Annotated in this window: 94 protein-coding genes, 1 tRNA gene and 4 pseudogenes (1 of these 99 cut by a window edge); 47 read left to right on the top strand and 52 right to left on the bottom strand. The window is 41.6% G+C overall.

The features are described 5' to 3' along the window. Positions 1–239: 239 nt before the first annotated feature. Positions 240–1,070: a dienelactone hydrolase family protein gene (locus tag V7L31_RS24835; RefSeq protein ID WP_334698849.1), complete on the top strand. Its 831-nt coding sequence runs from the start codon at positions 240–242 to the stop codon at positions 1,068–1,070. A 247-nt stretch (positions 1,071–1,317) separates the two neighbouring features. On the opposite strand, the gene V7L31_RS24830 is transcribed toward V7L31_RS24835, so the two are convergent. Then, entirely contained in the window at positions 1,318–1,551 is a 234-nt protein-coding gene (locus V7L31_RS24830) for a Nif11-like leader peptide family natural product precursor (protein ID WP_334698732.1), read from the bottom strand. Between the two features lie 532 nt (positions 1,552–2,083). Between V7L31_RS24830 and rplU the strand changes: the two genes are divergently transcribed. Beyond that, entirely contained in the window at positions 2,084–2,491 is a 408-nt protein-coding gene (rplU, locus tag V7L31_RS24825) for a 50S ribosomal protein L21 (RefSeq protein ID WP_334698731.1), read from the top strand. A gap of 29 nt (positions 2,492–2,520) precedes the next feature. Further along, positions 2,521–2,820: a 50S ribosomal protein L27 gene (gene rpmA, locus V7L31_RS24820; RefSeq protein WP_334698730.1), complete on the top strand. Its 300-nt coding sequence runs from the start codon at positions 2,521–2,523 to the stop codon at positions 2,818–2,820. Positions 2,821–3,477: 657 nt separating this feature from the next. Here the strand turns inward: rpmA and V7L31_RS24815 are convergent. Beyond that, positions 3,478–4,470 (bottom strand): hypothetical protein, encoded by a 993-nt coding sequence (locus V7L31_RS24815; protein WP_334698729.1) that lies wholly within the window; start codon positions 4,468–4,470, stop codon positions 3,478–3,480. A gap of 233 nt (positions 4,471–4,703) precedes the next feature. On the opposite strand from V7L31_RS24815, the gene V7L31_RS24810 reads away from it, so the two are divergent. Next, the gene (locus tag V7L31_RS24810; protein ID WP_334698728.1) at positions 4,704–5,423 is read left to right on the top strand and encodes a molybdopterin-dependent oxidoreductase; all 720 of its coding nucleotides are present in this window, start codon (positions 4,704–4,706) and stop codon (positions 5,421–5,423) included. Between the two features lie 211 nt (positions 5,424–5,634). Here V7L31_RS24810 and V7L31_RS24805 read toward each other — a convergent pair whose 3' ends face one another. From V7L31_RS24805 to V7L31_RS24795, 3 genes are all read right to left on the bottom strand, one after another. Then, a complete protein-coding gene (locus V7L31_RS24805; RefSeq protein WP_334698727.1) occupies positions 5,635–6,510 on the bottom strand; it encodes a GNAT family N-acetyltransferase in 876 nt (291 codons plus the stop codon). Positions 6,511–6,811: 301 nt separating this feature from the next. Then, positions 6,812–8,902 carry a LysR family transcriptional regulator gene (locus V7L31_RS24800; RefSeq protein WP_334698726.1) on the bottom strand — a complete coding sequence of 697 codons (2,091 nt, stop codon included), beginning with the start codon at positions 8,900–8,902 and terminating at the stop codon, positions 6,812–6,814. Between the two features lie 23 nt (positions 8,903–8,925). After that, the gene (locus V7L31_RS24795; RefSeq protein ID WP_334698725.1) at positions 8,926–9,975 is read right to left on the bottom strand and encodes an LLM class flavin-dependent oxidoreductase; all 1,050 of its coding nucleotides are present in this window, start codon (positions 9,973–9,975) and stop codon (positions 8,926–8,928) included. Positions 9,976–10,545: 570 nt separating this feature from the next. Between V7L31_RS24795 and sfnG the strand changes: the two genes are divergently transcribed. From sfnG to V7L31_RS24765, 6 genes are all read left to right on the top strand, one after another. Continuing rightward, positions 10,546–11,643: a dimethylsulfone monooxygenase SfnG gene (gene sfnG / locus V7L31_RS24790; RefSeq protein ID WP_334698724.1), complete on the top strand. Its 1,098-nt coding sequence runs from the start codon at positions 10,546–10,548 to the stop codon at positions 11,641–11,643. Positions 11,644–11,858: 215 nt separating this feature from the next. Continuing rightward, complete coding sequence (locus V7L31_RS24785; protein ID WP_334698723.1) at positions 11,859–12,299, top strand: NUDIX hydrolase; 441 nt, start codon at positions 11,859–11,861, stop codon at positions 12,297–12,299. A 244-nt stretch (positions 12,300–12,543) separates the two neighbouring features. Continuing rightward, positions 12,544–13,752 (top strand): SfnB family sulfur acquisition oxidoreductase, encoded by a 1,209-nt coding sequence (locus tag V7L31_RS24780; protein WP_334698722.1) that lies wholly within the window; start codon positions 12,544–12,546, stop codon positions 13,750–13,752. 214 nt (positions 13,753–13,966) lie between these two features. Beyond that, positions 13,967–14,122 carry a hypothetical protein gene (locus tag V7L31_RS24775; protein ID WP_334698721.1) on the top strand — a complete coding sequence of 52 codons (156 nt, stop codon included), beginning with the start codon at positions 13,967–13,969 and terminating at the stop codon, positions 14,120–14,122. A 354-nt stretch (positions 14,123–14,476) separates the two neighbouring features. Continuing rightward, positions 14,477–16,903, top strand: coding sequence for an arylsulfatase (locus V7L31_RS24770; protein WP_334698720.1), 2,427 nt, complete (start codon positions 14,477–14,479; stop codon positions 16,901–16,903). Between the two features lie 477 nt (positions 16,904–17,380). Continuing rightward, positions 17,381–18,820, top strand: coding sequence for a hypothetical protein (locus V7L31_RS24765; RefSeq protein ID WP_334698719.1), 1,440 nt, complete (start codon positions 17,381–17,383; stop codon positions 18,818–18,820). 223 nt (positions 18,821–19,043) lie between these two features. Here the strand turns inward: V7L31_RS24765 and fusA are convergent, their stop codons facing one another. The 5 genes from fusA to V7L31_RS24740 form a co-directional block, all read right to left on the bottom strand. Then, positions 19,044–21,047, bottom strand: a complete 2,004-nt coding sequence (gene fusA / locus V7L31_RS24760; protein WP_334698718.1) for an elongation factor G — start codon at positions 21,045–21,047, stop codon at positions 19,044–19,046. 189 nt (positions 21,048–21,236) lie between these two features. After that, complete coding sequence (locus tag V7L31_RS24755; RefSeq protein ID WP_334698717.1) at positions 21,237–21,368, bottom strand: hypothetical protein; 132 nt, start codon at positions 21,366–21,368, stop codon at positions 21,237–21,239. 67 nt (positions 21,369–21,435) lie between these two features. After that, entirely contained in the window at positions 21,436–21,822 is a 387-nt protein-coding gene (locus V7L31_RS24750) for a hypothetical protein (RefSeq protein ID WP_334698716.1), read from the bottom strand. Then, positions 21,819–22,358, bottom strand: coding sequence for a hypothetical protein (locus tag V7L31_RS24745; RefSeq protein ID WP_334698715.1), 540 nt, complete (start codon positions 22,356–22,358; stop codon positions 21,819–21,821). Before V7L31_RS24745 ends, V7L31_RS24750 begins: the two co-directional genes overlap by 4 nt. Positions 22,359–22,437: 79 nt before the next feature. Further along, a complete protein-coding gene (locus tag V7L31_RS24740) occupies positions 22,438–28,107 on the bottom strand; it encodes an alpha-2-macroglobulin family protein (protein ID WP_334698714.1) in 5,670 nt (1,889 codons plus the stop codon). Positions 28,108–28,604: 497 nt separating this feature from the next. On the opposite strand from V7L31_RS24740, the gene pbpC reads away from it, so the two are divergent. Continuing rightward, positions 28,605–30,935: a penicillin-binding protein 1C gene (gene pbpC, locus V7L31_RS24735; RefSeq protein ID WP_334698713.1), complete on the top strand. Its 2,331-nt coding sequence runs from the start codon at positions 28,605–28,607 to the stop codon at positions 30,933–30,935. A 49-nt stretch (positions 30,936–30,984) separates the two neighbouring features. On the opposite strand, the gene V7L31_RS24730 is transcribed toward pbpC, so the two are convergent. Next, entirely contained in the window at positions 30,985–32,604 is a 1,620-nt protein-coding gene (locus V7L31_RS24730) for a sensor histidine kinase (protein ID WP_334698712.1), read from the bottom strand. A gap of 47 nt (positions 32,605–32,651) precedes the next feature. Continuing rightward, positions 32,652–33,155 (bottom strand): hypothetical protein, encoded by a 504-nt coding sequence (locus tag V7L31_RS24725; protein ID WP_334698711.1) that lies wholly within the window; start codon positions 33,153–33,155, stop codon positions 32,652–32,654. A 332-nt stretch (positions 33,156–33,487) separates the two neighbouring features. Here V7L31_RS24725 and V7L31_RS24720 point away from each other — a divergent pair, with 332 nt between their 5' ends. The 4 genes from V7L31_RS24720 to V7L31_RS24705 all read left to right on the top strand — a co-directional run bounded on the left by V7L31_RS24720 (position 33,488) and on the right by V7L31_RS24705 (position 37,589). Further along, positions 33,488–34,312, top strand: a complete 825-nt coding sequence (locus V7L31_RS24720; RefSeq protein ID WP_334698710.1) for a red chlorophyll catabolite reductase — start codon at positions 33,488–33,490, stop codon at positions 34,310–34,312. A 25-nt stretch (positions 34,313–34,337) separates the two neighbouring features. Further along, positions 34,338–35,372 (top strand): nitrilase-related carbon-nitrogen hydrolase, encoded by a 1,035-nt coding sequence (locus V7L31_RS24715; protein ID WP_334698709.1) that lies wholly within the window; start codon positions 34,338–34,340, stop codon positions 35,370–35,372. Positions 35,373–35,666: 294 nt separating this feature from the next. Further along, positions 35,667–37,085: an aldehyde dehydrogenase family protein gene (locus tag V7L31_RS24710; RefSeq protein ID WP_334698708.1), complete on the top strand. Its 1,419-nt coding sequence runs from the start codon at positions 35,667–35,669 to the stop codon at positions 37,083–37,085. Positions 37,086–37,325: 240 nt separating this feature from the next. Beyond that, the gene (locus V7L31_RS24705) at positions 37,326–37,589 is read left to right on the top strand and encodes a hypothetical protein (protein ID WP_334698707.1); all 264 of its coding nucleotides are present in this window, start codon (positions 37,326–37,328) and stop codon (positions 37,587–37,589) included. A 63-nt stretch (positions 37,590–37,652) separates the two neighbouring features. Here the strand turns inward: V7L31_RS24705 and V7L31_RS24700 are convergent, their stop codons facing one another. Beyond that, on the bottom strand, positions 37,653–37,856 hold the full coding sequence (locus tag V7L31_RS24700; RefSeq protein ID WP_334698706.1) for a hypothetical protein: 204 nt from the start codon (positions 37,854–37,856) through the stop codon (positions 37,653–37,655). Between the two features lie 63 nt (positions 37,857–37,919). Between V7L31_RS24700 and V7L31_RS24695 the strand changes: the two are divergent. The 4 genes and pseudogenes from V7L31_RS24695 to V7L31_RS24680 form a co-directional block, all read left to right on the top strand. Beyond that, positions 37,920–38,069 (top strand): annotated as a pseudogene (locus V7L31_RS24695) (3-phosphoshikimate 1-carboxyvinyltransferase); the annotation flags it as partial. 129 nt (positions 38,070–38,198) lie between these two features. After that, positions 38,199–38,645: a DUF3598 family protein gene (locus V7L31_RS24690; RefSeq protein ID WP_334698705.1), complete on the top strand. Its 447-nt coding sequence runs from the start codon at positions 38,199–38,201 to the stop codon at positions 38,643–38,645. Positions 38,646–38,770: 125 nt separating this feature from the next. After that, entirely contained in the window at positions 38,771–40,159 is a 1,389-nt protein-coding gene (gene hisS / locus V7L31_RS24685) for a histidine--tRNA ligase (RefSeq protein WP_334698704.1), read from the top strand. Positions 40,160–40,587: 428 nt separating this feature from the next. Then, positions 40,588–41,163, top strand: coding sequence for a TMEM175 family protein (locus V7L31_RS24680; protein WP_334698703.1), 576 nt, complete (start codon positions 40,588–40,590; stop codon positions 41,161–41,163). Positions 41,164–41,180: 17 nt separating this feature from the next. On the opposite strand, the gene dusB is transcribed toward V7L31_RS24680, so the two are convergent. From dusB to V7L31_RS24645, 7 genes are all read right to left on the bottom strand, one after another. Beyond that, positions 41,181–42,236 (bottom strand): tRNA dihydrouridine synthase DusB, encoded by a 1,056-nt coding sequence (gene dusB, locus V7L31_RS24675; RefSeq protein ID WP_334698702.1) that lies wholly within the window; start codon positions 42,234–42,236, stop codon positions 41,181–41,183. A 262-nt stretch (positions 42,237–42,498) separates the two neighbouring features. Then, positions 42,499–43,311 (bottom strand): carbon-nitrogen hydrolase family protein, encoded by an 813-nt coding sequence (locus V7L31_RS24670; protein ID WP_334698701.1) that lies wholly within the window; start codon positions 43,309–43,311, stop codon positions 42,499–42,501. A 655-nt stretch (positions 43,312–43,966) separates the two neighbouring features. Next, the gene (gene trxA / locus V7L31_RS24665; RefSeq protein ID WP_292851079.1) at positions 43,967–44,290 is read right to left on the bottom strand and encodes a thioredoxin; all 324 of its coding nucleotides are present in this window, start codon (positions 44,288–44,290) and stop codon (positions 43,967–43,969) included. Positions 44,291–44,680: 390 nt separating this feature from the next. Next, positions 44,681–45,844 carry a GuaB3 family IMP dehydrogenase-related protein gene (locus V7L31_RS24660; RefSeq protein WP_334698700.1) on the bottom strand — a complete coding sequence of 388 codons (1,164 nt, stop codon included), beginning with the start codon at positions 45,842–45,844 and terminating at the stop codon, positions 44,681–44,683. Between the two features lie 473 nt (positions 45,845–46,317). After that, complete coding sequence (locus tag V7L31_RS24655) at positions 46,318–46,887, bottom strand: YdcF family protein (protein WP_334698699.1); 570 nt, start codon at positions 46,885–46,887, stop codon at positions 46,318–46,320. Positions 46,888–47,198: 311 nt separating this feature from the next. Beyond that, a tRNA-Arg gene (locus V7L31_RS24650) sits at positions 47,199–47,272 on the bottom strand. A gap of 33 nt (positions 47,273–47,305) precedes the next feature. After that, positions 47,306–48,394 carry a tocopherol cyclase family protein gene (locus V7L31_RS24645; protein ID WP_334698698.1) on the bottom strand — a complete coding sequence of 363 codons (1,089 nt, stop codon included), beginning with the start codon at positions 48,392–48,394 and terminating at the stop codon, positions 47,306–47,308. 26 nt (positions 48,395–48,420) lie between these two features. On the opposite strand from V7L31_RS24645, the gene V7L31_RS24640 reads away from it, so the two are divergent. The 3 genes from V7L31_RS24640 to V7L31_RS24630 all read left to right on the top strand — a co-directional run bounded on the left by V7L31_RS24640 (position 48,421) and on the right by V7L31_RS24630 (position 51,693). Further along, a complete protein-coding gene (locus V7L31_RS24640; RefSeq protein WP_334698697.1) occupies positions 48,421–49,032 on the top strand; it encodes a J domain-containing protein in 612 nt (203 codons plus the stop codon). Positions 49,033–49,117: 85 nt separating this feature from the next. Next, complete coding sequence (locus V7L31_RS24635) at positions 49,118–50,632, top strand: DnaJ domain-containing protein (protein ID WP_334698696.1); 1,515 nt, start codon at positions 49,118–49,120, stop codon at positions 50,630–50,632. Positions 50,633–50,943: 311 nt separating this feature from the next. Continuing rightward, a complete protein-coding gene (locus V7L31_RS24630; RefSeq protein ID WP_334698695.1) occupies positions 50,944–51,693 on the top strand; it encodes a hypothetical protein in 750 nt (249 codons plus the stop codon). A 642-nt stretch (positions 51,694–52,335) separates the two neighbouring features. Here the strand turns inward: V7L31_RS24630 and V7L31_RS24625 are convergent. The 4 genes from V7L31_RS24625 to V7L31_RS24610 all read right to left on the bottom strand — a co-directional run bounded on the left by V7L31_RS24625 (position 52,336) and on the right by V7L31_RS24610 (position 55,784). Continuing rightward, on the bottom strand, positions 52,336–53,169 hold the full coding sequence (locus tag V7L31_RS24625) for a metallophosphoesterase (RefSeq protein ID WP_334698694.1): 834 nt from the start codon (positions 53,167–53,169) through the stop codon (positions 52,336–52,338). Between the two features lie 195 nt (positions 53,170–53,364). Next, complete coding sequence (locus tag V7L31_RS24620) at positions 53,365–54,195, bottom strand: metallophosphoesterase (RefSeq protein WP_334698693.1); 831 nt, start codon at positions 54,193–54,195, stop codon at positions 53,365–53,367. Between the two features lie 693 nt (positions 54,196–54,888). Next, complete coding sequence (locus V7L31_RS24615) at positions 54,889–55,161, bottom strand: GlsB/YeaQ/YmgE family stress response membrane protein (protein ID WP_179068783.1); 273 nt, start codon at positions 55,159–55,161, stop codon at positions 54,889–54,891. Between the two features lie 350 nt (positions 55,162–55,511). Further along, the gene (locus V7L31_RS24610; protein ID WP_334698692.1) at positions 55,512–55,784 is read right to left on the bottom strand and encodes a hypothetical protein; all 273 of its coding nucleotides are present in this window, start codon (positions 55,782–55,784) and stop codon (positions 55,512–55,514) included. A 224-nt stretch (positions 55,785–56,008) separates the two neighbouring features. Here V7L31_RS24610 and V7L31_RS24605 point away from each other — a divergent pair, with 224 nt between their 5' ends. From V7L31_RS24605 to V7L31_RS24590, 4 genes and pseudogenes are all read left to right on the top strand, one after another. Beyond that, positions 56,009–56,641 (top strand): bifunctional 4-hydroxy-2-oxoglutarate aldolase/2-dehydro-3-deoxy-phosphogluconate aldolase, encoded by a 633-nt coding sequence (locus tag V7L31_RS24605; RefSeq protein WP_334698691.1) that lies wholly within the window; start codon positions 56,009–56,011, stop codon positions 56,639–56,641. Between the two features lie 113 nt (positions 56,642–56,754). Next, positions 56,755–57,270: a L,D-transpeptidase gene (locus tag V7L31_RS24600; RefSeq protein ID WP_334698690.1), complete on the top strand. Its 516-nt coding sequence runs from the start codon at positions 56,755–56,757 to the stop codon at positions 57,268–57,270. A gap of 818 nt (positions 57,271–58,088) precedes the next feature. Further along, the gene (locus V7L31_RS24595; protein WP_334698689.1) at positions 58,089–58,607 is read left to right on the top strand and encodes a L,D-transpeptidase; all 519 of its coding nucleotides are present in this window, start codon (positions 58,089–58,091) and stop codon (positions 58,605–58,607) included. A gap of 165 nt (positions 58,608–58,772) precedes the next feature. Next, positions 58,773–58,868 (top strand): annotated as a pseudogene (locus V7L31_RS24590) (Uma2 family endonuclease); the annotation flags it as partial. A gap of 3 nt (positions 58,869–58,871) precedes the next feature. Here V7L31_RS24590 and V7L31_RS24585 read toward each other — a convergent pair. From V7L31_RS24585 to V7L31_RS24550, 8 genes and pseudogenes are all read right to left on the bottom strand, one after another. Further along, a complete protein-coding gene (locus V7L31_RS24585) occupies positions 58,872–60,470 on the bottom strand; it encodes an Hsp70 family protein (protein ID WP_334698688.1) in 1,599 nt (532 codons plus the stop codon). A gap of 185 nt (positions 60,471–60,655) precedes the next feature. Continuing rightward, the gene (locus V7L31_RS24580) at positions 60,656–60,895 is read right to left on the bottom strand and encodes a hypothetical protein (RefSeq protein ID WP_104909601.1); all 240 of its coding nucleotides are present in this window, start codon (positions 60,893–60,895) and stop codon (positions 60,656–60,658) included. Between the two features lie 227 nt (positions 60,896–61,122). Then, positions 61,123–61,947 (bottom strand): response regulator, encoded by an 825-nt coding sequence (locus V7L31_RS24575; RefSeq protein WP_334698687.1) that lies wholly within the window; start codon positions 61,945–61,947, stop codon positions 61,123–61,125. A 162-nt stretch (positions 61,948–62,109) separates the two neighbouring features. Further along, a complete protein-coding gene (locus V7L31_RS24570; RefSeq protein WP_334698686.1) occupies positions 62,110–64,590 on the bottom strand; it encodes a hybrid sensor histidine kinase/response regulator in 2,481 nt (826 codons plus the stop codon). Between the two features lie 87 nt (positions 64,591–64,677). After that, positions 64,678–65,178, bottom strand: a complete 501-nt coding sequence (locus V7L31_RS24565) for a hypothetical protein (protein WP_334698685.1) — start codon at positions 65,176–65,178, stop codon at positions 64,678–64,680. Between the two features lie 225 nt (positions 65,179–65,403). After that, positions 65,404–68,118, bottom strand: a pseudogene (locus tag V7L31_RS24560) (beta strand repeat-containing protein); the annotation flags it as partial. 568 nt (positions 68,119–68,686) lie between these two features. Continuing rightward, a pseudogene (locus V7L31_RS24555) lies at positions 68,687–68,959 on the bottom strand (helix-turn-helix domain-containing protein); the annotation flags it as partial. A 56-nt stretch (positions 68,960–69,015) separates the two neighbouring features. Beyond that, positions 69,016–69,120: a hypothetical protein gene (locus V7L31_RS24550; protein ID WP_334698682.1), complete on the bottom strand. Its 105-nt coding sequence runs from the start codon at positions 69,118–69,120 to the stop codon at positions 69,016–69,018. Between the two features lie 1,687 nt (positions 69,121–70,807). Between V7L31_RS24550 and V7L31_RS24545 the strand changes: the two genes are divergently transcribed. Together V7L31_RS24545 and moeB are read left to right on the top strand one after the other, a co-directional pair. Continuing rightward, positions 70,808–71,266, top strand: coding sequence for a M67 family metallopeptidase (locus V7L31_RS24545; protein ID WP_334698681.1), 459 nt, complete (start codon positions 70,808–70,810; stop codon positions 71,264–71,266). Positions 71,267–71,405: 139 nt separating this feature from the next. After that, entirely contained in the window at positions 71,406–72,578 is a 1,173-nt protein-coding gene (moeB, locus tag V7L31_RS24540) for a molybdopterin-synthase adenylyltransferase MoeB (protein WP_334698680.1), read from the top strand. Positions 72,579–72,651: 73 nt separating this feature from the next. Here the strand turns inward: moeB and ftsH4 are convergent, their stop codons facing one another. Next, positions 72,652–74,520 (bottom strand): ATP-dependent zinc metalloprotease FtsH4, encoded by a 1,869-nt coding sequence (gene ftsH4 / locus V7L31_RS24535; protein ID WP_334698679.1) that lies wholly within the window; start codon positions 74,518–74,520, stop codon positions 72,652–72,654. Between the two features lie 1,483 nt (positions 74,521–76,003). Between ftsH4 and V7L31_RS24530 the strand changes: the two genes are divergently transcribed. Continuing rightward, a complete protein-coding gene (locus tag V7L31_RS24530; RefSeq protein WP_334698678.1) occupies positions 76,004–77,794 on the top strand; it encodes a DVUA0089 family protein in 1,791 nt (596 codons plus the stop codon). 326 nt (positions 77,795–78,120) lie between these two features. After that, positions 78,121–79,317 carry a hypothetical protein gene (locus V7L31_RS24525; RefSeq protein ID WP_334698677.1) on the top strand — a complete coding sequence of 399 codons (1,197 nt, stop codon included), beginning with the start codon at positions 78,121–78,123 and terminating at the stop codon, positions 79,315–79,317. A 125-nt stretch (positions 79,318–79,442) separates the two neighbouring features. On the opposite strand, the gene V7L31_RS24520 is transcribed toward V7L31_RS24525, so the two are convergent. Next, on the bottom strand, positions 79,443–80,117 hold the full coding sequence (locus V7L31_RS24520; RefSeq protein WP_334698848.1) for an S-layer homology domain-containing protein: 675 nt from the start codon (positions 80,115–80,117) through the stop codon (positions 79,443–79,445). 138 nt (positions 80,118–80,255) lie between these two features. Next, a complete protein-coding gene (locus V7L31_RS24515) occupies positions 80,256–80,735 on the bottom strand; it encodes a hypothetical protein (RefSeq protein WP_334698676.1) in 480 nt (159 codons plus the stop codon). Positions 80,736–81,021: 286 nt separating this feature from the next. On the opposite strand from V7L31_RS24515, the gene rpiA reads away from it, so the two are divergent. The 5 genes from rpiA (at position 81,022) to V7L31_RS24490 (ending at position 87,007) form a co-directional block, all read left to right on the top strand. Continuing rightward, positions 81,022–81,729, top strand: a complete 708-nt coding sequence (gene rpiA / locus V7L31_RS24510) for a ribose-5-phosphate isomerase RpiA (RefSeq protein WP_334698675.1) — start codon at positions 81,022–81,024, stop codon at positions 81,727–81,729. A 570-nt stretch (positions 81,730–82,299) separates the two neighbouring features. Further along, a complete protein-coding gene (locus tag V7L31_RS24505; protein ID WP_334698674.1) occupies positions 82,300–83,694 on the top strand; it encodes a tetratricopeptide repeat protein in 1,395 nt (464 codons plus the stop codon). Continuing rightward, entirely contained in the window at positions 83,691–84,683 is a 993-nt protein-coding gene (locus V7L31_RS24500) for an aldo/keto reductase (protein WP_334698673.1), read from the top strand. The genes V7L31_RS24505 and V7L31_RS24500 overlap by 4 nt, the downstream gene beginning before the upstream one ends. A gap of 140 nt (positions 84,684–84,823) precedes the next feature. Further along, a complete protein-coding gene (locus V7L31_RS24495) occupies positions 84,824–85,810 on the top strand; it encodes an aldo/keto reductase (RefSeq protein ID WP_334698672.1) in 987 nt (328 codons plus the stop codon). Positions 85,811–86,017: 207 nt separating this feature from the next. Continuing rightward, positions 86,018–87,007 (top strand): aldo/keto reductase, encoded by a 990-nt coding sequence (locus V7L31_RS24490; protein WP_334698671.1) that lies wholly within the window; start codon positions 86,018–86,020, stop codon positions 87,005–87,007. On the opposite strand, the gene V7L31_RS24485 is transcribed toward V7L31_RS24490, so the two are convergent. Further along, positions 86,982–87,302, bottom strand: a complete 321-nt coding sequence (locus tag V7L31_RS24485) for a hypothetical protein (protein WP_334698670.1) — start codon at positions 87,300–87,302, stop codon at positions 86,982–86,984. The two genes, V7L31_RS24490 and V7L31_RS24485, sit on opposite strands and share 26 nt — an antisense overlap. On the opposite strand from V7L31_RS24485, the gene V7L31_RS24480 reads away from it, so the two are divergent. Together V7L31_RS24480 and V7L31_RS24475 are read left to right on the top strand one after the other, a co-directional pair. Continuing rightward, entirely contained in the window at positions 87,290–87,883 is a 594-nt protein-coding gene (locus V7L31_RS24480) for an HD domain-containing protein (RefSeq protein ID WP_334698669.1), read from the top strand. The two genes, V7L31_RS24485 and V7L31_RS24480, sit on opposite strands and share 13 nt — an antisense overlap. A gap of 27 nt (positions 87,884–87,910) precedes the next feature. Then, a complete protein-coding gene (locus V7L31_RS24475; protein WP_334698668.1) occupies positions 87,911–88,957 on the top strand; it encodes an ABC transporter substrate-binding protein in 1,047 nt (348 codons plus the stop codon). A 148-nt stretch (positions 88,958–89,105) separates the two neighbouring features. Here V7L31_RS24475 and V7L31_RS24470 read toward each other — a convergent pair whose 3' ends face one another. Then, the gene (locus V7L31_RS24470; RefSeq protein ID WP_334698667.1) at positions 89,106–89,870 is read right to left on the bottom strand and encodes a DeoR/GlpR family DNA-binding transcription regulator; all 765 of its coding nucleotides are present in this window, start codon (positions 89,868–89,870) and stop codon (positions 89,106–89,108) included. Positions 89,871–90,119: 249 nt separating this feature from the next. Between V7L31_RS24470 and V7L31_RS24465 the strand changes: the two genes are divergently transcribed. Both V7L31_RS24465 and V7L31_RS24460 read left to right on the top strand, forming a co-directional pair. Next, positions 90,120–92,036 carry a transketolase C-terminal domain-containing protein gene (locus tag V7L31_RS24465; RefSeq protein WP_334698666.1) on the top strand — a complete coding sequence of 639 codons (1,917 nt, stop codon included), beginning with the start codon at positions 90,120–90,122 and terminating at the stop codon, positions 92,034–92,036. A gap of 300 nt (positions 92,037–92,336) precedes the next feature. After that, on the top strand, positions 92,337–92,720 hold the full coding sequence (locus V7L31_RS24460) for a hypothetical protein (RefSeq protein ID WP_334698665.1): 384 nt from the start codon (positions 92,337–92,339) through the stop codon (positions 92,718–92,720). Positions 92,721–93,259: 539 nt separating this feature from the next. On the opposite strand, the gene V7L31_RS24455 is transcribed toward V7L31_RS24460, so the two are convergent. The 4 genes from V7L31_RS24455 to V7L31_RS24440 form a co-directional block, all read right to left on the bottom strand. Beyond that, the gene (locus tag V7L31_RS24455; RefSeq protein WP_334698664.1) at positions 93,260–94,477 is read right to left on the bottom strand and encodes a glutathione S-transferase family protein; all 1,218 of its coding nucleotides are present in this window, start codon (positions 94,475–94,477) and stop codon (positions 93,260–93,262) included. A gap of 120 nt (positions 94,478–94,597) precedes the next feature. After that, a complete protein-coding gene (locus V7L31_RS24450; protein WP_334698663.1) occupies positions 94,598–95,584 on the bottom strand; it encodes an ABC transporter substrate-binding protein in 987 nt (328 codons plus the stop codon). A 734-nt stretch (positions 95,585–96,318) separates the two neighbouring features. Beyond that, positions 96,319–97,536 (bottom strand): chromate efflux transporter, encoded by a 1,218-nt coding sequence (chrA, locus tag V7L31_RS24445; protein WP_334698847.1) that lies wholly within the window; start codon positions 97,534–97,536, stop codon positions 96,319–96,321. Between the two features lie 170 nt (positions 97,537–97,706). Next, positions 97,707–99,215, bottom strand: a complete 1,509-nt coding sequence (locus V7L31_RS24440) for a UbiD family decarboxylase (protein WP_334698662.1) — start codon at positions 99,213–99,215, stop codon at positions 97,707–97,709. Between the two features lie 880 nt (positions 99,216–100,095). Between V7L31_RS24440 and V7L31_RS24435 the strand changes: the two genes are divergently transcribed. Next, complete coding sequence (locus tag V7L31_RS24435) at positions 100,096–100,608, top strand: hypothetical protein (RefSeq protein WP_334698661.1); 513 nt, start codon at positions 100,096–100,098, stop codon at positions 100,606–100,608. 70 nt (positions 100,609–100,678) lie between these two features. Here the strand turns inward: V7L31_RS24435 and V7L31_RS24430 are convergent, their stop codons facing one another. Beyond that, complete coding sequence (locus tag V7L31_RS24430) at positions 100,679–101,260, bottom strand: thioredoxin family protein (protein WP_334698660.1); 582 nt, start codon at positions 101,258–101,260, stop codon at positions 100,679–100,681. A gap of 296 nt (positions 101,261–101,556) precedes the next feature. Then, complete coding sequence (locus V7L31_RS24425; protein ID WP_292846473.1) at positions 101,557–101,772, bottom strand: chlorophyll a/b-binding protein; 216 nt, start codon at positions 101,770–101,772, stop codon at positions 101,557–101,559. Between the two features lie 201 nt (positions 101,773–101,973). Between V7L31_RS24425 and thyX the strand changes: the two genes are divergently transcribed. Beyond that, a complete protein-coding gene (gene thyX, locus V7L31_RS24420) occupies positions 101,974–102,696 on the top strand; it encodes an FAD-dependent thymidylate synthase (protein WP_334698659.1) in 723 nt (240 codons plus the stop codon). 47 nt (positions 102,697–102,743) lie between these two features. On the opposite strand, the gene V7L31_RS24415 is transcribed toward thyX, so the two are convergent. The 3 genes from V7L31_RS24415 to V7L31_RS24405 all read right to left on the bottom strand — a co-directional run bounded on the left by V7L31_RS24415 (position 102,744) and on the right by V7L31_RS24405 (position 104,892). Next, positions 102,744–103,901 (bottom strand): AAA-like domain-containing protein, encoded by a 1,158-nt coding sequence (locus tag V7L31_RS24415; RefSeq protein ID WP_334698658.1) that lies wholly within the window; start codon positions 103,899–103,901, stop codon positions 102,744–102,746. Between the two features lie 390 nt (positions 103,902–104,291). Continuing rightward, complete coding sequence (locus V7L31_RS24410; protein ID WP_334698657.1) at positions 104,292–104,423, bottom strand: hypothetical protein; 132 nt, start codon at positions 104,421–104,423, stop codon at positions 104,292–104,294. After that, positions 104,413–104,892, bottom strand: a complete 480-nt coding sequence (locus tag V7L31_RS24405; RefSeq protein WP_334698656.1) for a DUF302 domain-containing protein — start codon at positions 104,890–104,892, stop codon at positions 104,413–104,415. The genes V7L31_RS24410 and V7L31_RS24405 overlap by 11 nt, the downstream gene beginning before the upstream one ends. Positions 104,893–105,409: 517 nt before the next feature. On the opposite strand from V7L31_RS24405, the gene V7L31_RS24400 reads away from it, so the two are divergent. The 4 genes from V7L31_RS24400 to V7L31_RS24385 all read left to right on the top strand — a co-directional run bounded on the left by V7L31_RS24400 (position 105,410) and on the right by V7L31_RS24385 (position 108,359). After that, positions 105,410–106,612 (top strand): DUF2252 domain-containing protein, encoded by a 1,203-nt coding sequence (locus V7L31_RS24400; RefSeq protein WP_334698655.1) that lies wholly within the window; start codon positions 105,410–105,412, stop codon positions 106,610–106,612. A gap of 272 nt (positions 106,613–106,884) precedes the next feature. Continuing rightward, the gene (locus V7L31_RS24395) at positions 106,885–107,343 is read left to right on the top strand and encodes a sunset domain-containing protein (protein WP_334698654.1); all 459 of its coding nucleotides are present in this window, start codon (positions 106,885–106,887) and stop codon (positions 107,341–107,343) included. Between the two features lie 75 nt (positions 107,344–107,418). Then, the gene (locus V7L31_RS24390) at positions 107,419–107,604 is read left to right on the top strand and encodes a hypothetical protein (protein WP_334698653.1); all 186 of its coding nucleotides are present in this window, start codon (positions 107,419–107,421) and stop codon (positions 107,602–107,604) included. 86 nt (positions 107,605–107,690) lie between these two features. Beyond that, positions 107,691–108,359, top strand: a complete 669-nt coding sequence (locus V7L31_RS24385; RefSeq protein WP_334698652.1) for an HAD family hydrolase — start codon at positions 107,691–107,693, stop codon at positions 108,357–108,359. Here V7L31_RS24385 and V7L31_RS24380 read toward each other — a convergent pair. The 5 genes from V7L31_RS24380 to V7L31_RS24360 form a co-directional block, all read right to left on the bottom strand. Next, entirely contained in the window at positions 108,337–108,483 is a 147-nt protein-coding gene (locus tag V7L31_RS24380; RefSeq protein ID WP_334698651.1) for a hypothetical protein, read from the bottom strand. The two genes, V7L31_RS24385 and V7L31_RS24380, sit on opposite strands and share 23 nt — an antisense overlap. Positions 108,484–108,525: 42 nt before the next feature. Then, positions 108,526–108,963, bottom strand: a complete 438-nt coding sequence (locus tag V7L31_RS24375; protein ID WP_334698650.1) for a DUF6918 family protein — start codon at positions 108,961–108,963, stop codon at positions 108,526–108,528. Between the two features lie 249 nt (positions 108,964–109,212). Then, positions 109,213–112,557 (bottom strand): efflux RND transporter permease subunit, encoded by a 3,345-nt coding sequence (locus V7L31_RS24370; protein ID WP_334698649.1) that lies wholly within the window; start codon positions 112,555–112,557, stop codon positions 109,213–109,215. A 47-nt stretch (positions 112,558–112,604) separates the two neighbouring features. Continuing rightward, a complete protein-coding gene (locus tag V7L31_RS24365) occupies positions 112,605–112,757 on the bottom strand; it encodes a hypothetical protein (protein ID WP_334698648.1) in 153 nt (50 codons plus the stop codon). A gap of 118 nt (positions 112,758–112,875) precedes the next feature. After that, positions 112,876–113,550: a DUF1997 domain-containing protein gene (locus V7L31_RS24360; protein ID WP_334698647.1), complete on the bottom strand. Its 675-nt coding sequence runs from the start codon at positions 113,548–113,550 to the stop codon at positions 112,876–112,878. Between the two features lie 178 nt (positions 113,551–113,728). Here V7L31_RS24360 and V7L31_RS24355 point away from each other — a divergent pair, with 178 nt between their 5' ends. Then, a complete protein-coding gene (locus V7L31_RS24355) occupies positions 113,729–114,385 on the top strand; it encodes an NAD(P)H-binding protein (RefSeq protein WP_334698646.1) in 657 nt (218 codons plus the stop codon). A gap of 40 nt (positions 114,386–114,425) precedes the next feature. On the opposite strand, the gene V7L31_RS24350 is transcribed toward V7L31_RS24355, so the two are convergent. Next, the gene (locus tag V7L31_RS24350) at positions 114,426–114,623 is read right to left on the bottom strand and encodes a hypothetical protein (RefSeq protein WP_334698645.1); all 198 of its coding nucleotides are present in this window, start codon (positions 114,621–114,623) and stop codon (positions 114,426–114,428) included. Positions 114,624–114,984: 361 nt separating this feature from the next. Here V7L31_RS24350 and V7L31_RS24345 point away from each other — a divergent pair, with 361 nt between their 5' ends. Continuing rightward, positions 114,985–115,343, top strand: partial view of a glycoside hydrolase family 24 protein gene (locus tag V7L31_RS24345; protein ID WP_334698846.1) — the 5' portion only. The gene runs 352 nt beyond the window's last position; the window shows 359 of its 711 coding nt (coding positions 1–359); it begins with the start codon at positions 114,985–114,987; its stop codon lies off the right edge, out of view.

Genomic DNA, 115,343 nt, shown 5'->3' with positions numbered 1-115,343 from the left:
ATTTGTACACCTACCCTTGCGCGCATATAAGGGAATTCAGCACAGTAAATTGTCTAGTGCTATGGCTTTGATTTGCCAATACATCCGACTTTTCCCTAACATACAGCTACAGCAAGCAAGGCTTAGACAGTAAAGGAAGCTAGTATTACGGTAAGCCGATTGATAAGTTGTAGTATTTATTTTATAGTACTGTACGTATAACAAGTAATAAAATTTTCGCTAATTATAAGGTAGAGATGATGCAAGAAGTAACTCGCCGCAAATTCATTGCAACAGCCACCCTAGCAACAGGTTTTGCCCTCGCAGTACAACCCATTTCTGCCCAAGTCATCACCACTGATGATAAGGGGTTAGTAGCTGGTGCGGTGAAAATTCCTGTCAAAGATGGCGAAATTCCTGCCTATAGAGCAGCACCGGCTACTGGTGAAAATTTCCCAATTGTTTTGGTAATCCAAGAAATATTTGGCGTACACGAGCATATTCAGGATATCACTCGTCGTTTTGCTCGGTTGGGGTATTTAGCGATCGCACCGGAATTATTTATCCGTCAAGGCGATGTCTCAAAGTTAAGCAGCATAGACGAAATTCGCCCAATTGTCGCTAAAGTACCAGATGCTCAGGTGTTATCCGATCTCGATGCCACAGTAGACTGGGCAAAGAAGTCAGCTAAGGGTAATGGCAAAAAGTTGGGAATTACAGGCTTTTGTTGGGGTGGTCGTATTACTTGGCTATATACAGCACACAATCCCAATGTTAAGGCAGGTGTGGCATGGTACGGGCGACTCGTAGGTGATGCGACTGAACTTCAGCCCCAGTATCCCATCGATATCGTATCGACGCTAAAAGCCCCCGTTCTCGGACTTTATGGTGGAAAGGATACGGGTATTCCTCTAGATACTGTAGAGCAGGTGCGCGATCGCTTAAAGTCTAGCAGCAGCAAATCTGAAATTATCGTCTATCCCGATGCACCCCACGCATTTTTTGCCGATTATCGCCCCTCCTACCGCGAGAAGGAAGCTAAGGATGGCTGGAAACGCCTCTTGGCATGGTTTAAGCAAAATGGTGTTTAAAAAACTTTGGTTTTAGTTAGGGGTCAATTCTTTATCCCCCAAAAATTCATCTCACGCTCCTAAGAGTGAGGTATGGGATGAATTTTTATTTTAACTAACTCATGAGTTAAGGAGGTGAAAAGATAGGAAGTAGAGTTGCTTAATTTAATAAGAATGCCCCTAAAAGGGATGATGCAACGGTATCCCTTTGAGGAGCAAAACTTGTCAATTCAGTTATCTTTATACTTTCGGTTTCCTAGAACAATAATTATCTAGGATTAATGTGGCGTCTATTCCCCCATCCTGGATTGAGAATAGCGGCTAAATCTTCTTCAGATAATTTGCTGATCTCACTATCCAGTTCTTTAGAGGTGAAATCATAGCCACGCTCTTGAGCAATTTTGATGAAGGCGTCTGGATCGGCTGTTGCTTTGAGTCTTTGCTGTAACGCTTGATCTTCTTTTACAGCTTGAAAAAGTCGGGCAGCATTTTGCTGGGTCATGACAATCAATCTCCTGTTTGAAATATCACGTTTGAATGTGATAGTTTAACTCTTGAGGATTCACTAACTTTTGTAAATAATTTATAAATGGAATTCCTTACATTTCATCTTAAAACAAAAAAGAAAGATGTGTTGATTTTGATAAAAAAGTATAACTTTCAAACTAATATTAACGTTAATTTTTTTGTAAAATCAGCCCTAAGATGGTAGCAATTTTTATCTAACAATAATTAAGTCTGATTTCTTGTAAATACAATTTACATTCATGCAGGTGAGCGATGTTCATAACGACTATTGGCTAATTTCTCCCCACACTCTTGAAAAATGATTTTTTCTTTTTAGGCAGAGGAGACAGCAATGCCAAACGTAAAAATCCTGTTAAAGCTTGACTTGACACCTATTAATAAAATAGGATATTAGATTGTCTGTCTAATTCCTGCTCGGATCAGGTAGACATATTACAAAGGCTGGCAAAAACGTCTTCATAAGAGATAAAACCAGCTACCTGTACGGCAACCTCAAGGACAATTCCATGACCTACGCGATTATTGAAACTGGCGGCAAACAAATACGAGTAGAGCCAGGTCGGTTTTACGACATTGAACTGCTAGCGATTGAACCAGATGAAAAAGTTACAATAGATTCCGTATTGCTCGTGCAGCACGATGGCGAAGTCACCATTGGACAGCCACTAGTGACGGGAGCGACTGTAGAAGGGACTGTATTGCGACATTACAGAGGTCGTAAAGTCCTGGTATACAAAATGAAACCGAAAAAGAAAACCCGCAAAAAACGGGGGCATCGTCAGGAAATTACCAGACTTTTGATAGACTCCATCACCCTTAACGGTGCAGTGTTTGCTGCCGAAGGAGAACCGGAGAAGGAAACCCCCGTTATCGATGAAAATCCTGCCGAAGAACTAGAAACTGCTGCTGAATAATAAAAGAAGTAGATACACAAGAGGAAATTATGGCTCATAAGAAAGGAACAGGTAGTACACGTAACGGTCGTGATTCTAATGCTCAACGTCTGGGTGTTAAGCGTTATGGCGGTCAAGTTGTACGTGCAGGAAACATTCTCGTGCGTCAGCGTGGTACCAAATTCCACCCTGGTAACAATGTCGGTATTGGTAGCGATGACACTCTGTTTGCCTTAATCGACGGTGTTGTAACCTTTGAGAGAAAAGGCAAAACCCGTAAAAAAGTTAGTGTTTATTTACCTGTAGTTGCTGCTGTTGAGGCGGCTCCTGCTGAAGCAGTAGCAAGTTAGAGTATTAGGGTGGGAATTATGCCATAGGTGTCAACTTAAGCTGGAAATAGCTTAACTGTTGGCTTCCATGCCCGCCCGGAAATAAATAAATGAGTAATGAGTAATGAGTAATAAGTAATAAGTAATACCCATTACTTGTTACTTATTACTTCAAAAATAAATTTTGTTGGCTTTTAGCTTAAGTCTACTGAAGTAGACTGGAGATTTTTAGTCATCTGAAGATGACTTTAGCTATGAGACGGGAATTGAAATTCCCGGCGGACAAGTGGGTTCACGTTAAGTTGACACTAATGGAATTATGCCCACCTTAATTGCTAGTTATAGCGTTTCCCATTCAAATGGGTTACAACGTTATATCGCCAGGTGTAAGAAACATACCGCATTGGTGTCAACTTAACGTCAAAGCAAGTCTAGAACTAGCTTTTACATTGCCTCGTTCCCAGTCTCCGACTGGGAATGCTCGTCTTTGAGGCTCCGCCTCTCGAACTCGCGGCAGAGCCGCTTTTGAGTTGCGTTTCCAGCCTCAGGATAGAAACGAGGTTTTAAATGACGTGTCCCTACGGATGTATCCCATGTAAAGGATAATTGTTATAGCACTGATGTGACAATCAGATTTGCATAAAAAATATTAATTAATATTCACTCAACTTTTACCCCCTAATCTAAAAAATAAGTTCCTAACTCTTTTATTCTCTCTACCCAACCTTTTACCTCATCAGCCACTTTATACTTCCATTGAAGTTGAAGTAGTTCTCTAGTATGAGAATCATCAAATATAACTTTGTCTTTGTTTTCAAAGACTGGCGCCAGAAATTCTACTTGAGCAGCTTCGGCAAATAAAGTTGACACTTGGCTAACACTCAAATTTTCAGGCGCGGCAAGGTAATGTCCTCCTTTGGAGCCAAATCGCGCTACACCAATGTAGCAGTCTGCTAAATCTTCAACATGAATCCACGCGGTCATAAAATCTGGTGGAAATGGCTGAGAGCCTTGGTGTGGTTTCCCTGTAATGAACTGCTGAATTGCAAAATCCCAGAAACCGCCACGAGTTGGGGCTGAACCATATACTGATGAAGGATAGACAATCGAGGCGTTACCGCCATTGCTGATATATTCTTCTACTAGCCCATCTTTCAACACATTTACACCTGCTAGTAAGTCAAGACATATTAAATATTCGGGCAGTATATAACCTTTTGGCGGAGGTGTTTCTGTTATTCGTCCTCCATTGGTGGTAATCAAAGAGAAATTCCCACTGGTTGTAATTACATGAATATCTGGTGAAACTGCACTAGCACCGTGTAAAGCAGCTTCTAATGGTACACGGTCGAAAGCGAATTGAGCTTCTTTGGTTGATTCTAGAGGTATGTGCCACGCTACATTAATTACTGTTGTAATATCATGTTTGCGAATTGCTTGTGCAACATCATTGCTGGAAATATCTGCCTCTTGAGAGCGGATTATTTCTTTGCAAAAAGGTTTTATACCCTCAATATCACTACTCGGTCGCACAAGTGCCAATGCGGCAAAATCTTCTGTCTGAGAAAACTTACGGCACAGCGCTCCGCCAATATAGCCGCCTGCACCTATAATCAGGACATTTTTCACGGAAGAGCTTTTTTCGGATGAAAATTCTTTGTTGTTTGACATATTTGAAATTTGTAGCTAATCAGCTTTTTGATATTTCTAAAATAGCGCTTAAGACAAATTAAATATCGGCTGTAGTCTTGACTACGATAGATATCTGAGAAAATGCTGAGAATTAACTAAAGTTCACTTTATCACTGTTCCGACTGTCATACTATTTACAATTGCTCATTCCTTACTTGCTCTGAAGCTAGGAAGCATCCGTCTAGTTAAATCTATGTTCCTGTAGAGGTTCTATGAGTCTGATTCTTCCCAAACGCACATTATCCCGTCGTCGGTTATTGCAACTATCTGGACTTTCAGGGGTAGGTTTTCTTTTAGGTGGCTGTGGGACAAATTTGTTCTCAGATAATCTGCGGCAAATATCTGAGCCACTAAACCAAAGTTTTGAAGCACTGCTGCTAAGTCAAAAATTAGTACCTGAATTTTCTGTCAATGCCATAGAAGCAGATAACTTGCTGGTTAATTCCTTTAACTTCACTCCGCAAATTGATCCGGCGCGGTTTCGCCTGATGATTGATGGTGAGGTTAATAACGCGATGCAATTGAGTATGGCAGATATTCAAAAACTTCCCTTGACTTCAATGGTAATTCGTCATGTCTGTGTTGAAGGCTGGGCTGCGATCGTTCAATGGGGAGGTGTACGATTGCGGGATTTAGTAGCGCTGGTACAGCCTAAGTCAAACGTCCGCTATGTCTATTTTAAATCTGCTGATGGCTATTACGAAAGCTGGGATATTGCCTCTGCTATACATCCCCAAACTCTCATGGCTTATGAAAAGAATGGACAACCATTATCAGCTGATAATGGTGCGCCTATGCGCCTAGCATCTCCAATAAAACTGGGATACAAGCAAAGCAAGTGGGTAACTCAAATTACATTCGTCAGCAATTTATTACCAACTAAAAAAGGCTATTGGGAAGATCAGGGCTATGAGTGGTTTGCAGGGTTATAAGGTAGACAAGAAGCTAATCTAGATCGGGTTCAACGCCTAGCGATCGCAATTGTGCAATCAACCGTTCAGTCCGTTGTCTTGGTCGGCAATACATCTTTTAGCGATCGCGGCGGGTCAGTTTGATACATCATAAAGCAGTCCTGATGATAAAACTCTCAGTTCTATTATGATTGAACGCACTTTGAATAATTGAATCCAAAATCTAAAAAATCTAAAATTTCGATGTTTCTTCAAACAACACTAAGCCATATTTCTCGCCAGTCGGCAAAAAGCCAATTCCTCGATAAACTGCTTGGGCTGCTTGGTTATGATCACCTGTAAATAGGATGGCACGTTTTACTAAGAGCGATCGCGCATTTAACAACGAACCTGCTACCACACTTTTCGCGTAGCCTTTACCCCGCAATTCTGGCGGTGTCCAAACTCCACCAATTTGCACAATATCAGGCAAGCTGGCATTAAAGGCAGAGTAAGCAACTAGAGTATCTCCTGCTACTAAAACCCAATGCGTAGCTGTAGCTTGACGGGCTTCAATTACGAGACGGCAAGCTGAATGCAAGCTGTTAGTTTCTATTTGTCCTAAAGCTTCCACGTTATAAGCAACGCACCATTCAGTGAGTAATTCTAACTCCTCTGGATATGGTAAACGACACTGCAACTTTGCCGATGCTAAGGCTTGGGGTATTTGTAAATCTGGCAGTGCTAGAGAAAACAATATCTCAGATTCATCAAGCTGAGTTGGTCGGTTGCTAAGTCCCAAAATGCTTTTTGTTGCTTCGACTTGTGCCGCTGGCCCGCTAATTCCAGAGATGGTACGTCCAGATTGTGTCACAACTGCTTGCACCACCTCTGATAAATATACAGGGGCTTGGACTATTACCATCCCATTCCAAAAGTGGGCTGCAACTGCAACTATAGTTTCATCCATATAGGCTGCTATGTAAGTTCCTTGAAATCTGGCACCTTGGTCAAGCAGTCCCGCAGCTCGCCAATTAGAGCGCAAAAACATAGAAGTATCAGTGTGTTGCAAGAGAAATGCTTCCAACAATACTTCATCACCAGGTTGCAGAGTTCTAAAAGTAGGCACAAAAAACTCCTGAATAAATATACCAGGTGATTAGAAATCGCGGCGACAAAAACCTAGTCCTCAAAGAATTTTAAACCCACGGAGGTGGGTAAAGTCTCGTATGGCCGCGAATTCTATGAGACTGTTGGTCAATTCACGGTGGGTTTGACCCTTCACCCTTAAAACATTGATTTGGCCTTGCTTTCCCGCCCTGAAATAAATTTCGGGCTAATAGTTCAAGTCCGTTTCAACGGACTGAAATCACAGTAATGAGGAATGATGGGTTAGACTCCCTATTAATTCGCCAGGACTATGTGTGTTTTTACGCTGTTTCAATAGGCGTTGAACCCTCATAAATTGGCAAAGGTATTGGTAGCGGTAGATTATCTTTATCATAAAGGACTTTTAGATGTCTGCTAAACTGTTCCTCAACAAAATAGCTGCTAGAAAACTCACTCGCAAAAGAAACCTGATGAAAGTGATAATCTAGATTCAACAAATTGTAGACAAGTCTTAAAAAATAATCATCTATCCAAAAATCTACATCAAATAGTGAAATTCCATATTTTCCTTCTAACCGACGATTTAAAGTTTTCAGTAACCAAGACCATTGAGGTTTGAGGGTCGGATCGATACGATTACCAAATACAGGATTAAAAAACTGATTTACTTGAGTTGTCCTAACATCACTCACTTTAGTTAATAAATCTGCCGCATTGATGGGAGATGAATTGAACCAATAGTTAGCAACTACTAAATCGTGTAAATAAGCAACTACAATTTTCGGATTTTCTTTAATGAACTGTGAACGACAAACAATTCCTCTGATGGATGGAATTCTTAAACTAATTGTTTGAGATAAAGGTAGCTTTCTGACAAAAGCATAAGCTTCTAAAATTGAGGCAAAAGTATGACAACATACGTAAGCATCTATAGTTTTATTTGCCAAGCTCTTGCTTGCTTTACGAGGATCTTCATTCACTAACCTGCAATCTTTACTGACATCCATATCATAGAGATCAAAAAGAGTGATGATGAACCTATGAGCATTTGAACCAAATAAGGTAGAAATTCGTTTACCTTTTAAATCCTGGACAGTGTTTATCGAAGAATCTTTATGTAGAACAATATTGATATCTTGACCCAAAATATTATAAGAAGCAATTCCAATTAATTTAGAACCAAAACTTAAATCATCAAAAAATTGGCTACCATTATTCAAAAGAGAAATATCATCTAAAATACAAATATCTAGTTCTCCCCGTTTCATCTGACGGTTCATTTGTTCGCCAGAAGCAAATTGCAGAATTTGTAACTCAAAATCTCGATTAATTTCAACATTTTTGAAAATAGCCTGTTCCAGTGATGATGCTCTCTGTAAATCAGAAATATACTTAGTTCCATATCCAGCAATAAACTGTCCTATGGAATCCCTCTGAATACCTATCCTGAGAATATTTTCTTCTTTGGGAGAACTGCTACCTAAAAATAGATTTACATTGGGTAAACTTTCTAAGTTATCTTGATCTAGTCTAAAACTTCTCACCAAACTCTCTGCGGATATTAACAATTCACTAAAGCGCGGAACATGAAGATAAATTCCATATTCGTTAACATCTTGAATCGGAAAAATTAAGGCTTCGTATTCAGATATTATATTAGTTTGACAAAAGTCAGGTAAAATTGTTAGTTTTTGATTTTTTGAAGCATAGTTGAGTACGTCTTGATAACTATGTAGCACTTGTACGCCACTTAATTTATTTATCAAAAATCCATTTTTAGATAGTTCCTGATGAACCTCGTCTAAAAGCACAACATCAGCCAGATCGATATCATTTATTTTAACTAAGCTACGCTCATTGAGATATTTACTTGCTCCAAAGGATACCAACAGCATTTTATGAGTTGTTAATCTAGTGCAGTGATGTTCTTCTTTATATCCAGCGCAACTGTTGAGCAAGAGATCCATTTCTATGAGTTGAGAATTTGAAAAAAAGCTGCTATCTTTAACTGCAATCTCTTTAATATTTCTACCCGGAAAACAAAGCTGAAATCGCTGCAAATATTGTTGGAGCCAAACTTCTAAAATTAAATTAGTAGCTCCCAATGTCAAATCTTCGCCCTCTGCGCTAAATGTTGCCTGAAATTCTTCTTGCAGATTTTCTACAGTTTCTACAACATTAAGTGTCTGGGAAATCAATTTTCTGCCTTTATTAGTCAAGCATATAGAGCCAGGAGAGCGATTTAGGAGAATTACTCCGAAATAATCCTCTATTTGTTTGACTTTTTTACTAATTAGTGCCTGACTATAACCTAGCTTTTGCGCGGCTTTAGAAAAGCTACCACAGTCATCTACTGCTTTTAAGATTTTGAGGTGATTTAGGGTAATATCTTCGAGTTTAATCTTATTCATACTAGGTAAGGCAAGATTTTTAACTACAACGTAATTAAGCTACTCTGTTGTGCATATTCGGAAATAACTAGTTTGTGAAAGCGAATAGTATCTTCCAACATAGATTCAAATTTGAGTACTATTAAGTCAACGCCAACGGCTTCGTATTCTTTCAGACGTTGAATAACAGTATAGCGATCGCCAACCAGTTGAGCAGATAAACCGAGATTGGCTTCAATGGTTTGACTGATATCTAGTTTGTTGTGGGCAACTACGTTCGGATCGATTTGCTCTTGAAAGTACTTAATCTGCTCTTGATCAGCAGAACGATAAATCGCTTCTAATCTGGCTTCAGCTTGGGCGGTATGTTCGCCAACGATCGCAAAGGCACTCATTGCTACTTTAATCTTACGACCGTAGCGATCGCTAGCCAATGTTTTCACTTTCTGCACCAATGCTGCCGTTTTTTCAGGATCATCAGCATTGATAAATAGATAATCTCCCAAACGAGCCGCTAGGTTAATCGCCCTGTCTGATTCCCCAGCAATGAAAATGGGTGGTGTTGGTGTCGGACAATCTGCGAGAATACCACCCTTAATGGTGTAGTATTTACCAACATAATTAAAGCCTTCAATTGTCCACAGCCCCTTGATTACCTCAATATACTCTTCTAATCGGGCGTAGCGATCGCTGTGAGGTAGCCAGATATCTCCATAGCTTTCTACTTCTAATTTCCACCAACCTGCAATCCCACTCAGAGCAAATCTGCCGTTACTAAGTTGATTTTGAATGTTTGCACTCAAATTGGCCACCACCGCAGGCAGTTTAAAACCAGGTTGTACAGCCGCCACAATCTTGATCCTCTTGGTGTTCAAACTTGCTAAAGCTGCTGTAATCCAAGCATCAGCGACATTATAGTTAGGCCCATGAACTGCATTTAAGTAATGTTCAGGAATGTAATAGAAGTCATAACCTAACTCGTCTGCCTGAACTGCCAGTTTTACCAAATCTTGGGTAGATAAATTAGCCTCATGGTTGACAACCCGCAACCATCCACCACAGACCGGCGACCAAATTCCAAACTGAAGCGGCATAAATGTTTTTCCTGTGCTTTTTTTTACGAGGCATCAACTAAACTACGGCATCTACATCTTTTTACCGTGATTTAGTAGTCCACACTACCACATTTATTTCTGCTGTGTACAGTTGCCGATGATACATGAAAAGCAGTTTCTTATCACGATATGGAATAGTGTAGATATTTTGTCGAGTCCTGATTCCTGAATGCCTTGACTGAATCAGGATAACAGCTAGCAAAATAAAAAATAATTAAATACTCGGCAAAATTAGGCTGTATTCCAAAATGGAATATAGAAATGGAATTTAAGTATATCGAATCACGACATCAGAAAAATTGTTGTGATAGAGTCTGATTCATTCAAAACTACGGTAGGGCGATCGGGTTATAGTATATTATTGCCATCAGAGATTTGTCTACTTGTAAACTCAGAGTAGTTTTCAACCGCTCTCAAGCTTTCGATTTTGACTAAAATTTTGCCCTATCAAGTTTTAGCTGATTTGTTAGTGATGACAAATTCGGCTTTGTTGCATCACTTGCAAACTTAGATAAATAACCAAACAATTTCAATTACAAACGCACAATTATGGTAGATATTAAGTTCGCATACTGGATTCCCAACGTTAGCGGTGGGTTAGTTGTTAGTAAAATTCCCCAACGCACAGATTGGACTTACGAATATAATGCTCAACTAGCTCAGACGGCTGAAGAAGTTGGATTTGAATATGCTCTAGCACAAGCCAGATTTATCGCTAGTTATGGCGCTGAGTACCAGCTAGAGGCACTTACAACTGTATCGGCTCTAGCTCCTGTCACCAAGAAATTGAAATTGATTGCAGCAGTTCACCCTGGATTGTGGCATCCGGGAGTAGTTGCCAAAATCGGTGCTAGTATTGATTTTCTCTCTAACGGTCGGTTTGCTCTAAATGTAGTTAGCGGTTGGTTCAAAGACGAATTCACTATATATGGTGAACATTGGTTAGACCATGACGAACGCTATCGTCGTTCAGAAGAATTTATCCGGGTTCTCAAAGGTTTGTGGACTGAGGATGAGTTTCACTTTAAGGGCGACTTTTATCGTATTAACGGCGGTTGGGTGAAGCCTAGACCAGTTAATCAGAATCCCCACCCGGAGATATTCCAAGGTGGTAACTCCAAAGCAGCGCGGCGGATGGCTGGCCGTGTCTCTGATTGGTATTTCATGAATGGCAACACCATAGAAGGTGTGAAAGAGCAGATTGCAGAGGTATCTGAATTAGCGAGTCTTGAAGGACGCACAATTAAGTTTGGTCTGAATTCCTTTATCATCGTGCGAGATACGGAAGCAGAAGCCCATGAAGTATTGCGCGATATTATTGCCCAAGCTGATGTAGAGGCTGTGAAAGGATTTGGCGAAGCGGTGAAACAGGCGGGAGCTTCGACTCGTGAAGGTCAGGGAATGTGGGCGAATTCCAATTTTGAAGACTTAGTGCAGTATAACGATGGCTTCCGTTCCGGCTTGATTGGTACGGCTGAACAAGTAGCTGAAAAGATTCGCCAGTTCCATGCAGCGGGAGTTGATTTAATTCTCGGTGGCTTCTTACACTACACAGATGATTTGCCAGCATTTGGTAAGACAGTAATCCCACTTGTGCGCGAACTTAAATCTAATCGTCGGACATCTGATGAGTTAGTTGGGGTGTAGATTAACACACACTTTATAAGAGTGGGTTTTGTTGAGCCAATCTGTTGAAATCACGGCTAAACCCACTTCTACAGCAACAGCGAAACGCTACGCAAATATCAACGTTTAACAATACCTCTGCCAATTTACGATGGTTCAACACCACAAGAAACGGGAACCATGTTTATGCAATCAAGAGCAAAGAAGGCAGTGGTAGTATTTTACTTATTTGTTCAATGACCATACTCATTCACGTTAGCGTTGTTATTCAATGGGAAAATCGAGTGTTGTTCGTTCAAGAAACAAAGCTCATAAACTACGGACGCTGGAATTTACCAGGTGGTCACATTGAATTTGGTGAAACTGTTCATCAAGCTGCTTTGCGTGAGGTTGTTGAAGAAACAAACCTTGCTGTGGTGCTGTTGCATCTGGTTGGAGTCTACACAGGTATTCGCAAGCCTGATAGTCATGCCATTCGATTTGTATTGACTGCAATACCTCAGAACAATTCGGCAGTAGCAGGTGCAGATATTCTAGCTGTGCAGTGGTTTGATTTAGATGAGTTAATCGAGCTTGATGATTCACAACTGGTAAGCCCAGATATGTTACGCCGCATTATTGCTGACCTAAAGCACAATCGGGTTTACCCTCTTGAAACCTTGATCGAGCCAGACTAAATAACAGATAAGTCAGGCTCTAAATGAGTCTTAGGGTGGGTTTGCATATATTGGGGACTGGGGGCTAGGGACTAGGAATTGGGTCAAATTGAATTTGAAGGATGGCCATCTTGTCTATCACCAACATTAGATGGGCAAGATGTCCATCCCTCAAATGGGATGTGCTAATCAAATACAGATATTTTGCCTTGTCTCATAGTAGTGGCGATTATGAGTCACTCAATCACAATCAAGGAGTTTTATCATGACATCAGTAATTAATACCGAACAAAAAGCCCATATTATTCGGGATGACAAAGAAGCGATCGCGATCGCTCACGAATTAGCAGCTGAGTTTGCCAAGGGAGACTCAGAACGCGACCAAAATCGGCGTTTACCTGCCCAAGAAGTAGAAAAGTTCTCCCAAAGTGGATTATGGGGAATTACAGTCCCGAAAGAATACGGCGGTGCTTTTGTCTCCAGTGCCACCCTCGCAGAAGTAATTAAAATCATCTCTGAAGCTGACTCTAGCCTCGGTCAAATTCCTCAAAACCACCTCTACATGGTGGAAGCAGTCCGGTTGGATGGTACAGATGAGCAGAAAAAGTTCTTCTTTGATTTGGTTCTACAAGGTAAACGCTTTGGTAACGCCTTCTCGGAAGTAGGTACTAAATCTGTCACTGATGTGCAGACAAAATTAACACCAGATGGATCTGACTTCGTACTCAACGGACGCAAATACTATTCTGCTGGCGCACTATTGGCACATTGGGTTCCTGTGATTGCCAGTAATCCAGATGGTAAGACAGTAGTGGCATTTGTTGAAAGAGATGCCGAAGGATTAACCCTACTCGATGATTGGACAAGCTTCGGGCAGCGTACCACTGCTAGCGGCACTACCATTATTGAAAATGTGAAAGTTAAAGCAGAACACGTGATTCCGCACTACCTAGCCTTTGAAAGGGCTACTCTAATGGGTGCGATCGCGCAAATCATCCAAGCCGCCGTAGACGTGGGAATTGCTAAAGCCGCAGTCCGTGACACCATCCACTTTGTCCGCAACTATACCCGCCCTTGGGTTGACAGCAATTTAGAAAAAGGCTACGAAGATCCTCTGACACTGTACAACTTAGGCAACGTCCAAATTCAGGTTCACGCTTCTGAAGCATTGCTGCGTCGTGCAGGCGAATTTCTTGACGTTGCCAACGAGTCAGGTTTAGAAGAACTCAAGGTAGTTGAAGCATCGATCGCAGTTGCCGAAGCCAAAGCCTTAGCCACCGAAGCAGCTTTACTAGCTACCAATAAGTTATTTGAACTAGCAGGTACTAAGTCCACATTGGAGGAATTCAACTACAATCGCCACTGGCGAAATGCCCGCGCTCACACACTCCACGATCCCGTGCGTTGGAAATACTACGCTGTTGGTAACTACTTCCTCAATGGTGTCTATCCCCCGCGCCATCCTTGGTTGTAATTGCAGCATTCTCTACTGGGGTGACTCAATTTTGGATTTTAGATTTTAGATTTTGGATTAGGAAATTTTTCAATCTAAAAGACGCTCATAGATTCGTTCGGCTTAACTAAGCGATCGCCAATCTAAAATTAAAAGATTTTTTAAATTTTGGGTTTTGAATTACTCAATTTCATTATCCAAAATTTAAAATCTAAAATTTACCAAATTTGAAGTTATGGGCGCACGTGCGACTAGTGCAAAATATGGCTTTGATCGCTATTGGCGTAATCTCCGCACGTTCACTCTCCACGATCCAGTAGATTACAAAATTCAAGATATCGGAAACTGGGCGTTAAATGATGAACTGCCAAAACCTAACTTTTATTCATAGTAGTCTGTCAAATTCATTTTCATTTTGACGGGTGGAGAGACGCGATAAATCGCCGTCTTTACAAGGAATCTATTCATCAATTATTTATTGTCTTTTACCAATGGTCTGCGATCGCCTCTTTAAAACTAGCTAGGCAATATTAGCGGGGAGTACCTTTACTGCATACTACGATAATTCGCTCAACATATAGTATGATATTTGCATTTATTTGTACTAGAAACAAAAAACTCTTAAACTCTTATTCCTCCGTGTCCTCTGCGCCTCTGTGGTGCGATTTTTTATGACCTCTGCGTAAGTCATGAGGTCTGATGATCTGTTGGCTTAACTACTATCGCTTGTCAGGAGGCAGGTCTGTTGAACAGAAAACGTAATTCATCATTCATTCAAAAAGTCAAGCAAAAACTTGTTTCACCCATCGCTTGGTTAGCACTGGTTGCGTTTAGCATTTTGCTAGTTATTAGCACAACGATCGCTAGCAGTTTCGCCCAGAACCCTGCTCAGGAAGCGGGTGATACAAGTACACAAGCCTATGCTGGATTTAAAGGCAAAATCGGCAGAACCTTTGCAGAATCAAGACCTTGGTGGAGTCCACAGCCACCAACAGCCAAAACATCTCTAGCTTCATCCCCTACCACCGCAGCGCCAAAAGAGGCTCCCAATATTGTTGTTTTTCTAATTGACGATCTGGGGTTTTCCGATTTAGGCCCCTACGGCTCAGAAATTAGTACGCCGAATATTGATAAATTGGCAGCTAACGGACTACGGTTTAGCAACTTTACCACCCATCAGCTTTGTTCCCCGACAAGAGCCGCCTTACTGACGGGATTAAATGCCCACTCTGCGGGTGTCGGTTGGGTTGCTGAGGGACACCCTGGTTTTCCCGGTTATGCGGGTGAGGTTCAGAGTAATGTCGTGACTCTAGCAGAAATTTTACGTAACAACGGCTATTCTACCCTGCTGGCCGGTAAGTGGCATTTGACTCAGACTTACGATCGCACCGCCACTGCTTCCTTCAATTCCTGGCCGTTACAACGAGGGTTTGAACATTTCTTTGGTTTCTTAGATGGATTGGAACATCCCCAGACACCACATATTCTTTACGAAGACAATAAAGCGATTTCAGTCGATCGCTATCCTGAGAATTTCCTCACCACCGATTACTGGACAGAAAAAGCGATCGCATTGCTCAAACAAGCAAAAACGAAGTCTCCAGACAAGCCATTTTTCTTGTATTTTGCTAACAATGCTGTTCATTCACCATTTAATATTCATCCAGCAGACCTCGCCAAATATCAAGGCAAGTATGATGCTGGCTGGGACGTGCTACGCCAGGAACGCTATCAGAAGCAACTTACATCAAAGCTAATTCCTGCTGACACTCAATTACCACCCCAAAATCCAGGGGTTAAAGCTTGGGATACACTATCGGCTGAGGATAAAAAACTATTTGCTCGTTATCAAGAGGCCTATGCAGCCTTCGTTGATAACTTAGATCAAAACTTTGGCAAACTCTATGATTATCTAGAGTCAATCAAGCAACTCGACAACACAATTATTATTGTTGCTTCTGATAATGGCGGTTCTGGAGAAGGCGGGGCAAATGGTACAACGAATGTAGCTCGTCATTACTCCGGTTTACCAGACGATAAAGCCTTAGATATCAGTCGGTTTGAGTTGATTGGTAGTCCTCAGACTGCGCCTCACTATCCCATTGGTTGGGCAACGGTTTCCAATACACCCTTAAAGCGTTACAAGTTCTTTACTCTTGGGGGTGGTAGACGGAATCCATTGATTGTTTCCTATCCAGCAAAAATCAAAGATCGGGGCGCTACCCGCACACAATTTACGCACATCACAGATATTACACCTACCATCCTGGAATTAACGGGGATTAAGCATCCCGACAAGTTTAACGGTAAACCGACGAAACCTCTGGAAGGTATTAGCTTTGCCTATCTCTTAAATGATGCCAATGCTCCAGAACAAAGAACTGAACAATACTATGAAAATTCCGGTAATCGAGGGTATTACAAAGATGGTTGGTATGCTGTCACCGAACATCAGACTGGGAAACCATTTAGTGATTCCGAGTGGCAATTATACAACCTGAACAAAGATTACTCTGAAAGCAACAATGTGGCGAAGGAGTATCCAGAAAAAGTCCAAGAACTGGCAGCAGCCTTTGATGCGGCGGCATTTAAGTATCAAGTTTATCCCCTGTTAGAATCCCCGCAACATGGAGGAGTCCCGCCTTATATCAAGGAGAAAGTCAAACCGAAGACATTCCATGCGGGTGACTCGGTACTAGAACCGGATATTTTGCCCTTGGTGAGCGATCGCGATTATACCATCCAGGTGCAGGCTCAATATAAAGCAGGCGATCGCGGGGTGATTCTGGCTCACGGTGGACAGGAGGCTGGTTACATCTTTTATATTGACAATGGCAAGCTGTTCTATGAACACAATAACTATGGTCAATCGATTAAATTTCCCCCAGTCTCGCTACAGCCAGGTAAACTTAACATCGATTTGAATTACGATGCACTGGGCAAACGCCAGGGATCGGGAACACTCTCTGTCAACGGTAAGCAAGTCGCAGCAGGTAAGCTGGGACTAACTTTTGGTGGCTTTCCCTATGAAGGATTGGACATCGGTAAAGATGCCCGTAGCCCTGTATCATGGGATCTCTACAAAAAATATGGGGTCTTTAAATACACAGGTGCGATCGAGCAAGTCAAATACGTACCGGGTTCCCCCGCGCCTGATGCCAAAGAGGAGTAGGGAATAAGTAGCATCCCTTCTTCTCAACTAGTTAAAGTTGTTTTTGTTTGTAAAGTGCGCCTCCAATGGAAGCGCACTTTTGTTTAGCTTTTTTAACTTGTAGTACATTAGCTGGTTCCATATAATACAATAGCCTCAGCTTGATAGTGGGAAAACTAAAGTAAGTTTCAATACGGTTCTAGGGAACTCCAATATTGTGGGGTGGGCATCTTGCCCGCCTAGTCCATAGGGTGGTCAAGATGCCCACCCCACAGGAGTTAATTGGATATTTTTTTATTTGGAAGTCCCTTAACCGAACAGCATTAAAGTAAGTTTCTCGCTGAAGTTTGGATTTAAAATTTGAAATAAATTAAATAAATTTTAAATTTTGTTGTTAAAAGTTTAAGAGGATGTTTTAAAAAGCAATCATTGACAATAATAAATATCAACTTAAGATAAAAGCCAGTCACCCAACTTTAGCAAATAATTGGAGGTAAAATGGTTTCTAATCAAAATATAACTGATGTAAGTGGTGAGGATTGGAATTTAGATGCAAGTAGGACATTAATTCAAGCACTGATCAAAGATTTTTATAAGAATAATTTAAATAGTTTTACAGATCCTCTTAAACAAGAAGGATTAATTGCAGCCGGAAAAGAAATATCTCAAATAATTATCTTGTTTAATAGACTGCAAAAACTCATCAATAGAAACGCACCACAGAATATTTGGTGGGATAGAATACCGAGGCTATTTATACCCGACAATAGGGATAAAACTCAAAGAGAACTGACTGAACTATCTAAAGCTTTAATATTTGCTATAGAAGCTCTACGCGAATCATCATCGAATATAAATATTGCTCAAGCTATTAGATTTGACGTTGAACAAATCGTTTGCAAATATGAGCATCCTTTAACAGGATTTATTATCAACCCATTTCTATCAGTTCATCGTTCACCCTCAACGACGACTAAAGTAATTTTTGGACTTATAAGTGCCGTTTTCATCTATGGAGGAATTACTTCTTCTTCTATCGCCGGACTTTGGATTTTTTCAGAACTTGTTAATTATTATAATAACAATAATTATAATATCAACAGAAAAGTATTGCAAAATGAAATAAAAGAAATTCAAAAATATACAGATAAGCGAGTAGAGCAAATTCAAAATAATGCTGAACAACAAAGTCAGCCAGAAAGCAAAAATCCGACTTCTGCAAATGATCTTAATAAATTAAAACAAAGTAAAGAAGAAATTAAAGAGTTAAGTATAATATCGCAAAAAAATGCAGAATTTAAGAGTACAGAACTGACAACATTAAATAGTAATCTTGCTGAATTAAATGCACAATATAGCAAAAGGCAAGCTGCAAACGAGAAGTATAATGAATTTCTTCTTCAACTAAGTCTAGCTATTGCAGCAGGAACATTAGGTAGTATTATCAGTATTTTAATCAGAATTGAAGAATTTCAGAAAAAGAAATATTCCGATCCACTAACTCCATTTCTTGTTGGTGCTTTTAAACCAATGATTGGAGGAGCATTTTCTGTTTTATTTTTAGCCTTAATTAACTCTGGAATCATCTTAATGTTTGTTAATCCCAGTGTCTTTAAGCTCAATACAACTACCAATCAAGAATCATCTCAAGACCAACAAAGGTCTCTAATTTTTGTAATAGCATTCGTTGTTGGTTTTAGTGAAAGACTTGCAAAAGATTTTATAGGTAAAGCAGAAGAAATAGCAGGTGCTAACCGAGATAACCCGGAATATAGACCAGTTATTCAGGAATTATCAAGCGATGTAGATAGTTTAAATACGTTGCCAATAAAAGCAGCTAATAGTGCAGTCGCTTCAAATAAACTGCCAAATAAAGTAGATGGCAATGATTTGCTAAATGTTGTAGAAGATTTGAACTCTAGTAAAAACGATCGCTAATCCCAATTTGAAAAATAATTGCGACAGATAGATTAATATAACCCAATACATAAAGTTCAAGTCTGTCCCTCTCCAAGTCGGAGAGGGACAGGTTTTGTGTAGTAAAACCAGGAAGAGGTCTTTTGGATGGACATGAGATGACCAGTCGAACTCACGTTAAATTAAGTCCAGGTTGTCTGATTATAAAAGACAACCTGGAGCGATGCTAATTGCTAATGTGGACTCAAGACTGGCGATAGCAGGCAAATTCCATTGAAAAAGTAGCCATACCAGAAGTAAGCGATCGCAATTCTGTAGAATATCCAAACATTCGCGCTAGCGGTACTTCTGATCGAATCACCGTGTATCCCTGCATTGTCTCAGAACCCAACAACAAACCCCGACGAGAGGATAAGTCACCCTGAACCCTTCCCATAAACTCGTTGGGTGTTTCTACCTCTACAAGCATAATAGGTTCGAGGATGTAGGGTTTTGCTTTAGCGATCGCACCTTCAATTGCTTGATGTGATGCTGACCGGAAAGCCAATTCTGAAGAGTCAATTGGGTGATATGAACCACCATCCAGAACGACTTTCACCCCAGTTACCGGATAGCCTTGCAGCTTTCCTGATTGCATCGCCTCACGGAAACCTTTCTCACACGCCGGGATATATTCTTTGGGAATCGCACCCCCAACCACCCGATTTTCAAAGACAAACGGTTTATTTGTGGGTTCAATCCACCCAGTAATATGGGCGTATTGACCGGGGCCGCCTGACTGTTTCTTGAATCGGTAGTCAAAGGTAGCTTGTTGTCCAATGGTTTCGCGGTACGCCACCGCAGGAGTACCAACGAAAACCTCGGCATTATATTCTCGTTGGATGCGTTCGAGGTAGATTTCCAAGTGGAGTTCGCCCATCCCAGAAATCAGAGTTGCTCCCGATTCGGGGTCGATGCTCAATCGGAAGGTGGGATCTTCCCTTTGAAAGCGATTGAGTGCCTTGGAAAGGCGATCGCTATCTTCCTGTTTCTTGGGTGTAATCGCCAGCGTAATCACTGGTTCCGGCACAAACATCTTCTCTAGAGATACCAGTGGTTCCCCAGAACAAAATGTATCACCAGAAGCACAATCCACACCCAACAGAGCCACAATATCCCCAGCTACGGCAACTTTTACGTCTTCTCGCTTATTGGCGTGCATTCTCACCAAGCGACCGATTTGCACTCGCTGTTCAGTCCGCGAGTTGTAGACGGTATCGCCGGGTTTGAGCGTCCCAGAGTAAATCCGGGTATAGGTCAACTGCCCAAAGGATTCAACGGTGAGTTTAAATGCCAATGCCACCAAGGAAGCATCGGGGTTAGGGTAGACACTCACCGACTCTGCGGTTTTGACCACTTCTCTATCCACGGGAGATGGTAGATAAAGCACAACTGCATCCAATAAGTTTTGCACTCCTTTATTTTTGAATGCCGAACCCAGCATTACAGGCGTGAATTCTAGGCTTAAGGTTGCTTGTCGGATGGTTTGCCAAATTAATTCTTTGGGAATCTCCTCACCCGTCAGTAACATCTCTGTCATCGGTTCTGAGAACAGCGACAAAGTATCTAGCAGCTTATCGCGTGCCTGTTGCGCCTCATCCCTAAGAGGTTCGGGAATTGCCTTTTTCACCAAGTTTTCCCCGTTTTCACCCTCAAAGTAGTCAGCAGTCATTTCCACCAGGTCAATCACTCCCTGGAATTGGTCTTCACTGCCGATAGGATACTGGAGTAATACCGCATTTAGTTGCAAGCGATCGCGTATTCCCTGTACTACACGAAATGGATCTGCCCCCGTCCGATCCATTTTGTTGATGAACGCCAAACGCGGCACACGGTAGCGTTTCATTTGCCGATCTACTGTAATGGATTGGGACTGCACACCCGCCACAGCACACAGCACCATCACTGCCCCATCTAATACCCGCAGGGCGCGTTCCACTTCAATTGTGAAATCTACGTGTCCAGGTGTATCAATGAGGTTAATTTGAGTATCGTGCCACTGGCAGGTGGTAGCAGCAGAAGTGATGGTTATACCATGCAGTTTTTCTTCTGGCATAAAATCCATTGTTGCACCCTTACCGCCTCCCCGCACTTCCTCAATAGCGTGGATTCTGCCCGTGTAGAAGAGAATTCGCTCTGACAGCGTAGTTTTACCAGAGTCGATGTGGGCAGATATACCAATATTTCGGATGCGTGTTCGGGGAATCATAAAATTTCCTTTTGTTCAAGCGACAAATAGTCACCAACTGAGTGGTGATATATTTTGTATTATAAATGTAGTATATATAAAAGACAAGGCTGATCGTACAGAAAAACCGTTGATATTTGCCCTAGCTGACGTTTAAAATAGGTATTCAAGCGGAGGAAATGAAAGCTATATAGTGATGCCTACCAGTATTTAAATATCTAGAGGTAATGACAACTGAATCCCAGCAGCGAGTCTTTTTTGCTTGGCTTCAGCTTTGAATCTTTTGTCTGCTTTGTAAATATTCTCCATAACTGGTATAAGTTCAGCTTTATGCTTAGGCATATATAAATCCAACGCTTTACAATCGCTTCTCTTCTCTCAGTAGCGGTAGTGCGATCGCTCGCTCTTGTTACAACGTCAGATTCCTCAACTTTTCTTCATCAAAAGTAAGCCCGTGACGTTTTAAATATGGGCGCAAATTTATTTTAATGAATAAATCTTTTAGTTCTTGGGCAATTTCTTGGGGTGGATTTCCTGATAATGCGATCGCAATTAAACGTTCTGCTGCTTGAAATTCACCACAGTCTATTGCAAGAGTTGCAGCACTACGATGCAATACTGAACGAGTCGGTTCGGCATCAAGTTGAATGGCAATCAGTGCAGCAGCTTGAGATTCTTTTTCAAAAGCTTGTCGAGAAACTTGACTAGCTTGCTTTAAGTCTCCTCTGAGTTTAGCAGTAAAAGCTGCTTCGGCTAAATCCATCGCCTGTTTATGCAACTCCTGAATCTGACTCATTTTTCCACAATAAAAGATAGGGGTCTGCTAAATTCAACAATAATAATGTAGGCAGGAAATTCGCTATCAGAAGGATTAGTTTGCTCGATTTTTTGTTTGACTCTAGCTCTAACCCTGTTATCATCTGCTTTACGTATACCTGAAACTTCCAGTCTTACTTGATTTTGAAATGGAAGTTCACCTGCTTCATCTTCGCTACCTAACCAATAATCAAATCCAGTGCCTTTGCGCGATCGCTCAACCACTGTAAACTGAGTCAATTGTCTGATGAGCATAAAGGCAATACCATAGGCTGCTTGTTCTGTGGTGAACTCTTCATCATTCCAGCAGCGGAGCATTTGCTGTGTAACGGGTTGCCAATATAGTCTGAAGGTGGTATTAAAGTCCCCATTAACTGTGAGTTCTACACCCTGTAAATGACCTCGATCCTCCAAACACACCGCACAAGCTTCTGCTAAAGCTGCTCCAAAAGATGGAGTTATAGCGGGTAGTCCTTCTCCTAATTTAGTTAATACTAACTCTTGGGGTTTATCCAAGCTAAACAGACTGAATCTTACCGTGATTAGTTTGATTGTACTTTAATTGCAGTTGCAGAAATGCAATAAAGTACAATTATTATTTCCCATCTTCCAATATTAATGTAGACTCAGCAGTTCGCCCAAATTCTTCTGGTGCATATTGCAAGCGAACTTCCGCACCAGGCCAAGAAAATGTCCCAGGTGTCACAGAACGGACTAAGTAGTGCAGACTATAAACTCCTGGTTCGAGGTGGTCGGTGTAGGCGATAATGCGATCGCGGTACACATTCTTAAAGCCAAGTTCCCAGCTATCGGCTTTTGCTTGTAATGCAGCAGTAGCAGTCTGAAAACTTGCATCCACCGCCTCAAAACCTGATGGTAGCGGATCTTTGATCGCCAAATGATCCACAGGATGATCGGCAATAATTTCTAAACCAATATCAAACACCTGTCCAGAGGCTAAAGTCAAGGGTTTATCGAAAGCATAAAGACCTGTTTTTTGCAAAACTTTCTCTTGATTTACTTGACTAATTTCTCGTGTTATGCGTAGACCATTAAATCTGCCTGCTTGATTGCCTTGCAAGCGATAATTATAAGCAACCAAATAGTGCAAAGTGCCATTACCTGATTTTTGCAGCGTTAAATCATTACGCCCACGAGGTAATTTATTCATCGGCACATTTAGTTGTAAACTAGGATTTTGATAACCATTAAAGCGATTTTCTCCTAACTTATTACCAGCTAATTCCACTGTGGCAACAAAATTCGGTGGTGTGGGTTGTAGTTGGCTATATTCTACCAAAGCTGTTAATGCTTGGGCATTATTATAGTTAGTTTGCCATGTACCATCCCGTCGCAATGCCAGAAGACTTTGGAATAACTTATCTATAACTTCGGGTTTACTTTGTTTGGCAATAAATAATCGTAAAGCTTGCGCTTGCGTCGTGGTAGATGAACTCATCCATCCCCAATTACCTGGTAAACTTACAACTGCTGTGCGACCAGTTTCATAAATATTCTGTTGCAGCTTGTTGACTAATTTTTGAGATTCATCTTGCCATTCGGGGAATTGAGATAAGTATCGCGCTAGTTTAATTTGAGTTACTACATCAAAGTTGTTGTGCTGTTCATAAATATCTGCGAGGAAAGTATTGCGTTTGTCTCCCAATTCTGCTAGAGAGATTAAAGCATTAAATTGCAGTTGTCTTTTACAGAGTATTTGTTTACAAAAGTCGTATTCTCCGGGGTTCGCCAGAACTTTTTGTAAATAAGCTTTCAGGCGAGATACCATTGCAGAATCGACCAAATTCGGGAATACCTGACTGGCTTTAGCTAAAGATTCACCCGTATAGGAAGAAACCCAAGGGTCAGATTTTTCTTGTCCGGGGAAAGCTGCAAAACCACCATCGGCTATTTGGAGTTTTTGTAACTTTTCAATTGCTTTATTTGCCTGTTGGCTAAGATTAAATTCTGCAAAATTCTGACCATATTTTTGGGAAATAGTTTGCAAGTTGGCAGCAATTATTAACTGACTCGCCGCCGGTTCAGTAAACGGCAAATCATCATCTTCTAAAACTTGTTTTGCTGGTGCTTTAATCTCCGTTATCAAAGTACTCGCCAACTGAATATCTAAACCTCCCGCATCAGGGAAGGTATTTTTATCAACATTCAGGGGAATCTTCACCTGTTTTTCAGTGACACCAGTTTCAACGACTTGTTCTGTAATTTCAATTGGCTTAATTTCCAAAGGTACTTCAAAAGCATCTGCGGCTGTACCATTTAGCTGAGTGGTAAAGCGAACTTTCCCAACTCCCACACTATCCGCCACCATTGGAAAGCGATAAGCGTGAGTTGCGGATTCGGCTTTAGTTTGCAAAGAAGTTGCTGTGGGGTTTTTGTCAGCAAACTTCACATTACCGCTAAGTTCGCCATTAATTGAAAGATTTCCTGGATTCCCGGTGTTGTTAGTTACAGATAAACCAGCGAGGATGCGATCGCCTGGACGGGCAAACTGTGGCAAGATAGCATTAGTTAGCAGTGGTTTGGTGCTGATAAACGTCGCATCCCCATTCCCGAAACGTAGATTTCCATCGGTGGCCACAGCCATAACTCGCCATGTAGTTAAGTCATCCGGTAATTTAAAAGTTATCTGTGCATTCCCATTTGCATCGGTGAGAACAGAACCGTTGTAGTAAGCTAAGGCTTGAAAATCGGTGCGAGTGCGAGTATTTGCTGCACCAGTTGAGAAACCACCGCCATAACCCCAACCTTTGGGTTTAGCTACATCTTGTGCTTGTAATATGACATCTGCGCGATTATCGTTAAAGCGGGTAGAAATTGTCTGTTCTGCATAAACTGTATCTACCAAATCTGGCGGACGATAACCAGAAAGTTGTAACACCGCTTCATTTACCACCATGACTGTAAACTGTCCTTTGGTGGGGTTTCCTTGATTGTCCTTCAGTTCTAGTTGTACTGTTTCTTCTGCGCCAGGTTCTAGTGATGCTTGCACTGGCTTAACTTGCAGTTTTAAATACTTATCCTCTAACTTAACTTTAAAAGGTGTAAAACCAATCTTCACCAAGTTATCCAAACTTCCCGCTTCCACTTGGTTTATGGGTTTACCTTGTCTCACTAATACAGCTTCAATGGCTGCATTAGGTAGCATTTCTGGCGTGACTTGAAACTGAATTTGTGGTGCGCCTCCCTGAACTTTGATAATTTGCTGATAAAGGGGTTTGTCTTTAATTACAGCAAAGTACAATTCTGCATCTGGATAGGGAGATTGAATTAGTGCAGTCGCAGTTTCACCAGGTTTGAACTCTTTTTTATCTAATTTAACTTCTAAGACATCTTTTTCTTTAGAACCCCAAAATACAGAATTTACTCCAGTTGCCCAAATTTGTAAATCTGTCGCACTTAATTCGCTTTTGGCATCGCTAAAATTAACTCTAATCCGATATGAAGCAGATTCCGGTGCTGTCAAATTTACTGATTGCGGGTTACTAGCAGATGTAATTTCTGCTTGTCCCACTGTTTTATATTCGACTTGATTTTTTGGTGTTCGGCTACCTTCAACTAATTGCGTGACGCTGCTATATTTAATCTGCTGTAATTCTACCCGCACCCGTTGACCTGTTATCGGTTTTCCTGTCGGGTCAGTAACAATCACTTCAATGGGAAAAGCCTTGCCAGCATCGGCGATGAAATTACTTTTTAAGCCGATGAGGCGATTACTTGGTAAGGCGGTAAAAGTTTTGGAATTGGCTACAGACAAATTAGAAACATCTGCAACTTGCACATCTATCTGATAAGTCATCGGATATGGTAAATCATTAGCCACATTCACAGTTTGACTACTTTTACCATTAGCATCTAGCTGGGCATTAGTTTGTAATACATCACTAGATATACTAGGAGTTTCCTCTGGCCATAACCATTGCCTACCAAAAGTAAATTCTTCCCAACCTTTAGGAACAAAATTTGCTTGCTGGCGAGTGATAAAATATTTTGCTTCTCCACCTTCTACAGGTGCGCCAAACAAATAATTGCTTGTAGCATTAATATTAACTTTCTCGTCAATGAGTGCAAATTCTTTATTTAAGTTAAGTTCGACTTTAAAATTCGGTGGCTTAAACTCAGCTACCCGAAATTCTCCAGAAATTTCTTGTCCATTTTTCCCCTTCGCCTGGATTGTATAGTAGCCTAAGCGCTGAGTAGTTTTGATTGGCAATTCTAGAGAAAATGTACCAAATTCATTTGTGGTTTGTGTACCTAAGCTGGTTTTTTGCCCATCAGGATTTACCAAAGTTAATTGGTAAGCAGCATTTTTATCTTGCTGAATTGCGCCATTTTGTAAGAAGTCAGCGAAACCGGTCAACCAAGCTTTTTCACCTGGTTGATACAATTGTCTATCCGAAAAAATTACCCCACGTGATTCAGGTTTAGCATCTTGCCAACCTGCATCAATACCATAGCCATAAACGCCGCTATATTCTTCAGTTCTAGCGAATGTCCAATCTTGATTCTCACGGGCAATAACTAATAATTGTGGTGATTTACTAGAGCTTTCATTCCCAGAATAACATTGCTGTAGTCCTTCACGAACAATTCTGAAAATTCCATTTTCATCAGTTTTACCAGTTGCACAAGGTACTACTTCGGGGCGAGATTTTGCTTGTAACTTTGATTGATAAATTTCAACAACAGCCGTTTTAACTGGCGAACCATCTGTAAGATGATTGACGCGAATTAACCCTAACTCAGGAAACCACTGCGTAAATACGCCCAAATTTGTCAATTCAACTAAGCCATAAGTCGTAGGTTCTCGCCACAGTTCTTTACCATTCTCCTGATATTTATTCGTGCGGGCTTGGACTCCATAAGCTAACATTCCCGTCGCTGCACTAATTTTTTCCCGCAGAGGAACAGCAATATCAACTGATTGATTTTTCTTACCCGATACCTGAAAGCTTTGCCATTCAGAAGGTTGTGGTAATAAATCACTACTATTATTAAAATAAACTAAATCTGTCGGCTTAACTACTCGATAAGCTGCTTTATATTTAGATTCTGGTAGATTTCCCATACTAATATTTAGCTGTAAATCTTTACCTGTAGGGAAAATATTCAAATCTGATGGTACCCAGATATCCCCAGCTAAATCTCCAGTATCATAATTAAGTGTTAGAGGTTTACCCAAAGTCTGCCCAAATTTATCTTTGAGATTTCCGCCGATAGTAATTGTATAAGTCTTGGCAGGTTCTAGCGCATAAGGATTGATGCCGACAATTTTATCTTCATCATTAACTTGCAGAATTCTCGAAATTTCTTTTGGTGCTGGATTAATAGTAATATTTTCTTTAGCTGAATCTGCCAATAAAACATTATTAAATTCTAGCTGCGGACTACCTTTAACAAATCTTCCAAAAGTTCCCCCTGAATCTGGCTGTCCATAAAAGTTAATTTTCTGAAACGCCAAAGGCGAATAAGTTGCTAACTTAGTAGCAAATTCTTTTTCTGTCGGTAGATTGCCATAAGCTGGGCGTATTCCAGGAGAAAATACCAGACGATAACGGGTTGCTTTTTCGAGATTTTCTTGGGGGATGAGGTTATAAATCCAATTGCGTGCTGAAGGGTCAAATTTTTCTAAAGGTTCTTCTTCATTTTTTAATGGTTTTTCTTCTTTGTTTAATTCGACTTTGAAGCCTACACCCTTATTTTTTCCTTCAGGGATTAACTGTAAATGTTCTTGTACAGAATTTAAATCTAATTCGACATTGGAAGTAAACTGTAACTTCTGTTGTAAATCAATTGGCTCAATATCAGCTTTTTCAATGGGGTTTACACCTGGTAAATTAGTCAGGTTGATAGATTCGGTATTGAAAGTCCAAGGTAAATCTTTGTCTAGGCGATGATTTTTTAAGTCGGCTAAACCCGATTTGAGGGTGACTTGAAATCTTGTCGCTATTGGCAAGGCTTTATCAGCTTGAAATCCTACCATGCGCGGTGTTAAAAAGCGAAATTGACCGGGTAAAGGCGGCCAAAGAGCAAATTTTTGTAATAATTGTTGCTGTTCGGGGCTATCAAGGCTTTCAACTGGGATTAAAGCCTCTTTAAAACGGATGCGGATTTGGTTAAGAGGTTTAGCATCTCCAATGGGACTAATTTGTTCAATCCAGTCTGGTAATTTTGGTGGTGTGATTGGAGAGACTACTGGGAGTTGTTCTTTGGTTGAGTTGATACCAAAGAAGTTACACCCGGTCATTGTTAATGTAAATGTAAAAAGCAGAAGAAACTGTATTGTTTTCTTGCGATGTGAGATTTTTTTTAACGTAGACGCTTTGGCTTGCCGCAGGCTACCGCCAAGGACGTCGAGGAATAGATGGATAATTTTATAATGAAAACGGAGTAAAACTCTAATAATCATATTTTTAGTAATTAAAAATTCATCAACTATAACAAATAAAAGTTTGCATTACCTTATGTATTGGGCAATGTCAAGGCTAATAGCAGTATGACTTGTTAGTTCCAAAGTTTGGGTTTAACTATGTTTATTTATATTGATAACTAACTCAGTGTGATTGTTCCAAAAAATAACTACAATTCTTAACTATAAAGAAGTATTTAAATTTCGCAAACATTAATTTATATCTGCTAAGTTAGTAATAATAAATTATTAAGTATTTGATATATTTACTGATGTAGATATAAGTAAGTCTGCGGGAAAGTTAAGGTAAGTTTTCTTAGACAGGGTATTCCCTGATGAAACTAGTTTCACGATCACTACTCAAACTTAAGCACAGTAGCAAAATTATCCTGGCTGTGCTGCTAATCTGCTTAATTATACGTTTACTACCCTATTTTGCGCCCGTTCGGGCCGCAGATATTGCCCAAACTCAGTTGGCAATGCAATTTAGCGATCGCAATGGTTTACCATTAGGAACATTACTCACCCGTGACCAAGAGCATACATCAGTAGTACCACTAAATCAGGTTTCGCCCCAGTTTATCCATGCCATTTTAGCCGCCGAAGATGCCAGCTTTTACCATCATGGGGCGTTGGATATGAAAGCAATTATCCGTGCTAGCAAAGAAGCCATCCACGCAAAACGAATTGTTTCCGGCGCTTCCACTATTACTATGCAGTTGGCGCGGATGTTAGATCCAGTACCCCGCAGCTTCTCTGGTAAAATGCAAGAAATTTGGCTATCTTGGCGGTTAGCAGCAGGCATGAATAAGGATGAAATTCTGGCTGCATATATCAATCGGCTGCCAATGGGAGGGAATATATATGGTGTAGAAGCAGCCGCACGAATTTATTTTTCTATCCCAGCGAGTGAGTTGAATCTTGCTCAAGCTAGTTTGTTAGCTGCTATTCCCAATAATCCCACATACTTTAACCCTTACGAACATTGGGAACGGTTGAAGCAGCGACAAAAATACGTTCTTAATCGGATGGTACAGGAAAAGTATATTAATGGTGCGATGCCTACGGCGGCAAGCTACGCAAACAGAACATCCGCCGAAAAAGTTGTGTTTCAATCTCGCCAGCAGGGAATTATCGCCGCACCACACTTTTTATTTTGGTTAGCCAGTCAGTTTGATAAGACACAAACAGAACAAAATTCTCCCATTCGCACAACTATAAATCGCCCTTTGCAGCAGTTTGTCGAAGCACAGTTACAGCAGGTAATTTCTTCACTCGCCGCTAACAATGTCCATGATGCAGCTGCGTTGGTTATTGATAACCATACCGGGGAAGTTTTGGCTTATGTCGGTTCGCCTGATTACTTTAATGAAGCCAAACTGGGACGCAATGATGGAGTGCAAGCGTTACGTCAACCAGGTTCTACCCTCAAGCCTTTTGTCTATGAATTAGCTTTAGAAAAAGGTTTAATTCGTCCAAATACCATTTTGGCAGATGTACCCGCCCATTATGCTATTCCCGGTGCGAAACTTTATAGCCCAACCGATTACACCGAAAAGTTTCTTGGCCCTGTGCGGGTACGGATAGCTTTAGCAAATTCTTTAAATGTACCCGCAGTCAGGGTGTTAGAAAAAGTAGGTGTAGAAACTTTCTTAGAACGACTGCATCAACTGGGATTTGAAAACCTCAATCAAACTCCAGAACATTATGGTTTGGGTTTGACTCTTGGTAGCGGTGAAGTGAGCCTCTGGGAATTAGCCCATGCCTACCTGACCATAGCACGATTTGGAGAGGCGACTTCTTTAGTAAGCACATTTTCTAATTCCGCAATCCCTACAGACGCGATGAATCGCGTCTCTACAAGTTACACACTCCCCAATCACAGAATTTGGCAATTGATTACCAACATACTCAGTGACAACCATGCTCGTGCAACGGCTTTTGGTGTCAACTCAGTGTTAAATTTACCATTTCCTTCGGCTGTTAAAACTGGTACTTCTTCCAATTTTCGTGATACTTGGACGGTTGGCTTTACTACAGATTACACAGTCGCGACTTGGGTAGGCAATTTCAACGGTGAACCAATGCGTCAAGTTTCAGGTGTGACAGGCGCAGCACCCTTGTGGAATCGGATTATGTTACATCTGCATGAACATCAAGAACCAACAGGTTTTCCGCCTCCAGAAGGTTTAGTGCAATTACCTGTTTGTGCAGTTTCGGGGTTACGACCAACACCAGATTGTACCTCAGTAGTGCAGGAATATTTCTATCCAGAAGATAAAAATAATTACGAACGTGAAAATCAGTTCAATTTGCCGCCGGAGTATGATGAATGGTTAGCGAAACAACAGCAATCAAATTTTACTGCTAATAATTTGAGAATTTTATCTCCTCATCATGGCGATTTATTCTTAGTGTATCCAGGTGAGGCAGCGAAGCAGAAACTTGAATTTAAGTTAGTGGGAAATAAATCTGCGCCTGTGGAATGGTGGCTGAATGGTGAAAAGTTAGATACCAAATCTGCTAATTCTTTATTTTGGTATTTGCGTCCTGGAAAATGGACTTTAGAGGCGAGAAGTGGCGAAATGAGTGATAAGGTGAGTTTTCGGGTGGAGTTAGCTAGTCTTAAACCTACGCGTCGAGGGTTTTCTATTAAGAATAATTGAAATTGCTTAGATGCGGAGAGTTGTTTTTGTAACGATGTCTCTATATCAATCAATGGGGAACTATTGAACGTGTCTGCTTGATAGGAATCTCAATCACAAATTCTGTACCCTCGCCCGGTGCAGAAATACACTTAATTGTCCCTTTATGTTTTTCTACTATAATCTGGTAACTAATAGATAATCCTAACCCAGTACCTTTTCCTATAGGTTTGGTAGTAAAGAAAGGGTCAAATAATCTAGTTTGAGCTTCCTTAGTTATTCCTGAACCATTATCTTTAATACTAATAATTATGCACTCTTGATTTTTAACTTCAGTATGGATAATAATAGAACTAAGCTGTTTGTCAATCTCTTCTTTTAAACACTCTGTTTCCCGTTGATATAAAGCATCAATAGCGTTACTTAAGATATTCATAAATACTTGATTTAATCCTCCTGCGTAACATTCAACAAGAGGCAAATTACCATAATCTTTGATAATTTTAATTTCCTGCTGATTATGATTTTCTTTGAGCCGATACTGTAAAATTAATAGCGTGCTATTAATTCCCTCATGAATATCAACAAATTTCATTTCTGCTTCGTCAAGACGCGAGAAGTTACGCAAAGTTAGTACAATTTCGCGAATACGTTCAGTACCAATTGCCATTGATGATAATATTCTCGGCATATCATTAATAATAAACTCTAAATCTATCTCATCACTTAAAGTAGTTATTTCTGGGTTATAACTATAACATTGTTGCTGATACAGGTTAATTAAAGTTATTAATTGCTGACTATATTCTCTAAGGTGGAGTAGGTTGCCATAAATAAAATTAACTGGATTATTGATTTCATGAGCAACACCCGCAACTAACTGACCTAATGAAGACATTTTCTCAGTTTGAACAAGTTGTACTTGAGTGTGTTGCAATTCTTTGAGTGTCTGTTTTAGTTGAAAATTTTTGTATTTCAACTTTACTGTTCTCTCTGCAACTTGTATTTCCAATCTAGAATTAGTTTCTTCTAAGGCTGCTTGAGCAAATTTTTTATCTTTTAAGTATTGCTGCAATAAATGCAATACTAACAACCATGCTGGAATCAGCATTAATAAACTTATAATAGATTCTAAAATTGCCCAAAAAATTCTTTGATAATATTGATCTATTTTTTGCTGTAACTGGAGTGAAATATTACGCTTTCTTTGGGCAACGCCATTAGCATAAATGCGTTTATTATTTTCATATTCGTTGCTAAAAAGTAGTAGTTTAGCTTCCTCTTTTTGATTTTTATTAACTAAATCAAAAGATTTATATTCCATTGTAACTAAGCGCTGATTAGCAGCATCAATAATTTTGGCATACTCATTTTTATATGCTTTAGGAGCAAGTTTAATAGATTCTTTAATAGCAATATCTAGCTTAGGTTCAAATTGTCGATAACGTTGTTCCCAAATAAAGTTACCCGTTGCAGCATTCATCCTGGCTGACATCGTTAATACTTCATCAAGATAAGTAATTTCATCACTCAGAGTTTGTAGTTTAAATTCATATTTAGTAATATTATTAAAGCTATGATATACTTGCCAGTTTAGCCAAATTTGAGGAATAAATAAGAGCAATGTCAGCAGTACTGTTATAGTTACAAGTTGAGAAGAAACAAATCTCAGTTTATAAGGTAGGTGCATTCTCATACGATTTTCTTTAGATACATTTTAATTGGTACTAACCCCATTTAATACTCTTGCATCAATTTGATTTCATCAGTATTAATACCGAATAAGTCTCTTAAGAATCCGATATTTTCATTTTGATATATTTTAAAATCAATCTCATTTATTTGTTTAGTTTTAATTTTTCTGCCATAGATAAATCCTAAGTTAAAATTCATGAAATCTAATTTTGAAAATTTATAAGGATCTGGATATATAAATTTAGCAAACAATTTATATATGAATAAATGTAGTTGATTAGTCTTTAAGTCATTACCCATTGTAAATCCTATTACAAAAGCTTCATCTTGAGGAGAAATTCCTCTACCTAAAAGTATGTGAATGTAATCATGATGGCGCAGATTAATTTTTCCAGGTAATGCCAATAGGCTATTAGGGTTCTCTAATAACCAAATTACAAAAGGAATTTTCTGCTTATCATATAACCTAAATACTATTGAATGTGCCTGCTTTAAATTTATTTGTACTATATCCAGTTGAAAATCTTCATCTAAATCAAAAGCCATATATGTATTTATAATAAAACAACTAACTTATTAGTATTTGTTTTTCCCCTAATTTGTCTATATTTACCAGTAAAGTTATTTGTATGTTTATGAATTAAGTACAATAAAACAATTTTACGTAAAATTACAGTACGATATTACAGTACGATCGCTAAGGTTGAGACTAAGGGCAAAGGCATTTAAATGAAGAATCATCGACTGATGCAGATTGCTGCAACTCTGCTGTAGAAAAAGGATTTTGCCACAATAGCTTGATCGTGGCTTAGTTGATGGACTGTTTACCAAAGTCCTGAATTCGGTAAATATGTTACCCAATATGGGCAACGAGCTAGATGCCAGAAAGTGTCAAACTAAATATTAAGTTTATAGAAAAGCCGCAAACTCAAACCATGACTCAGCAACCAACTGATTTAGACAATAAAGCTGTATTTGAGCAGTTGTGGGAGATTACAAAAGAACTCCGTCAAAAACTAGAGGCTCGTTTTCAGTTACATCCAGACCCTTCTGTAGAAAATTTACAGCAATACAGCAGTCTCGATGGCAATATGAAGGGTTCACTGACTGCTTTTTCCGGCGAAGAAATTGACTGGCTAGTGCATTCGTGGCTAGGAAACCCTGAAAAATCCAACTTTAGTACTATGCGGCTCACCACTTGGTTAAAGTCGCATATTCAAGTTCCTCATTTGGCCTTTGAGTTTGGCACACTTCCAAATATTTTCTTTTATATAGATTACATTCCCCGAACTGAGCTTTTAACCGATTTGGCATCTCTCGATCGCTATTATGAGCCAGTTAATCCAACATTCTTAAAGTTACAGGAAGATTCACGCCTCAAGGTATTTACCAGCAAAAGCGCCTATATTCGTCTATTTCAATCGCCTGTTAGCTTGTGCTACACAGGCGCACCCACTTTTGAAACCCTCGAACTAACTCGCACACTTGCACACGAAACACTCGATCGCTGGCTTACTTGGGTAGATGCAGCTGAACCGGTGCCAGAAGATGCACGGGAGGCTCTAGCCGCTCGTGATTTAGCACTCCGCCGAATCAGTGCGGAACGCGATCCAGGTAATAAATTTGCCGCGCAGATATTTGGCTCGGAATTGACAGATAGACTTGTGCGATCGCTCTGGGGTGGCGATCGAATTAGTCATTAGTCATTAGTCATTAGTCATTTGTCCTATGCCCACTAATATAGAATCATTCCGCGCTTTAGCACTGCAAGTTACCTGTCATGCAGTCAACCAAACCAGCGATCGCCACGAAGCGCGATCGCTCATGCAAAACTCCATCAACCGCCTAGCTCAACAAATTGCTGCCAGTATCGCTTTTATTGGCTTTGATTGTCGTTTAATTGTACTGCCAGAATATTTCCTGACCGGTTTCCCGATGGGAGATACTCTCGCAGGGTGGGCAGAAAAAGCCTGTATAGAAATGGCTGGTGCTGAGTATGAAGCACTAGGTAAAATTGCCCAAAAGCATAAAATCTTTTTAGCAGGTAACGCCTACGAAGTTGACCCCAACTTTCCCGGATTGTACTTTCAAACTTGCTTTATTCTTGACCCTTCCGGCTCAATCGTCTTGCGGTACCGACGGCTAAATTCCTTATTTGCTCCCACTCCCCATGATGTTTGGGATAAATATCTCGATTGCTATGGCTTAGAGGGAGTTTTCCCTGTTGCCAAAACTGCGATCGGTAATTTGGCAGCTTTCGCATCAGAAGAAATTTTGTATCCAGAAGTGGCGCGGTGTCTGGCGATGCGAGGAGCAGAGATTTTTGTTCATTCCACCTCGGAAGTATACAACAAAAACCTCACCCCTAAAGACGCAGCAAAAATCACTCGCGCCGTCGAAAATCTGGCTTATGTAGTTTCATCTAATACCGCAGGTATCGCTAATATTGCCATCCCCATTGCTTCAGCTGATGGTGGCTCTAAAATCATTGACCATCGCGGCATCGTATTAGCAGAGACAGGTGCAGGCGAGAGCATGGCAGCATTTGCAGAGATTGATTTAGCAGCATTACGCCGCGATCGCCGCCGACCAGGGTTAAATAATTTACTTTCCCGCCAACGCTTTGAACTATACGCCGAAAGTTATCGCCAATCACACTTTTACCCCGCTAATACTATGCTGGAAACAGAAGTAGACCGCAAACACTTCCTGCAAACACAGCAAGCCACCATTGAGCGTTTAAGCAACCTGGGAATAATTTGAATTTGGGAATGGGACATTAGGTATGGAGCATGGGGAAATAAAGATTGACATCCTCACCGCCGTGTTCGCCCTTGGCGTTCCCGTTCGCGCAGCGTCTCCGTCAGGAGAAGGGTACGCACTCTTAAGAAGGAGTAATGAGTAATAAGTAATAAGTAATGAGTAAATACCCATTTCTCATCCACTCATCACTCATTACTCCAGAATCATTACTTTAAAGCCGTGCTGTCAGCACGGGGTTTTAAACCCATTTTTATGATAAATAACTCTTGACAAATGACTAATGACCAATGACAAATGACAAAACCAATAGAAGTCCGCAATCCCCGAACTGGCAAATTTGACTACGTAATTATCCCGCCGCCTCCAAGGCTGGTGGTACAACAATGTAAGCGCACGCGTCGGGCACAAGTTCGCTGGCAGCAGTTGGGTTTAGAGGGAAGAATTGAAGCTTTACAGCAGTGGAAACAGGCGATATTATTTGGACGCGATCGCCTCACAGAAGCTTTGGTAAATGATACGGGAAGATTATCAACCTCGGTATTAGAAATAGATTCTTTCCTCTCTAGCATCGATCGCTGGTGTCGGTTAGCACCAGATTTGCTGCAAGAATCTGCTAAAAATACTGCCATTCCGTTTATTGCCTTACAACAAACATCCGTGCCTTATCCTCTAGTTGGGGTAATTAGCCCGTGGAATTTTCCGCTATTACTATCTACCATTGATACCATTCCGGCATTGTTGGCGGGTTGTGCTGTCATTGTCAAACCTAGTGAAATTACTCCCCGCTTTGTAGCACCACTAATGACAGCACTCAACACCGTTCCCAAACTGCACGACGTTTTAACTTTTGTGGAAGGGGCAGGCGCAACCGGATCTACTTTGATTGAAAATGTAGATTTGGTATGCTTTACAGGCAGTGTAGCCACAGGGAGAAAAGTTGCACAGGCGGCTGCCAAACAGTTTATTCCAGCCTTTTTGGAATTAGGAGGAAAAGATCCTGCGATCGTTTTAGAATCAGCCGACTTAGAATTAGCAACCTCAGCCATCTTGTGGGGTTCCGTCGTCAACGCCGGACAGTCATGCCTATCAATTGAGCGAATTTATGTTGCAGATTCCATATTTGAAAAGTTTTATCATCAACTAGTAGCCAAAGCCCATCGCCTGCAATTAGCCTATCCCACAGTCGAAAGTGGAGAAATTGGCCCCATCATCGCCGAAAAACAAGCAGCCATTATTAGCGATCATCTCCTAGATGCAGTAGAAAAGGGAGCAGTCATTCACAGCGGCGGTGTCATAGAAGATTTAGGTGGCGGTTGGTGGTGTCGCCCCACAGTACTTACCCAGGTTAATCATTCCATGAAAGTGATGACCGAAGAGACTTTTGGCCCCATTATGCCAGTGATGCCTTTTTCCACAGTAGAGGAAGCAGTATCTTTAGCCAATGACTCAATTTATGGATTAAGTGCTGCTGTGTTTGCCTCAGAAACAGAAGCCTTAGAAATTGCCCACCAGATAGATGCAGGTGCGATTAGTATCAATGATGCTGGACTCACCGCCATCATGCACGAGGGAGAGAAAAACGCCTTCAAATTCTCCGGTATGGGAGGTTCACGCATGGGTGCAGCGGCGCTGAAACGGTTTATGCGAAAAAAAGCTATTTTGATCAAAACTAACGCTACTAATGACCCTTGGTGGTTTGAGAATGGGGAGTGACCAATGCCATCATCACCATGCGACTCATTAGCTTAACCAATGGCGATCGCCTCTGCCACAGTTTCATCTACGATAATCAAAGCACCTGGAAGAATTTTGGGCGTTGCATAATAGAGGGATGAATTGAGGTTTTCTACATAGATCGTTAGGCAACTTACAGCTAAAACATCAATTTTCTGAGATATATGTTTTACTCCAGAAGAATTAATAAAGATACTCAGAAAGTCGAAGTCTGGGAATGTGAGTGGTCAAACAAAGACACCGGAATTGCGAAAAAGGAATACATTCGCAAAATGGGTGACGAAGAAGACATTGACTTCTCGCACGCACGATGACTATAACGCAGCCGATGCCGTTTGTTGGGCTCCAGGCAGAACGATCGGAAATATTGCGGTTAGCTCAGAGGAAGCCTTCGGTATGTTTGAAGGAGCTTCTGGTGATGAAGGCAAAGAGTTGCAGCGATCTGCCATGTGGGACAACATGGTTCAAAATACGTTGTACTAGTTGAAGTCAGTCTAGATGCGCCAATCGGTCGGGTCATTGAAGATATGCTTTTGCTTATGGAGTTCAGCCAGGAGGGAGAACTAAAAGGTCAAGTCCAGTATCTCCCGTGGTGAAGCGGTGTTGCAAAGTCTCTGGCAGCTGTTCAGCAGGAACATTAGAAGCCGACGATAAATGCGATGCGATCGCTTGGAAGAAAAACGGAATTGTTCTACTTGGCGTCAAGTTACGCCAGCGATGATTAAAGCCGTCTTTGATAACCTTCCTCACTCCCTACTCATAATATGCGAACATAATTTAAGTTGTAGCTGACTACCTACACAGAGATTTAAAATGGATACCATTGCAATCCCTGTTCTGAATTGCCCAGTAGATGCCACGGTAGAGATTCCTACTTCTAAAAGTATTACCAATCGGGCATTACTCGTCGCGGTCTTAGCGCCAGGTGACTCGATTTTAGAAAATGCTTTATTTAGTGAAGACTGGCATTTGCTGTCATTGGCTTAAAGATTCCAGGCATTGTAATAAAAGACTCTGGTTGTACAGCGAAAACTTTTCCCAATTACTCTACTCGATTTTTCCAAATGTTAGAATAATAAAAGGTGAATTGCAATGTCAAATATTCGAGAAGGAATGCCAGTACTTGCCCGTCATGAAGGAGATTGGGTAGGAACTTATACAGTAATTGATACAGCCGGAAAAATCCTCGACAAGTATGAATCTCACTTAACTTGTCAATTTCCAGAAAATGGCCCTCATCCCTACTACCAAATTAATCGCTACAAATGGGCTGATGGTAAACGAGAAGAATATGAATTTCCAGGAATCTATAAAGATAATAAGCTTTGGTTTGACACCGATCGCATAGACGGAAAAGCCTGGGAAGCCGATGATTCGATTGTTATTTTGTGGTTTAGTTATAAGACAAACCCAGAAATGAGCTTATATGAAATGATCTACATTAGTCCTGACAATAACAATCGTGCCCGCACTTGGCATTGGTTTAAAAACAATCAAATCTTTCAACGCACCCTAATTCAAGAAGAACGGCTAAGATAGTAATTTCTCCCCTAAAAAATAAAAGCTCATTATTCTTCAGTCCGCGCAGGCGGACTTTGTTTGTGTAGCCACGACTTCCAGTCGTTGGACTTTCATCTCCAATCTCAATTTAGTAAGGTAAAAGCATGGCCAAAGGTGACAAAATAAACTTTTCTACTCCTAGCGGATTTCCAGAATTTCTTCCTAGCGAAAAGCGTCTAGAATTACATTTGTTAGATATCATCCGCAGAGTTTTTGAAAGCTATGGATTTACGCCCATAGAAACACCTGCTGTAGAACGTTTAGAAGTGCTGCAAGCTAAAGGTAATCAAGGTGACAATATCATCTATGGCATTGATCCCATACTGCCACCAAATCGACAAGCCGAGAGAGATAAATCTGGCGAAACTGGTTCAGAATCCAGAGCTTTAAAGTTTGACCAAACAGTTCCTTTAGCAGCATACATTGCCCGTCACCTGAATGAGCTAATTTTTCCTTTTGCTCGTTATCAAACTGATGTAGTTTTTCGGGGAGAACGGGCGAAAGATGGGCGTTTTCGTCAGTTTCGCCAATGCGATATTGATGTAGTCGCGCGTCGTGAACTAAGTTTACTCTATGATGCTCAGATGCCTGCAATTATCACCGAGATATTTGAAGCAATTAATATTGGTGATTTTCTGATTCGCATCAATAACCGAAAAGTTCTTACTGGTTTCTTTAAATCAGTAGGAATTGCCGAAAATCAAATTAAATCGTGTATTAGTATTGTTGACACGCTCGAAAAAATTGGTGAAAGTAAAGTAAAACAAGATTTAGAGAAAGAAGGGATTTTAGAAGAACAGGCGCAAAAAATCATTGAATTTATCAAAATAAACGGTTCCGTTGATGAAGTTTTAGATAAACTCAAACATCTTGCCCAAAATCTGCCAGAAACCGAGCAATTGAGCTTAGGAATCACCGAATTAGAAACGGTAATTACAGGAGTGCGTAATCTCGGAGTTGCCGAAAACCGTTTCTGTATTGATTTATCCATTGCCCGTGGTCTTGATTACTATACCGGCACAGTTTACGAAACAACCTTATTAGGGCATGAAGCTTTAGGCAGTATTTGTTCTGGTGGTAGATATGAAGAATTAGTCGGGGTATTTTTGGGCGAAAAAATGCCTGGTGTTGGCATTTCTATTGGCTTAACTCGCTTAATTAGTCGTTTGTTAAAAGCTGGGATTCTAAGTACATTAGCTGCGACACCAGCCCAAGTGATGGTAGTGAATATGCAGGAAGATTTAATGCCCACTTATTTAAAAGTTTCTCAAAATCTGCGTCAGGCGGGAATTAATGTGATTACTAACTTTGATAAGCGTCCCTTGGGTAAACAATTTCAATTAGCAGACAAACAAGGAATTCAATTCTGTGTAATTATTGGTTCTGAAGAAGTAGCAGCGCAAAAGTCATCGCTCAAAGATTTGAAAACAGGCGAGCAAGTAGAAGTGTTATTAGACAATTTGGCTGGGGAAATTAAAAGAAGGCTTACTTAAAAATTGATTTATCAAGTAGCGACTGTCTATTGCAATGCATTATGGCTTTCGCCTCATATACCTTACTTATTTGGAAGTCTTTTATGAGTTTGTCCGATCTCCCTAATCTTTGGGTTCCTTTAGCACTTTTAGGTTTAATTGTTATAGCTGCTGTATTTTTCAGCCGCAGCAATTGATATTTAAACAATTCCAGAAACTAAGTACACGTCAACATAAAAGGGATTTGGAAATATCAAGGTTTGATGTTGGGTTTCACTACGTTCCACTTAATTGAATTTTGAATTGATTCATGGTGGACACAGTATATGGAGTAGCCTAAAAAAAGTGCGCCCATAGTGCAGAAAATCTTTATCAACGGCAACTACTTGGTACGATAAAGTACAGAGTGTCACAACTTACTCTCAAGTAAACACAAAAGGAATGCGTACATGGGAAAAGGGAGATTAGAAGCATTCAGCGATGGGGTGATTGCCATCATCATCACCATTATGGTGCTGGAAATCAAAGTGCCACATGGGTATGATTTAGCTGCACTGCGCCCGCTAATCCCGGTATTTCTCAGCTATGTGCTGAGTTTTATTTATATTGGCATCTACTGGAACAATCACCATCACCTATTACAAGCAGTCCGACAGGTTAATGGACGTATACTTTGGGCTAATCTGCATCTGCTGTTTTGGTTGTCCCTAGTCCCATTCGTCACTGGCTGGATGGGCGAGAATCACTTTGCCGCCGTGCCAGTTGCCCTTTATGGTACGGTATTGTTGTTGGCTGCGATCGCCTACTACATTCTTAGCCGTACCCTCGTTTCTCACCACGGTAAGGATTCAACTCTAGCGATCGCAATCGGTGAAGACTTCAAAGGGAAAGTATCAGTAGTTTTCTATGCTGTGGCAATTCCACTTGCCTTTGTAAACTCATGGCTGGCCTGTGCATTTTACGTTTTAGTAGCAATCATCTGGCTTATCCCAGATCGTCGCATTGAGAAGACTCTCACTTCCTGAACTAATTACGAATTATTTTAAAGCATTACTAAACTACCTTGTGCTTCTTCTTCAAGTTCATAACCATTAGCCAATTTTTCAATTGTTTGGTCAATCATTGCCAAACCCTGATCTACTTTTTCAACTAAACTTAGCTGTCCTCGAAGTTCGGCAGCACCAACGAAACCCTTAGCATACCAAGTCATGTGCTTACGGGCTTGACGGACACCGCGATCGCCTTTATATTCCCACAAGGCTTGTAAATGATCTCTTGCACATTCCAAACGCTGAATCGGGGTAGGTGTCGGTAATATCTCCCCAGTTTTCAGGAAGTGATCGATTTCTCCCACCAAAAACGGATAACCCAAAGTCCCACGGGAACACATAACGCCATCAGCGCCAGTCTGTTCTAAACATTTCACCGCCGCTTCAACAGAAAAAATATCTCCGTTGCCAATCACTGGAATAGAAAGCACTTCTTTGACACGGGTAATCCATTCCCAACGAGCATTACCGTTGTATCCTTGAGCGCGAGTGCGTCCATGTACTGTAATCATTTTTGCCCCGGCATCTTCCATCCGCTTGGCAAAGTCAAGAATCGTAATTTCGTGATCATTCCAGCCAATACGGGTTTTTACTGTCACAGGGACATCAACAGCTTTTACCACTTCCCGCACAATTGCTTCTGCTACTTCTGGTTGCCGCAACAACGAAGAACCGCCACCATTTTTAGTGATTTTATTTACCGGACAACCCATATTAATATCAACAGTATCAGCACCTTCGGCAACTGCCTTGATTGCCGCTTCTGCTAAGAAATCTGGACGACAATCAAATAGTTGAACGCTAATTGGGCGCTCATTTGGGTCTACCTCCATGATTTTGGGTAATTGCTTGACATAATGCAACCCCGTAGCATTCACCATTTCGGTATACATCATTGAATCTGGGGCATAGCGACGCACGATACGGCGAAACACCATATCTGTCACTCCAGATAGGGGCGACTGGAAAACCCGACTTTTTACCTCGAAGGAGCCAATCTTTAAGGGTTGGGAGAGTCTAGCTTGGAGAATGGGAGAGAGCGAAATCATACAAAAAATTAAAACTTACTTATGCGGATGAAAAATAGCAGGAATATTTAGGGGTATTTGTAATCACTGCTCATTTTAGGTTAGGCATCCTGACTTGGAGGCTTTTTTTGCAAATCAATCATCTACTAGGAAGCCATCCGCAATAAATAATCAGTGCAGCTAAAGGGCATTGAGCATTGAAAAGATGCAGAGGGGGGGTGCGGAGGGGAAAACTTTTCTCCCCTGCTCCCTACTCCCTGCTCCCCTGCTTCTTCCCCAGTCTCTAGAACACCCGATGCTGTAAAGAGGGCATTTGACGGCGGACTTGTTCTAGCCTAGTGGGCTTGATTTCTGCGATCGCAATTCCCGGTTTTTCTCCAGCATCGGCTAAAATTACACCCCAAGGGTCGATAATGACGGCGTGGCCGTGGGTTAGACGACGGCTGTAGTTATTTCCCGTTTGGGCAGGAGCAATGACGTAGGCGGTATTTTCGATGGCTCTGGCTTGTAGTAGTACTTGCCAGTGGTCTTTGCCTGTAAAGGCGGTAAAGGCGGCGGGAATAAAGATCACATCGGCTCCCTTATCTGCCAGATGACGATACAGTTCCGGGAAGCGGACATCATAACAAATAGAAAGCCCTAGATTACCGAGTTTTTCTGAGAAATACACGGGGGGTAGTTGCGTACCAGCCACAACTGTGCTGGATTCGCGATAGGTGTTGCCGTCGGGGACATCAACATCAAATAGGTGTACTTTGTAGTAGCGGGCAAGTTCTTCACCGCTGGGATCGATGAGTAGAGTAGTGTTATAAACTTTGCCTGTATTATCTACTGGAAGTGGAAAGCTGCCGCCCAAAATGGTAATTTGAAAGCGTTGGGCCATTTTTTTGAGAAATTTTTCACTTTCAAGAGCGATCGCATCTCCTTGTGCGAGTTTATCTTTTTCTTCTCCCATATAGGAAAAGTTTTCTGGCAAACCCACCAATTCAGCACCTTGACGCACGGCAAGCTCTATTAATTCTTCTGCCTGTGCCAAATTTTTCTGTAAATCGGGCACACTGGTCAATTGAATAGCGGCGGCTAAATAAGACTTCATAGATTCAACAACAAACAGTTGATTTATGGAAGATAGATTATCAAAATATATCGCTACTTCAACATCTGTGGAACTTAATTAGAAATACATCACTGTTGATTTTCTCTAACAGACTTGTTTTCTTGGTGATTTTAATCTGTCTCTAGGTTCTAGCAAACTGAGCAAGATTGCAATTAGGTTGTGATCAAACCCTGATAAAAGCTGTCTAGTGTGAATTCATCTGCCGCAATAATTTTTCAAATTGGTATAAATTTTTTCTTTATGGGGATTGTTAATTTTGAATGTTGAATCCAAAGCTTACCCCGCTTGGAATACAATTCTTTTGACTTTTGACTTCTGCCTTGCGGTAGGTAATCTAAAAAACATCTGAATTGCATAATCGAACTAAACATAACTCTTGTGGGGTGGGCAACATGAGCGCCCAGCTTATGTAATTTAAATGTGGAACAGCTTACTAGCTTATATAAATTGGTAGTGCAGAAATTAGGGAATTGTTTTTGAGGTAGAAGACTCCTAAAAAATCTTCTAAAACTGTATAGAAACGTAAACAAGCCTGAGAGACGAGGAATTAGTGTCTCTCAAACTTGTTTATAAAAATTAACTTAAAGTTAGAAAAAAATGGATAACTCAAGAGGATTTTATTGCCGATTGAGTTTCAAAGATGCTTTTCGAGAGTGGAAGCTAATGTAGTTTTAGGCACGGCGCCGACCACCATATCGACTTTCTGTCCACCCTTAAAAATCATTAACGTGGGAATACTACGGATGCCGTACTGACTAGCAACTTGAGGATTTTCATCTGTGTTGACTTTTACGACCTTTATTTGACCTTTGTACTGTTCGGAAATCTCATCGACAACAGGAGCTACCATACGGCATGGTCCGCACCAGGGTGCCCAAAAATCCACTAAAACAGGTACATCGCTTTCGAGTACTTCTTGCTTAAAACTAGAATCGGTAACTTGTGCGGCTGCTGACATGCCTAAAACCTTCGCCAATAATATCTGAGCTTGGTGAAAATTCTACCATAGCAAAAACCTCAGCTTGGGGGTAGAGGATGTACATTTGCAAAGAAGCTCTAGAATTTATTTACAAACATAAGGAACCGCCCGAACAGTAGTCCGGGCGGAGTGTGGTGTGAGGAGTGAACGGAAACATGCGTCTCCGCTATCTCCATTGTAGGTGACATATCAGATTTTTCCAGCAATTGTTTGGGGGCTGGAAAAATTTATTGAAAAATTGGGGAATTGGGGACTGGGGATTGGGGAATTGGGGACTGGGGATTGGGGATTGGGGATTGGGGATTAATTATTTCTCCCCTATCTCCCTCATCTCCCTTATTTCCCCTATCTCCCCACTCCCTACTCCCTTTACTTACCCATACCTAATTGTTGAGCTTTTTGGTAAACTTTACCCTCGGTTAATAGTGAAGGCGCAATCACAACTTCGACTTGCTGCATTTCTTTAATATTTTTCGCTCCTAAAGTGCCCATACTCGTCTTTAAGGCTCCTACAAGGTTGTGTGTGCCATCATCTAGTCCTGCTGGGCCAAGGAGTATTTGCTCTAGGCTACCAGTGCTGCCAACCCGAATGCGGGTGCCACGAGGTAAGACGGGGCTGGGAGTTGCCATGCCCCAATGAAACCCCCGTCCTGGAGCTTCTGTAGCTCTGGCAAAGGGGGAACCAATCATCACACCATCGGCACCACAGGCGATGCATTTGCAAATATCGCCGCCGGTGATTAAACCGCCATCAGCAATAATGGGGATATAGTTACCAGTTTCGTTGTAGTAATCATCTCGTGCGGCGGCACAATCAGCGATCGCAGTTGCTTGTGGTACACCCACACCTAACACCCCACGAGAAGTACAAGCCGCACCTGGCCCAATTCCCACTAATACCCCAGCTGCCCCAGCTTTCAATAAATTCAAGGTAACTTCGTAAGTTACGCAATTCCCCAACACCACGGGGATGGGCATGGAACGGCAAAATTCTGCTAAATCAAGTGGTACTAAAGACTCTGGTGAAAGATGTGCAGTAGAAACGACTGTAGCTTGGACAAAAAATAAATCGGCCCCAGCTTTTGCCACCGCCTCACCATATTTACTTGCACCGGCTGGAGTTGCACTCACCGCTGCAATAGCACCTTGTTGTTTAATTTCCTGAATACGTTGTTCAATTAATTCCAGCTTTATTGGTTCGGCATAGAGTTCTTGCATCAAGGCAACAAATTCATCTTTCCCTACAGAGGTAATTCGATCTAATATTGGCTCTGGATCAGCATAGCGAGTTTGAATCCCCTCTAAATTGAGGACTCCTAATGCTCCTAACTGTGACAAACGTACAGCTACACGAACATCTACTACGCCATCCATTGCACTGGCAATTATCGGGATTTCTCGCTCAATATTACCAATACGCCACTTAGTATCTGCCAAACTAGGGTCTAGTGTTCTGTTACCAGGGGCTAGAGCAATTTCATCTATTCCGTAAGCTCTGCGAGCTGTTTTTCCCCGCCCAAGTTGAATTTCCACGCTTTAAATTTTCTCAAATCTGTTTAAGCTAGGGTATCAAATTGTGGGGAGAGTTGGAGTGTTTTTTTCCTGAACTACACTAGACATTTCCGAATTATCTAAGTTGCGGCTCAAAACTTTGGTGGATGCAAAATACACACCAAGGAAGCAAATGAGGAAAAGTTGTTTATTTGTTTGACTAAGTTGATGCTAATAATCTTGACATTATAGCAATCCTATCTGAATTTGTGAAAATTCGTGGTTTCCAGATCCCCGACTTCTTTAAAGAAGTCGGATATCTAATTTTTCACGAATGATTTACTAATGCTATATGTTCTCTTTCTTTGCTTGTCTTTACTTAGGTAAAAATCATCCAAATTTCCCGAAATGCCACCAAATGGGAATATTTTGCCTCGTTTAAAAGCGATAAATCTTGAGATTTAGAAGATTTTCAAATCTAAAATCCAAAATCCAAAATCCAAAATTGATTTGATTTACCGTTTATTTTTAGCGGCATCCACGCCAGTGTAACCAGTCGCTAACCAAAGTATCGCTCTCGCCCCATCGCGAACAGATTTTTCGATAGATTCAGGAGGCTTTTCTGAAGGAACTGGCACCGGTTTTAAATAAATACCCCGACTACCCAAAATAATTTCGCCAATGACACAGGCCCGGCGCATGTGGAAGTCTGAAGTAATCAAATAAACGCTCTTGATTCCACGACGTTGCAAATCATCCACCAACGTAGTAAAATTAGTAACTGTATCTACTGCTTCGTAATCCAAGTGTAAACGTTTAGGATCGACACCAGCTTTGGTAAACACTCGTTGGGTGAATGTACGTGGACTACCGCCTGTAATCCAAATCGGTATATTTGGATGCTCGCGAACGAATTTTGCTGTAAACTTCTCTCGCTCTAAATGTTTCGTTGAACCACCTAACACTACAACTGCTTGCGGCTGCACAAATTGGTTTTGTACTTCTTTGTATCCCCACCAGATGATTAGCGGTAGGGCAAAAGCCGTAAAGCACAAAGATTTACCCGTAAAGATTAGCTTATTCAAGGCTCAATAACTTTATTTACTCAGTCCAAAATTTTCTCTGACTAGAAGAAAAAAACAATTGATAGTAGAGTAGCAAACTTCCAAAGAATCTGCCCAAATATAAATTTGGTTGATTCTTGTGTTGCAACGCGATTAAGCGTGCTTGAAGTTTTTCCTCTAATTGATGGATTATCCTAACCTGTCTCGGACGATTCATCAAAGGGTTTTAACCACTTTATATAGTGCTTCTCATTTCTATGATGGACAAGGTAGGTAGCACAGTTGCTTATGCTACCCCACAACTGCTATATATATAAATCGCCTGAAGACAACGGGACTGGTGCGACTTGAACGCACGACCTGACGCTTAGGAGGCGTCCGCTCTATCCAACTGAGCTACAACCCCAACTGTGAAGCATATATAATTATAGCAGTAGTTTTAGCGAGATTGCCAACAATTATCCCAAGAGCCGCCACCTACTTCTAAACCACACAGAAGACTTTCTGCTTTAAGAATTATTTTAGATTTTCTGCCATTTAGTTCTCGTAATTCTAAATTTAGTTTTCCTTGCATGGTGTCTCGGCAACAGTATCTTAAACCTTCCGCTGTGGGCGCACGTAGAGGTTTACCAGGTAGATGGGTGGTTCCTGTCAATTCAATTTCGTAGCTTGAGTTACTAGCTTTCATTTGCCATCTACCCCAAGGCTGAATTTCCCAATCTACTTGGGAATTCCAGGGAACGAATTCATAAAACTTGCCTTGATAGTGCAAGCCAATCATCGCTACAGATTCCATCCACCACAGCACGCCCCGCCTTCCACCGCCAGCAGTTAATGCTAAATCGGGTTCCCCTTCAAAGCAATTGCAATTTATCCAAAACCATTTTTGTGGAAAAGCACCACCCCAATTTTTCTCGCCGTAGGCTGGGGCGTTGGTGAATTCGTAGATTTTACCATTCCAGTCAATTTTTCCGCTGGCTAGACCGTGAGCCATCAAAATTTGCCATCCTGGTTCAAAAATCTGCAAGAATGACAGCCAGCCTGCGGTTGATTGCTGAATGCTATTTTGATTGCCCCAACCGTATACTGGTTGAATTTCATACTGCCAACGGCAATAATTATTAGTGGCGCGATCGCGAATTATTCCCTGATTCAAGGTGGCTGTGGCTTGATAGCCTTCTTGAACATGGTGTTCAAACTCTGCTGGTAGCAGGTATAGGGGAGAAACTTGCAAATCTGTTTTACCCCAATGACCTAAACCCAGAACATCTCGACTACCCCAAAATTTATTGACATCAGGGAAAGTACGACATAAATATTCATCATTCGGGCCGAGGATTTGGGCTGCACCGCCACTGTGAGGTTTACCGCCGATGGGGTCTTCAATGGAGTACATAAAGGCGAATGTTTGTCCAATTTCCGGTAGCGTAACGCGGTAATACCAGCCTTCAAAGAAGCGGCGACTACTATCATCCCAGTGATAACCAGAATGGGGCGTTTGGAGAGAATTTACGGGAATAGTTAACATAAGATATAGTTGCCGATTTTTTCAGTATGCGCGATCGCTTCGATATCAATGATGCTTATGAAATTCTTGGGCTAGAACCCGGTGCTTCTCAAGCACAGGTGAAGCGAAATTACCGTCAACTGGTGAAAATTTGGCATCCCGACCGCTTTGTTGACCAAAAGCAAAAGCAGGAAGCTGAAGAAAAAATTAAATCAATCAATGCAGCTTACAACAAGCTCAAATCTGAAAGTCCATCTGAGCCTCCCATTCCTAAAAATCCCTCTTCATCTTCGCCTAAAAATCCCCCAAAAATATCTGTCAATCGTTGGGATGCAGAAACTTTCTATACTTTAGGGGTAGAGAATGCTACTCAAGGAAGATATGAAGATGCGATTGCAGATTTTACCCATGCAATTCGTCTTAATCCTCACTATGTTGAAGCATACAAGTATCGGGGGCTAGTTTGTTCTCAACTGGGATACGAATATAGAGCCGCTTCAGATTTAAATAAAGCTGCACAAATAGAAGAAGAGTTAAGAAATCCGGGTGCTGCGCGTGTATCGCGATCGCCTAGATATGTATCAAAACCTAGACCTTTGCTAGAAAGATTTTGTCAGAGGATAAAAAGTTTACTGCGATTAAATCGGCGTTGGAGATAGCAGCACTACATCTGGAGTTAGTTAATACTTGTAATTGGGAATACTAAGTAGAGTTAGATTTGCTGCTGATTTCCTAGTATGAGCGATGTCTAACGACAAGCCGAAACGTCTACGCTTTGACATAAATCATGTTTACAATATCCTGGGGTTAAAACCAGGTGCATCTGTTAATGAGGTTAAGCAAGCTTACTGCCAGATGGCTAAGACTTGGCATCCAGATTGTTTTATTGAACCGCAGCAAAAGCTAGAAGCGGAAGAAAAAATCAAAGAAATCAATCAAGCTTATGCAAAGTTAAAGTCTTATCAGCCAGATGAGACAAATCAATCTGCTTTTAGTTCTACCAAAATTGATTTAACTCCATCCAACGCTGAAAGTTTGTACAAACTGGGCATGGAGAAAGCTCAAAGAGGAAAATATACTGAAGCAATAGAACACTTTACCCAAGTGATTCGTCTTAACCCCAACTACTTTGAAGCTTATAAATATCGAGGGCTTGCTTGCTCAAAACTAGGATACGAAAATAGGGCTTGGTCAGATTTCAAAAATGCCAAAGAACTGGAACTGAAACAGGAAAAAGCACCACCCAAACCTACATCACCACCGCCAAAGCCACCAACGCCACCACCGCCACCCAAACCTACATCACCACCGCCGCCACCGCCAAAGCAAGCAACACCCCCACCACCAACACCTGTATCACAGTCTCAAACTTCACCGTGGAAATGTGTACACACCTTGACTCATCTAAACTGGGTTTTTGCAACTGCAATCAGTCCAGATGGGCAAACTTTGGCTAGTGGAAGTAGTGATAATACTATCAATATTTGGCATCTCGACACAGGGAAATTATTACATACTCTCACTGGTCATAGAAAATGGGTAAGATGCCTAGCCTACAGCCCAGATAGCCAAACTCTGGTTAGTGGTAGTGATGACAGCAGCATGATGATTTGGGAAGTGTCTACAGGTAAATTACTCAACACGCTCAAAGTACATTCAACCCCAGTTTTTTCTGTAATCGTTAGTCCAGATGGTCAAACTATCTTGAGTGGCGGTACAGACACTACTATCAAGGTTTCCCATATAGAAATGGGACAATTATTGCACGTCCTCAAAGGTCATTCTGACTTGGTTCATTGCCTTGCTATTTGCCCAAAACAGCAGATTTTAATCAGTGGTAGTGCAGATAATACGATTAAAACGTGGAATTTGAAGAGTAAAAAACTGCTACAAACTCTCAAAGGGCATTCAGGTTGGGTGACTTGTGTCGCTATTAGCTCTGATGGAGAAATTTTAGCTAGTAGCAGTTATGACCAGACTATCAAATTATGGAACATCAATACAGGCAAGCTAATTAACACATTTGCCGGACATCGTAGCCATGTTTGTGCGATCGCTTTTAGCTCAGATGGTCAGCATCTTGCTAGTGGTAGTGCAGATCGTACTGTAAAGCTGTGGCACATTAGCACTGGACAAGAACTTTACACTTTGAATAACCATTCAGATTGGGTTAATTCTGTCGCTTTCAGCCCTGATGGCAAAACTTTGGTTAGCGGTAGTCGAGATATGACCATCAAGCTTTGGCGATGCGACATCTAACAACAAATTAAAAATTTAGAAAATTGAAGCAAATTGCTAGATTTTTCGATCAATCCATTAATTGACAGTTTAATAACATCCATCTTTGGGATACTCTTTCTCTTGATTAAGTATTAACTCTCTAAAGATTCAGTATTAACTCCCTGGAGATAGAGCCACTTGTTTCAGGGCAGAGGTTATTCTGAGATTACCAACAGTTGAGTAGCAAATAAAACTCAATATTTATCAGCAACATATATTTTCAGTTCATTAAAACCTTTTGTTTTTAGAAAGCTTTAGTTTGTCAATATTCTATTTGAGGAGTGAAATCAATGTCTATTCCCAATGAACACGAAAGCAAAAACAGTGAAGTTAGGCAAGAATCTTACACTGATATTAATGGCAATACTCAGACCCATTTCACACAAACCACTGAAACCGTTAAGAACAATACAGCTAATCCCAACACTTACACTAACGGTTACGTACATGGTCGAAATGTTGAGCGTAGCAATCAGCAAGCAGATTTAGCCCAGCGTGATGAAAACAATGCTACTGGTGGTTTGCTGTTGGGTATTATCATTACTTCCGTGCTTGGTTTGGTTATAGGTGGCGTTTGGTACTTCAACCAGCAGAATAACGCTGCGGTTAACAATGCTGTGCCGGTAGTGGTTCCTGTACCGAGTAAGAGTAATCCAACGCCCAGTGCATCTCCTCAACCACCAACGACGATAATCGAAAGAACTAGGGAAGTACCTGTTGCTGTTCCTGTTCCTGTTCCACAACAGCAGGCTGTGCCTCCATCTACACCTCGCCAACCGGATATTAATATTACTATTCCACCACAGCAGCCTGCGGCAGAAAAAGCACCTTCTGTAACTCAGCCAACCCCTCAAGCGGCACAAAGTCCGGCGACGAATTCAACTACTAATACTCCGGCTTCGCAGAACAATAGTTCTACTAATATTGTCACTCCTGGTACGAAAAGTGACACTTCTAAAAGTACTACACCTCAAGGAGTAGACCAGTCAAACAGTAAATCTAATAGCGATTCTTCTAGCGCAGGCGGTTCTGGTCAATAATGGCTTCTGAACTTTCAGCTTACTTGATAATATTGGCGTGAATGCCAATATTATCAAGTGAGACAAATTTTAAGCAATATTTCGGAATTATTGCGATAAATTAATGGTAATCAAGTTTAGTAAATGTGTGTTGTAGCTAAACAAACACAATGCTAGATTAAGACCAAGGTACAAACAGGTTAAAGTTAAACAAAACTTTCAAGTTAGAGCCTGTGCCTCCTGCTCTAATGTTCTCGCGGTCGCTCCGAAGTTGTGGCATCCATTGAATGTATTTTGCCTTAAGTTCAATGAGTTGTTTTGGAGGTTTTAAAACGCACTGCCAGAAAATGCCTGCCTAGTTGGAATGTTAGGATGTGCAATTCTGAGTATAGCGATTGCGAATACTGTCCACCAAATTTTAAATTAGTTACTCCTGAATTATCCAATCTTCAAGAAACCGCCCCAAGCTGCTGACATTTATCCATCGTAGCTTCAGGCGGTTTCTGCTTTGAGTGTTATGCATTTAAATTGCACTCTGACCAGTAAAGGCTGTCCTTTGTCATTAGTAATTTATTTAGACTAATGACCAATGACCAATGACCAATGACCAATGACCAATGACCAATGACCAATGACCAATGACCAATGACCAATGACCAATAACTAATCACTAATTAAGGTAATTACAGTCACTTCTGGCGGACAAAATAAACGTCCTGGGCGGTAAGTTCCTAAACCACGATTGACATATAGTTGATTTTCTTCTACCTTGTGAAACCCTTGCGCCCACTCCCAATATCGCACTACTTTAGAACAGTCTCCCAGAAAAAATGTTATCCAACGCCGCAATTTTTTGGGAATTTGTTTGAGTAGCTTTTTGTAATAAAATACTAGAGGGCCAATACCCGGAATTACGATGTGACCACCGTGGGTATGACCAGATAGTTGCAAATCTACGCGCCATTGTTGCAATATCTTGGCTGTATCTGGGTTATGAGATAAAACGATGCGCGGTGTAACAGAATCTAGTTGATTCATGACTGGTGCAGGGTAAAATTCCTGTGACCAATAATCAGCTAGTCCAATGAATGGTAGTTCTTTTCCTAATGGATAGGCAATTTCATTCCAAAGCACATGCACCCCAATACTAGTTAATGCCTGTGTAACTTCTACTTTGGAGTGGCTGTAATAGATATCGTGGTTCCCAAGTACGGCGTAGATACCACAGCGACTTTGTAAATGCTTGAGTCGAAGCACCAGTTGGTGAATTGGTGCGGGATCGTCAGTTACGTAGTCACCAGTTAATAAAATTAAATCTGGTTCAGCTTCGTTAGTAACTGCGATCGCTTTTTCTAACATATCTTCCGACAGTCGCAAACCATCATAGTGAAAATCTGACAACTGTACTAACGTTGTACCTTGTAAAGATGCAGGAAGTTCTGCAATCTTAACCGTTATTTTATCTACTCTTAAATGTCCCGTAAATAACCAATGCATAAGCCAACCGATACTCCTCATACCAGCGCTTACAGCTTACCAAAAATAAAAATGTAACTTGATAAAATGCAATAATTTATGCCATTTACTCTAGATACAATTGATTCATTGATTCAAAATATGCGATCAAACTAAGTATTATTAGCCCAGAATACCTGCTGTGATTGCATTCTTTTACTTTAAATTTGGAATTACCTACTCACTTTGTAGGGTGATTATAGTAACTTCTGGGCGGCAAAATAAGCGTCCTGGGAGGTAAGTTCCCAAGCCACGATTGACATATAGCTGATTTTTTCCTAGCCGATGGAAACCCTGCGCCCATTCCCAATGGTTGACTACAGAAACATTTACTTCCAAAAATGGCATTAGACGCCGAATTTTTCTGGGTATTTTTTTTGCCAGCTTTTCGTAAAGCAACGCCGCAGGGCCAATTCCAGGAATCACGATTTGACCGCCGTGAGTATGACCAGATAATTGTAAATCGACTCGCCATGCTTGTAATATCTCTGCCGTATCTGGGTTGTGGGATAAAACGATGCAGGGTGTGTCGGGGTTTAGTTGGTTCATAACTGGTGCGGGGTGAAATTCCCGCGACCAACTATCCGCCAGTCCAACGAGTGGCAATTCTTTTCCTAGTGGATAGGCAATTTCGTTCCAAAGGACGTGAATGCCAATGCTAGTCAGGGCTTTTGTAACTTCTGCTTGGGCTTGTTTGTGATATATATCGTGATTGCCAAGAATAGCATAGATACCATTGCGACTTTGCAGATGTTTGAGTCGGAGTATCAGTTGATGAATCGGTGTCGGATCGTCAGTTACGTAGTCACCAGTTAATAAAATTAAATCTGGTTCAGCTTCGTTAGTAACTGCGATCGCTTTCTCTAGCATATCCTCCGACAGCCGCAAACCATCGTAGTGAAAATCTGACAACTGCACTACCTTCTTACCCTGTAACGATGCAGGCAACCCTGCAATGTTAACCGTCAATTCCTCTGTACTCAACGGCCCAGATAACAACCAGTGCATAAGACGTTCAATAAACTTCAATCATAGCGCTTACAGCTTAACTAAACATTGTCTGTTTGTGTGCAGCGACTAATGCAACTTATTGAAAATTTTATGAAAGCTCTAGGTTCTAGCGTATTTATACTTACTCAAATTAAAAACAAATTTACTACTAAATTTTTTGTAAAAAAATACTAAATTAATATGAAAGTTAGTGTGCGTAGGCATAGCCCATCCTAAGGGAGCATCTCACCTTTGCAAATGCACTAGGCGATTAGAAATCGCGGCTACACAAATTAAGTAAGCCTACGCAGACTCAAAGAATTTGCAACCCACGTTCTCGTAGCGTCATCTTTACCCGCTTTAGTGGCGTAGTAGACTGCATTACTAAAGTTAGTTTTCCCATTAAAAACAGCAATATTTCAGGTCGTTGTAGTATTGGTTAGTTTTTTTTAGAGCTTGGGTAAAATAAGCATTTATCAAGGACACTAGAAAAATCTACACTTTGCGATCGCTAATCTTACGATAAAATTTTTAGCAATACCTGTCTAGAAACAAAAATTCCCTTCTAGGATGAGGGTGTAGAGGGGGAAAAAAACAAAAAATAACGCCTACCTATAATTAGGGTGGCGCTATTTTTTAATTTAATTCACAGTTAAAAATAGTTAAATGAATTTGCTAAATGTTCGTTGCTGATTGCCCGCAATTTTATATTTACACAGCACTGCGGTTGGTTAACAAGTTCCACAAGAAAACTGCGACGATTGCACCCAGAACTGCTACCGCGACACCTGGAATACTAAATGTAGGTGCTGCTAAAGCTAAGGTTCCTGTACTGAAGAATATACCTAAACTACCACCAACAAAAGCACCAATGATTCCTAATAATATGGTTCCGAGAATTCCGCCGCCTTGATGACCAGGGTAGATAGCTTTTGCGATCGCACCAGCAATTAGACCTAAAACAATCCAAGCAAGAATATTCATTGTTATTAGTTGGGTAAACGTTTTTGACTTACAAATATATATTAACTATTTTCATTTTCTGCTCAATCTATCATCAGAATTAATTATGAATGTCCATAAGGAATAGTTTAATTGCTACTGAGTTTTTGATACGTACCTCAATTGAGGTAAGTAGTCAATTAAAAAAAGCTCCTAGTAGGTCTTTAACTAGGGGCTTATCAAACTATTGCTTGGTAATTGCAGTATAGGCATTTTAATTAGCTCTCTCCTCTACTAGAAGAATTAAGCTGAGTTTTCAAGGACTGTTTCTAAAGTAATGTAAAGTAAGTTAGATAGGAGATTGACACGACGGGCAACTTCATGCGTTGCTCTTAATTTTGATTGCTTATCTCATTATTGCTACCAATGACTCGATGGCTGACGAATGAGAAGAGTCTGTGATAAGACCAATGCATACTTAGAAAAATCAGACTTATCAAGGTTAGCAGCATAACGCCCAGAATTGTTGTATATGCCTTAGTGTGCCGCCAAAATTTATTTGCACCTAGTTGCACGAGCTTCCACAGACTGGCTAGATCAACGCTTTCGGTATCGTGAATGGTGATTGGTAAGGATGCTGCTGTGCTTTGTTGTGTAAGTGTCATTTTAATTACTCCTTTAGACCCAAACGCTGAGGTATTTAACTTTAAATACGGTAAGTCGATAGATTTACTGTTATTTATATCTAATATCTCATAGCTTGATGTAAGAAGCAAGTTTTAAGGGAATGGGGAATGGGGCATTGGGCATTAGTATTGAAAATTAGGTATTTACTAGAGTTCCAACTATTCTCTAGTCCCCAGTCCCCAATCCCCAGTCCCCAGTTAAAATGCCTAATCAAACTTGGTTATCACAGTTGCAAAAACACAAAGCGATCGCAGTCATTCGCGCCCCTAAAATCGAAGTGGGAGAGCAAATGGCGATGGCTGTAGCATCTGGGGGAATGCAGCTAATTGAAATTACCTGGAATAGCGATCGCGCTGGGGAATTAATCAGTCAACTACGTTCGGAATTACCAGCCTGTATTATTGGCACTGGTACGCTATTCAATGTGCAGCAGTTGCAAGATGCGATCGCATTTGGGGCGCAATTCCTCTTCACACCCCACCTCGATCCGGCAATGATTCAAGCAGCACAAGAAAAAAATGTGCCTATTATACCAGGAGCATTAACACCTACAGAAATTGTTACTGCCTGGAGTCAGGGAGTTAGTTGTGTAAAAGTGTTTCCCGTGCAAGCAGTAGGAGGGGCTGATTATATCAGAAATTTGCAAGGGCCACTAGGTCAGATTCCCTTAATTCCAACTGGCGGTGTGACTCTGGAAAATGCCAAAGAATTTTTACAAGCCGGAGCGATCGCTGTTGGTTTGAGCAGTGAATTATTTCCCAAAAAGCTTGTCACAGAAGGAAACTGGCAAGCGATCGCAACTCAGGCAAAAAACCTCATGCAACAGTTAGGTTAACTTAGAATCAAATCATCAAAAATTCACGTCTATTAAAGTAATAGATAGGGAAATAAACGTGAAACCTGATAAGTTTCTCAAGACCCCATAATTTCAGTGTGAGTGTATCTAAAATGAAAAGACTGATTTATTCTGACTGGGTGCGTCGCTTACAAATACTCCTAACTGGTACAGCACTGTCCTTAAGTGTTTTTACTACTACTGGAACGAGTGAAGTTTGGGCGAATTCCAAAGATCAAGTGATTGCACAAACAATCCAGACATTACAACAATCGGATCAGCGCTGGATTCAAATTAATCTTTCAAAGCAACGATTAATAGCTTGGGAAGGTGACAAAGTAGTTTATGGAAGTGCTATTTCTTCTGGCAAAAAATCTACTCCTACTCTTGTTGGTACTTTTAAGATTCAATCCAAGTTTAAAACTACACGGATGCAGGGAGAAGACTATAATGTTCCCAACGTTCCTTATGCGATGTTTTATCAGGGTAATTACGCTATTCACGGAGCTTACTGGCATAAAAGATTTGGCACTCCAGTGAGCCACGGCTGTGTGAATATTGCACCCAAACATGCAAAATGGCTATTCGAGTGGGCATCAGTAGGTACACCAATAGTCATCCAGAAATAGTAGGTTAATTAGCCAGAAGGCAATTTAGCTAAAATCATAAAACAGGAGTCAGAATACAGAATTCAGAATTCAGAATACTCTACCCATAAAGGGATAGAGTTTTCAGGCGAGAATATTTTAATTTTTTTCGCCCACCTCTTACGTGGTTTTAACCAATATTCAGACGCGACTCGAAAATACTCGCTTGCCGCCGGCGCTATCACCCACTCATACAGAATTCATACTGTTAGCGGATAGCTAAGGTTTAGCCCATTCTGACTCCTGAGTTCTGAATTCTTCTTATAAATAACAAAAAATCAAGACAATTAAGTGATTCCCAGCATAAAATCTTGCTGGGAATCTTCGGAGTCGGAATTACTGAACTTGAAATAAAATACAGAAGAGGGTATTCAACGACTTACCCAAAAAAATAAGTGTAAATCCTGACAATTTCTCTGCGGAATTAAAAATGCAAAGATGAATTAGGGAAAACTTTGCATTTAGGCATTTAAATGACAGATTTTTTGTAAAGGTTGTCATTGGTAATTGGTAATTGGTCATTAGTCATCATATAAGGGACTTCCAAATAAAAAAATATTCAGTTAACTTTTGTGGGGTGGGCGAGACGCCCACCATATCAACGCTCATCTTGCCCACCCCACAATATTGAATATATTTATTTCTTGGAGTTCCCTAACCAAGAATAAATGACTAATGACAAATAAAAGATGAATTGCGTAAATCCTCCACAGAAAGTGAGTAGTCGCTCTGGAAATTTGTCATGTTCCAGAAAATTACTTCACTTCATGATTTTTGCGTAGTTTAGAAGATGAGACGTAATGCAAACTTGGATTCGTAGTGGTGGGATTCGTTCTTCAGGAACTTTTTTTACAGGCGTGGCGCTGATAGTGGTGACTTTATTCTCTTGGTCATCACCGTTAACAGGTACACCAAACTCGACTACAGCAACAGCTACGTCAGTCGATCAAAACAGCACTAATAATATTAACCGCTGGATTGAAATTGACTTGTCTGAGCAACTTTTACGTGCATGGGAAGGTAATAAACTTGTTCATTCATACCGCATTTCTGGAGGTAAGCGATCGACTCCTACACCCATAGGTAGATTTCGGATTAATTCTAAGTATCGTACTCACAGGATGCGAGGCAGGGACTATAATATTCCCGATGTTCCTTACACAATGTATTTCTACAGAGGCTATGCCATCCACGGCGCTTACTGGCATAAGCGTTTTGGAACTCCAGTCAGCCACGGTTGCGTAAATTTACCTGTTAAGCAAGCTCGCGATCTTTACAACTGGGCTTCAACGGGAACTTTAGTAGTGGTGCGGAAATAATTCGTAATTCTTAATTGAAATTCTTAATTACGAATTATCGTGATGATGAATTGTTCCTTACTACAATTCTGATCTTGATGTGTGGACAGGTGCGTTCATGGAGTGAACGTACCTGTAAACATATACTGGTAGACTAAAAATACATTTTCGAGGGATTCAGGAGCTATGAGCGGCATAATAACTCGAACTCTCACATTGGAAGAGTTTCTGAAGCTCCCAGAAACAAAGCCTGCGAGTGAATATATTAACGGATGTGTATTATATCTAGCTCAACTGTGCCACAAGTTGATTCTCCAAAAGTGTGTCATTAGTTAACAAGTCTTCAACGGTGATTCGCAAAAAGCGTTGTTCATCAACTTGAAAGAGAATTTTGATGCGATCGCTTCCAGGATATCCGGCTGGTGTCAGTTGGGCAATTGTCTTCGCACCTTCTCGATCGTTGAGGGGTTTGACGCTGGTTTCATTACCATCCATGCGGCGAGTAATTAAGCGATCGCCATCAAAATAAACTTCAGTACTGCCTGTATCTGCTCCCAATTCTCCCATAATTAACTCAATACTGGGCTGATTTTCTACAGAAGCGCCTAAGACTAATTCCACTGCTTGACTCATTGGGTATGCCTGTCCAGCTTTAATCAGAGAATGCCATTTGTGACGCTGATTGCGGCGATCCCAGTAGCGGATACCATAACTATGATAGAGAAAGTCTTTGATTTGTATCCCTTGACCTAACTGTAATGCACCTTGAGCGATCGCTTCAAAGGGACGTTCGCAACGGATTTTTTCTGGCTCAAAATACTGTTTGATCCATGTCTGCACTGCTGGCAATTGCACTGTGCCACCAACTAACAAAACTGCATTAATATCTGGAAGTTCTATCCCTTGGCGTTTTGCTTGCTGCAACAGTGTGGTCATCGACTCATCCAATAAATCAAAAAAGGCGTGTTCTTTGAGGATATTTTCAAAAGTATCGCGGTTTAGTTCTAGTTCATAGCTTTCAAATGTCTCATCGTCAAAATAAACTTCACTCGCTTGGTTTTGGGTTGATAGCTGAATTTTTACCCGTTCTGCCAATCGTGTTGTCAAAGGACTTACCGCCAACTCTTGAGTTTTGGCAAAGTAATCTACTAACCAGTTATCAATATCAGTACCACCTAGATTTTGCCCAGCTTTCGCCAATACACGGGCAGTTTTAACTTTTTGTTTTGAATCTTCAGCCAGAGATTTATTACCCCACTTAAGAATAAATCCTAGCGGTTTGGTGGTTGCTTGCACACCTCGATCCAACCGGACAAGGGACAAATCTAAAGTTCCACCGCCAAAGTCAATCACCAAGAGAATTTCTTGATCTGCCAAGCCATAACCCAAGGCGGCGGCTGTGGGTTCATCCAGCATTCGCACTTGTTCCACGGGGAGAGCTTGACAAACCTTTCCCAACCAGTGACGATAGGCTTCAAAACTGTCTACGGGTACGGTTAACACCAGAGAATCTAAGCCACCTTCCAGGGGTGCTAGTTGTTCAATTACTTTGGTGAGAAACCATTGCCCTACTTGTTCAAAGGTGACAATTTGCCCATCTAGTTCCGGTAAGAAACCTTGAATATCTGCACCGATACCGCGTTTGAAGCTGCGGAAAAATCGCGTTTCGCCTTTGAGGTCAAGACCGCGATCGCGTACTTGTTGCCCGACTAAGACTTGATTTTGGGCTGCGTCTTCAACATAAACCAAGCTGGGAATCAGTGGCGGATTGAGACTTTGTTTAATTGATAAGCCTGGTAGAGTCAGGGTTTCTGGCTGCTGGGTTACGGGGTTCCAACGAGCAATGACTGTGTTGCTAGTACCAAAATCGATTGCGATCGCCATATTTTATATTTATTCTCTCGCACGAAGACGCCAAAGCTGCTTTCTTTGTGATTATTCTCCATAACCCACCAAAAATGCAATTGATCGGGCAAGGGGCGTTTGAGAAAATTAAGGATGCGATGCCTAGATTGGGCTATGCCTAAGTAAAAAATGATTTGGCGAAACTCCTAACTCTTGTTGTAAGTTCAATCTTCATTCCGCAACTGCCAGACTGCACCAAAAGCAGCCCCAGCCCCAGCTAACAATCCGGTACTCATCCCTTGGATAGTTTTTTGGAATGGATCTTGGGTTAGGCACTCACTTGTAACCTTACTATCTTCCAAGCAGAGGCTACTTTCTGCCCAACCAGCAGTACCTCCTAAAATTACACCAGTGATACTACAAGAAACAATTAGCAGCAAGAGGCGTTGTGTTTTTCTAGCCATAGATAGATGTTTAACTCAATTTTATATTTTAGACTTGAAACTGATCCAATATGTGAATACACTTAGTCTAGATAAAAAATTTTAGATTTTTCCATACTTGAGCGACTGCTTAATCGGACTGCTTCAGCAAAATTCCAAATCTGAAATTTGGTCAGAGCTTGGAAATAGTAGGTGACTCTCAACTACTTTACACATTTGGCCAGCAAATGTCAGCTGGTTTATGCTGCCTAATTGGATAAGTCCAGATTAGTGAGATAGTAAGCACTAGTACATAAATATTGCTGCTCTTTGAACTCTAGATGACTAAAACTTATTTTTACAGGTAGATTCCGACCATCTTGAGTTCGGTGAATAGATTCAAAACTAGAAGACTCTTGGTATTTAAGTTCCTGCCATTGTGAGTGCCAGGTTTGGGCGGGGAAATTTGGATCGATATCGTGAACAGTCATAGTCAGCAATTGTTCGCGAGAATAGCCTAAAACACAACAAGCGGCTTCATTTACATAAACAAACTGGGCATTGGAGTTAACAAAAAAAATTGAATCTTTAAACCTGTCTAAATAAAATTGGCTTAACCGCAGTGCTAATTCTGCTTTTTTGCGATCGCAAATTTCTTGCTGCAAAAGTATATTTTGCTCAATGAGTTGTTTTTGTAGCCTGCGGATAGTCAAGTTATTTTCTACGCGAGCAAAAACCTCTTCCTCACTAAACGGTTTGGTGATGTAATCTACCCCACCGACTGCAAAAGCTTTAACTTTGTCAAATACTTCATCCAACGCACTGATAAAAATCACCGGAATGTCGCGGGTTCTCTCCGAAGCTTTCAAATGTTGACAGACTTCATAGCCATTCATTTCTGGCATCATGATATCAAGTAAAATTAAATCTGGCGGTGCAGCTTGTGCTGTTTTTAAAGCTGTTGAACCGTTAATTACTCTCCGAATTTCATACCCCAACTGGGTTAACATGGCCGATAGAAGTCGCAGGTTGTCGGGTATATCATCAACAACAAGAATATTTGCTTTTGGTAGCAGAACTTGATGGTTATCCATATTTATGTATAACTAATTTATAAAAGTAAATATTAGAAAATGTTTTAAAAGGTTTTTTCCTCTTATGGTTAACACAGCGAAACATTTCAGGATATGGCTAAAACTTTGTTTTTGCGTTGCATTCGCTCCAAATCAGATTAATATTAACTCGATAAAAACTTTTTACCGTTGTGTTAAATCAATAACCTTATCAATCCGAAAGTTATTAACCCAATCAGACAAAGTGTTTGCCAAAAGAGCAGATTCTTCAGGAATTTGCTCAAGCAGCCTAAAAATCAGCTTTTCATCGGTACACAGTGCCGCTTGGTGTAGCTGTTTCACCCACTCAGTAGGCATCCGATCTAAAATCTTTTCTAATGAGAGAAGTTTCAGGTCTGAATTGTCTACAAATTGGTCTTTTTGAATGGGTTCTTCTTCATATACATAACGCACCCCCAAATGTTTAGACATCATATTCAAGATTACTTCCTCTCGGAATGGCTTACGCACAAAATCGTTACAGCCTGACGATAAAACCACAAGTCGCTCCTCTTCAAAAGCACTAGCAGTTAAAGCAATAATGACAGTGGCCTGACCCTTTAAATGCGTTTTAATCTGCTTAGTCGCTTCATACCCATCCATCACAGGCATCCGCATATCCATCAAAATCAGGTGTGGTTCCCAGGTTTCCCAAAGGGTTATTCCTTCTTGACCATTTGCAGCCTGATGTACCTCGAACCCAAGGGATATTAGCATCTTGACTAGGAGTTGGCGATTTTCCCATTTATCTTCAACTACTAAAATTCGGTATTTTGGTTGATTAGGCTCTAGACCAATTACTCGTCTTTTTAACTGTCGAATCGGAGCTTCACCTACTTCTGCGAGGCTAATCTGGAGATCAAAAGAAAAAATCGTTCCTCGATCCAAAATACTTTTAACAGTAATACTTCCACCCATTAGATGCACGAATTGTTGACTAATGCTTAAACCCAAACCGGTTCCTTGTTGAGATTTCCGACCTGTTTCTGTTTGCACAAACGGCTTAAACAACTGTTCAATTTGAGTAGATGGAATCCCTAATCCAGTGTCTTCAACTTCAAAATTTAGCCAGAAAAATGAGGATTGAGAGCTTTTTCTTGTTTCTTCCTCTTCTTGTTGCTGTAGTTTACTTTCTTCTTTTATCCTCACTCGTAAACTAACACCGCCTTCTTGAGTAAATTTGATAGCATTACCAAGGAGATTAATCAATATTTGACGCAATTTACTTTCATCGGTATGCACATATTTAGGAACTTCTGGTCTCCGCTCAAATATCAGATGTAAACCTTTAGATTTTGCTTTGAGTTTAAACATCTCTTCAATTGATTCGAGTAGAGTATACAAGTCAAAGCTATTGTTATTCAGTGTCGTCAAACCAGACTCAATTTTTGACATTGACAAAACATTATTAATCAAAGTCAGCAAATGTTCTCCACTGCGACTAATAATTTCTAAATGTTCCAACTGAGAAGAATTGATAAAAGAATCACGAATCATTAACTGAGTAAAACCAAGGATGCTATTGAGAGGAGTACGAAGTTCGTGACTCATGTTTGCAAGAAATTCACTTTTGGCACGGTTGGCAGTTTCAGCTTCTTTAGCTTTTACCTCTAACCTCTGGCTATAATTCTCTAACTGTTCGCCAGAGATTTTTAACTGCCGCGTTAGCCAAGACACTCCAATCAATAGAAATCCCATTGATAAGAATCCCACTAACATAATCGTCCCTGCTAATCGGCGAGCTGGTGCAAAGGCTTCTTCCTGCTTCATTTCTACCATTAAGGCAAGGCCTTGGTCATTGAGGCAGCGATATACCCCAATTACTAGCATTCCGCTATAATTTGCATAAAGTCCTTGGTCACTAATGCCACTCATTGCTGCATCAATACCTTGGCTGCTAACTCCTTTATAAAATTCCAGTGTTTTATCTTTATTTTTAGAAATAAAAGTATTTTTGGTTACTAAAGAACCAACCAAATAAGTTTCGCCACTATTACCTAAGCCTGTACGTTCTCGCACAATCTGATCTATACGATCCAAATTTAAATCTGCTAAGAGAACACCTTGGCGTACCATTGCGGCATCACGTAGAGGTGTTGCAAAAGTAACTAATGGTTTGCGAGTATTTGATGAGACATAGAAAATGGGGGCAAAAGAATTTCCTGGTTTAATCTGTTTAATATAGGTGACATTAGCTAAAATTTCATATTGACCTTCACGCTGCTTATTAGTAGATAAAATAATTCGATTGCTACGGTCAACAATAGAAATTTCTCCCAGACTTGGCTTGATTTTAGCCATATTTTTAAGATAGTTCGAGAGAACTTTATAAGCATACCGATGATCTTTATCGGAGGCTTTAGAATTTAAAAGGATTTGAAAATTATTTTGTACGTCTGGAAACTGAGTAACTAAGAGAAAGTCTCGTTGTTGGTCTTCAAACCAACGGGTGATTTCTTCTTCTTTAAGAGTGGCAGCAGCATTAAGTTTTTCAAAAGCAGCTTCCTTCAATGCATCCCTGGCATTAATGAAAGCAAATCCCCCCACTACGCCTACAGTTACTAAAGATAGGAATAAGAAGGAACTGGCAACTTTAGTAGTTAAGTGCTGATTCCAAAACTTCATATATTTATAATTTTAAATATATTTATCTTTATTGATATTGATGTAGACAGCTTACTCCTTTAAGTTAATATAAATAATTATTGATTGTCATTGAGCAAAAATTTGCTTTGTCTGCTTAATTGCCTCATTAGTTGCTTGCTCTGGAGAAATTTTATCTACAATTATTCGATTAATATCTGTCGCCCAAATATTCTCCTCTAAAACTACACTATATGCTAGGTTTTGCACACAAAAAAACAGCCGCGTTGAACATTCTGTTAAAGTTTTAACCGCAGTTGAAACATGTGGAGCGGTTGGGTCTTGCGAAAATGGGTCTTGCCAAAGTGTCTTTATGATTGGTAAATTACAGCCTCCAGCAGCTTTCAGATACTTACCTATCACCTGTGATTGCATAAGATATGCAAGAAAATTCAAAGCTTGTTTCTGTTGCTGAGAATCGGCAAACAAAATTGCCTGCCTAAGTGTCACTAGATAACGCATTGGCTTGCCGTTGGGTTTGTTGGGAAATTTTAATATACCAAGTTTATGATGATAAGGATCGGGATATTGGCGGACAGTACAGGGAATTGAGAGCTTTACCTCAAACATTATCTTTTAAAACTAAGCTATAGGCAGAACGCTGCGATTAGCTGTGCTACGCTACATTGAGATTAAATAATACCTAATTTGAGCTATGCATACGTATAACCATATCTTGTATTTAAACCAAAATCCAAACGCAGATATGATCTGGTATTGAAAAATCAAATGCAAGGTGCTTACAAAAGCACCTTGCAAACCATACTTAGAGAGATAGAAGAAGGTTAATCAAGATTAAACGACCACAAAATTGTTTTTGGTTAGTGACAATCCAGCTGATAGTTGTGCAAATTTTACTTGAGCAAATCCACCTGCACTACCATCCTGGTCAAAGAACAATGCACCTGTAATATTGTCATAGATAAATCGTTGATTATTTGTCGTTGCAGATGTTCCCAGTGTAAATTGACTTGTCTGAAGTGAACCTATTGATAACCCACCACCAAAACCAGTAGACGATACCTGAATCAATTCGTTACTGGCTTTGAAGTCATAAATACGATCCAAACCTTCATGGTAACTATTAAAGGCAAAGGTATCAATTCCATCTCCTCCATAGAGGGTGTCATTACCGTTGCCACCTGTGAGGATATCATTGCCAACACCACCATAAAGTGTGTTATTGCCTAATGCCCTATATGCGGAGAGAGTATCATTGCCATCTCCCCCAAAGAGCAGATTATTACCTGTTGAATAATCAACAATTAATTTATCGGCACCAGCGCCACCGTTGAGGGTATTATTGCCTGACGTTCTGCGATAAATTCCTTCGCCGTCGTTGCCGTTGTTGTCGTACTGGTAGCCAGAGGCAGATAGATAATCATTACCATTATCTCCAGATAGCACATTCGCGCCTGATGAAAAGTCAACATTCAAGTTATCGTCACCATTACCACCGCTTAGGGTGTTATTGCCAGTGGTGTGATAAAAAGATCCTCCAAAGCCGTAGCCATAGCTAGAACCAGAGAGAGAATCGTTGCCATCGCCCCCTAAAAGCAGATTAGCACCTCGTGAATAGTCAACATTTAAGCGATCGCTACCAGCACCACCGTTGAGGGTATTATTGCCTGAGGTGTTATCAAACCTGTAGCCCTCGAAATCAGAGGCAAAGATAGAATCATTACCATCGCCACCATCCAGTAGGTTATTGCCTGTTGAAATGTTAGCACTCAAGTAATCGTCACCAGCTCCACCATAGAGGGTGTTATTACCACTGGCAAGATTGATGGAGAGATGATCGTTGTTATCGCCACCATCTAGTAAGTTATCACCTGTTGAAAAGAAAGCACTCAAGCTATCGTTACCAGCGCCACCGTTGAGGGTGTTATTACCAGACACCACAGGGTCGTAGTAGCCACCGGAGACGGAAAGAGAATCATTACCATTGCCACCATCCAGTAGATTATCGCCTGCTGAACCGTCAGCAATCAAGCGATCGTCACCAGCACCACCCTTGAGGGTGTTATTACCAGACACTATACTACCATCGTAGTCACCTAAAGCAGAGAGAGTATCATTGCCATCGCCACCATCCAGTAGGTTATTGCCTGATGAGGAGTCAACATTCAAATAATCGTTACCAATACCACCATTGAGGGTATTGTCCCCCGCATCACCCCGCAACGAGTCATTACCAGCACCACCGTCGAGAAAGTCATTGCCTGCATCACCAATAAGTGTATCATTAACAACACCACCAATCAGGGTATCATTACCAATGCCACCATTAAGTAAGTTATTGCCTATTGAACCACTAGCATTCAAGAAATCATTACCAGCACCACCATTGAGGGTGTTATTGCCTGACGAGCGAGAGTCGTATGTGATGGAGAGGTCACGCATTTCATACGGATCGTTATCGGGAGTGTAGCTGTAGTAGCCAGAGATGTCGAGAGTATCATTGCCATCGCCACCATTGAGTAGGTTATTGCCTGCTGAACCGCTAGCACTCAAGTTATCATCACCAGCGCCGCCGTTGAGGGTGTTATTGCCTGACGAGCGAGAGTCGTCATCAAAGTAAGCATTTCCTTGGTAATAGCCAGAGATGGAAAGAGTATCATTACCGTCGTCCCCATTGAGCAGGTTATTGCCTGTTGAACCACTAGCACTCAAGTAATCATTACCAGCGCCACCGTTGAGAGTGTTCTTGCCTGAAGAGCGGAGATCGTCGCCATCTGGGTAGCTAAGGTATTGGTGACCAGAGACGGAAAGAGTATCATTGCCATCGCCCCCAATGAGCAGATTATTCCCTGTTGAACTGTTAGCGCTCAAGTTATCGTCACCAGTTCCACCGTTGAGAGTATTATTGCCTGCACCACCAATGAGGGTATCATTCCCCGCACCACCCCTTAAAAGGTCGTTGCCACTCTTGCCATCGATTTTGTCATCTCCCCCCTGACCATTGATCACATCATCTGAATTGTCTAAACCGACAATGTTATTGTTGAGGTCATTGAAGAAAGTCACCGTGTTCTTGTTGCCCAAACTAGTATTAGTAGAGTTGGCATCGAGGACATCAAAGTTGTCAGTGATGCTAGCCTGCCCATCAAACAAGATATTGCCAATAGCTGGAGTTGTACCAGAAGCTTTCAGATTCTCTAAGTTTTCTAGTTTAAAGTTTTTTAGGATAACTTTGGCACCAGCCACCCCTTCAAAGGTAATTTCCAGATTGCTGCCATTCTGGGTAAGCAGCAGATTTCGGGCATTCAAGCCAGCACCAATAAATTTGAGGGTATCCACTTCAGCAATGACTGCTGCTGTTGGGTTTACTCCTTTACCTATGCCACCAAAATCAGTGATGGTATCAATACCATCGCCCAACTTGTAAACAAATTGATCTCTGCCACCACCACCAGTCACGATGTCATTACCCTTTTTAGCTGTGATGATATCGTTGCCTGCTTGACCTGTAATTGTGTCTGTGCTGTTGGTTCCATTGATATTTGCCATAACTTTATATCTCAACTAAATCAATTTTTTCAGTAATTTTTAAGTTTTCAGCACTGACTCAGTGCTATTTTAAAGCACAAGAATTCACCGAGAATTGATGCTTTTGGAATACTTTTATGTCACCCTTTAGGGACAATAATTTTTCTCGAAAATCCACTTTGTTGAACAGCTTACAAGCAGCACTTGTCTCAGTATCAAATCCTACTTACTGTATTAATTCATGCGCGTATGAATGAACAGAAAAAATAGGTAGTCTCAGGCTTTTTATAACCATTCTTGATAGAACAGCGTAGCCCAAACCAAGCATTGCTGAAAAAGCTTTGCCAAATCAAGCTGAAATGCACTAAATTCTACAACACCTTAAAAAGGCACTAGTCTTACTATCTTGCAAATAGGGAACAATTAAATCTTGACAGGGAAAGCGATTTTTATACCTTAGTTGTGGCTATTGCGCGTGGGTGTCTGACTTAAAAATAGGGAACATCTAAATAACCTGATACTAACTAAATACTGAATATTTATTTAGATGTCTATAGCTAAAGAACTATCTTTGCATACTCTTTACATTATCCTCTTCTTCCCACTTTGTGATTCCTCCTCTACCTGATGCATCCCATAATCCCCCTAAACCTTTTTTATTCCATTTATGAAGCGTTTCTCTTACTGTTTGATCTGCCCAATTAAAATGGGCTGCTATTTTTTCTACATACCATCCACGAGAATTTAACCTCACTACTTCGGCTCGATCTTTTACTTTCTGTGACACAGTTGTGGCTGTCCTTAACTCAAATAAAGTTCTATCTTCTTCCTGCTTCAGAAATACTCTCAGACGTGCTCGCATTTTTTATACCTACTTATTCCACTTATTGTTACACATTTTGGTTATCTCACGCCCACCTACTTACTAGATATGATATCATTGCCTAATTTACCGTCAATCGTATCCGCATCACCGCTATCTTGTAGGGTATCATTACCGTTGGTTCCGATGATATTTGCCATAATTTTTACCTACCTGAATCGATTTTTTTAGGAACTTCAGTTCTCAAAAAGCTGCTTGTGCTGATGCTTTCGGGCAAAAATAACTCACCAAAATCTGACGTGTTCGGCATACTTTCTACGTCAACCCGATCGCAAGTTTCTCAAAAATTCACCTTATCAAAAGGCTTGTATCTATTACTTACCTAACTATCTTCAAACTATCTAAGTCTTAAGCACTGTACAAATTAATGAGTGTGTGCATTCACGATAATTGTTGATCTCAGACTTTTTCAAGCATCACTTGTTAAGTAGACATTACTGAAAAATCATCGAAAAACGTAGCTTGAATACTCAAAAACCCACCCTTCGCCTTTGATTTTTTTTGCCAGCGCCTAAGTCCTACTAGAAGAGAAAATAGTCAACAATTTATTCTTAATCGAGAAAGAAATTTTTATATCCTCCTTATGGGCTATTCTTTGTGGGGTCTAGCGGTCTGTCCAATTCATTTTGACGGTTAGAGAGACGCAATAAATCGCGGTCTTTACAGGTAATTTATCCGTCAATTAGTTCTTGATAGACTACTACCTCATAGTCAATATCTTACTTAGATGTCTATACTGAAATAACTGTCTTTGCATACTCTTCACATTAATTGCCAATAAATGTATACACAAATACTGAACTTTGTTTATTCTTTATATTTTTCTATAGCAATCTTAAATCATTTGTAAACAATGAGATCCCCGATTTATTAGAGAAGTGGTGGATATCAGCCTGACGATTTTTGTAAATCAGATAGAATTGCTATAGTTTCTAGGCAATAAGAAGCAGAACAGATTAGGCAAATGTTTGAAGAAGTAATAAAAAATACATATTTTACTTTTAGAAGGCTGCAATACCTGAGTAGAGTTACATCTAAACTATGATTAAGAGCGATCGCACTAATTCACCTGGTGCGATTCGTTGTTTAGTGAATCACGGCAATCAGTCCGTACATAACTAAACCAGCCCGACAGCAGATTACTGTCTCTAAAGGCTGAACTCTCGGTTTGATGCAAGTGCAAGTCTTGCCATTCAGACTCAGAATTGACTCCTTATCTGCCCACACCGAACAAGCTCGGTTCTTGTAGAGTGAAGCTGGGAACAGGGCACAATCAGACAGCTGTTACGGGTTGACACTGGTGCTAATAGGGGGTTCCTATGGTGAAACAGAGCCTAAAAAAGCAACTTAAGTCTAAGCAGGGCGTAACACAAAAACCCCTGACTTCACTGGAGATTATTCCCGCCGAACATTAGGTCTGTAGCGGCAAAAAGTCAAGGGAATCCAGTAGTTGAATTGGCTACACCTAACGGAACTATCAATCTCTCCGAGGGAACGAATAAAAACGAGTTGTGGGTCTAGGGGCAGTCGAACCCCCAGTAGCCCAGACGAGCGGAGGAATCCCCACAATTCGGGTAGGACGAACCGTAATTGGTTCGAGGTGTTCAGAATACACTAACCAGAGAAGAGAAAATGATTAGACACAGTTATAAAACTAGTGAATCTTGGAAAGTACTGCCGTGGAAGAAATTCCGCAGCTAAGAACATCGGAAGCTGGGTGCGGCGAAAGTCGCACGCCCAGATTTAACTGAGAGGTGCGGGGAATAATATCCTCCATCGACTCAACCAGCAAGAATCGCTCAAGATTGCCAAATTGCCAACGCAGACATGATCCAACTGAGCCAAGAACACTTGCAAATCATCCGCACTCATGCCGAAAGCACTTACCCAGATGAGTGCTGTGGTATAATTTTAGGCTATCTGGCTAATGAGGGCAAAACTGTGGTAAAAGTCATACCAACAGAAAATGCTTGGAATACAGAAGCGGCATCTGAGTTTCCAGGGGAACGGACAACAGAAAGTAAAAGACGGCAATATGCGATCGCACCCGAAGTTATGCTAAAAACACAAAGAGAAGCACGCGATCGATCGCTGAACATTATCGGCATTTTTCACTCTCACCCAGATCATCCTGCTATCCCTTCAGAATGCGATCGCCTATACGCTTGGCAGGGATACTCGTATATAATAGTATCCGTTCAAAATGGTAAAGCTGGAGAATCCAAAAGCTGGAGCCTTGACGATCATCATCAGTTTCAAGCAGAGGAAATTAAAAATATAATTTAACGACTTAGTTTAAAAACAGTCATTTATAGCGGTTTTGGCCGCTACCACTGATAAAAATTCGTCTTCTATACTCCCTATCTCTATATAAGATACAGTTTTTCGATAGGATAAATATTCCGCTCTCCCACATCAAACTACTATGCTAAATCCCAATCTGGACGAAATCCAGTTGACCAAAGACGATTACGAACGCTACTCCCGACACATAATTTTACCGGAAGTCGGACTAGAAGGACAGAAACGCTTAAAAGCTGCCAGTGTACTGTGTATCGGTACAGGTGGACTCGGTTCACCACTACTTTTATATTTGGCGGCGGCGGGTGTTGGACGCATCGGGATTGTCGATTTTGATGTTGTCGATACTTCTAATCTGCAACGCCAAGTCATCCACGGTACATCCTGGGTAGGTAAACCTAAGATTGAATCGGCAAAAAACCGGATTCACGAGATTAACCCCTATTGTCAGGTTGATTTATACGAAACTCGTCTGACTTCCGAAAACGCTCTGGAGCTTATTCAACCTTACGATATCGTAGTGGATGGTACTGATAACTTCCCCACCAGATATCTAGTTAACGACGCTTGCGTATTGCTGAATAAGCCCAACGTCTATGGTTCAATTTTACGTTTTGAAGGGCAAGCTACTGTATTTAACTACGAAGGTGGGCCAAATTATCGCGACCTTTTCCCAGAACCACCACCACCAGGAATGGTTCCCTCTTGTGCAGAAGGCGGCGTATTGGGAATTTTGCCCGGAATTATTGGTTTAATTCAGGCAACGGAAACTGTTAAAATCATTCTGGAACAAGGTAACACTCTCAGTGGACGATTGCTGCTATACAACGCCTTAGATATGAAATTCCGGGAGTTGAAACTGCGTCCTAACCCAATTCGCCCAGTGATTGAAAAGCTGATAGACTACGAGGAATTCTGTGGAATTCCCCAAGCACAGGCAGAGGAGGCAAAACAGCAGTTGGAAAGTCAAGAAATAACCGTCAAGGATTTGAAGGAATTGCTGGATAGCGGTGCGAAAGATTTTGTACTACTGGATGTCCGCAACCCCAATGAGTACGACATTGCCAAGATTCCCGGTTCAGTGTTAGTGCCTTTACCAGACATTGAAAATGGGAATGGCGTTGCGAAAGTGAAGGAAATATTGAATGGGCACCGCTTAATTGCTCATTGTAAGATGGGCGGGCGATCGGCAAAAGCCCTCGCCATACTTAAGGAATCCGGGATTGCTGGGACGAATGTCAAAGGCGGAATTACCGCTTGGAGTCGAGAAGTCGATCCTTCCGTTCCAGAGTATTAAAAACGCAAAGGTACGCAGAGGTACGCAAAGTTTTTCTCTGCGTACTTCTGCGTTTAAAACTTGACTTTCTTAATTACGAATTAGCTACGGGTTTCACTTGACTCAACAAACTGTGCAGTTTTTCGCCTTCAATGACCTCTGTTTCTAAGAGTTGAGTCGCTATCGCTTCTAGCAAGTCTCGATTCTGTCTGAGAATCTCTAGGGCTTGCTCGTGGGCTGTTTCCACGATTTCTTTAACTTCGCTATCAATAGCCTTTGACGTTTCTTCACTTACTGCCCGTCGGGGATTAGCACCACCATTGCCCAAGAACGCTGCTTGTTGTCCTTGTTGATAAGCCAGTGGCCCTAAAACTTTACTCATACCATAAGCTGTTACCATCCGTTCTGCCAAATCAGTTGCTCGTTGCAAATCGTTAGAAGCACCTGTGGTAATACTGTTAAACACAACCTCTTCGGCCGAACGTCCACCTAACAAGGTTGCAATCTGACCCCGCAATTCTGCTTCATTCATCAAAAAGCGGTCTTCAGTTGGTAATTGCAGAGTGTAGCCCAAAGCTGCCATCCCACGAGGAATAATCGAAATCTTTTCTACCCGACCGTTTCCGGTTGTCAGCGCCCCGACCATTGCATGACCAACTTCATGGTATGCAACAATCTTTTTCTCAGTCTCATTCATCACTCGACTCTTCTTCTCTAAACCGGCTACTACCCGCTCAATTGCTTCGGCAAAGTCTTCTTGAGCAACCCTTTCACGCAGATTACGCGCTGCCAATAATGCAGCTTCGTTCACCAAATTTGCCAAATCTGCGCCAGCAAAACCAGGGGTACGAGTAGCGATCGCTTTTAAATCAACATCATTTCCTAATTTTACCTTTTGAGCGTGAATCTTGAGAATTGCTTCTCGATCTGATAAATCAGGACGGTCTACCAACACTTGACGGTCAAAGCGGCCTGGACGCAGCAACGCTGGGTCTAGTATTTCGGGACGGTTGGTCGCTGCTAGGACAATTACCGTTGCATCGCCAGCTGCAAACCCATCCATCTCAGTTAGTAATTGGTTGAGGGTTTGTTCTCGCTCATCATTGCCACCATAAAAGCCATTACTGCTACGAGATTTACCGATCGCATCCAATTCATCAATGAATATAATACAGGGAGCTTGTTTTTTAGCCTGCTCAAACAAATCCCTTACTCTGGAAGAACCCACACCAACAAACAATTCCACGAACTCAGAACCAGAGATGCTGAAAAATGGAACTCCTGCTTCTCCTGCTACTGCTTTTGCTAAAAGTGTCTTACCAGTACCGGGAGGGCCAACTAACAACACACCTTTGGGAATCCTAGCGCCAATTTGCGTAAACCGCGCTGGAGTCTTGAGGAAATCCACAATTTCCACTAACTCAGTTTTCGCTTCTTCGACCCCAGCCACATCTGCAAAAGTGATTTTCGCTGATTCGCCTTCAACATAAACCTTAGCTTTGCTTTTACCGATGGAAAGAGCGCCTTGGGGGCCACCACCGCCACCACCACGGGCGAGAAAGAACTGCCAAATCCCAATAAAAATCAGTGGTGGAATCACCCAACTCAAGACGGTTGTAAACCAGGTATTTTTCGGTGGAGGTGTAGCAGCGAACTCAACTCCCTTTTGTTCTAGCAGTTTGGGTAACTCTAAATCAAAGATTGGTGTAGTGGCAAATACCTGAGCAGGCTCGGCATTTTCTGTTTTTAGTTGGTAAATAATCTCGTTTTGACCAACGGAAACGCGGCTGACTTCCCCTTCCTGTACTTGATGAATAAATAGGCTGTAGGGAACGCCAGTAGGGCCAGAAGTAAATAAACCAGGCAAAAATAGATTCAAGAGCAGAAATAGCCCTGATACTCCTAGCAATATATTCGCAATGATCCGAAACCGAGTTGACTTAGGCTGTTCTTTAATTCCCATAGATGTTACCAATCCTTAAAATGAAAACTAAATGGAGAATGAGAAATAGAGAATAGATGTTGCTGCTTCTCCCCCTACTTACTCATCTTCTTTAACGCTTTGAGAAAATTAATTAAAGACTGGTCAAAAATGCTGCTATATTGCCCAATCTAAGCAATTTTTACAACTCTACAATTGACTGTGATGCTGTGTGTAGCTTACTTCCCTGAAAGGGTGCGCTATTAGTGACGCAAAATTGTTCAGTTTGCCTTGATTGTCAAAAATACTACCGCTTCTCATAATTTCTCCTCTGTAGCAACGTTTGCAGCATTTATTTATTTATGTAACTAAACTTAACAATTAAATTAATCTTTGGGAACTAACGAGTAAATACGGTTTACCGTACTCAAAGAATTAACACCACTCGAAATAACATAACTTTAGTGAGGATAAGGCTGTGATATAAGATACAGAGATTAGGAGACGCAAAGATGAATCACCGTATTTTTTGCCATACACAACACTGTTACCTGCAATCAATCTAACCTGGATTGATGCTTAGGTATGTTCAGAAGCGATCGCAAATAACTAAATTATTGCTGGCATCAGGCAGCGAGGAGAGGAAAAAAGGGTTTGAGCCTTATTTACTTTTTTCAACACAGTTTAGTTTTATTGTGCCAACCTAGTTAAATATATAAATTTTATGTAAAGCTTGCTTGTTATTCAGCACAAAAGATTTCTGAATAATATATAAGTTTCTTTTATGTAAAATAAACTTATATCATTAATATAAAAGTATTTTTTTTAACTAAAAAAAATCATTTTTAACAAAAAAATCTTTTTCTTGAAACCTAATTGAATGACAATATCCCCTTAAGATAAAAAACTGGCAGCGTTAACCCCAAAAATCAGTAAATCTGAAAAATATATTTAATTAAATATTACATATATATCAATGTATTATGAATCGTGTTTATTAAGATTTTGAAGATTTGGTAAATAAGTTTGTGTAACCTCGTACTTCATGGTAATTAAATAGTTACAGACAGATTGGTTCAAAAAATTTGGAATAAAAAACCAAAGCATTTGACCTAATTACTTGATTAATTGGTCATTTGCGTAATCATTTCAATGATTTTCAGGCAATAAATTATCTAATTTTGGAGAGCAGGCATTTTGCTCGTCTACAACCAAAAGCTGGCTTTTCGGTCAGCCTACATACAATCAGTAGTTAGATATTTTTTGTTTAGAAATTATATCATGTCCGGCTGATTAGTTGTCATTGTGTACTCTTTTAGAGAACCCATTGGCGCAGCCTCTCGTAGATACACTCTGCGAACTTTCCCCTTGCAATTACATATTGTAAGCGATCGCATGGACATGATATTACTCGCAAAATCAAAATATAGATTACGCAAATGGCAAGTAATCTGCATTGAACTGATGAATAGTTCTTTGATTGAGGCTGAACTTACTTATTAGTGAGAAATTCAGGAGAGATAACATGGCAATTATTTTCGGCACCACAAGTAATGATACGAAAAATGGGACTTCGGGAAATGACACAATAGTTGGTTGGGCTAGTAATGGTAGTGCTACTAGCATCTCCGGCAACGATACCTTAAATGGTTTAGCTGGTAACGATTCTCTTCTAGGTGGGACGGGGAACGACAGTTTAAGTGGTGGAGATGGCAATGACACACTTGATGGTGGCACAGAAAACGACACACTCAGAGGTGGTACAGGCAATGACATCTTCAAAGGCAGTCAGGGTAACGACAGCCTTGATGGTGGAGATGGTGTTGATACCGCAGACTACAGTCAACTAGGTCAAAGTATTACCTTGTCAGGTGTCGGAACCATTACAAAAGCCGGAGGATTAGGGCAAGACCTACTCTTTAAAGTCGAAAAGATTGTTGCCAATGCTAATGTTACCAACAACACCATAGATGCATCACAATCTTTGCCTGGGGTCTTTATCACCGTTAACCTACAAAATCAAAGTTTAGCTGCCAATAACGTTCCTGGTTTGGGAACATTGCCATTTACTGTAGTCAACTTTGATAATGTCATTGGCACGAACGCAAATGATAGCATTACTGGCGACAACCAAAATAACAAATTATCCGGCAATAATGGCAACGACACAATTGATGGCGGCTTGGGTATTGACAGCTTAAATGGGGGAGCAGGTGACGACACTTACATCGTAGACAGTACTCTTGATACTATTATAGAGGCTGCAAATTCAGGTACAGATACCGTCCGATCTTCTGTCACCTATACATTAGGCACCAATCTGGAGAACCTGAGGTTGACGGGAAATAGTAACATCAACGGAACAGGTAATAGTCTTAACAACTTCCTTTTTGGGAATAGTGCTAACAACACTCTGAATGCAAGAGCAGGCGATGACACCCTAGACGGTAATTTGGGCAACGATATCCTTAATGGTGAGGATGGCAATGACAGCCTACAAGGCGGGCCCGGTAATGACATACTCAATGGCGGATCTGGCAACGATATCCTCATCGGTGTTTTTCCTGGTAATCTGGTTCCACCTGGATTAGGGGAAACTGATACCTTAACTGGCGGAGCTGGGATAGATAGATTTATCCTGGGGGACGCTATAAATATTTTCTACGACGATAACAACAGTGCGAATTCTGGTTTTGCAGACTTTGCTACTATTACTGACTTCGATTCTAGCCAAGATCGAATTGAACTCAAAGGAGCTCCACTAGACTACCGCCTGCAAGTTGTTGGCAGCAATACACGAATATTCGTAGATAAACCGGGATCAGAACCAGATGAGATCATAGGTATTTTGCAGGGAAGAAACAATCTCAGACTTGATAGTGATGACTTCCTTTTCTATGAACAAGAAAATCCTGGGGAAGGTACAAACAATACACTGGCTACTGCTGAAGGGTTAGGTTCCTTATCATCTGGCTCAAACGTAAATCTTTCAGCCCAACTGGCAGCAGTTCAACCGAGCGGAAATTCCGATTTCGACTTTTTTACATTTTCTTTAGCAAATGCCGGAACAGTCACTATCAGGACAGCGACATCGGGAGATACAGTTCTCGGACTTTTTAACGATTTCGGGACTTTACTGCAAGCTGACGACGATAGTGGCGGTGGCAATTCGTCATTAATCACCGCTTCATTAGGTGCAGGTACATACTCCATTTCAATCAGTAAATATGCTTTATTCCCTGAAGATGGCGGAACTTTCTCTGGTAGCACCTCGAGTAGTGATTTTGCTTATACACTAGGGGTCAGCGTTGTATAATAAAGTTGTAAGTTTACAGTTTTGTTAAGTATTTAGACCCCAAAATTTGTTTAGCCTCGTTCCCAGTCTTAAGACTGGGAATATATTTTAATAGGCGAATAATTTGTGGAGCCATCATAAATTATGAACTAAACGGTTTAGTTCATAAAAGTAAATAATAAATTTTTGACTTGCTAATGACTAATAATTTCTTGAGAAGTTAGCATAAAATTACAATCGAACTTCATCTGAGATATTTCCTGCTGAGATAAGTATAAAAAATCAAGCAGCAACAATTCTTCTGTCAAACTTTTACCAATTTATAATAAATTTCAATTACCAATCCCATGCCAAATCGTCATTATCCTCCCGCCTACTTACGCTATCTCAGAGCCAGGTTATGGAATCTAGGGCGACCTGGTTTTTGGATAACTGCAATTGTTTTATCTATAGTTGGGCTAGTAACCTGGGAATACTGGTCAAATCCAGATATTTTCGTTTATAAACAGCAAAAAAACGAAGTCACTTCCCAAGAACCTGTTGATTCCTCGCTGTCAGAGGAAAATAAAGCGATCGCAGCAGATATTGATAACCTGCCAGTTTTGTTTAATGACTTTGAAGAAGCAGCTCTCTCATTAACGGCAAATACGCCTAAAGAAAAGGCTAAAGACAAAAGCAAAGGCTTCTTAGAGGATGTAATTAAAAAACAAAATTCTGCTGGTGATACCAAAGTAAATCCGGCTTTAGGCGTTAATGGCGACACCTCCCCAGGCGTGAAAAATCCCTTTGTTGTACAAACAGAAAATTTATTGCGTACAGAGACAGCTGATAGTGGTAATCAGTTTCTCGGTCTTAAAACCTTAAATGGGGCGTCTGAACCAACAGGGGGAGAACAAACATCCTCTAAGCTGGATGTTGGATTGACCAATCAAACCAACAAGAATCAAAATTCTCTCTCTATCAATCCTCTGCAAGCAGCACTCAACCAATCGACAAACCAGAAATTGTCTAGTTTCAATGGTACTACTCCAACTCAGACAAATACGTTGAACAGAGTCTCTGACCCAGCAACAACGCTAATGCCACCCATCAACAGCTTACCGAATCAGAATTCTCTACCAAGTATTGGCTTAACTCCTGGGACAAATTACACATCAACGGGTACAAACTTACCGCAAAGTCCCTACACTAATTTAAATAACGGTCAATTAGTGCCTAATAATGGTTTAAGTACAGGTACGAACTTGCCGCAAAGTCCCTACACTAATTTAAATAATGGTCAATTAGTGCCTAATGTAGCACCAGTGACACCCCCAGTTACTTCGATCGCACCAAGTAATATTGCACCTTACTCTGGCCAAAGTCCGAGTCAAAGCGTTGTCACACCCACAAACTCTTTCGGATACGGTAATAATGGGTTGCAACAACCGACGCAACCAGCACAATCTAATTATGGGAATTATGTGCAACAGCAACCAACACAGTCTAATTCCTTATATCTTCGTCAGATTCGAGACAAGTATCGAAATCCTGGTCAAAACTGATTTGTAGGTACGTCGGCTAGAAAAAGTCTAGTACAACACGGCGTAAATAAGCCACCCCCACCCATTCAAAATCAATGAAACGCTTACCTGTATTAATTTTTAATTTTTAATTCCGCCTTGCGGTACTAGGGTGATTGTGGGCTATTTGGAATCACCGGAACCTCTGGTGTTTCGGGTTGTCGCTGTTGTCGTTGCAAATATTTACTCAATACATAAGCCATATCCCCACGAGTCACAGGTTTTAATGGGAAAATATTGCCTTGAGCATCTGTGTTCAGAAATCCCTCAGTAGCTACAGTAGCGATCGCTTTTCTAGCCCAAACTGGGATAGATTTTTCATCTGGATGTGAAGCCAAAATTTCATTCACAGCCTCATCGGGAAACTGAAATACGCCATAAGCCTGGGCGAAAATAGCCAGAGCTTCTGCCCTTGTTACCTTTTGGTTAGGAAAAAATTCATTGCCCCGATAGCCTTTCATGATGTCAGTTTTTAAGACTGTCTGTATATCATTAAATGCCCAATAAGAACGAGGAACATCTGGAATCACTAAATTTTGTTTGTTAACAGCTTCTCTTTTATCTAGCCGAAATGCCTTTACCATAATTGAGGCTAATTCTGCTCTACTGAGTAACCTTTCTGGATAAAAGTTGCCATCGGGAAAGTTTGTCATCCATTTGACAGCAGTTACCTGTTGAATAGAATCAGATGAGATTCCAGAATTAGATTCTGGTGCTTGAGCAATTGCAGGCAAGTTTTGTAGTAGTGCCACTAAAGATAAAGTAATTGAAAGCTGACGCATCATAATAACCACTTTTAGCTGCTAACTTGAATTTAAAAAACTACGTTACAGAGATTAGCGCAAAATTTGTGTTCCTAATAACCTGTAACTCAGTTGGTGACGAATTTCGACTGGTCAATGTTGCGTAGCTACGTGGCTTTAAAAATTAGGACTGTGTTCATAATCCCAGCACTTTCCATCACGCCAGATTCTACTGGTGTGTTCACATTCTGATTTATCGTAAATCCAAGGAATTGAAGTAGGGTAATATCGGCTAGATATAGGAGTAAACGAAGACAATACAAAAGAAAATATCGTGTAGCTACAAGCCGATAAAACGATTAAAAATCCGATGATGAACAAGATATTGGTAGGAGTCCAAAAAGGATATAAACCTTTTTCAGAGCGTAAACGCACTTTAGAACGACGTTCTGAACCTGCTAGCAACACCAGATAAAACCTTAATCCGGGAATTGGCACTGAAACTCTTATGTCTAAAGAATGACGAGTCCAAAGACGAGAGCTAAAACCCTTTTTTATGGCTTCTAATTGCTCCACTGTGAAGGTATTTGCTACTTCCGGGGCAATCTCAGCGAAAAATTGCTCAAAATTAGAATCAGTGTGATGGGGCTTTTTCATTATTATTAGTATATTAATATACAATATATTTACATTGTTTATCTCCTCTGTTCCGGACATTAGTACAACACGGCGTAAATAAACCACCCATTTCAAATCAATAAAACGCTTACACTCTATTCATTTTTAATTTTTAATTCCGCTTTGCAGTACTAGGATGTTTTGTTTTTTGTAAGTTCTTAATAAAGGAAGTAGAAATCAGCAAAAACTTGTTTTTTCTCTTTCACCTTTTGGCGTTATCGGCCAACTACTATGGACTATAGTCAGTTTTTCAGGAATTTTGGGAATGACAACAACAGATCCCGTAACGTTGATGAAGCAAGAAGTTGGCAAAGCCGCCGCCGCCCTGGTAAAGTCGGGTTCCATTGTGGGGTTAGGTACGGGGTCAACTACAGCATATACGATTCAGTTTTTGGGCGATCGCCTCAAGTCTGGCGAACTCAAAGATATCATTGGTATACCTACCTCGTTTCAGTCAGAAGTGCTGGCAAAGCAGTACAGCATCCCTCTCGCCACCTTAGATGCTGTTGATCGCATCGATATTGCCATTGATGGGGCAGATGAAGTCGATCCGCAGAAAAATTTGATTAAAGGCGGTGGTGCAGCACATACCCGCGAAAAAGTCGTAGACTACCTAGCTGAACAGTTCATCGTCGTGGTAGATAGTGGTAAGTTAGTAGACCGTTTAGGTTCTAGTTTTGCTGTGCCGGTGGAAGTGATTCCAATGGCAATTACTCCTGTCACCAACGCCATCAAAAAACTCGGTGGCAAACCAGAACTCCGTATGGGTGTAAAAAAAGCTGGCCCAGTGATTACAGATCAAGGGAACTTTGTCTTAGATGTCAGATTTGACTCTATTGAAGATCCAGCCGGACTCGAAAAGACATTGAATAACATTCCCGGCGTTCTGGAAAATGGTATCTTCGTTAACTGTGTCGATTTAGTTTTAGTTGGCGAAGTCAAAGATGGTCAGCCGTTAGTGCGGCAACTGTAGAATTTTAGATTTTGGATTTACGCACTGAAGCCTGAAACCTAGATCCCCCCTACCCCTCTTAAAAAGGGGGGAACTTCTAAAGCCCATTTTTTAAGGTAGGGCTGATTTATTCCATTTCAAATAGGATTTGTCAAGATGATTAGCAAGAAAATTGTTATCAACTTAGCAAAGATCCCCTCCTGATGCGCCAATTGTTCAAATCTCCCTTGCTGCACTCGCCCCGCTTCAAGCACATAGATGCGATCGGCATTGCGAATTATACTGAGACGGTGAGCGATCGCAATTCGCGTCAGTAGACCCGAAATTTGTCACAGAGTCAACAAAGAGGCAGGGTTAAGGGGAAGAAAGAGCAATTGGGGCACAATCCTTGGAGATAAAAGGAAGAACTTCCCCTGCCCCCCTCTCCCTGCTCCCTCTCCCTCTTTCCTCCCCACTCCCTTGCCTCTTTTTCAACTTCTGAAAAAAAATAATCCCAATTATTAACCCCAGTAACTCTATTGAGATACAGTAGTTTATAGCCTAGCTTTTGCAAAGTCATGCTTGTCGCTGTGCAATGCTCTGGGAAAATCAATGGTAAAAGATGCCTCTGAACTCGAAATTACTACCGACTCATTAGCAGCGGTAGATGCCATCAATGGCTTTGTGGATCAATTATTGGGTGTTGGTAACGATGCCCAAGTGATTCTCAAAGCAATTGAAGCAGATCCGACTTGTGCGATCGCCAACGCTCAAGTCGCCGCCTTTTATCTATTTGCTGGTGGTGTTGCCTTAACCAAGGCCAAATACTATCTCGATCTGGCGAAATCTCACCTAAAAAGAGCGAACGATCGCGAAAAACTTTATGTTGCGGCAATTGAAGCATGGGCAAACCGAGACATTGCTCAAGCGATCGCTCACCATGAAGCGATTGCCATTGCCTTTCCCCGCGATTTAGCCTCGGTTCATCTGGCTCAATACCATTATCGAAATTCTGGTAACAGTCAGGGAATGCTACTGATTGCAGAAATTGTTTTCGCCGCCAATCGTGACAACCCTTATATGTACGGGATGCTGGCCTTTGGGCTAGAAGAGTGCCATCGTTTAGCAGAAGCAGAAGAATATGGGCGACAAGCGATCGCTCTGAAACGAGATAACCGTTGGGCACATCACGCCGTTGCTCATGTATTAGAAACTCAAGGACGCTTAGAAGAAGGAATTAGTTTAATGGAAAGTCTTAGCGATACTTGGGAATATGGTAGCTCGGCTTTTTATGGACATCTTTGGTGGCATACATCCCTTTACTACTTGGATATTGAAAATTTTGCCAAAGTACTAGAGATATATGACACGCGCATCTGGGGACGTGCCAAAAAAGACAATGGACGCGAACAGATTAACGCGATCGCCTTGTTGTTACGGCTAGAGTTACGCGGTGTAGATGTTGGTTCCCGTTGGCAAGAACTTGCTGCTTACCTGCAACCACGAATCCACGAACAGACCCTCGCCTTTTTGGATTTGCAATATATCTATGCATTGGTACGGGGCGGTAAAGATGACTGGGCGGCAGAGATGTTAGAGAGTATGCAAACTCATGGAGAGAATGTCTTACCCTATGCACGGCCAACTTGGATAGAGGTAGGAGTACCAGCCGCCAGGGGGATGATTGCTCATGCTCGTGGGAATTGGGAAAATGCGATCGCTGAATTAGAGCCAGTATTACCCAATTTATATTCCACAGGTGGATCTCATGCTCAACGAGATTTATTTGAGCAAATTTATATTGACGCACTGATTCGCGATCGGCAATATCACAAAACCTTGAATGTACTAGAAAAGCGCAATGCCGCCCGTAGCAACATTCCCGTGATTCAACGGGAATTAGCTAATACCTACAGCCAGCTAGGACGCACTGACGAAGCACATCAAGCTGCTCAAGTTGCATTAGAACTATCACAACGTTATCAAAAAGTAGAGCAAACAGTATGACAACCTACGTAAATCTCGGAAAAAGTGGATTAAAAGTATCACGCTTGACTCTGGGTACTATGACTTATGGTTCTCGGAAATGGCGCGAATGGGTATTAGAAGAAGAAGAAAGTCGCCCCTTTATTAAACTAGCTTTGGAATTGGGCATTAACTTCTTTGACACCGCCGATGTTTATTCATTAGGTGCCAGTGAAGAAATTCTGGGACGGGCGCTCAAAGACTTTGCTAAAAGGGATCAAGTAGTTATTGCTACCAAAGTTTACAATAAAATCGGTGATAGCCCCAACGATCGCGGGCTATCTCGTAAGCATATTTTTGATGGCATTGATGCCTCATTACGGCGCTTACAAACAGATTACGTCGATTTGTATCAAATTCACCGTTGGGACTACGAGACACCAATTGAAGAAACCTTAGAAGCACTCCATGATGTAGTCAAATCAGGTAAAGTTCGTTACTTAGGAATCTCAAGTGTTTACGCATGGCAGTTTGCCAAAGCCCTTTACACGGCTGACATACACGGTTGGAGTCGCTTTGTTTCTATCCAAAATCACTACAACTTAGTTTATCGAGAAGAAGAGAGAGAGATCATACCTTTATCTCTAGATCAAGGAATTGGGATTATTCCTTGGAGTCCCTTAGCGCGTGGTTTCCTCGCTGGAAATCGTACTAAACAAGACTATGGTCAAACCGTGCGGGCAAAAACCGACGAATTCGCCCACAATCTCTACTATCAAGATTCAGATTTTCAAATAGTCGATCGCGTCGTCGAATTAGCGCAAAAACGCGGCGTGAAACCAACACAAATTGCCCTAGCTTGGCTATTGCATCAACCAGGCGTAACCGCTCCGATAGTTGGTGCTAGCAAAATAGAGCATCTCAAAGAAGCAGTTGAGGCTGTAGATTTGCAGCTTTCCGATGAAGAGCGTAAATTCCTCGAAGAACCTTACACACCACATCCCATCTTAGGACACCAGTACCCAGCATAGTAGGGATTGGGGACTGGTGACTGGCGACAGGGAAAGAAGAGCAGGAGAAGAAATAACTAATTAATACCCAATCCCCAGTACCCAGTACCCAATCCCCAGTACCCAGTACCCAATCCCCAATCCCCAACCCCTAAAAACTTATGACATACGTAAATCTCGGAAAAAGTGGATTAAAAGTATCACGTATTGCCCTTGGTACTATGAGCTTTGGTTCTCGTAAACTACGAGAATGGACATTAGAAGAAGAAGAAAGCCGCCCCTTTATCAAACTGGCTTTGGAATTGGGAATTAACTTCTTTGATACAGCTGATGTTTATTCACAAGGCATCAGTGAAGAAATTTTAGGACGGGCACTTAAAGACTTTGCCAAAAGAGATCAAGTTGTCATTGCGACAAAAGTCTTCGGTAAAGCTGGTGAAGGCCCTAATGACCGAGGACTATCTCGCAAACATATTTTTGATGGCATAGATGCTTCCTTGCGGCGGCTACAAACAGATTACGTAGATTTGTACCAGATTCACCGTTGGGATTATGAAACACCAATTGAGGAAACTCTAGAAGCACTTGATGACGTAGTTAAATCAGGTAAAGTGCGTTATTTGGGAATCTCTAGTGTTTATGCTTGGCAATTTGCTAAAGCTCTTTACACGGCTGACATACACGGTTGGAGTCGCTTTGTATCAATCCAAAATCACTACAACTTGGTTTACCGCGAAGAAGAACGCGAAATTATACCTCTATCTCTAGATCAAGGCATTGGGATTATTCCCTGGAGTCCCCTAGCACGAGGCTTTTTGGCGGGAAATCGTACTAAAGAAGGCGGTCAAACAGTACGGTCAAAAGTCGAAGATTCAGAGGGAAACCGCCAGTATCAAGAGTCAGATTTTCAAATAGTTGCTCGCGTCGCTGAGTTGGCTCAAAAACGCGGTGTCAAACCAGCGCAAATTGCCCTAGCTTGGCTATTGCATCAACCAGGACTTACAGCCCCAATAGTTGGGGCAACTAAGATAGAGCATTTTAAAGAAGCAGTTGAAGCTGTGGATTTGAAACTTTCTGATGAAGAGCGCAAATTTCTAGAAGAGCTTTATCAACCTCATCCCATCATTGGGCATCAGTACCCAGCGTAGTCGGGACTGGAGACTGGTGACGACTCCCGAATTTCTCACCACATCTCAAGTAAGTAATGAGTAATGAGTAATGAATCTTACTTATTACTTATTACTTATTACTTATTACTTCGCCCATGAGGTTCGCGCTTTGGGAGAGTTCAATCTGCCAAGTTCAATCCCTTCTCTCCTTGTGAGAAATACCCCATACTTAATCCCTAAAAAATTATGACATACGTAAATCTCGGCAAAACTGGACTGAAAGTATCGCGCCTAGCTTTAGGTGCTATGACCTTTGGCTCTCGCAAATGGCATGAATGGGTATTAGAAGAAGAAGAAAGTCGCCCATTTGTTAAACTGGCTTTGGAATTGGGAATTAATTTCTTTGACACTGCTGACACATACTCATTGGGTGTAAGCGAAGAAATCTTGGGTCGGGCATTGAAAGACTTTGCGAAAAGAGATCAAGTTGTCATTGCTACCAAAGTCTACAATAAAGTCGGTGATGGCCCCAATGACCGAGGACTATCTCGAAAACATATTTTTGATAGCATTGACGCTTCCTTACGGCGGCTACAAACAGATTACGTAGATTTGTATCAGATTCACCGTTGGGACTATGAAACACCAATTGAAGAAACCTTAGAAGCACTCCATGATGTAGTCAAATCAGGTAAAGTTCGCTACTTGGGAATCTCAAGTGTTTATGCATGGCAGTTTGTTAAAGCTCTTTATACTGCTGACAAACACGGCTGGACTCGCTTTGTCTCTATCCAAAACCATTACAACTTGGTTTATCGAGAAGAAGAAAGAGAAATAATACCTCTGTCTTTAGACCAAGGAATTGGGATTATTCCTTGGAGTCCTTTAGCGCGAGGTTTTTTGGCTGGGAATCGCACTAAGGAAGGCTATGGTGAGACAATAAGAGCAAAAACCGACGAATTGGGTCATAGTCGCTACTATCGAGATTCTGATTTTCAAGTAGTCGATCGCGTCGTCGAATTAGCGCAAAAACGCGGTGTGAAACCAACACAAATTGCTTTGGCTTGGGTATTACATCAACCAGGTGTGACATCTCCAATTGTTGGTGCAAGCAAGATAGAACATCTCAAAGATGCAGTTGAGGCTGTAGATTTGAAACTTTCTGATGAAGAGCGCAAGTTTCTTGAAGAGCCTTATCAAACTCATCCCATCATTGGGCATCAGTACCCAGCGTAGTGGTGTGGCAAGCTGAATAGTGCATTAGACGTAGGTTGGGTGGAGCGGAGCGTAACCCAACACATACCAGGATGTTGGCTTTGGCAAAGCCTCCAACGCCACTTGCTACAACGCGGGGAACCAGCAAGGGCACTGTGGCTCCCCAACCTACAATTTTTTTGCAACATTTGAGCCTTGCCACGCCAGTAGTAGGGAATAGGGATGAGATGCCAATACTTGTAAATTTGCGAAGGTATTGAAAGAATAAACAGAGAATTTTAAGATTTACATCGGGAGTATGTAATGTCAGACTCATCTACAAAAAGACCTATTGCCACTTATACACGAATGGCAGACGGAACAAAAGAGGATTATCTTTTGTTACGGGAACACTCTAAGCCTTTGTTAAATCAGGTTGCCGATCGCGCCCTAACACTTTTAGTTGCCTTACAAGAGAGTTATCCAGGAAATTTGATCGATCGCTATCAGCATTCGCTACAAACGGCAACACGCGCTTTTCGGGATGAGGCAGAAGAAGAAGTTGTGGTGGCTGCATTGCTGCATGATATTGGTGATTTATTAGCACCTGTAAATCACGCAGAGCTAGCAGCAACCATCCTCAAACCTTATGTGAGTCCATCTACCCATTGGATAATTGAACATCATGGGATTTTCCAAGGCTATTATTTCTGGCATCATACAGGACGCGATCGCCATGCTAGAGAAAAGTTCCGAGGTCATCCTTACTTTGACCCCACTGCTGAATTCTGCCATAAGTGGGATCAAGAATCATTTGATCCAAACTATGATACTCTTCCCCTGACTTTCTTTGAGCCGATGGTACGCCGGATCTTCGCTCGTGAACCTTGGGGGCAGCATACAAAACAGGAATCTTAACGACGCAGAAAATAGTCCCAATGAACTTTGTACACCGCCAAGCATGAAATTGATCTTTTCCCCACTCTCCACTTACACATGATGCGATTCAACCATATTAATAAGGTACTCATCCTGTCGGTTGCATTTCTCCCCTTGCTAGGACTCTATGGATGTGGGCAGCTAGCCAGTTCGCAAAAAGCGACAAATAATGTTGATCTTTCACAAGTTACCGTCGTGCTAGGCGATCAAGTTGGTGGTACGCGGGCGCTTGTGGAAGCTGCCAATGCACTTGAAGGTGTGCCGTATAAATATAAATGGGCAAGCTTCCAGGGTGCTGCACCTTTATTTGAAGCGCTGCGTGTGGGTGCAGTCGATACCGCGCCCGCCGGCGATCTTCCTGTTCTGGCCGCAGCCGTAGGTAAAACGCCGCTTAAGATCCTTGCAACTAGGGTTGGCAAGGGCGAAGGACTTGGCATCATCGTTCATGCCGATTCTCCCATCAAAGGCGTGGCTGACCTGAAGGGTAAGACTGTAGTAGTATCCTCAGCGCGGGGCAGTGTCTCGCAGTACCAGCTTTATGGTGCCCTTGAAGAGGTTGGTCTGAAACGCAGTGATGTAACGGTCAAATTTGTGCTACCAACTGATGCATCTGCGGCCTTCTCATCCAAGAGTATCGAAGTGTGGGCGACCTTCGATCCCTACTTTTATGTGGCGCAACAAAATGGCGGGCGGGTGCTGCGTGACGGTCAGGGCATCAATAGTGGATTATCGTTAATTACCGCAAGCGACAAGGCTTTAGCCGATCCTGGTAAGCGGGCGGCGATCGCTGATTTTTTAAAGCGGCTGAACAAAGCTAGCGACTGGGCGATCGTGAATCCAGATGGCTATGCTCAGGTTTACGCGAAACTGTCGCGCTTGCCACTAAATACCTCAAAATCCATTACCCAGCGCTCCGCACGAGAACTGCGCCCAGTAAGCGATAACGATATCCGCGCACTACAAACCGTGGCCGATCGTTCCTACAAAGACCAAATCTTGCCTACACAAATCGAAGTGCGTTCCATCACCGACCAAAGTATCTGGACAAAATGACACTAAGTTAAGTTGGAGAGTAAGCAGTGTAAAGATTGCAGAGGGGCAAGGGTGCAGGGGTGCAGAGGAGAATTTCTAAATATCCGAACGCAATACCTTAAACTTCTTCTTTCTCCCCTGCCCCTCTGCCCCTCTGCCCCCTACCCCCTCAAGCCGATTCATCACGAATGATCGTCAAACCTAAAGCTTTGTAAGAAGTTAGCAGCCGATCGGATACAGTCGGTGCAGTTACAAGATAAGTTAGTGCATGAATCGACTGCACAACATAAGGTGCAGCAGTGTCTAACTTCTCCTCTGTGGCTAATCCAACTACTTCCGCAGCTCCAGCAATCATCGCTCGTTTGACATGGGCTTCATCCAAATTCGCTACACTAATCCCAAATTCTGGATGTAGACTACACACCCCCAACATGCACAAATCTGCACGAATCATTCGTAATGCCTCAACTGTTGTAGCACCAACATTTACCAAGGCTTTTTTGTAGAGTTTTCCACCCAACATGACAACTTCAATATGAGGATGTTCTGCCAAGGCGATCGCAATGGGAGGGCTATTGGTGACAATTGTCGCTTGCAAATCCAAGGGCAAATGACGGGCTACTTGGAGTGTTGTTGTGCCTCCATCTAAAATCACCACCTGCCCTGTACAAACTAATTTGGCAGCTGCACGAGCGATCGCTTCTTTTTCTTTCGGTGCTTGCTTTTGGCGATCGGCGTAACTAGCAACAGCTGGAGAAACCAGAAGTGCCCCCCCATGAACACGCTGCAAAAGACCAGATTCAGCTAGTTCTCGCAGATCCCGACGAATTGTATCCTCAGAAACCTTTAGAACAGCGCTGAGTTCTGAGGATAGTACCTTCTTGTCACGACGCAGAATTTCCAAGATGAATTGTCGGCGCTCCGCAGTTAGCATAGTTGATTTTCCTGAAGTTGCATATTTGATCTTGAAATTGCACGTTTGTGAGTTTATACTCATATACATGCAGGTTTCTGCATATTTCTGATTGTCTTTAAATAAATTCAAGCATATTCACGCAAGCGAGATTTAACAATCTTAGCTGCATTTTCAATGACCGAAAACGACTCATGATACAAGCCCCTAAATTTATTTCTGGGGATCATTAATTTTGACTTTTGACTTTTGAATTCGGAGCGAAGCGACGTGACTGTTACGAAGATTCAATTTCCTATTGATTTGAGTGCTTACAAGCCTGTGGTTCTTAACCCAGCGAAGACAACTCTTACAGTGGAGGAACGAGAGAGCCTAAAAACAAATATTCAACTCTGCCGTGATGCGATCGTCTTTTTTACAGCCACCGGAGCGGCTAGAGGGGTGGGTGGTCACACTGGAGGGCCTTATGACACAGTACCAGAGGTGGTCATACTTGATGCCTTGTTTCGGGCAGCATCGGATCAATTTGTGCCGATTTTCTTTGATGAAGCTGGACATCGAGTTGCAACTCAGTATTTGATGGCAGCCTTGCACGGTGACTTACCAAGCGAGCAACTTCTACACTATCGTGAAGCCCACTCCGGCTTACCAGGACACCCAGAATTAGGGCTAACTCCTGGTGTAAAATTTAGCTCTGGACGACTAGGACATATATGGCCCTACGTCAATGGCGTAGCGATCGCCAATCCAGGTAAGATCGTTTTTTGTCTTGGTTCTGATGGTTCCCAGCAAGAAGGTAATGACGCGGAAGCTGCGCGCTTGGCTGTCGCTCAATATCTTAATGTAAAGCTAATCATTGATGATAATGACGTGACAATCGCCGGACATCCTTCAAAATATTTACCCGGCTTTACTGTCGCCAAAACCTTAGAAGGGCATGGATTGAAGATACTCGAAGGAGATGGAGAAGACTTAGACGACTTATACCGTCGGATTTGCGAAGCTGTAACAACTCCTGGGCCAGTTGCCATCATCAATAAACGCCCCATGTGTCCTGGTATTAAAGGGTTAGAAGGTTCTACTCACGGTCATGATGTGATTTCCGTAGAGTTAGCAATTCAATATCTAGAATTACGCCACCAAACTGCTGCTGTCGAATACCTCAAAAGTATTCAAAAACCAAAACAAACCTACACTTTTCTTGGTTCTAGTAGTAATAAATGGGATGCTAACCGCAATGTGTTCGGTGATGCGGTAGTTGCTGTCTTAAGTCGCATCAGTGAAGCAGAACGCAAGCAAAAAGTTAGAGTCATCGATAGCGATCTTGAAGGCTCTTGTGGTCTGAAGAAGATTCACGATGCCTACCCGGAAATTTTTATCTCCTCTGGCATCATGGAACGCGCTAACTTTTCTGCTGCTGCCGGATTTGGGATGGAGGCAGGAAAACAAGGTATTTTCGCAACCTTTAGCGCCTTCTTGGAAATGTGTATCTCAGAGATTACGATGGCGCGGTTGAACTACTCCAATGTACTTTGTCACTTTTCTCATGCAGGTATCGATGATATGGCAGATAATACCTGCCACTTCGGTTTGAACAATATGTTCGCTGACAATGGTTTAGATGACGGCTATGAAACACGTCTTTACTTTCCATCTGATGCTAATCAAATGAAAGCTTGTGTAGAAGCTGTATTCTTTAATCCGGGACTGCGGTTTATTTTTTCTACCCGTTCTAAAGTACCTAACATTCTTGACAAAAACGGTCATGACTTTTTTGGTAGCGACTATAAATTTGTCCCTGGCAAAGATGAGGTAATTCGAGAAGGAACCCAAGGCTACATCATCAGCTTTGGTGAAGCTCTATATCGTGCCCTCGATGCTGTTGGGCGTCTTCAGCAAGAAGGGTTAGACGTAGGTTTAATCAATAAACCAACCCTAAACGTTATTGACGAAGAGATGATGGTGAAAATCGGTAATGCTCCTTTTGTACTGGTTGTGGAATCCTTTAACCGTCGAACCGGATTGGGTAGCCGTTTCGGTAGCTGGCTATTAGAGCGTGGGTTTACTCCCAAGTATGCTTATCTTGGTACTCATAAAGAAGGTTGCGGCGGTTTATGGGAACAATTTTTGCACCAAGGCATTGATCCAGTGAGTATTATCAACAAGGTAAAAGATTTAGTGAAATAATTTGACGTTCCGCAACTCCTTTAAAACCTCGTTTCCAGCCGGAGGCTAGAAATGCTGTTCCTGGTGGTGCCGCCAGCAAGTGAGGCGGAGCCTCAACGATGAGCATTCCAAGTCGGAGACTGGGAACGTAGGCAAACCCTTTAACCTTGACTCGTTAAATTCCATACCCTTTTTGAGGTGTGCTGATAGGAATTAGATTTAAATCTTACTCAAAATACTGAGGGTATAAAATATATCAAGTTAAATTTCGGCCGTTATTCAATTTCAAATAGTATTAGTGACAAAAGTAACTATTTAAATATGACTTTTGTCACAGGCGTATATCTGATTATGCCGATTACATTGAGAATGTACAAATCAAGTAATGCAAGGCAGATTAAGAAATATATGAACCGCTTAAAAGCTATTCTACTTGGAGGCTTATTAGCAGCTACCTCAATTGCTGCTCTTTCTCAAAATGCTAATGCTGCTGAATTTAAATCTGAGCGCGATCGTTTTAATCATGATACTGTAGCTTTTAATAACAATCGAACTCAACGTGAACGCCAAATCCGCGAACAACGCGCTCGTGAATTGCGCGAACGCCAAGCTCGTGAACGACGGGTTCGTGAATTACGTGAACGTCAAGCTCGTGAACGACATATTCGTGAATTGCGTGAACGTCAAACTCGCTTTAATCGCTAAGTACATATCACCGTTAAAGGGGTTCGGAAATATCTAGGTTGATGTTGGGTTTCACTACGTTCCACCCAACCTACGAATGATTAAATTCCATACTCTTGTAGTGGGGTGTACTAAGAAAATAAATTTTCACTCATATTACCTTAGGAGAGTAGCAATACTCTCCTTTTTTTAATTGACATAAATCTGCTCAAATCAAGCCCAAGTTTTAATTATAACTGCGGGATAAATAAGTGCATAAATTATCTCCAACCACTTTTCAAACAACCTCTGATACTATTGAGAATGCAAAGAATATTTGCATTTAATTGATTTGAAAATTGACTGGATCGCATCATCGGTGGTAGTTAAAAATGATCCAGACTAGCACCGTGCGAAATAGAATTTTAGCCTGTCAGTAGCGATCGCTAATAATCCTAAGGGACTGACAAATCAAAAAATATCCAATTAACTCTTGTGGGGTGAGCATCTTGCCCGCCCAGTCCGTATGGTGGGCGAGACGCCCACCCCACAATATTGGGTAATTTATTTCTTGGAATTCCCTAATAGAGAGATGCCAACACTTTATCTGCTGCTGCCCGGAATGCAGTTGCAGCACCAGCGCTCATATCCCGTGGCGCACAGATGCGATTTCTCACATAGGCTAGTGTGATGGCTCCAATTGCGGCCGCAGTTGGATCGGCATTGTCTTTGCCACCCACGCGTCCCCACGGTAATGCTGCACCATTGCCATTGATGAGATAGTCAGCCAGCAATCTCAGGTGAAAATCAACTGCTTCTTTAACGGCTGTTGTGTCGCCATTCACTGCCAATGCTTGCACCCCGGAGTTTTTGAGGATATCTCCTAAAGCAACTTCTCGGTTATCAGTCAACCTCTCTGCCGCTTCTGCCCGAAATTGGATTTCTTGGCTAGCTGCGGGGTCAGGGGGCAAAGGATTGCCGATTGGCGTCACACCCCATCGGCGACGTAGGAGTAAATTATTGGTGGTATCATCCGATTTGACGCGCTGATAAGCAGGACGCAGCTTGAGTGCTTCAAACCAAGCGTTGATCCGAGGATATCGGGGATTTCCCTTGAGGTGATATCCCCGATAAACGGGTAAGTTAGCCGCCAAACGGTCTAAATGAGGGCTGTAAGTAATATCTATCACGCTAAATGTTGACAAAAAGTAGGGGCCAGCATACTTTCCAAGAAGTTGTTCGAGTTCGTCTAATTTTGCTTCAAAAGCTGCCTGTAAGCTGGCTAATTCATTGGGATCTTCAGGAGCTTGTCTGAGAAATTTGTAAGCGATATCTCTCACACCATTGGTTTCAGCATCCTCAAGCCATTGCCTAGCAACTGCGTTTTCCTCTGGGTCTTCAGGGAGCAAGGTTGGCCCAAATTGTTCTTCTAAGGCTAAGAGAATGTCTTTGGATTCATAAACTAACTTTCCTTCAATTTTTGCAGCCGGGACAAGGGTTGTAGGAACTAAATCGGTATACCATTTAGGCTTGTTAGTCAAGTCGATAAACTCTGTTGCAAAGGGAATTTCCTTTTCTTCGAGAGCAAACCAAACCCGTTCGCAAAATGGACACCAAGAGTTAGTATCGCGGTAGAGCAATACTGACGGTTCTGTATCTGGTGGCAGTTTATGGAGACTGCTAGGGATAGGAGCAGTAGAAGGAGATTGCCCTGGTCTACGCACCCGTCGAGCAGGGGTATTTTTTTGGGCAATTTCTAACAGTTGTTCCCAGCTAGTTACTGTGTCTTGAATGGACATATTTCACCTTGATTGAAGTTAACTTTTTTATCGAACAGAATTCAGGAGTCAGAATTCAGAATGGGCTAAACGCCCCGCTACCGCTAACAGAATTAATTTTGACCGTTTTCCTCTTGTTGACTATTTGCATTTATTAATTGCATTGGTAAAGCTTCCATCCCATAATGGTTTCACATCAACCCTTGTGGGGATGACTCCGGCACGATAAAAGGTGTCGGCAACATCTTGCTGAGAAGCGATCGCTTGTGGGGAAATTGGCAGCACTTTCGATCGCGTTTGTTTTAATCCCTCTTTGGCATCTTTGAGGACAAAGGTTTCATCTACTCCAATTGCTTTTGCATAGTTTTTTGACCACACCTCTATATTCGATGCTTGCCAATCTTGCGATTTTTGGATGCGGCAGAGGAAGTCTGCGATCGCCGCTTTTTTATTAGGATCGGCGATCGCACTCGGTGATGCGACAATGGTAAAATTGCCGCTGAGAATGTTTTTCGCTGATTTGAGTACCTTCGCTCCGTCTTTCTGGGCTTGCTGGATTGCGTAACCGTAGGTAGCCCAAGCATCTAAGTCGCCTCTCCTGAAGGCAGAGAGTCCGTCAGGAATAGTTAGCGGTACGGCATTCACATCTTTAAGTGTCAATCCCTCTTGTGCCAACATCTTAATTAAGAAGTAATGAGCTGTAGTTGCTTTCACATAGCCGATTTTCTTACCTTTAAGGTCAGCAAACTTCTTCGCTTTAGAATTTTGTGGTATGAGTACGACTTGACCCACTGTCGGCCCCTTAACGGAAGCAATGATTTTTACCGCCCCTTGGGATTGAATCGCAAAAATCGGTGGGATCTCGCTAGCACTACCGATATCAATGGCGTTGGCATTGATTGCTTGTACGATAAAGTTTCCGCCAGTAAATTCTGTGAACTCAGTTTTGTAGGGAAATTTATCTTGCCCAGATAACTTGAGTTGCAAATCCCAACCGCCTTTGAACTTAGAGGCACGTAGGGTTACGTTTGACAAGTTAGCGGCTATTGGGTAAGCCGCTGTAGCATTTTCGGGGTTGCTGGTAGTAGTGGCGATCGCTAAACCCAAAAAAGAACTCAGTGCAAACATTGCCGAAAAACTTCGCATTGAAATAGGGACTGGGGATAAGGGGTAATGGGGACTAGGGATTGGGGACTGGGAAGATTTCGACTGGCTCAAAGTTGGGATGAAATGAAATGGCTGGAACTTCATAAACTAATTTCTTAACTCTTGAGGATAGTAATTTGGATGATTGAATAGAGATATGAATCAATTCAAAATTCAATTCAGACAGACATTTGGGGTGGGGTTTTTATCTACCTTGGGAAACAAAGATTCTTTCTCTACGACACGCTACCGCGATCGCGCCACTTGCGGGCGATCGCGGTAGCGGGACGAAGTAAGGTTTTGAACTTCACTTTTTTCATAGAAATTGGCATGAAAAACTTATCTGTCATCGTTTTAAATTTAAATTTAAAGTATGCACAGATGTGTACTACAAAGCAAAGTAGCAACTTTTATAGATAGTAGCCCTAGAGTTATAAAATGGTATATTTACAGCTTTTGAAAAACTGAATTATTCAACTCTAACTAAAACTCCGGTAAGTTTATGTATTTACCGGAGTTAATGGTGATTATCACATGAAAATAGTTTGAAAGCAAGATTTAATTTATCTATTTTTTGACTTGTTTCAGCCAGCAAAATCAGAAAAATCTCTATAAATTTGAGTCAGAGAGAGGATACAAAGCTGAAGTCAAAAAATACACATAAACGAATAAGTGTTTAAAGTCAAGCTAATAGCTGCCCTACAATACTTGCAATTTCATCGAATGTAGCCCAAGAGTGAAGCACCCCATCCAATGAAAGCGCTACCAAAGACAAGCCATGCAGCATTGATGCGGAAGCGAATGGCTAAAATAGCTGAGACGATGGCGATCGCCAGGGCAAGAAAATCTACAAATGGGGCTTGTGGTAATGTTAAAGTTGCTGCCCCCAGTTGAAGAGTAGTAACAACCATTAGGGCTACAGCACTAACATTCACAGCATCCAAAAAGGCTCTAGTCCAAGAAGAGGCCCGTAAGCGTGGGATTAGGGGATTCAGGGCAGCAACAAAAACAAAAGAAGGTAGAAAAATTCCGATTGTGGCGACAATAGCGCCAGGTATGCCGGCAATGACATAACCGATAAAGGTAGCAGTGGAAAGTACTGGCCCAGGGGTAAATTGACCAATTGCGATCGCATCTAGTAACTGTTTTTGTGTCAGCCAACCGTATTCTTGAACTAATCCACCTTGGAGAAAAGCCACCAAAAGGTAGCCACCACCAAACAAAACACTACCGACTTTCAGAAAAAACCAACCCAACTGCCATAAAGAAACGTTGGTTGTAGTAGATGCAGTAGCGCCTAATGCAGCGATAGCCGCTGATGCCTTCAAAGTTGCACCTGTGCTGAGACTAGCAATTAAAAAATTGGCTTTATCTCCTGGCTTGTCGTTTTGATCGCCAGAATGTAACCAAACCATACCCAGCAATCCCCCAATTAATAGGGCAACTACTTCATTTAATTTCAATAATGTCAGGAATGCTACAGCCAAAGCAATTACTAGTAATTGGCGAGTTTTCACAGCCTTTTTTGCCAAGCCCCAGAGGGCATTGATGATGATTGCTAAAACTGCTGGTTTAATGCCATAAAGTAAGGGGGAGACTTGGGGTAAAGTGCCGTAAGCAACATAAACCCAAGCAAACCCGCAAGTGATTAGAACCGCAGGTAAGACAAAACAAATACCTGATACAATCAGCCCCAGCCATCCTGCATAGATATATCCTATGTGGATAGCCATTTCTGTGGAATTTGGGCCAGGAATTAGGTTAGTTGCCCCCAGTAAATCGAGAAAATGCTCCCTTGTCAACCACTGACGGCGCTTAACCACTTCATCTTCAATCATGGCAATATGGGCAACCGGGCCGCCAAAGCCGATAACGCCCAGTTTAAAAAATAGGTTGGCGAGTTCACCCAAACGACTTGGTGCTGAGTTAGTCATTGTTGCTAGGTAATATTTTTCATCTAGTTCCGGGACTTCCAAATAAAAAAATATCCAATTAACTCCTTCCTGTGGGGTGGGCGACACGATAGCCCAGTCTGTAGGGCGGGTAAGATGCCCACCCCACACACAATATTGGATAATTTATTTCTTGGAGTTCCCCTAGCACATTACCTCATATCGTAGCCAAACAAATTCGGGTCTACTTCTCCTAACTGCAACTCTGCCAAACCATACTCCGCCCATCGTCTCTCTACCATCGCCGCCACATCAGGGTCAGATTCCAAAGGCGAACCCCATTCATGGTCTGTTTCTGGCGGAATTTTTGTAGTTGCATCAATTCCCATACGTCCACCTAAGCCAATTTTCTCACTGGCAAAATCCAACGTATCAAAAGGTGTATTCGGCAAAATAAAGACATCCCGCACTGGGTCAACTTTAGAACTAATTGCCCACACAACTTGACGCGGATCGCGAATATTTATATCTTTATCTACAACAATTACAAATTTTGTGTATGTAAATTGTGGCAAAGCACTCCAAAACGCTAAGGCTGCCCTTCGTGCTTGTCCCGGATACGCTTTATCAATGGAAATAATCGCCGCTTTGTAACTCAAAGCTTCCATTGGTAAGAAGAAATCGACAATTTCTGAGACTTGTTGCCGCAGTATGGGAGTATAAATGCGATTGAGTGCGATCGCCATCATCGCTTCTTCTTTCGGTGGACGACCGCTAAATGTTGTTAAGTAAATCGGATTTTTCCGGTGCGTCATACACTCAAAGCGGATTAATGGCGAATCTTCCACGCCACCGTAATAACCCATGTGGTCACCAAAGGGCCCATCGGGTAAAACTTCTCCTGGTGTAATCGTTCCTTCTAAGACAAATTCGGAATCTGCGGGAACTTCTAAATCTACAGTTTTACACTTAGCCAATTGCACACCAGAACCACCATAAAGTCCAGCAAACAGCCATTCTGATAAATCTACAGGGATGGGTGTAGCTGCTGCCATAATAATTAGAGGATCTACACCAAGTGCGATCGCAACTTCTAATTTTTTCCCACGTTCAGCCGCTTTTCGCAAATGCCTCGCTCCACCCCGCACCGATAACCAGTGAACTGTCATCGTATTCTGAGATTGTAGTTGCAACCGATACACGCCTACATTTGGAGTACCCGTCTCACAATCCTTGGTAATTACTAATCCCAGCGTGATAATCTTGCCAGCATCACCAATATAAGGACGTATTAAAGGTAACTTGTTTAAATCTAAATCATTACCTTGAAGCACAACTTGCTGACAAGCTGGGAAAAAGTCACGTCCTGGTTTTGCTTTCACCACGTCAAACAGCACTTTTCCAAAATCTATCGCCTGGGAAATCTTCTTCGGCGGTTTTGGCTGTTGCAGCATACTTAATTTTTTTCCCAGAGTTTCCAACTCCTCTGGATGCTGCATATTCATCGCCCAGCATATCCTTTCCACCGTTCCCATCAAATTCACCGCGACCGGAAAGGAAGCACCTTTGACGTTTTCAAACAATAACCCCGGGCCACCTTTTTGCAGCATCCGATTGGAAATTTCAGCAATTTCTAAATCTGGGTCAACTAAAGCGGAAATTCGCCGTAATTGTCCCTTTTCTTCCAAAATTTTAATGAATCCCCGCAAGTCTCTCGCCATTGTTCTAATAAAGCTGATTATTTAAGAAGTGTGAAGCGCTTTCTTATATTATGGGGCATTGGGTATTGAAAAGAGGCAGAGGGGCAGGGTGCGGGGGGCAGAGGGGAAAATTTTTCTCCCTTGCTCCCTGATTCGAGAAATTGTTAATTTTAATTGGAAATTAACCTATTTAGTAACTTTTCTTAACTGTGTTTGCCAAAGTATTTAGTTATTGTATCTAGGGATACGCAATTATTTTTTACAAATAAGCGCTAACCTAATCAAACATGGCCGGAATATACTATACCTTCCTGGCAGGCAGTCTTGTTATACGGCTTCTGCTGGGTTTATTTTTTATATAAGCTTTGACTGATAAAGAGCTAATCAGTTTGATTAATAGCCTCAGTTGAGATGTGACAAATCATCATAGTATTGTCGCAGAGTTATGTGGTTTAACCTTGAGCTAAAGCGCCCAATATCAAAGCACAGTCAAAGATAGATTTATGCCAAGCGCCTAGATACAACTCCTTAGAGACAGTCAAAAGAGTGCCGCTAAATAATTAACTTATGAGAAAGGTCTTCGTGAGTTTCTACGGTTCTAACAAAAGCCGACATTAGGATACACTGGCTTTTGAATACACCAGAACGACTCCTGCTGTGAGGCTATAGCTTTAGAATATTTACAAGCTTTACTTACGAATTAGCTCTTTCTAGAAAAAATACCGTTTTTGCTGTGTAAGCTGATATTCTACCTGTTTCTATGCGGCTTTGTGTAGCTTATTAACAAATCAGCGGATTCATTAATATTAAGCCTGCTTTACTATTTAGTTTCTTACTCTGACCTATTTGCCTAGTGTGTTCATTTCATTTTGTTCAATAGCTTTTAGCCCTTATCGCTCCCATGCTGACCCATCACCGCAAGCCCGTGTGCTTATCACTTATTTCCACTGACCTACCAATTTGGTCTGTTGTCGAAACCGCCGCGACATTGTATCAAAAAGATACTAATAGATTCCATTTACTGCTGACTGCACCGCCTCTAATTAGCTGCGAAGTAGAGAGTGTTCTGAGTCCAGAAGACACACTACCTCAAAGTAAGAGCAAAGCTTATACCCCTAACAGTCCCAGAATTTTGTGGCTGGAGATTTCTCCTTATCGGGTAATTATGACTATGCAAGGTAATGGCCAAGTGAGTTACCGTCATTTTTGGGAACAGGGCGTTTATGGCATTAGTCGCTATTGGTTGCCAACTGAATCATTGCAACCTAACAATCCTATTCGTTTAAGAAATTTTACTAGTAGCCTAACTCTCAACGGACATCCCTTGCCGGAGCATTTGCGTTTGGAATATGAATTGTGGGCAGAAAAAGTCCAATTAGGATGCTACATAATGAATTTGGAAATTAAACATTGATAGGTATGAGGAGGAAGGTAGGGGAGAAATAACTATTAATACCTGCCCAATCCCCAATCCCCAATCCCTTTTAATCAAAATAACTTGGTTGGTTTCCAGGTTTCCATTTAATATTGCAACCAACACTCGGCTTTTGCTCACTCGTAACAGGTTTACCCGCTAACACTGCTTCAATTGCTGCGCGTAAATCTGCCCCTGTTACGGGTTTACCATTACTGGGGCGGCTATCATCTAGTTGTCCCCGATAAACAAGTTGGCGTTGGTCATCAAATACAAAAAAATCTGGCGTGCAAGCTGCTGTGTATGCTTTTGCAGTTTCCTGACTCTCGTCGTAGCATAAGGTAAAATTAAATCCTAATTCCGTGGCAAATGCTTGTAACGACTCTGGCGCATCATCTGGATAATTTTTTGCATCGTTAGCACTAATGGCAACGATCGCTAATTCACCTGTAAAATAATCTTTTCCTAACTGCACTAGTTCGTTTTGGACGTGTTTTACAAACGGGCAATGCCGACAAATAAACATTACCAAGAGTGCTTTTTTGTTTGCAAAAGTGGAAAGTGAAGTTGCCTTTCCAGATACCACTTCCGGTAGATGAAAATCTGGTGCTTTAGTGCCTAATGGCAACATAGTTGAAGCAGTTAAAACCATAATTTACCTGTTGAAGAAGAATTCAGAATCAAGACGCGACTCGAAAATACTCGCTATCCGCCAGTCGGACAAAATTCATTCTGTTAGCGGATAGCTAAGGTTTAGCCCATTCTGACCGGAGCTTCGGAGTCTCCGGCTCCGCTCCTAACTACTGAATTCTGTTCGATAACTTAACGCTGATAACTAACGGTTTTTGCTATCAGTATATTTTTACTCTAGCACTAAGTTTTCCATAAATTAAGAGACGGTAGATTTACCGTCTCTTAATTTTACTAGGAGTTTAAATAAGTTAGTTTTTACAGATTTGCCAAAACACCAATGATACCGTGTCCTGTGAATACTTCTAATGCGATCAGAGAGACAAAACCAATCATTGCTAAACGACCATTGAGCAATTCTGCATAGGTGGTGAAGCCAGTGCGATCGCCTTGCTCATCTATATAAACTCTTGGCTCTAGCGCAAAGTTGTTTAATTTGCCTTGGTCATCAATTATAGCAGTGTTTGTACGCATGGTTTTTTCCCTGTCTTCTCTTTATGTAAATAACTGTAACAAACTCATTAATATTTGTAAAGCATTTTAATCCGATCAATTTAGAAGTCCAAGCCAGAGAAGAGATATGATAGTGAATTGAGTTCACAGCTATGTCTAACCAACAGGCTCTACTCGTTATTTGTCAGCACTTTCAGTCACAAATTCATTCCCTAACAGCTAATGCATCGATTTCGAGTAGAGGTTATTGCCAAAACACCAAACCCGCAGCAGGTGATTTATGCCGCGATGCACCAAGACTATACTGATGGGTTTGTGTTTGACTCGCGCGACTCCTGGCCTTCAGAGTCACAAAGCGGCGAAGTGATTGTTAAGCGACTTTTAGCGGGTGAGAGGGGACATTATGGGCCTTTAGAGCATCCCCAGATTGTTTTTAACTGTGGCTATTTTCCCCACAGTGTCATGCAGCAGGCCCGTACTCACCGTGTCTCTGTATCATTTGATGTACAATCTTTTAGATATACGGGCAACCAATTTATTGATGTAGTAGAAGGAAAGAAAGACATAGAAGATGTTTTTTACTTACGTCCCATTGGTTATTACACTGATAGACAAGGCAAAAAGTACTACTATTCACCAGAGCAACGAGCAGCAGATTTGCAATGGTGTTTAGAAGCGGCCAAAGGATATAAAGCTGATTTTGAGGCTGGGATGTCTGAAGAACATGCAAGAGGTAAAGTGCCTTTTGATTATCGTCAGCATTTTGTAGTGAGTTTCAATTTAAGGTCTTTCTTGCATTTTTGTGACCTGAGAAATAAAAAAGATGCTCAACTTGAAATTCAAAAGTTATGTGAAATGATGTGGCCTCATTTTGAAGATTGGACACCTGCGATCGCACAATGGTATGAAAAGCAGCGTCTAGGTAAGGCAAGGTTAGCACCTTAGAGCAGATTGTTTTAGCGGTCATTTTGAATTGTTAATACTAGCTCCTATCAAGAAAAGGGAAGATTTTCTAACTGTCTTGATACCCATTGAGGATTGAAAATACTCCGGTAAATCGGATTTTTAACTCTCAGATAGCCGTTATAATTTTTCACCAAACCAGATAGCAACAGTTCTGTTTGTTCTTGACTATTATCGGCTGGTATCAAGTTCTCTAGCGGGTTCCTATTCTTTAGTTCCTCTACTTGTAACACCTGTTGATAAATATTTAATAACTTTCCTGCTTTGTGTTCATCAAAAAGTAAGCGATCTCTTATGGTACGGAGATGTTCAGATTCATCTTGGAATTCCCAATGTTGAATAATGCGCGATCGCACCAATTGTTCTATCCAATATCCTTCAGTACCGTTTGGTATAGTAATCGCTCCTTTATAACTTTCCAAAGCAACTTGCACAACTAACTGACAAAGCTTTTGTGTGAGAAATGGCTGTCCTCTTGTCCAATGAATAATATACTGCAATATTGCCTGTGGCTGGGTCACTACTTCTTTTAAACCTTCAAGTAGGGGAATAGCTTCATGTAATTGAAAGTCACATAACTTAATTGCTTGACCAATCTTAAAGGGATTTCCATATCGATCGGCAATTAAATTAGATGGACTGGCTACACCAAATAAAGCAAAACCCAAGTGTTGAAAGCTTGGGTTGTCTGCTTGCTGTTCATAACAGTAACGAATCCAGATAAAAAAATCGTTGACCGGGAAATTCAAACTTAGCAGGCTATTAATATTATCGATAAAGATAAAAATGCGATTATTTTTAAATTCTCTCAGCAACACCTGTTCCACAAATTGATACAGTTTTTGTACAGGGTCAAGTTCTGATTGTTGCTCCCACCAACTCCCAAAGTTGACCCGTTCTGTCAGATTTAACTTGTGAAATAAGCTGACAATAATGCCCTTGTACCATTGTAGAGGTGTAATTTGATTAGTACCTAATAGGACTAAATTCAGATAAACACATATATAATTTTCTTTTTCTAAGCGATGAATAGTCCGGTGTAGTAGAGATGATTTACCTGTTTGATGGGAGTTGCAGACGTAACAAAAATCTCCTGTTTTTAATCTAGTATAAAGTTGTTCATCTGCTTGACGGAAAATATATGTAGAGTCATCATACTTCAGGCTACCACCGACTTGATATCTCATAGTCAAGTCAATTCTTGTAAATAAGAATACTTATAATTTTGTACCTAATACTATATTTAAATGAGGAAAGCAAATTTTTGGAGAAAAAATTATATATTTTTAGTGGCAGACTTATCTTCTCTTAGCTAAAAATAAAAATCAAGGAAAATTAAGATACTTAAGTAAATTCTTGAGATAGTTAAGATAGCAAACACAGCGATGGCGTCATCTGAATTCATTAAATATTTTAAATGTCTGCTTAACTTTCTTAAATTTCTTAACTGGCATTGCGTTGAAATTGCATGAAAAGTTTTAACGTGAGTTCGATGGATAGGAAAGCACAAAAAGCTTGCTATATATCAATTTGCTCAACTGTGCATACAAAAAGGCGATGCCTGCGGCGGGCTACGCCTACGCTACGATTGATTGAAAAGATGGCTGTGGTGTTCTCGTTGGATCGCCCCCATTCAAGCGAATGCGAGTAGCGTCGTAGAGAGGAAAACAGGGTGCGATCGCAGCCGTAGTGAATGTTTTATTGATCAACCTTGGCAATCAAATTCACCAATTTCAGATCCAGGGACTTGGCTACCTTGGTTACTTCTGCATTGCCAAACTGCCCGAACAGCGACGATGGTAAATCATATTCAACATAAACCGACTGATCTGCTGCTTCATACACCAGCACGCGTAAGGGCGCGTATAGTGCCGCTCGGATGTCGTGCTGTGTCATTTGAATGGCAATCAACGGATTGCCTACCACATACTGCTTGGCCTTTTTAGGCGTACCCACTATAGTCAACAGCTGGCCGTGGTTTTGGATATCAAACAGAATTAAGTCCTCTTCGCCCCCTATTTGCTTCAGGTGCGCTTCGACGAATGCCGGTTCTGCTCCTACTTTTTGAATAATCGTTTGGTCTAGGCGGCCCAGCGCAACTTCAAGGTTCCGGGTAAAATCCTCAAAGGTCGAAGTCACTTTTACCATTTGGTGGTTCATATCAATGATGGTTCTCATAGCTGTTAAACTGTTGTATAACCGAATCTAGTTTTTAAACAGATGTAGTTTTGATTTGTGATGAATCTGACGAGAATATCATCACCTTCTGAGTAGAATAAGCGATCGCTTCGTTGGTAGCTGGAGCAGCGATCGCACTGACAATACTGCACCCTCTACTTGTTCCACGGTAGCTTTGTCCCCATCTCGGTCAATGCCGAGAACACCGATACATCACAAGCAGACCAGCACTGATAATAAAAATCACAAAAAGGTGATTAAATGGAGGCATAGTGCCGAGTGCGATGGTCGCTTTTCGTTCCGCCGTAGGCTTCGCTTAGAAATAGCCCAGCCACAGTAAACTTTTGAGTACTACTACAATTCCAAAGTGCATGACCGAATACTGACTTGTGATGACGGAGATTGTCGGGGGTGGTACTGCTGTTGACTCAAAGGCAACGGGGAGTTCAGGTTTTATCTATGCACTTCACTTAACTGAATGAAATATGCTGTATTCTACAGCATAAAACCAAAAATTATGACAAACAATATCATTGACAGAATTCATCACTTTAACCTTGGACGCAACCCAAAATTACTTGAATTAAAATACAAGGCAATGCGTTCTGATGTTTTTACTTTTTATCGTGGCACATGTCATTTATTTTACGAAGACTTCCCTAAAGATTCCCCACTGAATGCAGCCCCGCCAGTATGGATTTGTGGTGACTTGCACCTGGAAAACTTTGGTAGTTATAAAGGTGATAACCGATTAGTTTACTTTGATCTTAATGATTTTGACGAAGCATGTCTTGCTCCTTGCACCTGGGATGTGGTGAGGTTTATTACCAGTGTGATAGTTGGCTCTCACGCGTTGAAGGTGAATGAATCAGAAGCATTGCATTTAGGCAATTCCTTTCTTGATGCTTACAGCAACGCTTTAGCTAGAGGTACTCCCAGAAGTGTGGAAAAGGAAACCGCTTCGGGCTTAGTTAAAGATTTATTAAGAAGTTTAAAAAACCGCCTTCGCCCAGAATTTTTAGATCAGCACACCAAGCAAAAGAAAGGTAAGCGGTACTTAATTATTGACAATAAACGCGTTATGGAAGCGACAGAAGCAGAACAGCAAAAAATCACAAAACTCATCTCCAACTGGCACAAATCTACACAAAAAGATGCTAATTTTTATCAAGTTTTAGATGTACAACAGCGAATAGCTGGTACAGGTAGTTTAGGGTTAGAACGTTATGCAGTTTTAGTAGAAGGTAAAGGTTCTCCTGATGGCAATTATCTCTTAGATTTGAAGCAAACAAAAACTTCCTCATTACAACCCTATTTAACACTACCTCAGCCGGATTGGTCGAGTGAATCTGCACGGGTAGTAGCTATCCAACAACGGGTGCAAGGAACCCCACCTGCTCTTTTAGGGGTAATAGTTGAGGGGAATAAATCTTATGTTTTGCGAGAGTTACAGCCAGTACAAGATCGGGTGAGTTTACAGGCGTGGGATGGAAAACTGGGACGTTTAGAGAAGTTGATGCATACAATGGGTGAAGTGACAGCATGGGATCAATTACGCAGTGGTGGTAGACAAGGTTCTGCGATCGCAGATGATTTAATCAAGTTTGCTCACTCATCTGATTGGCGTAATCAAATCCTTAAGTATGCAATCAGCACTTCTTTACAAGTAGAACTAGATTACCAAGAATTCTGTCAAAAATCATCAATCTTGCCTAGTTAAGAATCGCCATGTAATTAATTCTGTTTGTATCTAGGAGTCCATTATCCAAGTGATGTATTAGCAGGATGGATGGTGTGATTGGGCTGGGCACTTGGAGTCAGCGTGCTAATCAACCCACATTAAGTTCGCCGGAGATATCAATAGTAAATACACTAAACAAAGTAAATAGACTGCTAGAGGGGTGAGTGGGACTTCTGATGTACAGAGTGATGAAGTCAGTATCGGGTAAAATATTGGGAATTAAATATATTTAAGATGAGGAGCAAGAATTAATGACAACGGGCAATCAATTAAAACCTCGACAACTGAGCATGTTATTGACGTTATTTACAGTGCTGATGCTAGGTAGTTGTAGTCCCAAACCTGAAGAATCTACTAGTACTACGTCTCAAACACCAACTGCTGTTGCTCCAGCCAGTCCTGCCTCTAGTACAGCAGCTAGTCCTGTTCCTAGTACAGCACCTAGTCCTGTTCCTGGAAATACAACTTCTAGCTCCAAGAAGCCAGCATCGGCGAATAAAACAGCAGTTTTAGCAGCACAAAATCTCGGAGTGAAGCCACAAAACGAAACAACTTGCCCAAGTGATGCACTGGTAAAAGGCAAAATTACCAAGAAGAGAGGCAACATTTACCACCTTCCCAAAACCTTAGATTATGAAAAAGTCAAGCCGGATATTTGTTTCAAAGACCCAGCAACAGCACAACTTGCCGGTTTCCGTGCGCCTAAATGATCTAAACATGGCAAAGTAGTTTAACTTAGGTTGTGCGTAGCTTGCCGCCGTAGGCATCGCCCAAATCCAGCGAGGATGCATAGCGTAGGCGCAGCCCGTCGTAGACATCGCCTACAGGGGATGGGTACACCATTGCACATTGACTATGAACCTATCCCACTAATCCCCTCTACGCTCGCGCAGCATGTCGCAGACAAACGCTGCGCGAATGCGTCTATGCACCTTCTAGAATTATCTCAGGCGATCGCCTTTTTTCTCTAACCCCCTCCTCCTCTCATGGGATGATGAAGTAAACTATTTGCCATGTCATCATCAGCTATGAAACAAAACGTCAGCCGAGGTTTTTCATGGCATTAGAAGGGGTGATTTTAGATATTGATGGCACACTGGTTTTAAGTAATGATGCTCATGCAAATACCTGGGTAGAGGCGTTTGCAGCTTATGACTTGGAAGTGCCATTTGAAACAGTTAGACCACTTATGGGTATGGGTGGAGATCAACTGATTCCCAAAGTGGTGCCAGAATTAAATGGTGAAGAAGGAACTGGTAAAGCGATCGCTCAATTACGCAAAGAACTATTACTTGACAAACATATACCACAAATTACTGCTGCCAATGGGAGCAGAAAATTAATATTGAAGATGCAAGAATCGGGATTGCATTTGGTTGTCGCTAGTTCAGCAAGTTCTGAAGAACTCGATATCATGCTCAAAATTGCCCATGTAGATGATTTGCTAACGGAAGTAACTACATCCGATGATGCTGAAGCATCTAAACCTGCTCCTGACATTGTAGAAGCAGCCTTGAATAAAGGGCAAATGACACCTGAAAAAGTCGTGATGCTAGGAGATTCGCCCTACGATATTGAGGCTGCCGACAAAGCAGGGGTAGCTGTGATTGGTCTGCGCTGCGGTGGCTTTAGCGATGAACAACTGTCAGGAGCGATCGCAATTTACAATGACCCCGAAGATTTGCTACAGCACTATGACTCTTCTATTCTGGGTGCAAATGCTTAAATACTAAAAGGGTATGCGATCGCACTTCTACCACAACTATCCAACGGGCGGAACGCGATTTAGGGTTGGTGAAGTTTTGAGGCGATATTTGAAGACAAGCGGAAGAAGCTTCTACGCTTGCCACGTTTCTAAAAGACGCGATTAATCGCGTCTCTACTTCTCTGGCTCAGACCTTAGTGTAATTATTGATTAGTTGGGCTAAATCTGGCACTGCTTCTTCTACGTGCTTTTTGGCGGAACCGCGAAGTTTTTCATAGGTTCCTCGCACGATTGGGCGCTTTGCGCTCTTGACTCTCGCATCGGTGACACCCAGTAGAGCGTCTGCCGTATCAGAGCGATTCGCACTCAGATATTCAATTGGGTCGCCTTTCTCTATGCCTTTACTCCACATAGGATCAAGTGCTGTGAAGCATTGCGGCAATATCTGCTCAACTACATAGGGGATGTACCCTGGTTTAATCCCCTTCAAAGCAGCAAAGGCAGTTTTCAAAGCGATGCCGCTCATACCTGACTTGGATGCAAGCTGTCCTTCAATCATGTTGCAACAGTCCTCTATGACCATAGCCTTTTTGGTCGGATTCAAAAGTCCGTCGCTAAGTCCCATTTCACTCTTCCTTATCTAAGTACTTAATTCTATTCGACTAATTCTTTTAGCAAGCAGGAAATTACAGAAAATGGTATCAGAGTTAGAGGGTCTTATGGATACAAGCGAGGAGGCAGGAGGCAGGGGGAAGAAGACAGGAGGCAGGAGGCACGGGGCAGGGAGCAGGGAGCAGGGAGCAAGAGTTCATTTCTCCTCCATCTCCATTACTCACTACTCATTACTCATTACTCCCTACTCACATACTAAAAGTTAGGTTATCCCATCTTGCTGAGACCTGAGTTGTGCCTCTGGTTGACTTGAGCTTGCGGGTAGAGCTTCATGTCTCGCTCCCGAAGCTCCATTTGGAGAATTTGGTGGGTTTGAGCCTCCCCGCTTCCGAGAAAATATAGCCTGAGCCAAGCTCTTAACCAAAATATACAGAATTGGCACTAAGAACAAACTCAAGAACGTCGAAAGCAGCAGCCCGCCAAACAGCGCTGTTCCTAGAGACCAACGGCTGCTGGCTCCAGCTCCCTGAGAGATCACCAAGGGCAAAAATCCTAACAACGCGGCAAAGGAGGTCATTAAGATGGGTCGCAGACGTTCTTGCCCCGCTTTCACCGCTGCTCGCGTGTAGCTCATGCCCTGCTCATGCTGCTGATTGGCAAATTCCACGACTAAAATCGCGTTCTTTGCAGCTAGACCAATCAAAGTCACCAAACCTACCTGGCAATAGATATCATCCACCACTTTTGGGAAGAGGCTACCTGCCATGAAAATATTAGAACGCAGCCAAATTGCCGTCATTGCTCCCAAAACTGCCAGAGGAACTGTCAGCAAAATAATGATCGGGTCAACGTAGCTTTCATACTGAGCCGCTAGCACCAGAAAGACAATAACGAAGGCGAAGGCAAAAATCAAGCCCGTAGATCCCCCAGATGTCTTTTCCTGGAGATAAGTCCCTGTCCACTCATAACCAAACCCTTGAGGTAATACCTCTGCTGCTAGTTTCTCCATCGCTTGAATCGCTTGTCCAGAACTAGCGCCAGGAGCAGGAGATCCCTGGACTTTGATTGACCTGTATAAGTTGTAATGAGAAATGGTTTTCGGACCGACAAAGGGAGTAACTTTCACCAGATTGCTCAACGGAATCATCGCCCCAGTTGCAGAGCGGACATAGAGCTTGCCAATATCGTCTGGATTAGAGCGAAAAACCCCATCTGCTTGGACATATACTCGATACTGTCGCTGTCCCTGCACAAAGTCATTCACATATTGCGACCCCAAGTAACTTTGCAACGCCCCGAAGATGTCGTTGAGTTCAACGCCGAGAGCTTTGGCTTGGTTGCGGTTCACCTGGATATCAAACTGAGGAGTGTCTGCGGTGAACTGAGTGAAGACTCGTTGGAGAGCAGGGTTTTTATTGGCCGCCCCAATGAATTTTTGAGCAGTATCAAGCAGGGTTTGAATCGGCGCACTTCCGGTTTTATCTTGAATGATAAACTCAAAACCACCTGTACTACTTAATCCTCTAACTGGCGGAGCATTGACAGCGATCGCTCTAGCATCTGTAATTGCAGAGAGCTTTTTGTTCATCCTCTGAAGTATTCCATAGACAGACTGAGATTCTTCAGCTCTCTCTTTCCAAGGTTTTAGGTTAGCAAAGGCAATGCCTAAATTGGAAGCATTGCCATCGAAACCAAAACCACTGATCATAAAACTAGCTTGAACTTCGGGAAGCGATGTTACTTCTTTGGCAACGCGCTCCATCACCGATTCGGTGTATTTCAAAGAAACGCCATCAGGCCCTTGGACAACTACAAAGAAGTAACCCTGATCTTCCTCTGGAATAAATCCAGTAGGCACTGCTTTGTACATTAAAACCGTTGCTACTAAACCAGTAATGAAAACCCCAATTACAATCGGCTTGACATGGGTAAGGTAGCTAACAAAGCCGACATATCGGCGCGTAAACCAGCTAAATCCCCGATTAAACAGCCCAAAAAACCACCCCAAAGGGCCCCGTGGAGTCTGAGCCGGGCGCATGAGGATGGCTGCCATACTCGGAGAGAAAGTTAAAGCATTGAAGGTGGAAATGGCAATAGAGCAAGCTACGGTTAACCCAAATTGTTTGTAGACAATCCCAGTAGTGCCCGGAATGAATGTAACTGGAATGAATACCGCCATGAGTACAAGTGAAGTGGCAATGACTGCTCCAGTTAACTCTTTCATGGCTTCTATCGCAGCCTCCAAGGGTCTCAAGCCCTGCTCCAGTTTGACTGCAACTGCCTCCACCACAATAATGGCATCATCGACAACCAGACCGATGGCCAGAACGAAACCAAATAAAGTCAGTGTATTAATCTGAAATCCTAAAACCAACAGAGCCGCACACGTCCCAACCAGAGAAACGGGGATCGCCACAGTGGGAATGATCGTGGTACGCCAGTCTTGTAAAAAGACAAAAATTACCAAGACCACCAGGATAATCGCTTCAACCAGAGTTTGTAGAACTTCTTCTAAAGAAATTTCTACAAATGGAGTGGTATCAAATGCCACCTGTCCTTTTAGTCCAGGTGGAAAACTCTTCTCCAGTATTTTGATTTGGTCTTCAACAGCATGGGCAACGTCTAGGGCATTACTACCCGGAAGTTGATATATCCCCAAACCCACGGCTGGCTTGGGAGCATTCCCTGGAATGGTGAATTTGGCATCAGCCAGATAGCTCTCAGCTCCCAGTTCAACTCGACCGATATCTCTGAGCTTAACTAGGGTGCTATTACTGCTGCTATTAGTAGTGCTGGTACTATTAGTGGTGCTATTAGTAGTACCATTAGTGCCACCTTGACTCACCTTCAGCACCATATCCTCAAATTCAGCCGCATCTTTAAATCGACTAGTTGCCCGTAAAGCAAATTCGAAGCTTTGATTATCTGGTGCTGGTTCCTTACCAATTGCCCCTGCACCCACCTGAATATTTTGTTCTTGCAGGGCAGTTGTCACATCTTGAGGAGTTAGTTTATGTTGAGCAAGCTTGTTGGGATCAAGCCAAAGACGCATCGCATATTTGCGTTCTCCAAAAATCGTAGCTTTTCCTACACCAGGAAGCCGTTTGACCTGATCGAGAATAAACAGATCGACATAATTACTGATAAAAATGTTGTCATACTCATTATTATCTGAGTAAAACCCATAGACGAGAAGCAGACTGCTCGATGCCGTTTCAACGGTGACACCTGTTCGTTGAACAGTATCTGGCAATTGAGGTGAAGCAAGTCCTTCTTTATTTTGAACGTTTACTTGAGCAATATCGCTATTGACATCTGTTGGGAAGGAGACAGTTATATTGCTGGAACCATCATTACCCGTATTAGAAGATATATAGGATACACCTTTAACACCATTAATTTGTCGCTCAATAATATTGGTGACAGTACTTTCTGTTGTTTGAGCATCCGCACCAGTATTATTGGAGCTAACGGTGATTTGCACCGGAGCGAGGTCTGGTAGTTGAGAAATGGGAAGAATCGGAATACAGATGCTTCCCAGCAGCAAAATGATGAACGTGCAGACCGTAGTCAGGACTGGACGTTTGATGAAGGTATTGACAAACATAAATCCAGGAACAGTTTAATACTGGTTACGGATAGAGTAGCTTTTTATTAATATAAGAATTTATTAAGGTTTAGTGTTGGCGATCGCACAAAATTGGTAGTTGTAGTATTAATGTAATATACTAAACCCCAAGGAGTTAAAGCTCTTTGGGGTTCTTTAGGAATGAAAGATAATTTACCAAAGATGATATCAGGAGTCACACATAGTTGCTTGAGATTGACTCTGCCAAGATGGTTTCAAGCCCTGAGAGTGCTGACTAGTGAGTAATGAGTAATGAGTTATGGAGATGAAAGAAATATAACTCCTGCCCCCTGCCCTTCACCGTTTTTGCTTGGAATTGGCAGCAAAGGGTATTTCTAAAGATTTATGAAAATCTTGCTGAACTTTGCGAGTTAAACGACGGGAGACTTGACGGACGATTTGATTAAGTAAGCGATCGCCTGTAGATTGAACTATAGACTTAGGTAATCGCTGAATAAACCGGGGAAAGTGAAGATAAACTATCAAATCTAGTTCCCATTCAACTCTTGTAACCTCACCAACACTTGTAGAAACATCGGTTTTGACTAACTGTAGAGATGCCCGATAGTCTACGTCATAACCAGGCGGTTGGTAGTCAGGAATAGGGATTGTACGGATGCGGTAAATACCCTCCTCTGGAGGCAGCAATTCCAAACCAATTTTTGGTTCTACTTCATAACCAAAAGAACCAAAACGACCAATTACTAAAGCATAGCCATTTTCCCCAAGTGATTGTACCTTCATAGGTTCAGCGCAGCGCGAAAACCACGAAGAGTGGGCGTTGAGATACTCAGCAACTTTCTCGACGGGGGCAGCCATTTCCATACAATCTTGATAACGACCGTAAAATTTTGTGAGCGTCGCTACATTTGTTTCTGTTAAAGTTTCCTTAGTTTCTTCTGGGGTGGACACTACAGGTAAAACTGCTTCCGTTATTTCCCAGGATTTATATTCGCTTTTTCTTGAAAGCATAAATGCATCACTGTATATTTTGGCGTTGGTCTATATTAATAATTCCCCACACTCCTGGGTCATTTCGCATTCAGAGCCAATTTTGACCGAAACCTCATTAATCTACCATCAACTCCATAGAATTACTAAAATAAAGAACTGAACAAGCACACAATAGTTTCCCAGGATAGCATTTCTCATGAAAGCATTTGTAGCAGGGGCAACAGGTGAAACAGGTCGCCGGATTGTGCAAGAATTGATCGCCCGGAACATTCCCGTCATCGCTCTAGTGCGGGATATAGAAAAAGCTAGGGGTATTCTGTCTCCTGAAGCCGAATTGGTAGTAGGTGACGTGTTACAACCAGAAAGCTTAACTGCTGCATTGGGAGATAGCACAGTTCTGTTGGTTGCTACTGGGGCAAAACCGAGCTTTGACCCCACTGGTCCTTATAAAGTAGACTTTGAAGGGACTAAAAATTTAGTAGATGCTGCAAAAACAAAGGGAATTGAGCATTTTGTCTTGGTTTCCTCTTTGTGTACTTCCCAGCTTTTCCATCCATTAAACTTGTTTTGGCTAATTTTGTTGTGGAAAAAACAAGCCGAAGAGTATATCCAGAAAAGTGGTCTTACTTATACAATTGTGCGCCCTGGGGGGTTGAAGAATGAAGATAACTCCGACCAGATCGTGATGCAAAGTGCAGATACACTGTTTGACGGTAGCATCCCCAGACAGAAAGTCGCTCAAGTTGCTATTGAGGCACTGTTTGAAGCAGATGCACGTAATAAAATTGTCGAAATTATTGCCAAACCGGAAGCAGCCTCAAAAAGCTTTAAGGAGCTATTTCAACAGTGCTGATATTCCACGGGATTCTATTCCCATCTCCAAAATGAGCGGCTTACATCTTCTCAGAAATTTGAATTTGGAGCGTTCGCCCTTGGTGTCTCGTAGAGAGGCAACGTAACCATCCCTTGATTCCACTCCTTAAAGCGATCGCTCTCTCTTTATAACCTACGGTGTACACAACAAGACCCGCAAGGGTTCCAACCCTTCCAGCCCCATCAATACCCAAATTTTGGGTAACTGGAAACTCCATTTATCCCGCTAATTTTTAAGACTAGTAGTCTGCCAAGGGAATTTTGCGTGGTGGCAAGCAGAGGGGCAGAGGGGAAAGAACTTGATACAAATCTCTCCTCTGCTCCCCTGCTCCTCTGCCGACCTCCTTGGGTTGGCGAACTACTAGGGCAACGAAAGCAAGTTTTAGGTGGGATTTCAAGACTTGTGTGTACACCGTAGCCTTTACAACAGACAAGCGATGAGCAAATCGGGAATAATAACTAACAATCAGGTGTGAACTTTGTCAGAATGAGTTCGTCGATGATTTTTGTTAGTAAAGAGAGCGAATTTGAAGGAGTCACACTCTGAAAGGCTTTGAATTCAAAGGTGTTGAAAAACTTATTGGCCCAATAGCCGCGCTTCTTGGCTTTGTATATTTGTTGCAATGGTATATTGGAGACTTGCGATCGCCTTCCGATCCCATCTTTGAAAATAAACAGCCGCCTTTGGTCATGAAACAGGGCGACCCCTATATCCGCGCCTTAATGCGAACCATCTCGGCAAGTGAGGCTAGTGGGAACCGTCCTTATTCGCTGTTATACGGTGGACAGCAAGTCAACGACCTCAGCCGACATCCTGAGATATGCGTCACAATTGTCACAGGCCCCAACACAGGTAATTGTTCTACTGCTGCTGGCAGATATCAAATTATCAACGTTACTTGGTATCATTTAGCCCCCCGTTATCACCCAAAACCAAT

It is taken from the genome of Nostoc sp., from assembly GCF_036916655.1.
Lineage (GTDB): Bacteria > Cyanobacteriota > Cyanobacteriia > Cyanobacteriales > Nostocaceae > Nostoc.
Note: the sequence above shows the minus strand (reverse complement) of the source record. Positions and strands in the feature narration are given on the sequence as shown.

Bases quoted from the DNA above. Each gene is read 5' to 3' on its own strand.
- V7L31_RS24835 (WP_334698849.1), top strand. From the start codon at position 240: ATGCAAGAAGTAACTCGCCGCAAATTCATTGCAACAGCCACCCTAGCA.
- V7L31_RS24830 (WP_334698732.1), bottom strand. From the start codon at position 1,551: ATGACCCAGCAAAATGCTGCCCGACTTTTTCAAGCTGTAAAAGAAGAT.
- rplU (WP_334698731.1), top strand. From the start codon at position 2,084: ATGACCTACGCGATTATTGAAACTGGCGGCAAACAAATACGAGTAGAG.
- rpmA (WP_334698730.1), top strand. From the start codon at position 2,521: ATGGCTCATAAGAAAGGAACAGGTAGTACACGTAACGGTCGTGATTCT.
- V7L31_RS24815 (WP_334698729.1), bottom strand. From the start codon at position 4,470: ATGTCAAACAACAAAGAATTTTCATCCGAAAAAAGCTCTTCCGTGAAA.
- V7L31_RS24810 (WP_334698728.1), top strand. From the start codon at position 4,704: ATGAGTCTGATTCTTCCCAAACGCACATTATCCCGTCGTCGGTTATTG.
- V7L31_RS24800 (WP_334698726.1), bottom strand. From the start codon at position 8,902: ATGAATAAGATTAAACTCGAAGATATTACCCTAAATCACCTCAAAATC.
- V7L31_RS24795 (WP_334698725.1), bottom strand. From the start codon at position 9,975: ATGCCGCTTCAGTTTGGAATTTGGTCGCCGGTCTGTGGTGGATGGTTG.
- sfnG (WP_334698724.1), top strand. From the start codon at position 10,546: ATGGTAGATATTAAGTTCGCATACTGGATTCCCAACGTTAGCGGTGGG.
- V7L31_RS24785 (WP_334698723.1), top strand. From the start codon at position 11,859: ATGACCATACTCATTCACGTTAGCGTTGTTATTCAATGGGAAAATCGA.
- V7L31_RS24780 (WP_334698722.1), top strand. From the start codon at position 12,544: ATGACATCAGTAATTAATACCGAACAAAAAGCCCATATTATTCGGGAT.
- V7L31_RS24775 (WP_334698721.1), top strand. From the start codon at position 13,967: ATGGGCGCACGTGCGACTAGTGCAAAATATGGCTTTGATCGCTATTGG.
- V7L31_RS24765 (WP_334698719.1), top strand. From the start codon at position 17,381: ATGGTTTCTAATCAAAATATAACTGATGTAAGTGGTGAGGATTGGAAT.
- fusA (WP_334698718.1), bottom strand. From the start codon at position 21,047: ATGATTCCCCGAACACGCATCCGAAATATTGGTATATCTGCCCACATC.
- V7L31_RS24755 (WP_334698717.1), bottom strand. From the start codon at position 21,368: ATGCCTAAGCATAAAGCTGAACTTATACCAGTTATGGAGAATATTTAC.
- V7L31_RS24750 (WP_334698716.1), bottom strand. From the start codon at position 21,822: ATGAGTCAGATTCAGGAGTTGCATAAACAGGCGATGGATTTAGCCGAA.
- V7L31_RS24740 (WP_334698714.1), bottom strand. From the start codon at position 28,107: ATGACCGGGTGTAACTTCTTTGGTATCAACTCAACCAAAGAACAACTC.
- pbpC (WP_334698713.1), top strand. From the start codon at position 28,605: ATGAAACTAGTTTCACGATCACTACTCAAACTTAAGCACAGTAGCAAA.
- V7L31_RS24730 (WP_334698712.1), bottom strand. From the start codon at position 32,604: ATGCACCTACCTTATAAACTGAGATTTGTTTCTTCTCAACTTGTAACT.
- V7L31_RS24725 (WP_334698711.1), bottom strand. From the start codon at position 33,155: ATGGCTTTTGATTTAGATGAAGATTTTCAACTGGATATAGTACAAATA.
- V7L31_RS24720 (WP_334698710.1), top strand. From the start codon at position 33,488: ATGCCAGAAAGTGTCAAACTAAATATTAAGTTTATAGAAAAGCCGCAA.
- V7L31_RS24715 (WP_334698709.1), top strand. From the start codon at position 34,338: ATGCCCACTAATATAGAATCATTCCGCGCTTTAGCACTGCAAGTTACC.
- V7L31_RS24710 (WP_334698708.1), top strand. From the start codon at position 35,667: ATGACAAAACCAATAGAAGTCCGCAATCCCCGAACTGGCAAATTTGAC.
- V7L31_RS24690 (WP_334698705.1), top strand. From the start codon at position 38,199: ATGTCAAATATTCGAGAAGGAATGCCAGTACTTGCCCGTCATGAAGGA.
- hisS (WP_334698704.1), top strand. From the start codon at position 38,771: ATGGCCAAAGGTGACAAAATAAACTTTTCTACTCCTAGCGGATTTCCA.
- V7L31_RS24680 (WP_334698703.1), top strand. From the start codon at position 40,588: ATGGGAAAAGGGAGATTAGAAGCATTCAGCGATGGGGTGATTGCCATC.
- dusB (WP_334698702.1), bottom strand. From the start codon at position 42,236: ATGATTTCGCTCTCTCCCATTCTCCAAGCTAGACTCTCCCAACCCTTA.
- V7L31_RS24670 (WP_334698701.1), bottom strand. From the start codon at position 43,311: ATGAAGTCTTATTTAGCCGCCGCTATTCAATTGACCAGTGTGCCCGAT.
- trxA (WP_292851079.1), bottom strand. From the start codon at position 44,290: ATGTCAGCAGCCGCACAAGTTACCGATTCTAGTTTTAAGCAAGAAGTA.
- V7L31_RS24645 (WP_334698698.1), bottom strand. From the start codon at position 48,394: ATGTTAACTATTCCCGTAAATTCTCTCCAAACGCCCCATTCTGGTTAT.
- V7L31_RS24640 (WP_334698697.1), top strand. From the start codon at position 48,421: ATGCGCGATCGCTTCGATATCAATGATGCTTATGAAATTCTTGGGCTA.
- V7L31_RS24635 (WP_334698696.1), top strand. From the start codon at position 49,118: ATGTCTAACGACAAGCCGAAACGTCTACGCTTTGACATAAATCATGTT.
- V7L31_RS24630 (WP_334698695.1), top strand. From the start codon at position 50,944: ATGTCTATTCCCAATGAACACGAAAGCAAAAACAGTGAAGTTAGGCAA.
- V7L31_RS24625 (WP_334698694.1), bottom strand. From the start codon at position 53,169: ATGCATTGGTTATTTACGGGACATTTAAGAGTAGATAAAATAACGGTT.
- V7L31_RS24620 (WP_334698693.1), bottom strand. From the start codon at position 54,195: ATGCACTGGTTGTTATCTGGGCCGTTGAGTACAGAGGAATTGACGGTT.
- V7L31_RS24615 (WP_179068783.1), bottom strand. From the start codon at position 55,161: ATGAATATTCTTGCTTGGATTGTTTTAGGTCTAATTGCTGGTGCGATC.
- V7L31_RS24610 (WP_334698692.1), bottom strand. From the start codon at position 55,784: ATGACACTTACACAACAAAGCACAGCAGCATCCTTACCAATCACCATT.
- V7L31_RS24605 (WP_334698691.1), top strand. From the start codon at position 56,009: ATGCCTAATCAAACTTGGTTATCACAGTTGCAAAAACACAAAGCGATC.
- V7L31_RS24600 (WP_334698690.1), top strand. From the start codon at position 56,755: ATGAAAAGACTGATTTATTCTGACTGGGTGCGTCGCTTACAAATACTC.
- V7L31_RS24595 (WP_334698689.1), top strand. From the start codon at position 58,089: ATGCAAACTTGGATTCGTAGTGGTGGGATTCGTTCTTCAGGAACTTTT.
- V7L31_RS24585 (WP_334698688.1), bottom strand. From the start codon at position 60,470: ATGGCGATCGCAATCGATTTTGGTACTAGCAACACAGTCATTGCTCGT.
- V7L31_RS24580 (WP_104909601.1), bottom strand. From the start codon at position 60,895: ATGGCTAGAAAAACACAACGCCTCTTGCTGCTAATTGTTTCTTGTAGT.
- V7L31_RS24575 (WP_334698687.1), bottom strand. From the start codon at position 61,947: ATGGATAACCATCAAGTTCTGCTACCAAAAGCAAATATTCTTGTTGTT.
- V7L31_RS24570 (WP_334698686.1), bottom strand. From the start codon at position 64,590: ATGAAGTTTTGGAATCAGCACTTAACTACTAAAGTTGCCAGTTCCTTC.
- V7L31_RS24565 (WP_334698685.1), bottom strand. From the start codon at position 65,178: ATGTTTGAGGTAAAGCTCTCAATTCCCTGTACTGTCCGCCAATATCCC.
- V7L31_RS24550 (WP_334698682.1), bottom strand. From the start codon at position 69,120: ATGGCAAATATCATCGGAACCAACGGTAATGATACCCTACAAGATAGC.
- V7L31_RS24545 (WP_334698681.1), top strand. From the start codon at position 70,808: ATGATCCAACTGAGCCAAGAACACTTGCAAATCATCCGCACTCATGCC.
- moeB (WP_334698680.1), top strand. From the start codon at position 71,406: ATGCTAAATCCCAATCTGGACGAAATCCAGTTGACCAAAGACGATTAC.
- ftsH4 (WP_334698679.1), bottom strand. From the start codon at position 74,520: ATGGGAATTAAAGAACAGCCTAAGTCAACTCGGTTTCGGATCATTGCG.
- V7L31_RS24530 (WP_334698678.1), top strand. From the start codon at position 76,004: ATGGCAATTATTTTCGGCACCACAAGTAATGATACGAAAAATGGGACT.
- V7L31_RS24525 (WP_334698677.1), top strand. From the start codon at position 78,121: ATGCCAAATCGTCATTATCCTCCCGCCTACTTACGCTATCTCAGAGCC.
- V7L31_RS24520 (WP_334698848.1), bottom strand. From the start codon at position 80,117: ATGCGTCAGCTTTCAATTACTTTATCTTTAGTGGCACTACTACAAAAC.
- V7L31_RS24515 (WP_334698676.1), bottom strand. From the start codon at position 80,735: ATGAAAAAGCCCCATCACACTGATTCTAATTTTGAGCAATTTTTCGCT.
- rpiA (WP_334698675.1), top strand. From the start codon at position 81,022: ATGACAACAACAGATCCCGTAACGTTGATGAAGCAAGAAGTTGGCAAA.
- V7L31_RS24505 (WP_334698674.1), top strand. From the start codon at position 82,300: ATGGTAAAAGATGCCTCTGAACTCGAAATTACTACCGACTCATTAGCA.
- V7L31_RS24500 (WP_334698673.1), top strand. From the start codon at position 83,691: ATGACAACCTACGTAAATCTCGGAAAAAGTGGATTAAAAGTATCACGC.
- V7L31_RS24495 (WP_334698672.1), top strand. From the start codon at position 84,824: ATGACATACGTAAATCTCGGAAAAAGTGGATTAAAAGTATCACGTATT.
- V7L31_RS24490 (WP_334698671.1), top strand. From the start codon at position 86,018: ATGACATACGTAAATCTCGGCAAAACTGGACTGAAAGTATCGCGCCTA.
- V7L31_RS24480 (WP_334698669.1), top strand. From the start codon at position 87,290: ATGTCAGACTCATCTACAAAAAGACCTATTGCCACTTATACACGAATG.
- V7L31_RS24485 (WP_334698670.1), bottom strand. From the start codon at position 87,302: ATGAGTCTGACATTACATACTCCCGATGTAAATCTTAAAATTCTCTGT.
- V7L31_RS24470 (WP_334698667.1), bottom strand. From the start codon at position 89,870: ATGCTAACTGCGGAGCGCCGACAATTCATCTTGGAAATTCTGCGTCGT.
- V7L31_RS24460 (WP_334698665.1), top strand. From the start codon at position 92,337: ATGACTTTTGTCACAGGCGTATATCTGATTATGCCGATTACATTGAGA.
- V7L31_RS24455 (WP_334698664.1), bottom strand. From the start codon at position 94,477: ATGTCCATTCAAGACACAGTAACTAGCTGGGAACAACTGTTAGAAATT.
- V7L31_RS24450 (WP_334698663.1), bottom strand. From the start codon at position 95,584: ATGTTTGCACTGAGTTCTTTTTTGGGTTTAGCGATCGCCACTACTACC.
- chrA (WP_334698847.1), bottom strand. From the start codon at position 97,536: ATGACTAACTCAGCACCAAGTCGTTTGGGTGAACTCGCCAACCTATTT.
- V7L31_RS24440 (WP_334698662.1), bottom strand. From the start codon at position 99,215: ATGGCGAGAGACTTGCGGGGATTCATTAAAATTTTGGAAGAAAAGGGA.
- V7L31_RS24435 (WP_334698661.1), top strand. From the start codon at position 100,096: ATGCTGACCCATCACCGCAAGCCCGTGTGCTTATCACTTATTTCCACT.
- V7L31_RS24430 (WP_334698660.1), bottom strand. From the start codon at position 101,260: ATGGTTTTAACTGCTTCAACTATGTTGCCATTAGGCACTAAAGCACCA.
- V7L31_RS24425 (WP_292846473.1), bottom strand. From the start codon at position 101,772: ATGCGTACAAACACTGCTATAATTGATGACCAAGGCAAATTAAACAAC.
- thyX (WP_334698659.1), top strand. From the start codon at position 101,974: ATGCATCGATTTCGAGTAGAGGTTATTGCCAAAACACCAAACCCGCAG.
- V7L31_RS24415 (WP_334698658.1), bottom strand. From the start codon at position 103,901: ATGAGATATCAAGTCGGTGGTAGCCTGAAGTATGATGACTCTACATAT.
- V7L31_RS24405 (WP_334698656.1), bottom strand. From the start codon at position 104,892: ATGAGAACCATCATTGATATGAACCACCAAATGGTAAAAGTGACTTCG.
- V7L31_RS24400 (WP_334698655.1), top strand. From the start codon at position 105,410: ATGACAAACAATATCATTGACAGAATTCATCACTTTAACCTTGGACGC.
- V7L31_RS24395 (WP_334698654.1), top strand. From the start codon at position 106,885: ATGACAACGGGCAATCAATTAAAACCTCGACAACTGAGCATGTTATTG.
- V7L31_RS24390 (WP_334698653.1), top strand. From the start codon at position 107,419: ATGCATAGCGTAGGCGCAGCCCGTCGTAGACATCGCCTACAGGGGATG.
- V7L31_RS24385 (WP_334698652.1), top strand. From the start codon at position 107,691: ATGGCATTAGAAGGGGTGATTTTAGATATTGATGGCACACTGGTTTTA.
- V7L31_RS24375 (WP_334698650.1), bottom strand. From the start codon at position 108,963: ATGGGACTTAGCGACGGACTTTTGAATCCGACCAAAAAGGCTATGGTC.
- V7L31_RS24370 (WP_334698649.1), bottom strand. From the start codon at position 112,557: ATGTTTGTCAATACCTTCATCAAACGTCCAGTCCTGACTACGGTCTGC.
- V7L31_RS24360 (WP_334698647.1), bottom strand. From the start codon at position 113,550: ATGCTTTCAAGAAAAAGCGAATATAAATCCTGGGAAATAACGGAAGCA.
- V7L31_RS24355 (WP_334698646.1), top strand. From the start codon at position 113,729: ATGAAAGCATTTGTAGCAGGGGCAACAGGTGAAACAGGTCGCCGGATT.
- V7L31_RS24350 (WP_334698645.1), bottom strand. From the start codon at position 114,623: ATGGAGTTTCCAGTTACCCAAAATTTGGGTATTGATGGGGCTGGAAGG.